Here is a 112,982-nt window from a genome sequence, read left to right as displayed (position 1 = left end):
GCCGTCCCCGCTCCTCGACATGCGGCTCTTCAAGCACCGCGGCTTCTCCGGCGCGGTCCTCGCCGACCTGCTCACCGTCTTCGGCCTCTCCGGACTGGTCTTCTTCCTCTCCCAGTTCCTGCAGCTCGTCCAGGGCCGCGACCCGCTGGAGGCGGGCCTGGCCGAACTGCCCGCCGCCATCGGCGCGGTGGTCACCGGCCTGATCGCGGGCCGCTACGCCCGCCGGTACTCGGTACGGACCATCGTGGCCGGCGGCCTCGGAGCCATCGGCCTGGCCCTCGCCGTGCTCACCCTGATCCACAAGGAGAGCGGCTACCCGCTGCTCGGCGCGGCCCTGCTCGTCGTCGGCCTCGGCGCCGGTTTCTCCTTCACCGTCACCGCCGACGTGATCCTCTCCAGCGTCCCCAAGGAGCAGGCCGGTTCGGCCTCCGCCGTCTCCGAGACCGCCTACGAACTCGGCGCCGCCCTCGGTATCGCCCTGCTCGGCTCCATCGTCACCGGCGTCTACCAGAGCTTCACCGCCCCGGCCTCGGTCGCGGGCCCGGTCGCCGACGCCGCGCACGAATCCCTCGGCGGGGCCGTCGAGGCCGCCAAGTCGCTCGACCCGCACACCGCCCAGGTGATGGTGGGCGCCGCCCAGGATGCCTTCGTGGACGGGCTGCGGCTCGCCTCCGGCGTCGGCGCGGCCGTGCTGCTGGCCACCGCCGTGGCCGCCTGGTTCCTGCTGAAGGGCCAGCGGCTCCAGGAGGGCGTCGAGCACTGACGTCCCGGAGCCGGTGGGCAAGGGGTGGTGTTCCGGCCGGAGTTGACAGCTCGTGGAGCCGCGGGACACCATCCCGGCGATGGAGATCAACGATCTTACCCCGGCGGAACGCCGCGTCTGGGAGGCCTTCCCGCGTGGCGACGGGGTCGACTTCCGGGCCACCCCCGAGGACAGCTCCGCCGACGGGGCCGACTGGGGACCTGAGCGCACCCTGCGCGCCGAGGTGCTGCGGGCGATCCTGCTGGGATCCGGCCCCGTCGTGCAGGGCCGGATCCCCGGTCTCAAGATCAAGGGCGCGAGGATCGTGGGCAAGCTCGACCTGCGCTACGCCGTCATCGACCACCCCATCCGGCTGCGCGACTGCTGGTTCGAGCGCAAGCCCCTGGTGTACGGCGCCCAGTTGCGCGCCCTGGTCCTCGGCTACTCCACCCTGCCCGGCCTGACCGCCTCCACGCTGCGCGTCGAGGTGGTCCTACGACTCTCCCACTGCCGGATCGCCGGACCCGTGCGGCTGCAGGGCGCCAAGATAGCCGGGGGCCTCTTCCTCCAGGGGGCCGTGATCGGCCCGACGGTCGGCGAGGAGGCGGACGAGCCCCCGCTCCAGCTGAACCACGTCGAGGTCCACACCGACATCATCGCGAACGACCTCACCGTGCACGGCCAGCTCCGCCTCAACGGGGCCAACGTCGGCGGTCAGGTCCAGCTCGACCGTGCCCAGCTGCTCGCCCCCGGCGGGATCGCCCTGCACGCCGAGACCCTGACCGTCGGCACCGACCTGCGCGCGCACCGGATGAAGGCCCGCGGCATGGTCAACCTCACCGGCTCCCGGATACCCGGCCAGGCCAACCTCACCCGCGCCGACCTCGCCAACCCGGGCGGGACCGCCCTGCGCGCCTCCAGCTGCGCGATCGGCGAGCTGTGGCTGCGCCGGTGCGAGCAGATCCGGGGCGACGTGAACCTGCGCCGGTCCACCGTCGACCTGCTCCACGTCGATCCGCAGGCCTGGCCCGAGCGGATCGCCATCGACGGTCTGACCTACCGCACCCTCGCCCCGCACCTGCCCGCCGAGCAGCGACTGCCGGCCCTGGAGCGGGAGGAGTCCGGATACCTCACCTACGCCTACGAGCAGCTCGCGGCGGCCTACCGTACGGCGGGCGACGAGGCGGCCGCCCGGACCGTCCAGCTCGCGAAGCTGCGCAGGCACCGGCACACCCTGCCCCGGGCCGCCCGGGCGTGGGGGCTGCTCCAGGACGTCACCGTCGGCTACGGCTTCCGGCCGCTGCGGGCGGCGGGCTGGCTGACGGCCCTGCTGCTGACCGGGTCGCTCGCGTACGGGATCGACCCGCCGCGCGCCCTGAAGGCGGGGGAGGCACCGGATTTCAACGCGGTCTTCTACACGATCGACCTGATGGTGCCGATCGTCGGATTCGGCCAGGAGGGGGCCTTCGCACCCGGCGGCTGGCACCAGTGGCTCTCGTACCTGCTGATCGTGACCGGCTGGATCCTCGCCACCACCACGGCGGCGGGCGTCAGCCGGTCACTCCAGCGTCAGTAGGGCGTGGCCCCGGTCAGGCGGCCTTCGCCTTGGTGGCGTACATGTCGACGTACTCCTGGCCCGAGAGGCGCATGACCTCGGCCATCACCGAGTCGGTGACGGCGCGCAGCACGTAGCGGTCGCGGTCCATGCCCTCGTAGCGGGAGAACTCCATCGGCTCGCCGAAGCGGACGGTGACCCGGCCCGGACGCGGCATGCCGGCGCCGCCGGGCTGGAGCTTGTCGGTGCCGATCATCGCGAACGGCACCACGGGGGCGCCGGTCATCAGGGTCAGGCGGGCGATGCCGGTGCGGCCGCGGTAGAGGCGGCCGTCGGGGGAGCGGGTGCCCTCGGGGTAGATGCCGAAGATCTTGCCCTCTTCGAGGATCCGACGGCCGGTCATCAGGGCCGCGACGCCGCCGTTGGCCCCGTCACGGTCCACGGGGATCATGCCGGCGCCGGTGAAGAACCAGGCCATGGCGCGGCCCTTGATCCCCTTGCCGGTCACGTACTCGTCCTTGCCGATGAAGTGGACCGTACGGTCGCACACCAGCGGCAGGATCATGGAGTCGATGAAGGTGAGGTGGTTGCCCGCCAGAATCACCGGTCCGGAGCCGGGGATGTTCTCGATGCCCTCCACGCGGGTGCGGAACATCATGCGCATGACCGGTCCGACAGTGGCTTTGATGAGCTTCGTACGGAACAACGTGGGCCCTCCGGCATCGAAAAGCGATTCGCGCACCCACCACACGGCGGTAGCGCAGGTGAGGACGATACTCGTGGGTCGGGTCGCCGCGCACATCGGGTTCACGTGTCGGATACAGAGTGTTGACGCGCGTTTGCGCCAAGTTCCCCGGATGAGCCCTCGGCGCACGCCCCTCGGCCACCCCTGTTTGCCTACCATCTGCACGCCGATCGCGGGGCGCGACACGGCGTTCACGACGAGGAGTGGGCACTCATGACACAGGGTGGGGCAGCGCGGCGCACGGTCCTGGGGGCGGCCGTCCTGGCGGCGGGGACCGGGATCACCGGACTCACGGCGGGTTCCGCAGCCGCCGAGGACGGGTACGGCGGGGGACGCGGCGACGGGGGACGCGGCGACGGGGGATACCGCGACCTTCCCTACCCGACGGTCATCGGCCATCGCGGAGCGAGCGGCTACCGGCCGGAGCACACGATCGGCTCCTACCAGCTCGCCCTCGACCTCGGCGCCGACGTCGTCGAGCAGGACCTGGTCCCGACCCGCGACGGCCATCTGGTGTGCCGCCACGAGAACGAGATCGGCGGGACCACCGACGTCGCCGACCACCCCGAGTTCGCCTCCCGGCGCACCACCAAGACCGTCGACGGGGTCTCGGTCACCGGCTGGTTCACCGAGGACTTCACCCTGGCCGAGCTGCGGACCCTGCGCGCGAAGGAACGTATCCCCGCCGTCCGCCAGCGCAACACCCTCTACGACGGTCAGTGGGCCGTACCCACCTTCGAAGAGGTGCTCCGCTGGGCCGACCGCGAGGGCAAGCGGCGCGGCAGGCGGGTGTGGCTGCACGTGGAGACCAAGCACCCCACCTACTTCCGGGGCCTGGGCCTCGGTCTGGAGGAGCCCCTCGCCAAGCTCCTGCGCCGCTACGGGCGCGACGGTCGGGGCGCCGCCGTCTTCCTCCAGTCCTTCGAGCCCTCCAGCATCCAGCGGCTCTCCCGGCTGGTCTCCGCGCCCCGCGTGGTCCTGCTCTCCGCGGCCGACACCCGCCCCTGGGACTTCGAGGTGGCCAAGGACCCGCGTACGGTCGCGGACCTGGTCGCGCCCGAGGGCCTGAAGTGGATCTCCGGCTTCGCCCAGGGCATCGGTCCGACCATGGACCTGATCCTCCCGCGCGACGCGGCCGGCAAGCTCGGCACGCCGACCACCCTGGTCAAGGACGCCCACGCCCGCGGGCTGCTGCTGCACCCCTACACCGCGCGCAACGAGAACAGCTTCCTGCCGGCCGAATACCGCAGGGGCACCGACCCGGCCGCGTACGGGAACGCCCTCGGCGCCTTCCGTACCTACTTCGAGCAGGGCATCGACGGGATCTTCACCGACAACCCGGACACCGGACTGCTCGCGGCCGAGGCCTTCCGCCCGGGCCGACGCCCCGTCAACCGCTGAGCGCCGCTTCCCGTACGAGTGGGCCGGGCCCGGCGGGGAAACCGCCGGGCCCGGCCCACTCGTCCCGCCCGGCATGGACCTGCTGAAGGCTGATTACGTCGACAAGCTCGGCCCGCTGCTCTCCGCCGAGGCGGCCGCGGAGGCCCCGGGCACCGGGGTGGACGCGGCCGACCTGGAACAAGCCGTCTGGGTCAGGCTGCTGGAGAGCGGCGGCCAGGCCCCCGATCCGGCCGAACCCGCGGAGCCGGCGCGGTGGCTGCGCCGCGCGGTCCGGGCGGAGGCGCGCCTGGCCCGCCGCCGGGCCCGTCGCGAGATCCCCTACGGCCACGGCCGGCACTCGCCGGCCGGGAGCGCCCCGGCCGGCGTGGCCGCGGCGGCCGAACCGGAGGACGCCCTCCTGCACGGCGAGGAGAACCGGGCACTCCGATCGGCGGTCGCCCGGTTGCCCGGACGCTGTCCCGAGCTGATGAAGGCACTTCTTTCGCCCAGAGACCTCACTTACCGTGAAATCGCAGGAGAGTTGGGTATCTCACAAGGAAGTTTGGGGCCCGTGCGTTCCCGTTGCCTGGGATGTCTGCGCAGAATGCTGGCTGCAGAGGTTGCGGCTCCTGGCCTGCGGGGAAAGGAGCGGTAGACCAACGGGCTACCAGGTGAGCTGGAGGCATGCGCACATGGGCATGAGCGTGACCATTTCGGCGGCGGCTGCCGAGGACGCTGAGCAGATCTTCAAACTGCAATACCTGGCCTTCCAGCGGGAGGCCGAGCTCTACGGCAACTACCTCATCCAGCCGCTCACCCAGTCCCTGGACTCCCTCAAGGGGGAGCTGGCGACCGACACGGTCCTCGTGGCCCGGCTCGGCGACGAGATCGTCGGGACCGTGCGCGGCAACGTCGACGAGGACGGCACCGGCAAGATCGCCAAGCTCTGTGTCCACCCGCGCCTGCAGGGTCACGGACTCGGGGCGCGCCTGCTGCGCGCGGTCGAGGAGGCCCTGGCGAGCCCCGGCAAGACCGCCCGCTTCCGCCTGCACACCGGGCACAAGAGCGAGTCGAACCTGCGCCTCTACCGCAAGGCCGGTTACGTCAAGGTCGGCGGCCGCACGGCGTCCGACGGCGTCCAGCTGGTGATCCTGGAGAAGGAAGCCAAGGACCCGACCGACTTCACGGTCAGCGCGTAGTCGCCGCTGCGCGCTTGCGCAGCCAGAGCATCCCGGTGATCGGCAGGATCACCGGGATGAACAGGTAACCCATCCCGAACTGCGACCACACGGTCGTGTCGGGGAAGGCCTCGGGTCGCACCAGGGTCCAGGTGCCCACGGCCAGTACGCCCGCCAGCTCGGCGGCGCAGCAGATCAGCGCCGCCTTGCGGGCCTTCTCGCCGCCGCGCACCAGGGAGTACGTGATGAACGCGTAGGCCAGCGCGGCCACGGCGGACAGCGCGTACGGCAGCGGCGCCCGGTCGAACTCGGTGGAGATCTGGAAGGCCGAGCGGGAGACCGCGCCCACCACCATCACCCCGTAGAGCCACACCAGCAGCAGACCGGGACCGGAGACCAGCCGCTTGCGCCCGTCGGGGGCGGCGGCGGCGGTGGCGCCGGTGGCGTTCGTCGTGTCGGAGTCAGGCACCGGCGGTTCCCCAGATGTCGTAGAGCCGTACTTCGAGGACGGCGAGCACGACGGCGCCGGCGGCCACCGTGATCGATCCCCACTTGGTCCGCTCGGTCAGCGAGAGCATCCCGGCCGCCGGTACCGCGGCGAACGCGCCCACCAGGTAGGCCACGAAGATCACCGTGCCCTCGTCGGGCTTCTCGCCCTGGGCCAGCTTCACCAGACCGATCACCAGCTGCGCCAGGACCAGCACCGTCACGACGGCCATGCCGATGAAATGCCAGTCCTTGGTCGGCTGGTCCCGCCATGCGGCGTGGCCGCACCAGGCGGCGAGGGCGAGTGCGGCCACGCCGATGGCGACCGTCAGGGCGTCGAGCATGCAGCGAGGGTATTACGGGCCGAAAGACCCGATGCGCGCACCCCTGTGTCCGGACCGTGGTCTTGACCACAGCGGGCGCGGTCGCCGTACGTCGCAGGGAGCGGGCCGCACGGGCCTCGGCCCCCCTTTCGATGCAGGTCAGCGCCGCTGTGCAGCCCCGGTGCCATGGGGTGCTCGCGCCCGGAGTGGTCCGGTATGCGGTCGAATAGCGTCCGCTATTCGGACGCCGTTGATCGGTCAGGGGATAGGTCTGGTTTACTGGGGCCCATGACCACGACGAGCAGCCGCACCCTTGCGACCGAGGCGACGATGACGCCCGGTGCTCGTTGTATGTGTCGAATGTGCGCCTTCTGAGGGCCCCTTCCTGAGTCTCGCGCCCCGAAGCGAGACCAGTCGCGCCGGTGCTTCGTCCCCTGATGAACAGCACGGCTCGGCCATGCCCCGCGCACGTGTCGACGTCATCATTTTCTGACGGTTCGTCCCGTATCGCGTCCCCAGATTGTTTGCCCCGTGCCGGCACCCCGCTGCGCCGCGCACACGACAGCGACGGAAATCCTGTGATCACCACATCGGGCCTCACGAAGGTCTACCAGTCCCGTGGCCGCGAGGTCACCGCCCTGGACGGCGTCGATCTCCACGTCCGTGAGGGCGAGGTGTACGGAGTCATCGGCCAGAGCGGCGCCGGCAAGTCCTCCCTGATCCGCTGCGTCAACCTGCTGGAGCGCCCCACCACCGGCACGGTGACCGTCGACGGCGTCGACCTCACCGCCCTCGCCGGCCGCGGCCGGCGCGCCGGCAAGGAGCTCCGCGAGGCGCGCAGCCGCATCGGCATGGTCTTCCAGCACTTCAACCTGCTGTCCTCGCGCACCGTCCAGGGCAACGTCGAGCTGCCCCTGGAGATCCTCGGGGTCTCCGGCCGCGAGCGCTCCCGCAAGGCCCTCGAACTCCTCGACCTCGTCGGCCTCGCCGACAAGGCCAAGGCCTACCCGACCCAGCTCTCCGGCGGCCAGAAGCAGCGCGTCGGCATCGCCCGCGCCCTGGCCGGCGACCCCAAGGTGCTGCTGTCCGACGAGGCCACCAGCGCCCTTGACCCCGAGACCACCCGCTCCGTCCTGGGCCTGCTGCGCGACCTCAACCGCCAGCTCGGCCTCACCGTGCTGCTCATCACGCACGAGATGGACGTGGTCAAGACCGTCTGCGACTCCGCCGCACTGATGAAGAACGGCCGGATCATCGAGTCCGGCACCGTCGCCGAACTCCTGGCGACCCCCGGCTCCGAGCTGGCCGGCGAACTCTTCCCGGTCACCGGCTCCGCCACCGGCCCCGACCGCACGGTCGTCGACGTCACCTTCCACGGCGAAGCCGCCGCCCAGCCGGTCATCTCGCAGCTCTCGCGCACGTACAACATCGACATCTCGATCCTCGGCGCCGCGATGGACACCGTCGCGGGCCGCCAGATCGGCCGCATGCGCATCGAACTGCCCGGCGGCTACGAGGACAACGTCGTCCCGGTCGGCTTCCTGCGCGAGCAGGGCCTCCAGGTCGACGTGGTCGACGACCCCGAAGACGCCGACGCCGAGCTCGCCCAGCTCGTCAAGGATGGTGCCAAGTGACCTGGTCCGAAATGCAGCCCCTGCTCACCCAGGGCACCTACGACACCCTCTACATGGTGCTGTGGTCCACCCTGGTGACCGTGCTCGGCGGCCTGCCCATCGGCATCCTGCTGGTCCTCACCGACAAGGGCGGCCTCCTGCAGAACCAGCCGCTCAACAAGGTCCTCGGCGTGATCGTGAACATAGGCCGCTCGCTGCCGTTCATCATCCTGCTGATCTTCCTGATCCCGGTCACCACCGCGGTCGTCGGCACCTTCATCGGCCCCACCGCCATGATCGTCCCGCTCGCCATCGGCGCCATCCCCTTCTTCGCCCGCCTCGTCGAGACCGCCGTCCGCGAGGTGGACCACGGCCTGATCGAGGCCGTCGAGTCCATGGGCGGCGGCATCCCCACCCTGGTCGGCAAGGTGCTCCTCCCGCAGGCCCTGCCCTCCCTGGTCGCCGGCGTCACCACCACCGTCATCACCCTCGTCGGCTACTCGGCCATGGCCGGCGCAGTCGGCGGCGAAGGGCTGGGATCCAAGGCCATCACCTACGGCTTCCAGCGCTTCGAGACCGGGTTCATGGTCGCCACCGTCGTGGTCCTGATCGCCCTCGTCACGGTGATCCAGCTGCTCGGCGACGGCGCGGTCCGCCTCCTGGCCCGCCGCGGCCGGACCGCCTGAGAAGACTTTCCCCCCAACAGAGCCCGCACTTGTCGTGCTTGGGCCACCACCAGCAAGTCATCGGTACTTGTTCAGCAAGAAAGGCACTCTTCGTGCGTAAGAACATCAAGCTCACCGCCCTCGCCGCCACGGCCACCGCGCTCGCCCTCGGCCTCACCGCCTGCGGCAGCTCCTCGGACCCGTCCTCGGCGAAGGCCGACGGCGGCAAGGTCGACGAGAGCAAGCCCCTGGTCATCGCGGCCTCCCCGAGCCCGCACGCCGACGTCCTGAACTTCGTCAAGGACAAGCTCGCCGCCAAGGAAGGCCTCAAGCTGGAGGTCAAGGAGTTCACGGACTACGTCCTGCCGAACACCGCCACCGAGCAGGGCCAGGTCGACGGCAACTACTTCCAGCACAAGCCGTACCTCGACGACTTCAACAAGAAGAACAGCACGCACGTCGTGCCCGTCGTGAACGTGCACCTGGAGCCCCTCGGCCTCTACTCCAAGAAGGTCAAGGCCCTCTCCGACATCAAGGCCGGCCAGACCGTCGCCGTCCCCAACGACACCACCAACGAGGGCCGCGCGCTCCAGCTGCTCGCCGCGAACAACCTGATCACCCTCAAGGAGGGTGTCGGCACCAGCGCCAAGCTGTCCGACATCACCGACAAGAAGGGCCTGGAGTTCAAGGAGCTGGAGGCCGCCACGGTCCCGCGCGCCCTGAACGACGTGGACGCCGCGATCATCAACGGCAACTACGCCCTGGAGGCCAAGCTGTCGCCCGCCAAGGACGCGCTGGCCCTGGAGAAGGCCGAGGGCAACCCCTACGCCAACTTCCTCGCGGTCAAGGACGGCAACCAGAACGACCCGCGGATCCAGAAGCTGGCCAAGCTCCTGAACTCCGACGACGTCAAGAAGTTCATCGAGGAGAAGTACCAGGGCTCGGTCGTCCCGGCCTTCGGCGCCCCGGCCACCTCCTGAACCGGTACCTCGTGATCCGGTTCCCCCCGACCCGGTCATGAATCTCGGCCCCGCACGCACCTGACCGCGCGCGGGGCCGAGCTCTGCCCGCATCCGGGCAACCCGGCCCTGCACATCACCCGGTCGATGCTGCATGCTGTGGCCTACGAACCGCACACGCACGGTCCCGCACGAACGGTCCCGCACCGCGGTCGCATCGCACCACGGTCGCACCACGGTCTCAGGCATGGAGCTGCGCATGACTACCACCTTCCCGGACGTCACCATCAGCACGGACCGGCTGGTGCTGCGCCCCTTCGAGGAAGAGGACGTCACCGCGCTGACCGAGATGATGAACGACGAGCACGTCACCGCCTGGACCGGAGTGCCCCACCCCTACACCCCCGCCGAGGCGCACGCCTGGGCCACCCGGCGCTCCCACGCCGAACGCACCGAGGGCCGCGGCATCGTCTTCGCCGTCACCGAGTTCCTCACCCAGCGCCTCGTCGGCATCGTGCACCTGCAGAGCACCAACTGGCACACCCGCGCCACCGAGGTCGGATACGTCACCGCCCCCTGGGCCCGCGGCGAGGGATACGCCAGCGAATCCGTCCTGGCCGTCGCCCAATGGCTCTTCCGCGACCAGGGGTTCGAGCGCCTCGAACTGCGCACCGCCGCCGACAACACCGCCTCGCAGCAGGTGGCGCAGAAGATCGGCTGCATCAGCGAGGGCGTCCTGCGCAACGCGTGGATAGTTCGTACACAGACGGCCGACGGCGGCTGGACCGACACCCGCACCGACCTCATCGTCTGGAGCCTGGTCCCCGAGGACCTCGACGAGGGCGACGGCTACGACGGGTACGACAGCTACGACAGCTACGACGGATACGCCCGCAGCACCGCGTTCCCGCAGCGTGCCGACGCGAACGGCCACCGCGTCGGCGCCGACTGGAACTGAACGGATGACCGGGTAGTCTCACCGTGCCCGCCCCGACGAAACTTCGCCCTCCGCCGGCCACCGCCGGGCGGGCCCCCGCCAGACCAGGAGACTGACGACGATGGCCGATCGGGTCACGGTGATCGGCTGGGACGGTTCGCCCCTGACCGCGGGCGCCCGGTCCGCGCTCTCCGCCGCCACCCTCGTGGCCGGCGCCGCGCACCACCTCGCCCTCCCCGAAGTACCGCCCACCGCGGAGCGCATCCGCCTGGGCAGTGTCGGTCTCGCCGCACGCCGCATCGCCGGCCACCGCGGCACCGCGGTGGTCTTCGCCGACGGGGACCCCGGCTTCTTCGGCGCCGTACGCGTCCTGCGCGCCCCGGAACACGGCCTGGAGGTCGAGGTCGTCCCGGCCGTCTCCTCCGTCGCCGCCGCTTTCGCCCGCGCCGGCATGCCCTGGGACGACGCCCAGGTCGTCGTGGCCCACCCCCGTACCCTGCGCCGCGCGGTCAACGTCTGCCGCGCCCACGCCAAGGTCGCCGTCCTCACCTCCCCCGGCGCCGGCCCCGCGGAACTCGCACTGCTCCTCGAAGGTGTTCACCGCACCTTCGTCGTCTGCGAGGAACTCGGCACGGACCGGGAGCAGGTGAGCGTCCTCACCTCCGACAAGGCCGCCGACCACAGCTGGCGCGACCCGAACGTCGTCATCGTCATCGGCGGCGGGGGACCGGCCCCCGCGGAGGCGGGCTGGCTGCTCGGCCGGAGCGCCGCCCGGTCCACCGAGCGCGGCTGGGCCAGGCCCCGGGCCGACACCGGCGAGGGCGAGTCCGCCCAGCTGAGGGCGGCCCAACTCGCCCGCCTCGGCCCGCGCACCGGCGACCTCCTCTGGGACATCGGCGCCGGCTCCGGCGACGTGGCCGTGGACGCGGCCGCCCTCGGAGCCGCCGTCATCGCGGTGGACGCCGACCCCGCCGCCTGCGACCGCATAACTGCCGCCGCCCGCACGCGCGGAGTACAGCTCCAGGCCGTCGTCGGGCGCGCTCCGCACGTACTGGAGAACCTGCCCGAACCCGATGTCGTCCGCGTCGGCGGTGGCGGCGCCGCCGTCGTCGCGGCCGTCGCCGAACGCCGCCCCGAACGGATCGTCAGCCACGCCTCCACCCGCGACGAGGCGGAGGCGATCGGCAGGACACTCACCGAACACGGTTACGCCGTCGAGTGCGCACTGCTCCAGTCCGTCGGCCTGGACACCCGTACCTGGGCCGAACAGGACCGTTCCGTGGTGTTCCTCCTGGCAGCGGAACGCCCCGCCACGCGCTGAGACGAGGGCCGGGGTAGGCTGGCCGATCGTCGTACTGCCTCGGACGATTCGGGCATCGCGACACCGCCTGGACGCGCGACGTGGCGCAGTCCACAGAGGACCGTGACGGTTATGGCCGACACGGTGGCCGACGGGCGCGACAATGCTTACTGGTTGTCGTGCCGGCGCATGCGAGACGAGCTCGTCGCACCGCAACCCCGCAGGCAGAACCGCTCGGCGGCCTCGTGGGCGACCGGGCGATCGAAGAGGCAAAACCGATGGGCGAGGGGTAAGCATGACTGACACCGGCCAGGTCCCGGGCGAGGGTCTCCCGGACAACGCGGGCATGGTGGATCAGCAGAGCGTCCCCGCTCCGGTCCAGATCCCGGCACCGGCTCCCGCCGGCTACGCCTTCCAGGACCTCATGGACGACCCGGCCGAGCCGGAGGACGAGGAACTGCTGCTGATGCCGAGCAGCCAGGGCGCGTGGAGCGACCCGCAGGTCGTCCCGCAGGCCCCGGCCTTCCCGGCGCCCCAGCTCGGCGAGCCGCAGCTCTACGCGGACCAGCCGTACGGCGCCGAGCCCTCCTACGCAGAGGCCCCGGCCGCGTACACCGAGTTCCCCCCGCCCGTGTTCCCCGACGGCGGCTACAGCGCGGGCGCGCACGAGACGGGCGGCCGTGACTCCGGCGCGCTCGACCTCGGCGGGCTCGTCGTCCCGACGCCGGCGGCCCCGGTGACCCCCGCGGCCCCCATGCGGCGTCCCCTGCACATGGGCCCGCCCATGCCCGAGGCCAACGGCGGAGTCGTCCGGTCCCTCGCCGACCGCGGCCCGGCCGCCGCGCCCGCCCAGGCCGCCGCGATGGCCGCCGTGAGCACCCCGGCGGCGCCCACCCCGTTCCCCCAGGCGGGGCCCCCGACCACGGGACCCGAGTACCTGGACATCCACGCCGAGGCCGCCGCGGCCCAGCCGGCCGAGATCCCGCCGCAGGCCGGGGCCCCGTGGATCCCGGAGCCGGTCGCGGCGCCCGAACCGGTGGCCGAGTCGGTGGCCGAGCCCGCCGTGGCCCCCGTGCAGCCGGAGCCGACCGAGGCTCCCGCGGAGGCGGTGGCCCGGCCCGAGCCGATTCAGCCCGAGCCCGTAGCGGTCGAAGGGCAGCCGCAGCCGGAGCCGGTCGCGGTCGAACCGGCTGCCGCCGAGCCGGCTGCCGCCGAGCCGGTCGCCGTGGAGCCCGTCGCCGTCGAGCCGGTCGCTGTCGCGCCCGAGCCCACCCCGGAGCCGCAGCCCGAGCCCGGGCCGGTCGCCCCGGAGGAGCCGGTGGCGGCCGCCGAGGCCGAGCCGGTCCGGCCCGAGCCCCTCGCGGTGGAGCCGGAGCCGCTGCCGCAGCCGGTCGTGACCGAGTCGGTGGCCGTGGAACCCCGGCCCGAGCCCGTGCTCATGGCTCCGCCCGTCGAGGCCGAGCCGGTGCAGCCGGAGGCCGCCCCGGCGGAGCAGTCCGAGGCCCCGGCCGCGGAGCCGGTCGAGGTGCAGCCCGAGCCGGTGCTCGCCGCCCCGCCCGTCGCGGTCGAGCCGGTCCAGCCGCAGGCCGCCGCGCCGCAGACCGTCCGCCCGGAGCCGGAGCCGGAGCCGGAGCAGCCCCTCCAGATCCACCCCGAGGCCGCCCCGGAGCCGATCCCGGCGGAGCAGCCGGAAGCCGAGCCCGTGGTGGACGCCCCCGCCGCGCCCTCCGCGGGTGAGGCGGCCCCCGGCTACGCCGACGCCGAGCGCGAGGCCGTCCTGCGCGTCATGCGCGAGCGCCGCGACATCCGCAAGGGCTTCCGTACCGACCCCATCCCGCACGAGGTGCTGCTCCGCGTCCTGGAGGCGGCCCACACCGCGCCCAGCGTCGGCCACTCGCAGCCCTGGGACTTCGTCGTCATCCGCTCCGCCGAGACCCGCCGGACGATGCACGAGCTCGCCCAGCGCCAGCGCGAGGCGTACGCCAAGTCGCTGCCCAAGGGCCGGGCCAAGCAGTTCAAGGAACTCAAGATCGAGGCCATCCTCGACACCCCGGTGAACATCGTCGTCACCGCCGACCCCACCCGCGGCGGGCGCCACACCCTCGGCCGGCACACCCAGCCGCAGATGGCCCCGTACTCCTCGGCCCTCGCCGTCGAGAACCTCTGGCTCGCCGCGCGCGCCGAGGGCCTCGGCGTGGGCTGGGTCAGCTTCTTCGACGAGCGCGAGATGGTCCGCGAGCTGGGCCTGCCCGAGCACCTCGAAGTCGTCGCCTACCTCTGCGTCGGCTACGTCGACGAGTTCCCCGAGGAGCCCGAGCTGGCGCAGGCCGGCTGGTCGCAGCGCCGCCCGCTGTCCTGGGTGGTCCACGAGGAGACCTACGGTCGCCGCGCGCTGCCCGGCGAGGAGCCGCACGACCTGCTCTCCGAGACGGTCGCCAGCATCCGCCCGCTCGACGCCAAGGCCCTGGGCGAGGCCTGGGAGCGCCAGAAGCGCATGACCAAGCCCGCCGGCGCCCTGGGCATGCTGGAGATCATCTCCGCCCAGCTCAGCGGCCTGTCCCGGGTCTGCCCGCCGCCGATCCCGGAGCCGGCGGCGGTCGCGATCTTCGCCGGTGACCACGGCGTGCACGCCCAGGGCGTCACCCCGTGGCCGCAGGAGGTCACCACGCAGATGGTGGCCAACTTCCTGGGCGGCGGAGCGGTCTGCAACGCCTTCGCCAACCAGGTCGGCGCCGAGGTCTGCGTGATCGACGTCGGCGTCGCCGGCGACCTCCCGGCCACCCCGGGCCTGCTTCCGCGCAAGGTCCGCCCCGGCACCGCCGACCTCTCCACCGGCCCCGCCATGACCCGCGAGGAAGCCGTCGCCGCCATCGAGGTGGGCATCGAGACGGCCCGCGACCTGGTCGCGGCGGGCAACAAGGCGCTCCTCACGGGCGAGATGGGCATCGCGAACACCACGGTGTCCGCCGCCCTCATCTCGGTCTTCACCGGTGTCGACCCGGCCGAGGTCACCGGCCGCGGCACGGGCATCAACGACGAGACGCACGCCCGCAAGGTCGAGGTCGTCCGCCGCGCCCTGGAGCTCCACCAGCCCGACCCGGCGGACCCGATCGGCGTCCTCGCGGCGATCGGCGGCCTGGAGCACGCGGCCATCGTCGGCCTCCTCCTCGGCGGCGCGTCGCTGCGTACCCCGGTGATCCTGGACGGCGTCAGCGCCGGAGCCGCCGCCCTGGTGGCCCGCGCCATCGCCCCGGAGTCCCTGTCGGCGTGCATCGCGGGCCACCGCAGCGCCGAGCCGGGCCACGTCGCGGCGCTCAACAAGCTGGGCCTGCGCCCGCTGGTCGACCTGGACCTCCGCCTCGGCGAGGGCACGGGCGCGCTCCTCGCCCTTCCTCTGGTCCAGAGCGCGGCCCGCGCGATGCACGAGGTCGCCACCTTCGACTCGGCGGGCGTCACGGAGAAGTAGCCCGCCAGGCCCCTGCCCTCGCCGTCGGGCGGGCGCGGCGCAACGGGGCTCCGCCCCGCACCCCGCGCCTCAAACGCCGGCGAGGCTGGGACGGGGAGCCTGCGCCCGGTGCCGTGGGGCGGGGACACTCCGGGAGGTCCCCGCAGGTCGAGCGAACCCACCGCCGAGCGGCGGGCCGGTCCGGCTCAGGGTTCGCGAGCCGAGGAGACCTGCCGGAGGGGCACCGCCCCACCGCGAAGCCCCGGCGGGATGGCCCGGACCCGCCGAGCGCCCCTGCGGGGCTCGGTCACCGCTCCACCGCGAAGCCCCCGGCCCGCGAGCCGAAGCCCAGGTGGCCCGGACCCGCCGAGCGCCCCCGCGGGGCTCGGTCACCGCGGCACCGCGAAGCCCCGGCTCGCGAGCCGAAAGCCGAGGCGGGGTGGCCCGGACCCGCCGAGCGACCCCGCAGGGGTTCGGCGTAGCCCCGTCCGCACCTCGGGACGGGCCGCGCCGTATGGTGGACCCGCACCGAATTACCGCACGTCAGTACACCGCCGCTCCAGCGCCGCAGCGGCACGCAAGAGCACCGCCGCCTTCAGGAGCCGCACCGCCATGGCCGACACCCCCGCGTACCCCGTAGGACTCCGTCTCGCCGGCCGCCGCGTCGTCGTCATCGGCGGTGGTCAGGTCGCCCAGCGCCGCCTCCCGGCTCTCATCGCGGCCGGCGCCGACGTCCTGCTCATCTCGCCCTCCGCCACCCCCTCCGTGGACGCCATGGCCGAGACCGGCGAGATCCGCTGGGAGCGCCGCCGCTACCAGGACGGCGACCTCGCCGACGCCTGGTACGCCCTGATCGCCACCCAGAACCGCGAGGACAACGAGCGCGCCTCCGCCGAGGCCGAGCGTGAGCGCGTCTGGTGCGTGCGCGCCGACGACGCCTCCGCCGCCACCGCCTGGACCCCCGCGACCGGCCGCATCGAGGGTGTCACCGTCGCCGTGCTGACCGGCAACGACCCCCGTCGCTCCGCGGCCGTCCGCGACGCCGTCGTCGAAGGCCTGCGCGACGGCACCCTCACCGCGCCCGCCCACCGGCACAAGGCCACCCCCGGCGTGGCGCTCGTCGGCGGCGGCCCGGGCGACCCGGACCTGATCACCGTGCGCGGCCGCCGGCTCCTCGCCGAGGCGGACGTGGTCATCGCCGACCGGCTCGGCCCCCGCGACCTGCTCGACGAGCTTCCGCCGCACGTCGAGGTCATCGACGCCGCGAAGATCCCGTACGGCCGGTTCATGGCCCAGGAGGCCATCAACAACGCCCTGATCGAGCACGCCAAGGCCGGCAAGGCCGTGGTCCGGCTCAAGGGCGGGGACCCGTACGTCTTCGGCCGCGGCATGGAGGAGCTCCAGGCCCTCGCCGAGGCCGGCATCCCCTGCACCGTCGTTCCCGGCATCTCCAGCTCCATCTCGGTACCCGGCGCCGTCGGCATCCCCGTCACCCACCGCGGTGTGGCGCACGAGTTCACCGTGGTCAGCGGCCACGTCGGCCCCGACGACCCGCGCTCGCTCGTGGACTGGGCCTCCCTCGCCAAGCTCACCGGCACCCTGGTGATCCTCATGGGCGTCGACAAGATCGGCCTGATCGCCGAGGCACTGGTGCGGCACGGCCGCTCCGAGCAGACCCCGGTCGCGGTGATCCAGGAAGGCACCACCGCCACCCAGCGCCGGGTGGACGCCACCTTGGCCACGGTCGGCGCGACCGTGCGCGCCGAAGAGGTCCGTCCGCCGGCCGTCATCGTCATCGGCGAGGTCGTCCGCGTGAACGGCCCGGACGACAACCCCCTCCCCACCACCGGCGCCTGACAGGCCGTTGGCACCGCACCCAGGACAAGGCAGTATCACCCTGTGGCTGATCTCATCACCGTCGAGGACCCCGACGACCCGCGCCTGCGCGACTACACGGGCCTGACCGACGTCGAACTCCGGCGCAGGCGCGAGCCCGCGGAAGGCCTTTTCATCGCCGAGGGCGAGAAGGTCATCAGACGCGCCAAGGACGCCGGGTACGAGATGCGCTCGATGCTGCTCTCCGCCAAGTGGGTCGACGTCATGCGCGACGTCATCGACGAACTCCCGGCACCGGTCTACGCGGTGAGCCCCGAGCTCGCCGAGCGCGTCACCGGCTACCACGTGCACCGCGGGGCCCTGGCCTCCATGCAGCGCAAGCCGCTGCCCACGGCCGAGGAACTGCTCTCCACCACCCGCCGTGTGGTCGTCATGGAAGCGGTCAACGACCACACCAACATCGGTGCCATCTTCCGCAGCGCCGCCGCCCTCGGCATGGACGCGGTACTGCTGTCACCGGACTGCGCGGACCCGCTCTACCGCCGCTCGGTGAAGGTCTCCATGGGCGCGGTGTTCTCCGTGCCGTACGCCCGCCTGGAGGCCTGGCCCAAAAGCCTCGACTCGGTGCGCGAGGCGGGCTTCAAGCTGCTCGCCCTCACCCCGCACGAGAAGGCCACGCCGATCGACGTGGCCGCGCCGCAGTCCCTGGAACGGGTCGCGCTGATGCTCGGCGCCGAGGGCGACGGACTGTCCACGCCCGCGCTGGTCGCCGCCGACGAGTGGGTACGGATCCCCATGGCGCACGGAGTGGACTCGCTGAACGTGGGCGCGGCGGCCGCGGTCGCCTTCTACGCGGTGGCCCAGGGCCGCGCCGCGCAGTAGGACCGCCGGGGTCATGGCCGCGGCAGCGGCCGCGGCTACAGCTTCTGGGCCGCCGCGATGCCCAGCGCGACGATCAGCGTCACCACGACGAACACGATCAGCCGCTGCCGCATCAGCTTCGGATCCGGCCGTGCGGGCCGCCGTCCCGTCCCCGTCGTCCTGGGGGCCGGACGGCCGCCCGTACGCCCCGAGGTCGGCCGGGAGGACGGGCCGCCGGGGTGCTGCGGGTGACGGGAGGACGAGGGCCGCGAGTGCGGACCGCTCGGGGTGCCGCCCTGCGCCCTGGGTGTGCTGCCGCCACCGGTACGACGCTCCGTACGCCGGCCCGGGTACTCCTCGGCCGCGCCGCCGATCCGCTCCGCCTCGGGGAGCCGCCCGGTCGGCCGCTCGACGCGGGCCCGCTGGGCCGGCGGGCGCCCGTCGGAGAGCCCCTGCGCCTCGCGGGCCGCGATCTCCTTGAGCCGCATCGACAGCTGGAGCGTGGTCGGCCGCTCCTCGGGGTCCTTGGCGAGGCAGGCCCGCACCAGCGGTGCCAGCGCGTCCGGCACGCCCTGCAGGTGCGGCTCCTCGTGCACCACGCGGTACAGCATGACCTCGGAACTACCGTGTCCGAAGGGGGAGTCGGCGGTGGCCGCGTAGGCCAGCGTGGCACCGAGCGCGAAGACGTCGGTGGCCGGGGTGACGGCGGCGCCGCGCACCTGCTCGGGCGCGAGGAACCCGGGGGAGCCGACGGCCGTACCCACATGGGTGAGGGTGCTCGCCCCGGTGGCCCAGGCGATACCGAAGTCGATGATCCGCGGGCCCTTGGGCGACAGCAGGATGTTCGAGGGCTTGAGGTCCCGGTGGACGACCCCCGCCTCGTGGACGGCGACCAGACCCTCGGAGAGCGCGGCGCCCACGGCGGCGATCTGCGCGGCCGTCAGGGGGCCTTCCTCGGCCACCTTGTCGTGCAGCGAGGGGCCGGGTACGTACTGGGTCGCGAACCAGGGGCGCTCGGCCTCCAGGTCCGCCGCCACCAGGCGCGCCGTGCAGCCGCCCCGGATCCGCCGGGCGGCGGACACCTCACGGGCGAACCGCGAGCGGAACTCCTGGTCCTCGGCCAGGTCCGGCCGGATGACCTTGAGCGCGACGCGCTGCCCGCGCCGGTCCGATCCCAGGTAGACCACGCCCATGCCGCCGGCACCGAGCCGCCGGTGCAGTCTGAACGAGCCGACGACACGCGGGTCCTCGCGCCGGAGCCGCATCATCGCCATGTCCACCCCGCTGACCGGTCGTCCTGTTGACGTGGCACAGCTTACGGACCATCCGGCATGCGTGCTCAGAGGCCGCGCCCTCGCCGGGGGATTCGATCGTCAGTGCGCCACAGCACACGTGAGGGGTCGTCGACGCCGGGGGCCGGGCGTTCCACCGGGGCGGCCCACCCGGCCAAACGCCCCTTGCGGCAAGGGGATTGGAGTCCCGGAGCAGGTCCGGGCCCACTCCGGCGTGACCGGAGGCGGCTCCCGGCCGAGTCGATCTTGTCGGCGGCAGGTGGGCGGACACGCGGCCACAGGGAGTGACGCAAGTGAGCGAAGTCACTACCCTCCGGTCATCCCCTCCGGGAAGACCCCCATAACGGGGGAACGGTCTCCACCCAGGGGAGTACACGGGGGAGGCCCCGTCATCCTCCTGGAGGCCCGGCAATGGGTACGAGGGCATGAGGCCAGGAGCCGCCCGCCCACCTAGTGTTGAAGACAAGCGGCGGGTGGCGCACTCGTCCCCCGAGGTCACGAGCCCGCCGCTGCCAGACGACAGGGAGAGGACCATGGCGGACATCGCACGGCAAGGACGCAAGGCATTCGCGTTCAACGGCCACGAGTCCGGTACCCGCCACCCCTTGGTGGCCGCGGCCATGGTGCTCCCCCTGGCCGCCCTGCTGCTCTTCCTCTTCGGAGGCTTCGAGCAGCTGGCGGCACAGGCGTCGTCCGTGGGTGTGATGCTGGGGCGCTGAGCGGCGCCCCAGGTCCGGGAGAGCGGCCCGGACCGGGACATCGTGGCCTGTCGAACCCCGTGGGGACGGGGGAGCGACGGACGGACGGCAGGTGAAGGGTGCTGCCCGTACGACTGGGGAGTCGGACGGGCAGCACCCTTTTCATATGCCTCGACATCTCTCGACCTTCACATCTCTCGACCCTTCACACGTCGGCTCATACGCCGGCCCACTCGTGCGGGGGAACGCGAAAGCCCCGACCGCAGGACGGTCGGGGCTTTCAGGTGGTGCGCGATACTGGGATTGAACCAGTGACCTCTTCCGTGTCAGGGAAGCGCTCTCCCGCTGAGCTAATCGCGCGGGCTCCGCAGCTCGAAAGCCGCAGGTGGAACAAGGTGATGCAGGTGCTGCGTGCGCGATACTGGGATTGAACCAGTGACCTCTTCCGTGTCAGGGAAGCGCTCTCCCGCTGAGCTAATCGCGCGAGGATCCTTGCGGATCAGTGGACGATACTGGGATTGAACCAGTGACCTCTTCCGTGTCAGGGAAGCGCTCTCCCGCTGAGCTAATCGTCCTTGGAGGTGGAGACGGGATTTGAACCCGTGTAGACGGCTTTGCAGGCCGTTGCCTCGCCTCTCGGCCACTCCACCAGGAGCTGCAGGGGTTCTCGGGAAGATCCCCCACTTCGAGCGGACGACGAGACTCGAACTCGCGACATCCACCTTGGCAAGGTGGTGCTCTACCAACTGAGCTACGTCCGCAGGTCACCGTGTTCGCTCCGGGGTTTTCCCCCTTCGCTCCCTGGCGACGTGTTGAACTCTAGCGGATTACCGGGCCAGCTCAAAAACGCGTTTCCGCAGCGTGCTGCCGCTCGATCACCACAGGTCACCCCGCCGTCACCGCACCGGCGCCGTGTCGTCACCGGTCATAGACTCGCAGCCGTGCACGACCTGCCTCCCATGGCCCGCTTCGGCGGCCTTCTCGCGACCGACCTCCGAGACGTCACCAGCGATCCCGCCGCCCTCGACTCCACCGGCTTCTGGGCGGTGTCCGCCGACTTCGAAGGGCGGCTCGTCTGCGCGCGCTTCGGCGACGTACGCCGCGCGCCGGTCCCCGCGCCCGTTCCGGGCGCCTGGCGCGGACCCGACGCCGACCGGTGGACCTCATCTCTCGACCGCGCCGCGTACGTGGCCGGCGTACGACGCGTCCGTGAGTACATCGCCGCAGGCGAGGTCTATCAGGCCAACCTCTGCCGGGTGATGTCCGCGCCGCTGCCGCACCCCGCCAGCGCCGACGTCGACGCGCTCACCGCGCTCCTCGCGCGGGGCAACCCCGCACCTTTCGCAGGAACGATTCGCCTGGCCGCCCACGGCGTCGAGATCGCCACCGCCTCGCCCGAGCTGTTCCTGCGCCGGTCCGGCCGGCACATCGAGTCCGGCCCCATCAAGGGGACCGGCCGCACCGTCCACGACCTGCTCCCCAAGGACCACGCCGAGAACGTGATGATCGTGGACCTCGTACGCAACGACCTCGGCCGGGTCTGTGCGACCGGCTCCGTCGCGGTCCCCGAGCTGTGCGCCGTCGAGGAGCACCCCGGCCTGGTCCACCTCGTCTCCGTCGTGAGCGGCGAACTCGCCGACGGCACCGGCTGGCCCGAGCTGCTCGCCGCCACCTTCCCGCCCGGTTCCGTCACAGGCGCCCCCAAGTCCTCGGCCCTGCGGATCATCGAATCCCTGGAAACCGCCCCGCGCGGCCCCTACTGCGGAGGCATCGGTTGGGTCGACGCGGACCGGGGCACCGCCGAGTTGGCCGTCGGCATCCGTACATTCTGGATCGACCGCGAGGCCGCCGGTGGCCCCCGCCTGCTCTTCGGCACCGGAGCGGGCATCACCTGGGGCTCCGATCCCGACCGCGAATGGGCGGAGACCGAACTCAAGGCCGCCCGGCTCCTGCGGGTGGCCATGGGCCACGAGGTGAGCGGCGGCCCGCAGGAGACGAACGACACGATCGGAAGGACCGCACCATGAAGATCTGGCTCGACGGAGCCCTGACCGAGGTGGACAGCGCGAAGGTGTCCGTCCTCGACCACGGCCTGACCGTGGGCGACGGCGTCTTCGAGACGCTGAAGGCGGAGCGCGGCCGCGCCTTCGCGCTCACCCGGCACCTGGAACGACTCACCCGCTCGGCCCGGGGCCTGGGCCTGCCGGACCCCGACCTCGACGAGGTCCGCCGCGCCTGCGCCGCCGTACTGGAAGCCAACCCGCTGGAGCACGGTCGGCTGCGCGTCACCTACACCGGCGGCGTCTCCCCCCTCGGCTCCGACCGCGGGGACGCCGGGACCACCCTGATCGCCGCCGTCGCCGACTCCCCCCGCCGCCCGGACACCACCGCCGTCGTCACCGTGCCGTGGGTGCGCAACGAACGCTCCGCCGTGGCCGGGCTGAAGACGACCTCGTACGCCGAGAACGTGGTCGCCCTCGCCGCCGCGCACCGCGCCGGGGCCTCCGAGGCGCTCCTCGCCAACACCCTCGGCCGCCTCTGCGAGGGCACCGGCTCCAACGTCTTCGTCGTACTCGACGGAGAACTGCACACCCCGCCGCTCGCCTCCGGCTGCCTGGCGGGCATCACCCGGGCCCTGATCGTCGACTGGGCCGGCGCCAAGGAGACCGACCTGCCCTTCGAGGTGCTGGAGCGGGCCGAGGAGGTCTTCGTGACCTCCTCGCTGCGCGACGCCCAGGCCGTGCTGCGGATCGACGACCGCGAACTGGGGTCCGCCCCCGGACCGGTCACGGCCGAGGTGATGCGGATCTTCGAGGTGATGGCGGGCGCGGACCTCGACCCGTAGGTCGACCGGGACGGGAACGGGGGCGGCTTCCGTCGGAGGAGGGCTGTCGCGGCGGCCGGGGGACGGGTAGAACTCAAGGGATGACCACCACCCTGCGGCCGTCCGGGCCGCTCCAGCACACGGCGGACGGCGCGCGCTCGCGCCCGTACGAGATCCGGGTCAACAGCAGGCGGGTCGGCGCCCTGCTGATCGCCTCCGACACCCCCTTCGGGCCCACGGTCGGCGAGATCCGCGACCTCGACGTCGAACCGGGCGACCGGCGGCGGGGGAGGGCCACCGTCGCCGCGCTCGCCGCCGAGGAAGTGCTGCGCGGCTGGGGCTGCCGCCGGGTCCGCGTCTCGGTCCCGGCGGACTCGGAAGCCGGCCTGTGCATGGCCGAGGCCCTCGGGTACACCGAATACAGCCGGAACATGGTCAAGGAGCTGCCGGCCGAGCCCCCGGCCCTCCCCGAGGAGGTACGCGGCCGCCCCATGACGGACGCCGAGTACGCGCTCTGGTATGCCGGGGCCGTCGAGGACTACGCCGCCGGCTGGCGCAGCCGCGGCATGTCCGCCGAGGCCGCCCGCGCCAAGTCGGTGGCCGACCACACGAGCCTGTTGCCCGAGGGCCTGGCCACCCCCGGAGCCACCTTCGTCGTCCTGGAGGCGGCCGGGGTGCCCGTCGGTCAGGTGTGGCTCGCGCCGCGCGACGAGGGCTCGTACATCTACGACATCGAGGTCCGGGCCGAGCACCGGGGGCGCGGGCACGGCCGGCACCTGATGGCGCTCGCCGAGCGCGCCGCCCTCGCCGCCGGCCACCGCCTGCTGGCGCTCCAGGTCTTCACCGACAACACCCCGGCCCTGAGGCTGTACGTCTCCCTCGGCTACCGGCCCACCAACTTCAACTACGCCAAGGACCTCGTCTAGTCCGTCGGGGTCCGTCGGGGTCCGCCGTTCCGCTAGTCCGCGAGCAGACGGTCGGCGATCTCCTCGATCCGGGCGCGCAGGCCGTCCTGGCTCTTGCCGCCGTCGAGGCGCCGGCCGTCGATCACGTACGTCGGGGTGCCGGTCACGCCGATCGCTTTGCCCTCGGCCTGGTCGGCGTCGACGATCAGGATGTGTCGACCGTCGATCAGGGCCGTGTCGAACTCCTCGACGTCGAGCCCCAGTTCACGCGCCACGTCCAGCAGGACCGGCTCGCCGCGCTCGGCCAGCTCCGCGGTGCGCGCCAGCACCGCTTCCGCGTAGGGCCAGCCCTGGCCCTGCTCGACGGCCTCCTCGGCGGCCTGCGCCGCGGCGAAGGAGTGCTTGTGCTTCTCCAGGGGGAAGTGGCGCAGCCGGATGTCCAGCCGGTCGCCGTAGCGGGCCCGCAGGGCGCGTACGTCGTCCAGGGCGCGGTGGCAGTCCGGGCACTGCAGTTCGCACCAGACGTCGAGGATCACGGAATCGGTCATACGGACAGTCTCCCAGCCCCCACCCCTCCCACCGACCGGGACCGGGACGCGGTCCTGGGTCCGGGCCGGGAGACCTGGACCCAGGGAGGAGACACGACCCGGAGATGTCCCGGAGATCCGCACGGGGACGGCCCGGAACCTGGCCGCCGCGGCGGCGACCGGTGCAGGATGGATAGGGACAGATCGCCGAGCGCCGAGAGTCCGGAGGACCGCATGCTTGCCGAGACCATTTGCTCCGCGGTGTCAGTGGCGGGCCTGGGCATCGCCGCGGTCACCGCCTACCGCAAACGCTTCCTGACCGCCGCCCGGATCACGGCGTACGCGCTGGTGCCGGTCGCCCTGGTGATGACGGGGTTCGTGGAGTGGGTGTCCGGGATGGTCTTCAACCCGACCGTCTGGGCCGGCTTCGGCCTGCTCGGCCTGTCCTGGCTGCTCTTCATGACGACCCGGGCCATCGAGCGCCGCGGCCTGCCCGAGTCCGGGGAGTCCGGGAAGCCGGCGAAGAAGGTCAGGAAGAGCCCGGCCACCGAGGCCGTCGCCCCGGGTGCCTCCGCGCCGTCCCTCGGCTCCGCCCGAGCCGGTTCGCAGGCGCAGCCCGCCGCCCCCGCGGAGGACTTCTCCGACATCGAGGCCATCCTCAAGAAGCACGGGATCTGAACCACGGGATCCGAACCACGGGATCAGAGCACGTGATCGGCCCCGGCCGGGCCAGGACCGCCCTCGTCCACAAGATCGAGCGAACTCCCGCGCGGATGTTGGCGTGTTGAAGGTCGGTGTGTGGTGCGCTGCGTCATCATCGCCCCGACATGTTCGACACATCGCACCGTGACCCGCCGGTACCCGCCCCTGTGGTGGAGGAGCCGCGAGGTTGTCTCTTCGCGCTCTCCCAGCCACCCCTGATGATCTTCCTAGCCGTGATCGGCATCCTGCTGCTGCTCGCTGCGGTGCACGACCTCTTCATGCTCTGACGCCTCCGCGTCGGCCTCCTTGCGCCGGGCCCGGTACGCCGCCACGTGCAGCCGGTTCCCGCAGGTCCGGCTGTCGCAGTAGCGCCGGGACCGGTTGCGGGACAGGTCGACGAAGGCGCGCCGGCAGTCCGGGGCCTCGCAGCGGCGCAGCCGTTCCTGCTCGCCGGAGACCACGATGAAGGCGAGCGCCATGCCACCGTCGGCCGCCAGGTGGTCACCCACCGACGCGCCCGGCGCGAAGTAGTGCACGTGCCAGTCGTAGCCGTCGTGGTCGGTCAGCTGCGGGGTGGTGCCCGCCGTGGCCACGAGCTCGTTGATCAGGATGGAAGCCGCGCGCGGGTTCGGGGAGGCGAAGACCTGCGCGAACTTCCCGCGCACCGTCCGGACGCCGGCCAGGTCGCGGGCACTGAGGTCGCCGACGTCACTGATCGAGTACTCCTGGACGAATCCGCGCAGCGCGCCGATGTCCGAGAGTCCGTCGGGCTGGTCGGCCTCGGCCGCGGTGTTCACCAGCGCGACGACGACGTCGAGCGCGCGACGGGTGTCGTGGGGGATCTGCACGGGGTCTCCCTCAGGGGACGGGCCTGCGACGACGGGGGCCGTCGCCGCTGCCGCCCGACAATAGCGGGTCGCGCAGAGCACACCGGCGCCGTCCTCGCGGGTGGCTTCCGCTGGAACAGCGCCGGCACTGCCGTATGTGGTTGTCCGTCCCGCACCGTCGCCCCGAGTCGGACGGTGTCGAGCGGCTGTAGGCCTGGCTCAGCTTTCGGCCAGGATGTGGGAGAGCTCCTTGTCGAGGTCGAAGTGCCGGTGTTCGGTCCCGGGTGGGACCGCGGCGTCCGTCCGCTTGAGGAACGACTCGAGTGCTCGGGCGGGTGCTTCGAGCAGTGCTTCTCCCTCCGGTGAGCTCAGGGCGATGCAGACGACGCCCTGACCGTGGCTGCGGGACGGCCAGACGCGGACGTCGCCGGTACCGGTGGGCCGGTGGAGGCCCTCCGCGAGGAGGTCGCGGGCGAATACCCATTCGACCGTCTCCTCGGCGCCGGTGTGGAAGGTGGCGTGCACGGCGTAGGGGTCGGCCGTGTCATACCGCAGGCCCGCGGGAACAGGCAGTGAGGACTCGCTCGACACAACGAGGCGCAGGTGCAGCTCGCAGCTGACCGTGGTGTTCATAAGCGCCAGGGCCTTTCGCTCAGTGTGCGCTCGGGGATTCGCACGTCGGCGAAATCGACATGCCACCTACGGTGCCGTTGTAAACCCCTCTGACCGTTTTGCGGACCTCTGGGTCCCTCGGACGGCGGATCCAAACCCACATTCCCGTGTGCATCGAGCTCCGGTAGATTCGGGTTCATGAATACGGGGAGTGACCGCGGAACCCACGGGTCCGCCGCTGATGACGCCACCACCGAAGCCACCACCGAAGCCGCCGCCGGATCGCCCGCGGAATCCGCGACCGAGGCCGCCGAGGAGACGCCGCACGTGTCGAAGGCCCCGGCCTTCATCAAGCGGAACAGGAGCCTGCACCTGAGCTGGCAGGTCGGCGTCTTCATCGTCGGCCTCGCCGTGATCGGCGCCGGCATCGCCATGCTCGTCCTGCCCGGGCCCGGCTGGGTCGCGATCTTCGCGGGCCTGGCGATCTGGGCCACCGAGTTCGCCTGGGCCCACCTCGTGCTGCGCTGGACCAAGCGGAAGGTGACCGAGGCGGCACAGAAGGCGCTCGACCCGAAGGTCCGCCGCCGCAACATCATCCTGACCAGCGTGGGCCTCGTCATCGCGGGCGCGCTGATCGGGTTCTACCTGTGGAAGTACGGGCTCGTCCTGCCCTGGAACCTCAAGGACCAGTGATGGTCAAGGAGCACCGCTGACATGCGGTAATGTTTGCGGTGCGTCCGGGCGATTAGCTCAGTGGGAGAGCACTTCGTTCACACCGAAGGGGTCACTGGTTCGAACCCAGTATCGCCCACCCGGATCGAAGGCCCGGAGACTTCACCGTCTCCGGGCCTTCGGCGTTTCCACCTAGGCCGTCTCTTTCGGATCTTGCCGGGCCGGCGACGCCCGGCACCGCACCCGGCCGCGTTGTCGGGGCGACCGAGTACGTCCGGTACGCGGGCGCCCCTCCGCCTTGCCGGGCACGGCACCGGACGCCGCGGGCTCGGCCGACACGATCCGAAAGAGACGGCCTAGCGCAGTCGGCCGATCGCGGCCCGCAGTCGGCGGGCGTCGCGCAGCCGCCGTTCGTACGTCGCCCCCACCGCCAGCAGCAGCAGCCCCGCCAGGGCCGGCGGCACCCAGCGCGGAAGCGCACCCGCGACCTGCACCACGTACGGGGCCAGCTCGTGCACCGCCACCGCCGCCAGCACGGCCCCGCCGAGCAGGAGCGGAGCCTGCAGCCGCCGCCGGGCGCCCAGCAGGGTCACCACCAGCGCGGCCACCCCCAGCAGCAGCGGGCGCATCCAGCCCGGGTCCCCCCACGCCGCGAGCAGGCTCGGCGGCAGCGTCGCCGCCAGGCCCGGGCCGTACGCCGTCCAGGACGAGGCCTGCGGGTCCCGGCGCCGCCGCAGCAGCCCCACCACGAGGGCGGGCACCGTCACCGGCAGCGTGTAGGCCTCCGGCGCGCTCACCCCGGCCTCGGCCAGCCGCACCCAGGTCGCCGCCGCGAGCAGCGCCCCGGCCGCCCAGCCCAGCACCCGACGCTCCGGCCGCACCGCGGCGCCCGCGCACACCACCCCGGCCAGCGCCAGGACCAGCGCCAGGGTCCCGGCCCGCCCGGCGGACAGACCCAGCGCCAGTACGCCCGCCACGGCCGCCGCGATCTCGACGGGCAGCCGGACCTCGCCGAGCCGCGGCCCGAGCGCCGCCACCAGGGCCGGGACGGCCAGCACCGGCAGCGCCCACCAGACCACCGCCAGGTCCGACACCGCGCCCGCCGCCACCAGGACACCCGTGGCGTACCCGACGGCGCACACGGCCGCCCCGGACCGCACCGGCCTCGGAGCGGGCCCGTACGCCGCTCCCGCCGCGCAGCCCACGCCCAGCAGCCCCCACACCGCGAAGGTCGCCGTCCGGCCGTCCAGCGCTCCCAGGGACACGTTCGCGGCGCCGACCAGCGCGCACACCGCCGCCGCGATCCGGACCCCACGCTCCGGGGAGCGCAGGGCGAGGACGCCCGCCGCTCCCACCACCGCGAGCTGCGCGGCGAACACCGCCGCCACCGGGAACCCGAGCAGCACCGGGGCCGTGAACAGCCCCGCCCAGGCCAGGACCACCGCCACCACCGTCGGCTCGGGCCGGGACAGCGCCCGCCCCGTCCACCGGGCCGCCCCCGCCGCGATCAGCAGGATCAGGACGACCGCCGCCCCCGGCCCGTACGGCTCCCGGTCCGGGGTCGTCGCCGCCCACACCTCACCCAGCACCCGCAGCCGCGCCACCAGGGCCGTGGCCGCCGCGGCTCCGGCCGACAGCGCCGCCAGGGCGGCCACCGCGGCCCCGGCCCGGGCCGACCCGCGCCGGACCGCCGCCGGGAGCGCGGGGACCCGTACCGCCGCCAGCAGCGGGAGCGCGAGCAGCAGGTGCGCCAGCACCGTCCAGGCCGGGTCCAGGACCGGCCGGACCACCCCGCCCAGGCCCGCCACCGCCGCCAAGGCGCCCACCAGCGCGGCGGCCGAGGCGCGCGGCTCCCGCCAGGCGACCGCCACGCCGAGGGCCGCGCCCGCCAGCAGCAGCGCCGCCGGGGCCACGGCCGCCGCCGCGGACCCCGCCGACCAGGACTGGGCCACCCCGATCAGCAGCGCCCCGGCGGCGCTCACGGCCGCCGGGATCGCCGCCCACCTGACCCGCAGGGCGAGCGCCGCGTCCAGCGCCGCCGTCGCCAGCAGGGCCCAGCCGAGCGCCTGCGGTCCCGGCCGTACGGCCAGCGCCGCCAGCGGCAGCGCGAACTGCGCGGCCGACACCGCGGCCGGCAGCGGGAGCCGCAGCGTGCGCAGCCCCGAGCCGTAGGCGGCCCACGCGGTCGCCAGGACGGCGGCCGCTCCCGCCGCGTAACCGGTGCCGTTCACATCCGGCATGCCGACCGCGTGGAGCGCGTAGGCGTCGAGCACCGTCAGCAGCAGGCCGACCGCCGCGACCGACTCCGCCGTCGACCGCAGCCCGCGGCGCAGCAGGAGCAGGGGCGCGCCCAGCGCCGCCGCCGTCACCGCGGCGAGCACCGCCGAGCGTCCGGCGATCCCCATCGAGCCCCAGCTGACCAGCGTGAACGCGAGCGCGGCGACCGCCAGCAGCACCGCGCCCAGGGTGAGCAGCACGTTCTGCGCGCTCGGGGCGGAGGCCTCCTTCGAGGTGCCGGGGGTGCCGGCGGGGCCGGCGGGCACGCCGGACACCGCGGGTCCCCAGCGGACCGGAGCGGGACCGGACCCGGGCTGGAGCAGCAGACGCAGCAGCCAGTCCCGACGGCTCAGCAGATACAGCCGCCGGGCATCGAGTTGAGCCAGCTCGCGGTCGATGAGCGCCAGCTCTTCGGCGGGCGGCAGAGGCGTGTTCATATCCGGAGTGTGGCGGCGGTCACGCAGTCAGGACATGGGTGTGCGTACTCAGATGTGCCCTGAGTAGGTACCCGGCGCGCGGCCCGCGGGTCGCCTGCGGGGAAGCGGTTTGAACCAGCCCCGAGCCTTCTGTATTGTTCACTCCGTTCCCGGGCGATTAGCTCAGCGGGAGAGCACTTCGTTCACACCGAAGGGGTCACTGGTTCGATCCCAGTATCGCCCACCGGGACAGGCCGGTCCGTCATCGACGGACCGGCCTTCCGCATGTTCGGGCCCTCCGCGAAACCCCGGTCGTCCTACGCGGCCGTCGACAGGTCCGGTCGCAGCGGCCAGTGCGGATCCACCGGCTCCGGTGTCCCCTGACGCGCGAACCACGCCTGCAGGCCACGCGCCTGCGCCGCGTGCCACACCGCCTGAAGCGTGTGCAGCTCGGCCGGCGTCAGCCGCTCCAGCCGTGCCGCGAACCGTCGCCCCACCGCCCGGACGAGCTCCAGCGAGGCCATCGCGTCCGCCGCCGCGTCGTGCGCGCCCTCCAGCTCGATCCCGTAGTGCGCGCACAGGTCCGTCAACGTCCGGCGGCCCTTGCGGTACCGGTCCAGATGCTTGTCCAGCACCCGCGGGTCCAGCACCGTCAACGGCCGGTTGTCCAGGTACCGTGACAGCGAGGACGCCCGGTGCCGGCGCAACTCCCGGTCCAGCAGCGTCAGATCGAACGGCGCGTTCATCACCACCACCGGCCGGCCGGCCACCTGCTGCTCCCCGAGCGCCCGGGCTATCTCCTCCACCACCGGCGCCGGCCAGCGCCCGTGACGCTGCAGGTGCTCGTCGGTCAGCCCGTGCACTTCCGTGGCCCCCGCGGGCACCGGAATGCCGGGATTGACCAGCCAGCGCGTGGTGCGGACCCGGCCGCCCGCACACTCCTGGACGATGAGCGCGGCGGACACGATCCGGTCCTGCTCGACGTCCACCCCGGTGGTCTCCGTGTCGAATGCGGCCAGCGGGCCCTCGTACCAGCGTGTCATGGCGAACTCCTCGTCCCCGAGCGGCGGGTGGAGCTTCCTGAACACATGACCCCCGCCGCATCGGTGATACCCGGGCTGTTTGCCCCGTACGCCGTTTGCGGGCGGTCGGGTGCGGAGACAACTTCCTTGGGGGGCCGTACGTATGACCGGTCATCACCCAGCACCGCTCGCGGCGGAGGCCGCAAGGCATGGGGGAGCCGGCCATGGCGCTCACACAGCCCGAACCGGGCGGGGTGCTGCACGAGGGAACAGGTCCGCGGACCGGAATCCTGCGCGGCACGCTCGCCACCACCGCCTGCATGGAGACCCTCCAGGTGGGATACCTGCACGCCGTCGCGGCCGCCGCGGGATGCTCGCTCTCGCAGCCCTTCCCCGACAACGGCATCGACTGGCACGTCTCCCACGGAGCGCCCGAACACGTCGTCGACGACGAGGTCACCATCAAGGTGCAGCTCAAGGCGACCTACCAGATACCGCCGCGGCCGCCCGGGGCCACCTTCGGCTTCACCCTCGACAACGAGCACCTGGTGAAGCTGGCCCGGACGCCCGTCGCCGTCCACAAGATCCTCGTCGTGATGCTCGTACCGAGGGAGCGCGACCAGTGGCTCGCCGCCGGACACGACCGGCTCGACCTGAGGCACTGCTGCTACTGGACCAACCTCGCCGGACACCCCGTGACCGGCCGGCGCCGCACCACCGTACGGATCCCGACCACGCGGATCTTCGACGACCGTGCGCTGTGCGAGATCATGACCCGGGTCGGGTCGGGAGGGACACCCTGATGAACCCGCACTCACCGCACCTCGAACCGCTGCCGTCCCCGTCGCCCTCCCCGCAGTACACCCTGGGCGGTCCCGACCCCGCGCAGGTCGACCCGCAGGTGCTGGGGGCGCTGCTGCACCGCCACGGCTGGCTGCGGCGCGGCGGTGCGGCCGGACGGTACGGTCGCTGGACCCCGCCCGGCCGCTCGGGAACCAGCCTGCTCGTCCCGGAGAGCCGTACCTTCCCCGACTGCGCGGACCTGCTGGACGAGGCGCTCACCGCCCTCGCGCACAGCGGCCTGCCCTCGGCCCGGGAGGTGCTGCTCGGGCTGAGCGTGCCCAGCGACGAGATCCGCTGGGAGCGCGAGATCCCGGAGGGGCCCTACGGATACCGGGGCGAGGCCTCCTGGCCCGTGCAGGAACAGCTGCGCTCGGCCGCCCGCCGGCTGCTGCTCGCGGGAGCCCTCGCCGACCGGGCCCGGGCCGGATACTACGGGGCCCGCCACCAGGCCCAGGCCGAACGCACCCTGGACGGGGTCCTGGTGGGGCCCTCCCCGGGCGGGCGCCGACTGACCGCGTACGTCCCGGTGGACGGCGGCCGGGGACCCGTGACCCGGCTGCACCACGCCCTGCACGCGGCCCGCGAGGCGGTGGACTACCAGCGGGCCACCGGCGGCATGGATGCCTTCGACGCGGCGGTGGCCGCCGGGGTCAGCCGGGAACTCGCCGAGGCGCTCATCGCCCTGGTCCGGGGCTCGGAGGGGGCCCGGATCGCGCTGGCCTGGGCGCCGGCGGCCGGGGTCCCGGCAGGCTGCGCCGCCCGCCCCGAGCCGGTGGAGTTCTCCCCGGGCGACCTGCCCGTGCTGCGAGAGGCCGCCGCCCGCTACACCCGCGCGGAACCCGCCGTACCGGTCCGCCTCGCCGGGGCCGTGGTGCGGATGCGGCGCAAGGCCGCCGGGGGCGGGGGAACCGTACGGCTACGGGTGCTGGCCGGGGCGGAGGTCCCCTACGTCCGGGCGGCCCTCGACGAGGAGGCGTACCGCATCGCGGGCCACGCCCACCTGGTGGGCCTGCCGGTCCGGGTCACGGGCCGCCTCCAACGCCGGGGCGGTTTCCGGCGGCTGTCCGACGCGGCGGACGTGGCACCCGTACCGATGGACGAGGTCGAGCGGGACCGGTTGATGAAGTCCCTGGACGCGGCCTTCGACCCCGAGGACGTATTGCCGTCCGACGAATAGGCCCTCGGGAAAGCGTGCGACAACGGCCCGCGGAGACGGCCTAGGAACGGAAGGCGGTGGCGCGGACGGTGTCGCCGCACAGGGCGAACCGGCCGCCGTCCGAGGGAGCCACCTGGAATCCCATGCCGGCGATGCCCACCACCAGCGAGGGGGCGAGGGTCGGATCGGCCCCGGAGGCGCAGTAGCCGTCCGCCTCGCCCAGGACGGGCGTGAAGGTCAGGAGCGTCGAGGCGGTCCCGCCCTGCGCCAGCAGTACGGGCCGGGCCTCGCCCCGGGGGATGACGCGCAGCGGCTTGTTGCGGTCCGGGGAGCCCTGGCCCGCGGGCGCCACCGTCGGGAAGCCCCGCAGCTCACAGGTGGGGCCGGTGTTGACCACCGTGAACCGCACCCGGTCGGAGCCCGCCCGGTCGGCACCGGTGGCCGAGAGCTGGTCCCCGGTGCACGCGGCGGCGGGCGCCGCCACCGCGGGGCCGGCGATGAACATCCCGCCCGCCAGCACGGCCGTCGCGGCGCCCAGGGCGGCCGCCTTCCTGGTCACTCTCATGGGTGTCACCTCATGCCAGGTCGGAAGATCCCCTTCCACCTTCGCACGGGGTGCCCTCGGCGGCCCGGCCGAAGGAGGCCATGGTCAGCCCCGGGACGGGGGAGAAGTCCGGCCCACGGGTGAAGCCGAGACGCTCGTAGAGGGTCACCGCGGGGGCATTGGCGGCGCCGGTGGTGACCGAGACGGGCCGGTCCGGGAACAGCTCCGTGAGGACGTGCCGCAGCAGCAGCGAGGCGACGCCCCGCCGGAACCGCCCCGGATCCACGCACAACCGGTCGATGCCGATCGCGCCGGAGGCCTCCTCCTCCCAGGCGAGGAAGCCGTCGAGCGAGCCCTCCACCGAGAACGCTCCGCACCAGTCCAGGTCCCGTGCTCTCATCTCGGCGAGGCTCTCGCTCAGCGCCGGGATGCCGTCGAAGCCGATCAGCTCGGCCTCCACCGCGTACGCGGCGCGCCCGATCCGGTGCACCGCCGTCGCGAGGGCGTCGTCGCCCAGGTCCAGCCCACGTATACGCATACCGCGCCACGCTACCGGCGCCCGGCCGTGCTCCGGGTGGGGCGGGGGCACTCCAGGGCGTCCCCGCAGGTCGAGCGAACCCACCGCCGCGCAGCGGGCCGGTCCGGCTCAGGGTTCGCGAGCCGAGGAGACGCCCTGGAGGGACACCGCCCCACGGCCCCGCCTGCGCCGGCGCCGGCCCTGCGCCGGCGCCGGCCCTGCCCCCGCGCCGGTGGCCCCGGTCCTGCGCCGCGAGCCCCGCCGCGGCCCCGCCCCGCCCCGTGCCGCGGGACCCGCCGGGCGGGGCCGGGTCGGCCCGGGCGGTAACCGTTTAGCGGCGCGGCCACTCCGCTCGGTACGATTCAGGCGCGCGGCGTTCGCCCGCGCACCCCCTGAGTCAGGAGAGACCGGTGTCAGACGTCCGTGTGATCATCCAACGCGATTCCGAGCGGGACGAGCGCGTGGTGGCCACGGGCACTACGGCGGCGGAGCTCTTCGCCGGCGAGCGCACCATCGTCGCCGCGCGCATCGCGGGCGAGCTCAAGGACCTCGCGTACGAGGTGAAGGACGGCGAGACCGTCGAGCCGGTGGAGATCTCCTCCGAGGACGGCCTGAACATCCTGCGCCACTCGACCGCGCACGTCATGGCCCAGGCCGTGCAGGAGCTCTTCCCCGAGGCCAAGCTGGGCATCGGCCCGCCGGTCCAGAACGGCTTCTACTACGACTTCGACGTAGCCCGCCCCTTCACCCCCGATGACCTCAAGGCCATCGAGAAGAAGATGCAGGAGATCCAGAAGCGCGGCCAGAGGTTCTCCCGCCGTGTGGTCACCGACGAGGCGGCCCGCGAGGAGCTCGCCGACGAGCCGTACAAGCTGGAGCTCATCGGCATCAAGGGCTCCGCGTCCACCGACGACGGCGCGAACGTCGAGGTGGGCGGCGGCGAGCTGACCATCTACGACAACCTGGACGCGAAGACCGGCGACCTGTGCTGGAAGGACCTCTGCCGCGGTCCCCACCTGCCCACCACCCGCAACATCCCGGCGTTCAAGCTGATGCGCAACGCGGCCGCCTACTGGCGCGGCAGCGAGAAGAACCCGATGCTCCAGCGCATCTACGGCACCGCCTGGCCGTCGAAGGAGGAGCTGAAGGCCCACCTCGACTTCCTCGCCGAGGCCGAGAAGCGCGACCACCGCAAGCTCGGCAACGAGCTCGACCTCTTCTCCATCCCGGACGAGATCGGCTCCGGCCTCGCCGTCTTCCACCCGCGCGGCGGCATCATCCGCCGCACCATGGAGGACTACTCGCGCAAGCGGCACGAGGAGGAGGGCTACGAGTTCGTCTACTCCCCGCACGCCACCAAGGGCGCCCTCTTCGAGAAGAGCGGCCACCTGGACTGGTACGCGGAGGGCATGTACCCCCCCATGCAGCTCGACGGTGGTACCGACTACTACCTCAAGCCCATGAACTGCCCGATGCACAACCTGATCTTCGACGCGCGCGGCCGCTCCTACCGCGAACTGCCGCTGCGCCTGTTCGAGTTCGGCACCGTGTACCGGTACGAGAAGTCGGGTGTCGTCCACGGCCTGACCCGCGCCCGCGGTTTCACCCAGGACGACGCGCACATCTACTGCACCCGCGAGCAGATGGCGGAGGAGCTCGACACGACCCTCACCTTCGTGCTCAACCTGCTGCGCGACTACGGCCTGACCGACTTCTACCTGGAGCTGTCCACCAAGGACCCGGAGAAGTTCGTCGGCTCGGACGAGGCCTGGGAGGAGGCGACCGCGGTCCTCGCGCAGGTCGCCGAGAAGCAGGGTCTCCCGCTGGTCCCGGACCCGGGCGGCGCCGCCTTCTACGGTCCGAAGATCTCCGTGCAGTGCAAGGACGCCATCGGCCGTACCTGGCAGATGTCGACCGTGCAGCTCGACTTCAACCTGCCGGAGCGCTTCAACCTGGAGTACACCGCGCCCGACGGCTCCCGCCAGCGGCCGGTCATGATCCACCGTGCGCTGTTCGGCTCCATCGAGCGGTTCTTCGCCGTGCTGCTGGAGCACTACGCGGGCGCCATGCCGCCGTGGCTGGCCCCGGTCCAGGCGGTCGGCATCCCGATCGGCGACGGGCACGTCGAGTACCTGCAGGAGTTCGCCGCGGCGGCGAAGAAGCAGGGCCTGCGGGTCGAGGTGGACGCCTCCTCCGACCGCATGCAGAAGAAGATCCGGACGCACCAGAAGCTCAAGGTCCCGTTCATGATCATCGTCGGTGACGAGGACATGGCCGCGGGCACCGTGTCCTTCCGCTACCGCGACGGTTCGCAGGAAAACGGCATCGCCAAGGACGAGGCGCTGGCCAAGCTGGCCAAGGTCGTCGCGGACCGCGTCCAGGTCTGACCCGGCCGCTTCCGTACGAGGAAGGCCCCCGGAAAGTGATCACTTTCCGGGGGCCTTCCTCGCACGCCAGGGCAAGGTCATATGCTTGCCGCCATGACGACTCAGCCGGAGCAGCAGATCGGTGTGGGCACGCAGGACGCGTTCCAGCGACTGTGGACGCCCCACCGGATGGCCTACATCCAGGGGGAGAACAAGCCGACCGGCCCGGAGGCCGGGGACGGCTGTCCCTTCTGCGGGATTCCGGACATGTCCGACCAGGACGGCCTGGTCGTCGCGCGGGGCCGGCACGTGTACGCGGTGCTGAACCTCTACCCGTACAACGGCGGCCACCTGATGGTCGTCCCGTACCGGCACGTCGCCGACTACACCGAGCTGGACGGGCCGGAGACGGCCGAGCTCGCCGACCTCACCAAGCGGGCGATGATCGCGCTCCGCAAGGCCTCGGGCGCGCACGGCTTCAACATCGGCATGAACCAGGGCGCGGCCGCAGGCGCCGGCATCGCCGCGCACCTGCACCAGCACATCGTGCCCCGCTGGGGCGGGGACACGAACTTCATGCCGGTCGTGGGCCACACCAAGGTGCTGCCCCAACTCCTCGCGGACACCCGACAGATGCTGGCCGACGCCTGGCCCGTCGACTAGGCCGAGTCGTCCAGGCCGTCCCGGTCGTCCTTTCCGGATCCTGCCGGGCCGATCGGATCCTGCCGATCAGGCCTGGTCCGGGCGGTTTCGGTGCCAGGTCCGCACCTCGGCCTCGACGTCGAACTCCGTCAGGCCCAGAGGCGGGCCCGGCGGGGGCATCCGCAGGGCCGCCGCGATCTTCTCGTTGATCTCCGTCAGGACGTCCCGTACCTGGCGCTCCGAGCGGGCCGCCCGGACCTTCTCCACGGCGTCCTCGGCCTCCTTGCGCAACGCGAGTGCCGGAGGCAGCACGGGGAAGCCCTCGCGGTGCAGCTTGTCCTTGATCCACCACTGCTCGTCGTAGGGCGCGTCCAGCGAGGCCAGCGGCTTGCCGTAGCCGGGCAGGCTCGCGAACTCGCCCCGCTCGGTGGCCTGTCGGATCTGCCGGTCCACGAAGGACTCGAAGCTGACACCCGGTGGCTTGCGTTCGGTCATGGTCCCTCCTCGGCCGTGCCTCCAGCCTACCTACGCGTCGTAGACGTCGGCCTTGCGCGGAGCGGGCTCCTGGATGAGACCGCTCATGATCGAGGAGCGGTTCGTGAAGCGCTCGGTGTCGACGCCGTTCTCCTCCAGCACCTTGAAGGTCGCCGCGTGGATCGACCGCAGGACCGGGGCCACCGTGCGCAGGGCGTCGTCCGCCATGAACCGGTGGCGCCACATCGAGCTCGCCCAGACGTGCCGCAGGCCGAACGGTTCGGGCAGGACCAGCTTGCCGCCGAAGAACTCCAGGAGCGGCGGGTACCAGGTCAGCGGGGCCCGCACGGCGAGACGCACCACCTCCTGCGCGTCCACCAGCGGAAGCGGGCGCTCCACGGTCTCCCAGAAGCGGATGCTCTTGGGGACCTCCACCACCGGGGCCGCGGACTTGGACGTGAACAGCCCGTGCACGGGGCCCAGGGCGTGCGCGGTGACGTCCACGCGCAGCGTCTTGTAGAGCACGGTGACCGTGACCAGCATGTTGATGACCAGCTGGCCGTCCCAGAGCGGGTACTGGATGCCCAGGTAGTGCCGGTTGCCGGCGCTGAACTGCTGCTCGTTGCAGATCCGGGTGATCTCGTGCGGCTTGATGAGGAAGGCGTCCACGTTCTCGCCGGTGGGGCGGGCCACCTCGGCGGCGCCCTCACCGATCGGGGTGACGATCCAGTGCTGGATCGCGGCGGGCGGGAAGCCTCCCGTGTGCAGGGGGCCCCGCTCCAGCTTGCGGAGCTGGGCGTCGATCCCGCGTATGACGTCCCAGCTGCGGAACGGGTGGATCTCCATGCCCTCGCTCCGGGGAGCCAGCTCCTCGGCCATCTGCCAGCTGCCCCACCGGGTGCCCATGCCGAGGATGCCCTTGGGGCCCGCGTAGAAGACCTGGTTGCTACGGTCCTCCGCGGTCAGCTTGGCGAGCTGGTGGCGCAGGTCCTCGCGGGCCTTCTCGTCCGGGTTGCCGGGCACGGCCTCCGGGATCTTGGCGCCGACCCCGCCGCCGGACAGCAGCCCGTCCCAGCGCGAGCGCAGGTCCCTGGCGGTGGCCTCGCAGGCGCGGCGGGCGAGCAGCCAGCCCAGGGCCGGAGCGATGATCATGGCGCGCGCGTACAGGCCGAGGAAGCCGGTCAGCGGCAGCTTGAACATCAGGACGGCCACCACGAGGGCGATGCCGACCAGGAGCACGGTGCCCAGCCACGAGGCCTTGCCCTCCTTGGAGGCGAGACTCTTGCGCAGCTGGAACAGGCCCAGCCACAGCAGCAGCCCGGGCAGGAACAGCACACCGCAGACCAGCGTGATCAGCCGGAGCTTGCGGTCGCGCTCCTTGCGGATGTGCGAGGCGGCCAGGCAGTGCTCCACCACCGTCTGCGGATCCGCGCCGAAGGACTGGATCAGTGGCTTGCGGCCGGCCCCGAGCGTGCGGGCCTCCACGGCGCGACAGAAGGCCTCCCCGAGGCTGGGCTCGAAGAGGGAGATCTTCGGGGGCTTGACCGTCGCGGGGTGGTTCTCGTTGTTGGCGGTGAGTATCTTGTCCAGCTTGCTGTCCTTGCCGCCGTCCCGGTACGCGGCCGAGGCGAGGGCGTTGGTCGCCGCCGTCTGCCCGCCACCCCCCTGCAGCGGAACCTGTGCTCCGGGCCTGAAGTCGAATCCGTCGTCCGCCACCGTTGCCCCACCCCCATCGCCTTGCGTTCCTGCTCTTTTGGTGCGCCGACGAGCCTATCGGCGGATCTCGCCCCATGGTCATGGGACAGGGAAATGCCGCCCACCGCAAGCTGGTTGGGTGGGCGGCCGATCAGCTGCTACAGCAATCAACTTCCCTTCTCGGCCTGTTCACGCACCTTTTCCGCGATCTGCGGCGGCATCGGTTCGTGGCGGGCGTACGCCCGGGCGAAGCGGCCGGTGCCGTGCGAGACGGAGCGCAGCTCGACGGCGTAGCGGCCGATCTCGATCTCCGGGATCTCGGCGCGGACCCGGGTGCGTCCGGCCGAGGCCTGCTCGGTGCCGACGACGCGGCCGCGGCGGCCGGCGAGGTCGCTCATGACCGGGCCGACGTACTCGTCGGGGACGATGACGGCGAGCTCGGCGACCGGTTCGAGGAGGTCGATCCGGGCCTCGGCGGCGGCCTCGCGCAGGGCGAGGGCCCCGGCCGTCTGGAAGGCGGCGTCGGAGGAGTCCACCGAGTGCGCCTTGCCGTCGAGGAGGGTGACGCGCACGTCGACCAGCGGATAGCCGGCGGCGACCCCGCGGGCGGCCTGGGTGCGTACGCCCTTCTCCACGGACGGGATGAACTGGCGGGGCACGGAGCCGCCGACGACCTTGTCGACGAACTCGATGCCGCTGCCGGGCGGGAGCGGCTCCACCTCGATCTCGCAGATGGCGAACTGGCCGTGGCCGCCGGACTGTTTGACGTGCCGACCGCGCCCGGCGGCCTTGGCGCCGAAGGTCTCGCGCAGGCTCACCTTGTGCGGGACGGGGTCGACCTGGACGCCGTAGCGGGTGCGCAGCCGCTCCAGGGCCACGTCCTGGTGGGCCTCGCCCAGGCACCACAGGACGACCTGGTGGGTGTGCGGGTTCTGCTCCAGCCGCATGGTCGGGTCCTCGGCGACGAGCCGGGCCAGGCCCTGGGACAGCTTGTCCTCGTCGGCCTTGCTGTGGGCCTCGATCGCGAGGGGGAGCAGCGGGTCGGGCATGGTCCACGGCGCCATGAGGAGCGGGTCGTCCTTGGCGGAGAGGGTGTCGCCGGTCTCCGCGCGGGTGAGCTTGGCCACGCTGGCCAGGTCACCGGCGATGCAGCGGGTGAGGACGCGCTGCTGTTTGCCGAAGGGGGAGGAGAGGGAGCCGACCCGCTCGTCGACATCGTGGTCCTCGTGCCCGCGGTCGGCGAGCCCGTGACCGCTGACATGGACGGTCTCCTCGGCCTTCAGGGTGCCGGAGAAGACGCGGACGAGGGAGACGCGACCGACGTAGGGGTCGGAGGAGGTCTTGACGACCTCGGCCACGAGAGAGCCGTCGGGATCGCAGGTGACGTCCGGGCGGGCGGAGCCGTCGGGACGGGTGACGGGTACGGCGGCGCGCTCCAGGGGGGTGGGGAAGCCGCCGGTGACCAGTTCGAGGAGTTCCACGGTGCCCAGGCCCTGGCGGGCGCCGTCGGTGGCGGGGGCGGCCATCAGGACGGGGTGGAAGGTGCCGCGCGCCACCGCCCGCTCCAAGTCGTCGACGAGGGTCTTGAGGTCGATCTCCTCGCCGCCCAGGTAGCGGTCCATGAGGGACTCGTCCTCGCTCTCGGCGATGATCCCCTCGATGAGTCGGGCGCGGGCGTCGGTGATGAGGGCGAGCTCGGCGGGATCCGGGTCGCGCTCCACCCGCTCGCCGGACGCGTACTCGTAGACGCGCCGGGAGAGCAGACCGAGCAGGCCGGTGACGGGGGCGTGCCCGTCGGGCCCGGGTGGGCCGTGCAGGGGGAGGTAGAGGGGGATGACCGCGTCGGGGTCGTCAGCGCCGAAGATCTCACCGCAGACGGTGGTCATCTGCGTGTAGTCGGAGCGGGCGGCCTCCAGGTGGGTCACGACGATGGCGCGGGGCATGCCGACGGACTCGCACTCGTCCCAGACCATGCGGGTGGCGCCGTCGATGCCGTCCGAGGCCGAGACGACGAAAAGGGCCGCGTCCGCGGCGCGCAGACCGGCCCTGAGTTCTCCGACGAAGTCGGCGTATCCGGGGGTGTCCAAGATGTTGATCTTGATTCCGTCCCATTCGACGGGGACGAGGGACAGCTGGACGGAGCGCTGCCGGCGGTGCTCGATCTCGTCGTAGTCGGAGACGGTGGCGCCGTCCTCGACCCGGCCGGCCCGGTTGACCGCCCCCGCGGTCAGGGCGAGGGCTTCGACCAGCGTGGTCTTGCCGGATCCGCTGTGGCCGACCAGCACGACATTCCGGATGGAAGAGGGGCGGTCGGCCGTCAGTGCCCTGCCGGCGGCTCCGGCTTGGTGTGATGTGGCTCCCATGATGCTCATGCCTCCCGGTGGTGACGGTGAGGAGGATCGGATGGTGTGGGGATCGGGTGTCCGGATCGGTGTCCCGGCCGCCTCCACGGAGGAGGAATGCGGGATTCTTCGAGCTTTGCACTGGTGTCACATCCCGTCCATACGTCGTACCGGGGAGGTGCCCGGGGACGTGTCCTGGGCCCACCGGAGCCGGTCCACGGCGTGAAGTACGTCTTACGTGGCACGAACCGGTGGGTGCGCGGCGTCCGCGCGGTGGCGTGCCGGCTACGATGGGCCAGCCGGTGGCCGTGGTGGCCGTGCGGCCCAGCGACCCTCCGGGAAGGCCATGCTGAACAAGTACGCGCGTGCATTCTTCACGCGTGTTCTCACGCCATTCGCCGCTTTTCTGCTCCGGCGGGGGGTGAGCCCGGACGCGGTCACCCTGATCGGCACGGCCGGAGTGGTGGCCGGAGCGCTGTGGTTCTTCCCTCGCGGCGAGTTCTTCTGGGGCACCATCACCATCACCCTCTTCGTCTTCTCCGACCTGGTGGACGGGAACATGGCCCGCCAGGCCGGTGTCTCCAGCCGGTGGGGAGCCTTCCTCGACTCCACCCTCGACCGGGTCGCCGACGCGGCGATCTTCGGCGGCCTCGCCCTCTGGTACGCGGGCAACGGCAACGACAACGCGCTCTGCGCGGTGGCGATCTTCTGCCTGGCCAGCGGCCAGGTGGTCTCGTACACCAAGGCGCGCGGCGAGTCGATCGGGCTGCCGGTGGCGGTCAACGGGCTCATCGAACGGGCCGAGCGACTGGTGATCTCGCTGGTCGCGGCCGGTCTGTCCGGGCTGCAGACCTTCGGCGTGCCGTCCTGGATCGGGGTACTGCTGCCGATCGCCCTGTGGATCGTGGCGGTGGGCTCGCTCGTCACCCTGATCCAGCGGGTGGTCACCGTACGTCGCGAGTCGGCCGAGGCCGACGCCGCGGCCGCCGCCGAGGGCGGCGCGGCCTGATGGGCGCCATGCAGGACAAGCTGGTCGACTCGCTGTACGGGCTCGGCTGGGCCGGGGTCAAGAAGCTGCCCGAGCCGGCCGCCGTGGCCCTGGGCCGGCGGATCGCCGACTTCGCGTGGAAGCGGCGCGGCAAGAGCGTGCTGCGGCTGGAGTCGAACCTGGCACGGGTGGTGCCCGACGCGGGTCCCGAGCGGCTGCGCGAGCTGTCGCAGGCGGGCATGCGCTCGTACATGCGGTACTGGATGGAGTCCTTCCGGCTGCCGACCATGGATCCGAAACGGTTCAGCACGGACGTCGAGTTCAAGGACGAGCACCTGCTGCGCGAGGCCCTCGACTCCGGGCGCGGAGTGGTCGTGGCCCTGCCGCACCTCGCGAACTGGGACCTCGCCGGAGCCTGGGCCATCGGCCACATGAACGCCCCGTTCACCACGGTCGCCGAGCGGCTCAAGCCCGAGACCCTCTACGACCGCTTCGTGGCCTACCGCGAGAGCCTGGGCATGGAGGTCCTGCCGCACAGCGGCGGCGCCGCCTTCGGCACCCTCGCCCGGCGGCTGCGCTCCGGCGGCCTGGTCTGCCTGGTCGCGGACCGGGACCTGTCGGCCTCCGGGGTCGAGGTGGACTTCTTCGGCTCCACGGCGCGCATGCCGGCCGGACCGGCGCTGCTGGCCCAGCAGACCGGTGCGGTGCTGCTCCCGGCCACCTTGCACTACGGCGACACGCCGAAGATGTACGGCCGGATCCACCCCGAGGTGGAGGTCCCCGAGGCCGGGACCCGGACCGAGAAGACCACCGTCATGACCCAGGCGGTGGCGGACGCCTTCGCGTCGGGCATCGCCGAGCACCCGGAGGACTGGCACATGCTGCAGCGGCTGTGGCTGGACGACCTGGAGGAGCGCCCGTAGTGAAGATCGGCATCGTGTGCCCGTACTCGTGGGACGTGCCGGGTGGCGTCCAGTTCCACATCCGGGACCTGGCGGAGCACCTGATCCGGCTCGGCCACGAGGTGTCGGTGCTCGCCCCGGCGGACGACGACACCCCGCTGCCGCCGTACGTGGTCTCGGCCGGGCGGGCGGTGCCGGTCCCGTACAACGGCTCGGTGGCCCGCCTCAACTTCGGCTTCCTGTCCGCGGCCCGGGTGCGGCGCTGGCTCCACGACGGCACCTTCGACGTGATCCACATCCACGAGCCGGCCTCGCCCTCACTGGGCCTGCTGTCCTGCTGGGCGGCGCAGGGGCCGATCGTGGCGACGTTCCACACCTCGAACCCCCGGTCCCGGGCGATGATCGCGGCGTACCCGATCCTGCAGCCGGCCCTGGAGAAGATCAACGCCCGGATCGCGGTGAGCGAGTACGCGCGGCGCACGCTGGTCGAGCACCTGGGCGGCGACGCGGTGGTCATCCCCAACGGCGTCGACGTGGACTTCTTCGCCAAGGCCGAGCCCAATCCGGACTGGTCCGGCGGAACCCTCGGCTTCATCGGCCGGATCGACGAGCCCCGCAAGGGCCTGCCCGTCCTGATGGCGGCCTTCCCGAAGATCGTGGAGGCCTGCCCGGACGTACGGCTGCTGGTGGCGGGCCGCGGCGACGAGGAGGAGGCGGTCGCCGCCCTGCCCGCGGACCTGCGCAAGCGGGTCGAATTCCTCGGCATGGTCTCGGACGAGGACAAGGCGCGGCTGCTGCGCAGCGTGGATGTGTACGTGGCCCCGAACACCGGCGGTGAGAGCTTCGGCATCATCCTGGTCGAGGCCCTGTCGGCGGGCGCGGCCGTGCTCGCGTCGGACCTGGACGCCTTCGCGCAGGTCCTGGACCAGGGCGGGGCGGGCGACCTCTTCGCCAACGAGAACGCCGACGCCCTGGCGGCGGCGGCCGTCACCCTGCTGCGGGACCCGGAACGCCGGGCCGAACTGAGCGCCCGCGGCTCGGCGCACGTCCGCCGCTTCGACTGGTCCACGGTCGGCGCGGACATCCTGGCCGTCTACGAGACGGTGACGGACGGCGCGGCGGCGGTGGCCACGGACGAACGCGTCCCGCTCCGCACCCGCCTGGGCTTCTCGAAGGACACCACGCCCTCCTGAGGCCTCACCACCCGGCGGAGACGGTCCGGTCGGGCCGCCCGCCGGCGGCGAGGGTCACCTCGTGGACCGTGCCGTCCCCGATGGCCGTACGGATCGTGCCGGGGCCGGTCCGGACCGCCTCGCTGAGCGCGTCGGCGGGGCATCGCCGTTGAAGCAGGTCAACGCCGCGGCGATCAGAGCGACCGGCGCTCCCCAGCCCATGGCGACCGGATGGCCGCGCACCTTGCCCAGGACGACGAGACCGCCGTCCGAACCGCCCCGGAGGCCGGCGGCCACGGCGCCCGCCACGAGGGCGCCCGCCACGGCGGTAGGAGCGATGGCCAGTGGTCTGCGGTACGGCGCCATGTGTCGTGTCATGTCCCCCCGACAGGTGCTGATCATGGACTCCACGGTTTCGGGGCTGGGGCGCCCGGGCCCGATGGCGGCCCTGGGCGCCCGGAGCGGTAGGGTCGCGCAGCGTGATCGAAACCCTTGTCTGGATCGCCCTGGCTCTCGGAGTCATCGGGGTCTACCTCAGCTGGACCGCCGGTCGGCTCGACCGGCTGCACTCGCGGATGGACGCCGCGCGGGCCGCACTCGACGCCCAGCTCGTGCGGCGGGCCTCCGTCGTGTTGGAGGTGGCCACCTCCGGGGTGCTCGACCCCGCGTCCTCCCTGGTGCTGTACGAGGCCGCGCACGCCGCCCGGCAGGCCGAGGAGGACCACCGCGAGGTGGCGGAGAGCGAGCTCAGCCAGGCGCTGCGGGCGGTCTTCGCCGATGCCGACCAGGTCGACGTGCTCAAGGCGGCCCCGGGTGGGGCGGAGGCCACGGAGGAGCTGGCGGCGGCCGTCCGCCGGGTACCGATGGCGCGGCGCTTCCTCAACGACTCGGTCCGGGCCGCCCGCGCGCTGCGCAGGCACCGCAAGGTCCGCTGGTTCAGACTGGCGGGACACGCGCCCTTCCCGCTCGCCTTCGAAATGGACGACGAGCCGCCGGTGGATCTTGCAGATCGGCCGATCTAGGGGGTTCCAAGGGCCGCGAGGGACAAATCAAGGAGCCACAGGCTCCACATTGGCCCTTGTAGTGGACTGATCCTCTGGGGTTTCCTCAGCCGAGTAGTACGAGCAGTACCCCGTCTTCCTTTCGAGCTCCCTTCGAGTGAGGTCAATCCGTGAGCACGCTTCCCACCTCCCCCCAGTCCGCCGAGTCGGCGATCGGCACCTCGCGCGTCAAGCGCGGCATGGCCGAGCAGCTCAAGGGCGGCGTGATCATGGACGTGGTCAACGCCGAGCAGGCGAAGATCGCCGAGGACGCCGGCGCCGTGGCCGTCATGGCCCTGGAGCGGGTCCCGGCCGACATCCGCAAGGACGGCGGCGTCGCGCGCATGTCGGACCCCAACATGATCGAAGAGATCATCGAGGCCGTCTCGATCCCGGTCATGGCCAAGTCCCGCATCGGCCACTTCGTCGAGGCCCAGGTCCTGCAGTCCCTCGGCGTCGACTACATCGACGAGTCCGAGGTGCTGACCCCGGCCGACGAGGTCAACCACTCCGACAAGTGGGCGTTCACCACCCCCTTCGTCTGTGGCGCCACCAACCTGGGCGAGGCCCTGCGCCGCATCGCCGAGGGCGCGGCCATGATCCGCTCGAAGGGCGAGGCCGGCACCGGCAACGTCGTCGAGGCCGTCCGCCACCTGCGCCAGATCAAGAACGAGATCGCCCGCCTGCGCGGCTACGACAACAACGAGCTGTTCGCCGCCGCCAAGGAGCTGCGCGCCCCGTACGAGCTCGTCAAGGAAGTTGCCGAGCTCGGCAAGCTCCCGGTCGTGCTGTTCTCCGCCGGTGGCGTCGCCACCCCGGCCGACGCCGCGCTCATGCGCCAGCTCGGTGCCGAGGGCGTCTTCGTCGGCTCCGGCATCTTCAAGTCGGGCGACCCGGCCAAGCGCGCCGCCGCCATCGTGAAGGCCACCACCTTCTACGACGACCCGAAGATCATCGCGGACGCCTCCCGCAACCTGGGCGAGGCCATGGTCGGCATCAACTGCGACACCCTCCCCGAGTCCGAGCGCTACGCCAACCGCGGCTGGTAATCGGTCATGACGAACACCCCCGTGAACCCCGTCATCGGGGTACTCGCCCTCCAGGGCGACGTACGGGAGCACCTGATCGCCCTGGCCGCGGCGGACGCCGTGGCCAGGCCGATCCGGCGTCCCGAGGAGCTCGCCGAGGTCGACGCCCTGGTGATCCCCGGCGGCGAGTCCACCACCATGTCGAAGCTCGCCGTGCTCTTCGGCATGCTGGAGCCGCTGCGCGAGCGCGTGGCGGCCGGTATGCCCGTGTACGGCACCTGCGCCGGCATGATCATGCTGGCGGACAAGCTCCTGGACGGCCGTGAGGACCAGGAGACCCTGGGCGGCATCGACATGATCGTCCGCCGCAACGCCTTCGGCCGCCAGAACGAGTCCTTCGAGGCGAAGGTCGACTTCGCGGGCATAGCGGGCGGCCCGGTCGAGGGCGTCTTCATCCGCGCCCCCTGGGTCGAGTCCGTCGGCGCCGCCGCCGAGGTGCTCGCCACGTACGACGGCCACACCGTCGCCGTGCGGCAGGGCAACGTCCTCGCCACCTCGTTCCATCCCGAGCTGACCGGGGACGACCGCGTTCACGCGTACTTCGTCGACATGGTGCGCGCGGGGCTGTAACGGGCTCCCGGTAGGATCGGAGACGAACACTGTTGGTGACGCGAAGGAGACAGGCAGATGTCCGGCCACTCTAAATGGGCTACGACGAAGCACAAGAAGGCCGTGGTTGACGCCAAGCGCGGCAAGCTCTTCGCGAAGCTGATCAAGAACATCGAGGTCGCGGCCCGTATGGGCGGCGCCGACATCGATGGCAACCCGACGCTCTTCGACGCCATCCAGAAGGCCAAGAAGAGCTCGGTCCCGAACAAGAACATCGACTCCGCGGTCAAGCGCGGCGGCGGCCTCGAGGCCGGCGGCGCCGACTACGAGACGATCATGTACGAAGGCTACGGTCCGAACGGCGTCGCGGTGCTCATCGAGTGCCTCACCGACAACCGAAACCGTGCCGCGTCCGACGTGCGTGTCGCCATGACCCGCAACGGCGGTTCGATGGCCGACCCGGGCTCGGTCTCGTACCTGTTCAACCGCAAGGGTGTCGTCCTGCTGCCCAAGGGTGAGCTCTCCGAGGACGACGTGCTGGAGACGGTGCTCGACGCGGGCGCCGAAGAGGTCAACGACCTCGGCGAGAGCTTCGAGATCATCAGCGAGGCCACCGACATGGTCGCGGTCCGTACCGCGCTCCAGGCGGCCGGCATCGACTACGACTCGGCCGACTCCAACTTCCTGCCGACCATGCAGGTCGAGCTGGACGAAGAGGGCGCGCGCAAGATCTTCAAGCTGATCGACGCGCTGGAGGACAGCGACGACGTGCAGAACGTCTTCGCCAACTTCGACGTCTCGGACGAGGTCATGGAGAAGGTCGACGCCTGACCGGCGCCCACCACGCACAGCATCGGGCAGCGGGCCGACGGGGACACACCCCGGCGGCCCGCTGCTTTGTCAGTGCCACCCGATAACCTGCGAAGCTGCACGTACAGGAGAGCGAAGAAGGGGGCACGGGTGCGGGTACTGGGCGTTGACCCGGGGCTGACGCGATGTGGTGTCGGCGTGGTCGAGGGGGTGGCCGGCCGCCCCCTGACCATGATCGGTGTGGGGGTCGTACGGACGCCCGCGGACGCCGAGTTGGGCCTCCGGCTCGTCGCCATCGAGCAGGGCATCGAGGAATGGCTCGACGCGCACCGGCCCGAAGTGGTCGCCGTGGAGCGGGTGTTCAGCCAGCACAACGTCAGCACCGTGATGGGCACCGCCCAGGCGAGCGCCGTCGCGATGCTGTGCGCCGCCCGCCGCGGGATACCGGTCGCCCTGCACACCCCCAGCGAGGTCAAGGCCGCCGTCACCGGCAGCGGCCGGGCCGACAAGGCCCAGATCGGTGCGATGGTCACCCGGTTGCTCCGACTGGACGCGCCGCCCAAGCCGGCGGACGCCGCCGACGCCCTCGCCCTGGCCATCTGTCACATCTGGCGGGCCCCCGCCCAGAACCGCCTCCAGCAGGCGGTCGCCCTGCACGCCTCGAAAGGCCGTACCCGATGATCGCCTTCGTGAGCGGCCCCGTCGCCGCACTCGCCCCCACCCTTGCCGTGATCGAGGTCGGGGGAGTGGGCATGGCCGTGCAGTGCACGCCCGCCACCATCTCGGGCCTGCGGATGGGGGAGACGGCCCGGCTGGCCACCTCCCTGGTCGTCCGTGAGGACTCGCTGACCCTGTACGGCTTCGCCGACGACGACGAACGGCAGGTCTTCGAGATCCTGCAGACCGCCAGCGGGGTCGGGCCGCGGCTCGCCCAGGCGATGCTCGGCGTGCACAGCCCCGACGCGCTGCGGCTGGCCGTCTCCACCGGTGACGAGAAGGCGCTGGTGGCGGTGCCGGGCATCGGCAAGAAGGGCGCGCAGAAACTACTCCTCGAACTGAAGGGCAAGCTGGGCGCCCCGCTGGGCAGCAGCGGCCTCGTGGGCGCCCAGCGGGCCGCGGCCACCGGGCCCGCCCCCTGGACCGAGCAGCTGTCCGCCGCCCTGATCGGCCTCGGGTACGCCTCGCGCGACGCGGAGGACGCGGTGGCGGCGGTGACTCCGCAGGCCGAGGCCGCCATTGCCGCCGGCGGTTCGGCCCCGGTTCCGCAGCTGCTGCGAGCCGCCCTGCAGTCCCTGAACCGCGCCCGCTAGCCGTGCCGCCCGGCCTCCCGTGGCTCGGCCCCGGACCCCGCGCCTCGAACGCCGGCGGGGCTGAAGGATCGGGGCTCGGCCCCGGACCCCGCGCCTCGAACGCCGGGGGCTGGCGGGTCGGGGCTCGGCGGCGGGCTCCGGGTTGTGGAGGCCCGCGGGGCCGCAGGGTCGGGGCTCCGCCCCGGGCGACAGACCACCGTACGAACCGAGAAGGCAGACTGACAGCGTGAACTGGGAAGACGAGAGCGACGACCGGATCGTGGCGGCCGCCGCCGACGGCGAGGACACCGCCGTCGAGGCGGCGCTGCGGCCGAAGGACCTCGGGGAGTTCGTCGGCCAGGAGAAGGTCCGCCAGCAGCTGGATCTCGTCCTCAAGGCGGCCCGCCAGCGCGGAGCCACCGCCGACCACGTCCTGCTCTCCGGCGCGCCCGGCCTCGGCAAGACCACCCTGTCCATGATCATCGCGGCCGAGATGGGCGCGCCCATCCGCATCACCTCCGGCCCCGCCATCCAGCACGCCGGCGACCTCGCCGCGATCCTCTCCTCCCTCCAGGAGGGCGAGGTCCTCTTCCTCGACGAGATCCACCGCATGTCCCGGCCCGCCGAGGAGATGCTCTACATGGCCATGGAGGACTTCCGCGTCGACGTGATCGTCGGCAAGGGTCCCGGGGCCACCGCGATCCCGCTGGAGCTGCCGCCCTTCACCCTGGTCGGCGCCACCACCCGGGCCGGACTGCTGCCCCCGCCCCTGCGGGACCGCTTCGGCTTCACCGGGCACATGGAGTTCTACGCCCCCGAGGAGCTGGAGCGTGTCATCCACCGCTCCGCCCGTCTCCTCGACGTGGAGATCGACACCGCCGGCGCCGCCGAGATCGCCGGGCGCTCCCGCGGCACCCCGCGCATCGCCAACCGCCTGCTGCGCCGCGTCCGGGACTACGCCCAGGTCCGGGCCGACGGTGTGATCAACCGCCAGGTGGCCGGTACCGCCCTTCAGGTGTACGAGGTGGACGGGCGCGGCCTCGACCGACTGGATCGCGCCGTTCTCGAAGCACTGCTCAAGCTGTTCGGCGGCGGGCCCGTGGGCCTGTCCACCCTCGCCGTGGCCGTCGGTGAGGAGCGGGAGACCGTCGAGGAGGTCGCGGAGCCGTTCCTGGTCCGCGAGGGGCTGCTCGCGCGTACGCCCAGGGGACGGGTGGCGACGCCTGCCGCATGGGCCCACCTGGGACTCGTACCGCCGCAGCACGGCGGGAGTGGATCAAGCGGACAACAGGGCTTGTTCGGGGCCTGACGGCGCGGAGGTTCGACCCCTCAGGAACTGCGGTGCCATGCTGGGCGTTGTTCCATCGGTGCGGACTCGCCTAGACTCCGCCGATGCCGACCCTTCGGGTCGGTGTGCCCACCCCCGTAGAAAAGGCCGCCGTCCGCGTGCGGTCGTGCGAAGGATCTCCGTCCCGTGAATCTCGTGACACTCCTCCCGTTCATCGTGCTCATCGGGGCGATGTTCCTGATGACCCGCTCCGCGAAGAAGAAGCAGCAGGCAGCCGCGCAGATGCGCGACCACATGGCGCCCGGCACCGGGGTCCGCACCATCGGCGGCATGTACGCCACGGTGAAGGAGATCGGTGACGACACGGTCACTCTCGAGCTGGCCCCCGGCGTCCACGCGATCTTCGCGAAGAACTCCATCGGTGCCGTTCTGGAGGACGCGGAGTACAACCGCATCGTCCACGGCATCAGCGACGACGAGCCGACCGACACGCCGGTCGTCCCGGACGACGCCTCTTCGCTGACCGAGGCTCCGAAGGCCGACCTCACCAAGGACGAGGACGAGGCTCCGGGGCTCGACCTGGGCAAGAAGGACGAGGACGCGCCCAAGGGCGACGACGAGCCCAAGGACGGCAAGTCCGACGGCGAGACCGGCGCGAAGTAACGCTCGGCGGGGGACCGTGGAGGCGCCCGACCGGCGACCCGCACGGTCCCCGTCTGTGACACTTCTGCGGGGGGCAGGGGTCCCCACCACACATTTCGTGGCCGTCCCCGCGCTGACCCGGCGCGGGACGGTTGGACAGGGAGAAACGACAAGGTGGCAGCACCGAAGAAGGGCCGGCGGCCCACGGGGGCTCAGGGGAGGCCGGGGCGCGCCCTGGCGATCATCCTGATCGCGATGGTGGCGCTCACCGCGGGGATGTTCCTCTCGAAGCAGACGACTCCCAGGCTGGGCATCGACCTCGCCGGCGGCACGAGCATCACGCTCAAGGCCAAGAGCGAGCCCGGCAAAGAGAGCGCCATCAACGAGACCAACATGAACACGGCGGTCGGCATCATCGACCGCCGCGTCAACGGTCTCGGCGTGTCCGAGGCCGAGGTCCAGACCCAGGGCCGCGACCACATCATCGTGAACATCCCCAAGGGGACGAACGAGCAGCAGGCGCGCGAGCAGGTCGGTACCACCGCCCAGCTGTACTTCCGCCCGGTCATCGCCTTCGCGGACGGCTCCCCGGCCGCTCCCGAGGGCACCCCGAGCCCGAGCCCCTCCGCGAGCGGCTCCGAGGCTCCCAAGGCCGGGGACGGCAAGGCCAGTCCCTCCGCCACCCCGTCGTCCAGCGCCACTTCCCAGGGCCGCGCGCTCAGTGAGGCCCTCAAGGCCCCGGCCGCCCCCACTCCCTCGCCCTCGGCGAGCGAGTCGAAGAAGGCAGACGACACCAAGGCTCCGTCGCCCTCAGCCTCCGCGCCGGCGCCGACCGGTGACGAGGCCGCCGCCGCGGCCCTCCAGGCCAAGTTCGCGGCGCTGGACTGCAACGACCCGGCGCAGCGCGCCGCCGCCGGCCAGGGCGCCAAGCCCGAGGAGCCGATGATCGCCTGTGGTCAGCGCGGCGACGCCTGGGGCAAGTGGGTCCTCGGCCCGGCCCAGGTCAACGGTCAGGACGTGAAGGAAGCCAAGGGGCAGATCGACCCCCAGCGCGGCCAGTGGATCGTCACCATGCAGTTCACCGACAAGGGCGCCGACAAGTTCGCCAAGATCACCGGTGAGCTGGCCACCAAGCAGATGCCGCAGAACCAGTTCGCGATCGTGCTCGACGGCAAGGTCATCTCCGACCCGTCGGTGAGCCAGGCGCTGACCGGCGGCAACGCCGAGATCTCGGGCGGCTTCAACCAGCAGTCCGCGCAGGACCTGGGCAACATGCTCTCGTACGGCGCCCTGCCGCTCTCCTTCAGCGAGGACAGCGTCACCACCGTCACCGCCGCGCTCGGCAGCGAGCAGCTGAAGGCCGGCCTGATCGCCGGCGCCATCGGCCTCGCCCTCGTGGTGATCTACCTGCTGGCGTACTACCGGGGCCTGGCGTTCATCGCCATCGTCAGCCTCATGGTCTCCGCGATCCTGACCTACACGATCATGTCGCTGCTCGGTAAGGGCATCGGCTTCGCGCTGAACCTGCCCGCGGTCTGCGGCGCGATCGTGGCGATCGGTATCACGGCGGACTCGTTCATCGTGTACTTCGAACGCATCCGGGACGAGATCCGTGAGGGCCGCACCCTGCGTCCGGCCGTCGAGCGCGCCTGGCCGCGCGCCCGTCGCACGATCCTGGTCTCCGACTTCGTGTCGTTCCTCGCCGCCGCGGTGCTGTTCATCGTCACGGTGGGCAAGGTGCAGGGCTTCGCCTTCACACTGGGTCTTACCACCCTGCTCGACGTGGTCGTGGTGTTCCTCTTCACCAAGCCCGTCATGACCCTGGTGGCGCGTACGAAGTTCTTCTCCAGCGGTCACCCGTGGTCCGGGCTGGACCCGAAGCGGCTGGGCGCCAAGCCTCCGCTGCGCCGGTCCCGCCGCACCGGTTCCGCCCCCGCCCCCGTCGACGCAAAGGAGGCGTGAGAGATGTCGAAGCTGGGAGATCTCGGCGCCAAGCTGTACCGCGGTGAGGTCGGCTACGACTTCGTCGGCAAGCGCTTTCTCTGGTACGGCGTTTCCATCCTGATCACCATCACGGCGATCGTCGCCCTGGCCGTCCAGGGCCTCAACATGGGCATCGAGTTCAAGGGCGGTGCCGTCTTCACCACCCCGAAGACGTCCGTCTCCGTCGCCGCGGCGACGGAGGCCGCGGAGAAGGTCTCGGGCCACGACGCGATCGTCCAGGAGCTCGGTACCGGCGGGCTGCGCATCCAGATCTCGGGTGTGGACACCGACGCCGCCACCGACGTGAAGAAGAAGCTCGCCACCGACCTCAAGGTCGACCAGGCCGCCATCAACGCCGACCTGGTCGGCCCCAGCTGGGGCGAGCAGATCGCGAACAAGGCCTGGACCGGTCTCGGCGTCTTCATGGTCCTCGTGGTGATCTACCTGGCCATCGCCTTCGAGTGGCGGATGGCGGTCGCGGCGCTGATCGCGCTTATCCACGACCTCACGATCACCGTCGGCGTGTACGCGCTCGTCGGCTTCGAGGTCACCCCGGGCACGGTCATCGGTCTGCTGACGATCCTCGGTTACTCCCTCTACGACACCGTCGTCGTCTTCGACGGTCTCAAGGAGGGCTCGAAGGACATCACCAAGCAGACCCGCTGGACGTACAGCGAGGTCGCCAACCGCAGCATCAACGGCACCCTGGTCCGTTCGATCAACACCACGGTCGTGGCGCTCCTCCCGGTCGCCGCGCTGCTGTTCATCGGCGGCGGCTTCCTGGGCGCCGGCATGCTGAACGACATCTCGCTGTCGCTGTTCGTCGGCCTCGCGGCCGGTGCGTACTCCTCGATCTTCATCGCGACCCCGCTGGTCGTGGACCTCAAGGAGCGCGAGCCGGCGATGAAGGCGCTCAAGAAGCGGGTGCTCGCCAAGCGGGCGGCCGCGGTGGCCAAGGGCGAGTCACCGGACGAGGCCTACGCGGCCGAGGACGAGCCGCAGGTCGTGGCGCAGGGCCGGTCGGGGCGGCGGCGTTGACCGGGCCGCTGTCCGAGGACGTACGGGACCTGCTGCTCAGCCGGATCAAGGACGTGCCGGACTACCCGAAGCCGGGCGTGATGTTCAAGGACATCACCCCGCTGCTGGCGGACCCCAAGGCGTTCGCCGCGCTGACGGACACGCTGGTGGAGCTGGCCGGGCGGTACGGCGCGACGAAGATCGTCGGACTGGAGGCGCGCGGGTTCATCCTCGCGGCTCCCGTCGCCGTGCAGGCCGGGATCGGCTTCGTGCCGGTGCGCAAGGCCGGGAAGCTGCCGGGCGCGACGCTGGCGCAGTCGTACGAGCTGGAGTACGGCACCGCGGAGATCGAGGTCCACGCCGAGGACCTGGCGGCCGGTGACCGGGTCATGGTCATCGACGACGTGCTGGCCACCGGTGGTACGGCGGAGGCCTCGCTCTCGCTGATCCGGCGGGCCGGGGCGGAGGTCGCGGGCGTGGCGGTGCTGATGGAACTGTCGTTCCTGCCGGGGCGCCTGCGGCTGGGCGAGGCGCTGGGCGAGGCTCCGCTGGACGCGCTGATCGTGGTCTGACCCTGTTGTGCCGAAGCGGCGGGTATCCGGGACGTCCCGGGTGCCCGCCGCTTTCGTGTGCGCCGCCGCTGCCGGGGGCGCCGCCCCCGGACCCCCGCGCCTCAAACGCCGGCGGGGCTGAAAGAGGGCGCCTCGAAGGCCTGCGGGGGTGAAGGAGGGCGCCTCGAACGCCGGCGGGGCTGAAAGAGAGCGCCTCGAAGGCCTGCGGGGGTGAAGGAGGGCGCCTCGAAGGCCTGCGGGGGTGAAGGAGGGCGCCTCGAAGGCCGGCGGGGGTGAAAGAGGGCGCCTCGAAGGCCTGCGGGGGTGGAGGGGCGCGCGGCGGGGTCGACGGGGTGCCTCGAACGCCCGCGGGCCCGGAGAAGCGCGCGGCGGGGCTCGGGGAGCGGGGCTCCTCGCCTCCGAGGCCGGTGGGCCGGAGTGCGGCGGAGGCTGGGGGAACGGGGTGGGCGAACCCTCGCTACCATGGGTTGTCCGGACCGGACACGGGCACCGGATCCACCCCCGGACCACGACCGGGGGGACCCCCGTGAGGAGCGCTCTTGCCAGACGAGGTCCAGCCAATCTCCGCCGCGCAGCCCGACCCGCAGGCCGAGCAGACCACGGCGGCCCCCGCCACGCCCCCGCCGGCGCCGCAGGCACCGCCGGCGCCGCCGGTCAAGCCCGCGCCGGCGAAGTCCGCCGGGTCCTCGAACCGGGTGCGCGCCCGTCTCGCCCGGCTCGGCGTGCAGCGCTCGAACCCGTACAACCCGGTTCTGGAGCCGCTGCTCCGTATAGTCCGCAGCAACGACCCGAAGATCGAGACGTCGACGCTGCGCCAGCTGGAGCAGGCCTACCAGGTGGCCGAGCGCTGGCACCGCGGCCAGAAGCGCAAGAGCGGCGACCCGTACATCACCCACCCGCTCGCGGTGACCACCATCCTCGCCGAGCTCGGCATGGACCCGGCCACCCTCATGGCCGGTCTGCTGCACGACACCGTCGAGGACACCGAGTACGGCCTCGAAGACCTGCGCCGCGACTTCGGCGACGCCGTGGCCCTGCTCGTCGACGGCGTCACCAAGCTGGACCGGGTGAAGTTCGGCGAGGCCGCCCAGGCGGAGACCGTCCGCAAGATGGTCGTGGCCATGGCCAAGGACCCGCGCGTCCTGGTCATCAAGCTCGCCGACCGGCTCCACAACATGCGCACCATGCGCTACCTCAAGCGGGAGAAGCAGGAGAAGAAGGCCCGCGAGACCCTCGAGATCTATGCCCCGCTGGCGCACCGGCTGGGCATGAACACGATCAAGTGGGAGCTCGAAGACCTCTCCTTCGCGATCCTCTACCCGAAGATGTACGACGAGATCGTGCGCCTGGTCGCCGAGCGCGCCCCCAAGCGCGACGAGTACCTCGCCGTCGTCACCGACGAGGTGCAGGTCGACCTCCGCGCCGCCCGCATCAAGGCCACGGTGACGGGCCGCCCGAAGCACTACTACAGCGTCTACCAGAAGATGATCGTCCGCGGCCGTGACTTCGCGGAGATCTACGACCTGGTGGGCATTCGCGTCCTCGTCGACACCGTCCGGGACTGCTACGCGGCCCTGGGCACCGTGCACGCGCGATGGAACCCGGTCCCCGGCCGGTTCAAGGACTACATCGCGATGCCCAAGTTCAACATGTACCAGTCGCTCCACACGACGGTCATCGGACCCAGTGGCAAGCCCGTCGAGCTGCAGATCCGCACCTTCGACATGCACCGCCGCGCCGAGTACGGCATCGCCGCGCACTGGAAGTACAAGCAGCAGACCGTCGCCGGCACCTCCAAGGTCCGCACCGACGTCCCGCAGGCCGCCAAGGGCAGCGCCGGCCAGGACACGGTCAACGACATGGCCTGGCTGCGCCAGCTGCTGGACTGGCAGAAGGAGACCGAGGACCCGGGCGAGTTCCTCGACTCGCTGCGCTTCGACCTCTCCCGCAACGAGGTCTTCGTCTTCACCCCCAAGGGCGACGTCATCGCGCTGCCCGCCGGAGCCACCCCGGTGGACTTCGCGTACGCCGTCCACACCGAGGTCGGCCACCGGACGATAGGGGCCCGGGTCAACGGCCGGCTCGTCCCGCTGGAGTCCACGCTCGACAACGGCGACCTGGTCGAGGTCTTCACCTCCAAGGCCGAGGGCGCGGGCCCGTCCCGCGACTGGCTCGGCTTCGTCAAGTCCCCGCGGGCCCGGAACAAGATCCGCGGCTGGTTCTCCAAGGAGCGCCGGGACGAGGCCATCGAGCACGGCAAGGACGCCATCGCGCGGGCCATGCGCAAGCAGAACCTGCCCATCCAGCGCATCCTGACCGGCGACTCGCTCGTCACCCTCGCGCACGAGATGCGCTACCCCGACATCTCCTCCCTCTACGCGGCGATCGGCGAGGGCCACGTGGCCGCGCAGGGCGTCGTGCAGAAGCTGGTGGCGGCCCTCGGCGGCGAGGAAGCGGCCAACGAGGACATCGAGGAATCGATCCCGCCGGCGCGCGGCCGCAAGCGGCGCAGCAACGCCGACCCGGGTGTCGTCGTCAAGGGCGTCGACGACGTGTGGGTCAAGCTCGCCCGCTGCTGCACCCCGGTGCCCGGCGACCCGATCGTCGGCTTCGTCACGCGCGGCAGCGGCGTATCGGTTCACCGCGCGGACTGCGTCAACGTGGACTCCCTCTCCCAGGAGCCCGAGCGGATGCTGGAGGTCGAGTGGGCGCCCACCCAGTCCTCCGTCTTCCTGGTCGCCATCCAGGTCGAGGCGCTGGACCGGTCCCGCCTGCTGTCGGACGTCACCCGCGTCCTGTCGGACCAGCACGTCAACATCCTCTCGGCGGCCGTCCAGACCTCCCGCGACCGGGTGGCCACCTCCCGGTTCACCTTCGAGATGGGCGACCCCAAGCACCTGGGGCACGTCCTGAAGGCCGTCCGGGGCGTCGAGGGCGTCTACGACGTCTACCGCGTCACCTCGGCCCGCAGGCCGTAACACGGACGAGGGCCCCGGTACGGATCTCCGTACCGGGGCCCTCGTGCGTACACGGGTGGCCGGGAATCAGCCGCCGAACTCCTCCAGGCCCTTCAGCGCCTGGTCCAGCAGGGCCTGGCGGCCCTCCAGCTCGCGCGAGAGCTTGTCGGCCTTGGCGTTGTTGCCCGCCGCACGCGCCGCGTCGATCTGCTCACGCAGCTTGTCGACCGCAGCCTGGAGCTGACCCGTCAGACCGGCCGCACGGGCCCGCGCCTCCGGGTTCGTACGACGCCACTCGCCCTCCTCGGCCTCCTGGATCGCCCGCTCGACCGAGTGCATCCGGCCCTCGACCTTCGGCCGGGCGTCCCGCGGCACGTGGCCGATGGCCTCCCAACGCTCGTTCAGGGAGCGGAACGCCGCACGGGCGGCCTTCAGGTCCGTGATCGGGACGAGCTTCTCGGCCTCGTCGGCCAGCTCCTCCTTGAGCTTCAGGTTCTCGATCTGCTCGGCGTCACGCTCGGCGAAGACCTCGCTGCGGGCCGCGAAGAACACGTCCTGCGCACCGCGGAAACGGTTCCACAGATCGTCCTCGGACTCGCGCTGCGCCCGGCCCGCCGCCTTCCAGTCGGCCATCAGCTCGCGGTAGCGGGCGGCCGTAGGACCCCAGTCGGTCGACTTCGACAGCGACTCGGCCTCCGCGACCAGCTTCTCCTTGACCTTCCGGGCATCCTCGCGCTGCGCGTCCAGCGAGGCGAAGTGCGCCTTGCGGCGCTTGGAGAAGGCGGAACGGGCGTGGGAGAACCGGTGCCACAGCTCGTCGTCCGACTTGCGGTCGAGGCGCGGCAGCCCCTTCCAGATGTCCACCAGGGCGCGCAGCCGCTCACCGGCACTGCGCCACTGGTCGCTCTGCGCCAGCTGCTCGGCCTCGACGACCAGCGCGTCCTTGGCCGCGCGGGCCTCGTCCGTCTGCTTGGCCTTCGCTACCTTGCGCTCCTCGCGCCGCGACTCCACGGTCGTGACCAGCTTGTCCAGCCGCACCCGCAGGGCGTCCAGGTCACCCACGGCATGGTGCTCGTCGACCTGCACGCGCAGGTGGTCGATGGCCGTCTGGGCGTCCTTGGCGGACAGATCAGTGGTCCGCACCCGCTTTTCGAGGAGGCCGATCTCGACCACCAGGCCCTCGTACTTGCGCTCGAAATAGGCCAGGGCCTCCTCAGGGGTGCCGGCCTGCCACGATCCGACGACCTGCTCGCCATCGGAAGTACGCACGTACACGGTGCCCGTCTCGTCGACTCGGCCCCACGGGTCGCTGCTCACAGCGCCTCCTCCACCTGATGCCTTGCGAGGGGTTCACCCCCTGGGCATCGTCCACAGTTTCCTGGGGCGGGCAGCGCCCGCCCTGCACAACGCCAACATAGGCGACCGCCGGGCCGGCTGTCCGCATCCCGCACGACGGAATATCGGCGTACAGGCGGCGGACCGGCCGGGCCCGGGGTCTGCGCATCACGTCAGTTCTGGGTGACGGTGCCCTTCTCGATCTTCACCTCGGTCTTGGGCGCGCCGTCCTGGCCGCCGTCGACCGTACCGGCCTTCGCGATCTCCTCCACGACCTTCAGACCGGCCGCGTCGATCTTGCCGAACGGTGTGTACGTCGGCGCCAGCGGGCTGTCCTTGTAGACCAGGAAGAACTGGCTGCCGCCCGAGCCGGGCCGGCCCGTGTTGGCCATCGCCACCGTGCCGGCCGGGTAGACGACCTGACCGTTCGCGTCGGCCTTGCCCAGCGCGTCCAGGTTCTCGTCCGGGATGTTGTAGCCCGGGCCGCCGCTGCCGGTGCCCTCGGGGTCGCCGCACTGGAGGACGAAGATCCCGCCGGCCGTCAGCCGGTGGCACTTGGTGTTGTCGAAGTAGCCCTTGTCCGCGAGCGACTTGAAGGAGTTCACGGTCTGCGGGGTCTTCGCCGCGTCCATCGTGAAGTTGATGTCACCCGCGCTCGTCTTCAGCGCGAAGGTGTACTTGGCCTTCTGGTCGATCGCCATCTCCGGCGAGGGGGACTGCTTGGGCGCCGGCTCGCTCGCCGAGGCCGACGGGTTCGCGGACGGGTCCGCGGCCGAGTCCTTCTTGTCCTTGTCGAAGACCCCGCCGACGATCAGGCCCACCAGCGTCGCGATCACCACGGCCACCGCCGCGCCGATCACGGCCGCGCGCTGACGCGACTTCCGCCGGGCCTCGGCCCGGCGCTTCTGCTGGCGCTCGTACTTCTCCTTGGCGAGCTGTCGCCGTCGCTGATCGCTCGTGACCACCGGGTCGTCTCCTTGTACGTGTCTGCTACTGCTGTCCGGGCTGGGATAGGCCGTACCGTATATGGGTTCGCTGTGTAATGAGCGGCGCCGGTAGGCTCTGAGCAGCAGCATTCCTGTCTGCAGCCTCCCGCCGGACGACGATTGAGGACGAACGTGCTGATTGCCGGGTTCCCCGCAGGCGCTTGGGGCACCAATTGCTACGTGGTCGCCCCCGCCGCCGGTGAGGAGTGCGTCATCATCGACCCGGGCCACCAGGCCGCCCAGGGTGTCGAGGAGACGCTGAAGAAGCATCGGCTCAAGCCCGTCGCGGTCGTGCTGACCCATGGACACATCGATCATGTGGCCTCGGTGGTCCCGGTGTGCGGAGCACACGACGTACCGGCCTGGATCCACCCCGAGGACCGCTACATGATGAGCGACCCGGAGAAGGCCCTCGGCCGCTCCATCGGGATGCCGCTCATGGGCGAGCTGACCGTCGGGGAGCCGGACGACGTCCGCGAGCTGGCCGACGGCGCCGCCCTGAAATTGGCCGGAATGGACTTCTCCGTGGCGCACGCGCCGGGGCATACCAAGGGGTCGGTGACCTTCAGGATGCCCGAGCTGGCCGACATCCCGCCGGTCTTCTTCTCGGGCGACCTGCTCTTCGCCGGCTCCATCGGACGCACCGACCTGCCCGGCGGCTCCCACGCCGAGATCCTCGAATCGCTGGGCCGCGTGTGCCTGCCGCTCGACGACTCGACCGTGGTGCTGTCCGGCCACGGTCCCCAGACCACCATCGGCCGCGAGCGCGCGACCAACCCGTACCTGCGGGAAGTCGCCGCCGGGCTCGGAGACGGCATCGCCGCTCCACGACGAGGAATGTGACGAAAGCTCCGTGAGCACTTTCAAGGCCCCCAAGGGCACGTACGACCTGATCCCGCCGTTCTCGGCCAAGTACCTGGCGGTCCGCGACGCCATCTCCGCGCCGCTGCGCAAGGCCGGGTACGGGTACATCGAGACGCCGGGCTTCGAAGACGTGAACCTCTTCGCCCGCGGTGTCGGAGAGTCCACCGACATCGTCACCAAGGAGATGTTCACCCTCACCACCAAGGGTGGCACCAACCTCGCCCTGCGCCCGGAAGGCACCGCCTCCGTGCTGCGCGCGGCCCTGGAGGCCAGCCTGCACAAGCAGGGCAACCTCCCGGCGAAGCTCTGGTACTCCGGCTCGTACTACCGCTACGAGCGCCCGCAGAAGGGCCGCTACCGCCACTTCTCGCAGGTCGGTGCCGAGGCCATCGGCTCCGAGGACCCGGCGCTCGACGCCGAACTGATCATCCTGGCCGACGAGGCCTACCGCACCCTCGGCCTGTCGAACTTCCGCATCCTGCTGAACTCGCTCGGCGACAAGGAGTGCCGCCCCGTCTACCGCGAGGCGCTGCAGAGCTTCCTGAGCGGACTCGACCTCGACGAGGAGACCGTCCGCCGGGCCGAGATCAACCCGCTGCGCGTCCTCGACGACAAGCGGCTCGAGGTGCAGAAGCAGCTGGTCGGCGCGCCGGTGCTGCGCGACTACCTGTGCGACGGGTGCAAGGCGTACCACGAGGAGGTGCGGGCGCTGATCACGGCCGCCGGCGTCGTCTTCGAGGACGACGAGAAGCTGGTGCGCGGGCTGGACTACTACACCCGGACCACCTTCGAGTTCGTCCACGACGGTCTCGGCGCGCAGTCCGCGGTGGGCGGCGGCGGCCGCTACGACGGACTGTCGGAGATGATCGGCGGACCGGCGCTGCCGTCGGTCGGCTGGGCGCTCGGCGTGGACCGCACGGTCCTGGCGCTGGAGGCCGAGGGCATCGAGCTGGACATCCCGGCGACGACGACGGTCTTCGCGGTGGCGCTGGGCGAGGCCAAGCCGGCCGTGTTCGGGCTGGTGACCCAGCTGCGCAAGGCCGGCGTCGCGGCGGACATGTCCTACGGCGGCAAGGGCCTCAAGGGCGCCATGAAGGACGCCAACCGCAGCGGCGCGCGCTTCGCGATCGTGGCGGGCGAGCGGGACCTCGCCGAGGGCGTCGTCCAGCTGAAGGACATGGAGTCCGGCGAGCAGTCGGCCGTCCCCGTCGCCGAGCTGGTCGACACGGTCCTCGCCCGCCTCGCCTGACGGCAACCGGCCGCGGCGGCAGGGGAGTACACAGGACGGGGGCCGGGGATCTTTCCCCGGCCCCCGTCCGTTCACAGGCTCGTACGGCACAATGGCCCGTGCTTGATCACCTGGCAGATGTGGAGCGGGCGGTATGACGACACGAAGCGCGGACGCGGACACCGCCCGGGGCAGGACCGTCGGGGGAAGCCGGGCCCTGGCCCTGCTGCTGGTGATCACCGGAGCCGCGGGTCTGCTCGCCGCCTGGGTGATCACGATCGACAAGTTCAAGCTGCTGGAGGACCCGACCTTCAAGCCGGCCTGCAGCCTGAACCCGATCGTCTCCTGCGGCAACATCATGACGAGCGACCAGGCGTCGGCCTTCGGCTTCCCGAACCCGATGCTCGGACTCGTCGCCTACGGGATCGTGATCTGCGTCGGCATGAGCATGCTCGCCGGAGCCTCGTTCCGCCCCTGGTACTGGCTCACCTTCAACGCCGGCACCCTCTTCGGCGTCGTCTTCTGCACCTGGCTCATGTACCAGTCGCTGTACAACATCAACTCGCTCTGCCTGTGGTGCTGCCTGGCCTGGGTCGCCACCATCTTCATGTTCTGGTACGTCACCGCGCACAACGTCCGCGAAGGGCTGCTGCCCGCCCCGGGCTGGCTCAAGTCCTTCCTCGACGAGTTCACCTGGGTCCTGCCCGTCCTGCACGTCGGGATCATCGGGATGCTGATCCTGACCCGCTGGTGGGACTTCTGGACCTCCTGAGCGCGGGCGGCGGCGCGGGCCGTCCGGGGCCCTGTCGGTGGGCTCGCATAGGCTGCCTGTGTGGAACCAGACCTGTTCACCGCCGCTGCCGAAGACCGCCGGGAGAAGGACCCCGCGAGCTCCCCGCTCGCCGTCCGGATGCGCCCGCGCACCCTGGACGAGGTCGTCGGCCAGCAGCACCTGCTCAAGCCCGGATCACCGCTACGGCGGCTGGTCGAGGAAGGGGCCGGCGGCCCGGCCGGTGCCTCTTCGGTGATCCTCTGGGGCCCGCCCGGCATCGGGAAGACGACCCTGGCGTACGTGGTCAGCCAGGCCACGCAGAAGCGATTCGTGGAACTGTCCGCCATCACGGCGGGCGTCAAAGAGGTACGGGCCGTCATCGAGGGCGCCAAGCGCGCCGCCGGCGGCTACGGCAAGGAGACCGTCCTCTTCCTCGACGAGATCCACCGCTTCAGCAAGGCCCAGCAGGACTCGCTGCTGCCCGCCGTCGAGAACCGCTGGGTGACGCTGATCGCGGCCACCACCGAGAACCCGTACTTCTCGATCATCTCCCCGCTGCTGTCGCGCTCGCTGCTGCTGACGCTGGAACCGCTGACGGACGAGGACCTGAGCGCCCTGATGCGGCGGGCCCTCACCGAGGAGCGGGGGCTGGGCGGGGCCGTCTCCCTCCCGGCGGACGCCCAGGCCCACCTGCTGCGGATCGCCGGCGGCGACGCCCGGCGGGCGCTGACCGCGCTGGAGGCGGGCGCCGGGTCGGCCATCGCCAAGGGCGAGGACGAGATCACCCTCCGGACGCTGGAGGAGGCGGTCGACCGGGCGGCCGTCCGGTACGACAAGGACGGCGACCAGCACTACGACGTGGCCAGCGCGCTGATCAAGTCGATCCGTGGCTCGGACGTGGACGCCGCCCTGCACTACCTGGCCCGGATGATCGAGGCCGGTGAGGACCCCCGGTTCATCGCGCGCCGCCTGATGATCTCGGCGAGCGAGGACATCGGGCTGGCCGACCCGACGGCCCTGCCGATCGCGGTGGCCGCGGCCCAGGCGGTGGCGATGATCGGCTTCCCGGAGGCGGCGCTGACCCTCTCGCACGCCACGATCGCGCTGGCGCTGGCCCCGAAGTCGAACACCGCCACGACCGCGATCGGCGCGGCGCTGGCCGACGTACGGGCGGGCCTCGCGGGCCCGGTCCCGACGCACCTGCGGGACGGGCACTACAAGGGCGCGGCCAAGCTGGGCCACGCACAGGGGTACGTGTACCCGCACGACGTGCCGGGCGCGATCGCGGCGCAGCAGTACGCGCCGGACGAGATCCAGGGCAAGCGGTACTACGAGCCGACCCGGTACGGCGCGGAAGCCCGCTACGCGGATGTGGTGGAGAAGGTCCGCGAACGCCTGCGCGGAGCCACCTCCTAGAGCCGGAGCCACCTCCTGGACGCGGCCCGGGCCTTCCGCGGCCACGAGGACGGCGCGGACCTGACCCGGGCCCGGCGGATCCGGCGCTCGCTCGACCGGGCCGGGAACGGCCCCGCGCGCTGATCCACCGGGGACGGCCGGGAGGCCCCTAGGCTCCGTGCATGGGTCCGTCCCGGCCGCTCGCCGTACTCGCCGTCCTGGCCCTCGCCGCGCCCGCGGCGGCCGGATGCCACCACGAAGACGTCGCGACGGCCCGGGCCAGTGCGGCGGCATCGGTCGCGCGGGTGCCGCTCGTCGGCTCCGGATTCCCGCCGGACGCGGCGTCCGCGAAGGCACAGCTGGCCGGGCTGAAGGTCGAATGGGGCCGCAACTGGGAGACGTACAAGCGCGAGAACTTCGGCAGGTACTGGTCCGACGAGACCGACGCCGTCGGCGGGCGCAACGGCTGCGACACCCGCGACGACGTGCTGCGCCGGGACCTCGACGACCGTCGCGAAGGGGACCGGAACCCGTGCGTCGTGCTCTCCGGGACGCTCCACGACCCGTACACCGGCAAGGTGCTGCCCTACACCTACCGGCGCGCCTCGCAGATCCAGACCGACCATGTCGTCGCGCTGGGCGCGGCCTGGCGGGGCGGCGCGTACGCGTGGACCCCGCAGCGCAGGCTGGAGTACGCCAACGACCTCGACGTCCTGCTCGCCGTGGACAAGCGGACCAACTACGACAAGGGCAGCCGGACGGCCGACAAGTGGCGGCCGCCCCGGCGCGCGTACTGGTGCGAGTACGCGCGCCGCTACACCGGGATCAAGGCCAGGTACGGCCTGTCCGTGACCGCTCCGGAGAAGCTCGCCCTCCAGGAGATGCTGGCCACCTGCACCCCGTAGGGGGCATCGTGCCGATCACGCCCTAGTACGAAGCCGCCGAGAAGAGGGAGTGCATCGCCCGGCGCAGGCCGCAGATGTCCGCGACCGGCTCCGGGAAGTCGAAGCGGGCGTCGAAGGAGCCGGCCGGGCCGCCGGTGAAGCGGACGCGCAGGCCGAGGCGGTCCAGCGAGAGCGGGACGGCGCTCATTCCCCGGGCCTCGCGGGCGCCGAGCAGGCCGCCCAGCTCGCCGAGCCGGTCGCCGTGGGCGGCGTGCAGGTGCTGCAGCAGCTCCGACTCGTGCGCGACCATCGGGTCCGGCTCCGCCGCGGCCAGGTCCTCCGGGTCCACGTGCTCGGCGCCCCACAGGTCGTCCACCGAGATCTCGCCGACCTCCAGGCGCAGCATCATCCACGCCGGGCGCCCGGCGTGCGGGGCGCCCAGGGACTCCCGCATGCCCAACAGCTCGCCCACCGGCTGTCGCTCCGCGAGCAGCGCGGCGCATGCGGCGCGGTCGTCCCCGCGCACCGGCGTCAGCCATCCGGCGAGCCAGGCGCGGCCTCGGATACGATGTGGCACGGACACCGGCGCCACATCCGTGATCTCGATCACGGCGGTGAGGTCGTCGTCCTGGGCGTGAGCGGCTGCCCTGGCAGCCGCGGATTCCCCTGATACAAGGAGAATCACGTCCCCGTCCGGGGTGACGGTCCGTGCGACCGGCAGCCCTGTCCCGAACTCCTCGGCCTCGTGACTGTCACGAGCACCGATCAGCGTGAGGGATACTGAGGCGTTGGACTCTACGAGGGTTCGTACGCGTTCGGCTCCGGTGAGCTGCCGAACGCCTTCCCTGGGACGCGGCTGACCTTGCTTATCGTCGGCGCAAGCGGATTCTGTTTCGTCTGAATCCGAACTGCGTTGCGCACTGGGCAGGGGGATCCCATGTGGTCGAGACATTACGTCCTCCTCGCTAAGGTAAGCCTCACCTAACTTACATGGAGGTAGGTTCCCCGTGAACCAGAAGCGACCCAAGGTCAAGAAGTCGCGTGCCCTCGGCATTGCGCTGACCCCGAAGGCCGTCAAGTACTTCGAGGCCCGCCCCTACCCGCCGGGCGAGCACGGCCGTGGCCGCAAGCAGAACTCGGACTACAAGGTTCGTCTGCTGGAGAAGCAGCGTCTGCGCGCTCAGTACGACATCTCTGAGCGTCAGATGGCCCGCGCGTACGACCGCGCCAAGAAGGCCGAAGGCAAGACGGGCGAGGCGCTTGTCGTCGAGCTCGAGCGTCGCCTCGACGCCCTGGTTCTGCGTTCGGGCATCGCCCGCACCATCTACCAGGCCCGCCAGATGGTCGTTCACGGCCACATCGAGGTCAACGGTGACAAGGTCGACAAGCCGTCGTTCCGTGTCCGTCCGGACGACGTCATCACCGTGCGCGAGCGCAGCCGCGAGAAGGTTCCGTTCCAGGTTGCCCGTGAGGGTGGCTACGCAGGCGAGGGCGAGACCCCGCGCTACCTGCAGGTCAACCTGAAGGCCCTGGCCTTCCGCCTGGACCGCGACCCGAACCGCAAGGAAATCCCGGTCATCTGCGACGAGCAGCTCGTCGTCGAGTACTACGCCCGCTAAGGCAGGCCTGGTCTCATCGGCTGGTCAGCCCGCCGTCCCCTCCAAGGGGCGGCGGGTTTCCCGCTTCCCGGGACCGGACGGCGGGCCCTTGCTCGCCCTCAGGGCTGCGGCTGCTCCGCCGCCGCGCCCCTCGGGACCCGCGAGCCGCGCGCCCGCCCCGTCCGCCGGGGCACCCCGCCGACACCGTCGCCGCGTTCCTGCGGATCGCGCAGCGCCCGACCCACCAGCGCCTCACGGCTCAGCGCCCGCCCCTCGGCCTCGTACGCCGCGTAACGCTCGGCCCCCAGCAGCTCGCCCGCCCGCTCCCGGCACATCAGCCGCGGGGCGTTGAAGTACCCCGAGCCGAACAGCTGCAGCCCCACCCCGCCCCACATCGGCTCCGCCGCGCCCTGGAGCACCGCCGCCTCCGCGGCGTCCCCCTCCGCGACCGTGACCAGCGCGAGCAGCTCCAGCGCGAGCACCAGACCGACCAGATCGTGGAAGACGTGGTTGATCGCCACACACTCGGTGAGCAGCAGCCGCGCCTCCTGCGTGCGCCCCGCGTCCAGGGCGGCGTACGCGAGGACGTACAGGGCGTACGCCTTCGTCCAGCGCTCCCCGCGCTCCTCGCAGATCTCCCGGACCTCCCCGCACAGCGCGAGCGCGCCCGGCAGGTCACCGAGGAAGGCCAACGCCATCCCCAGCTCCACCTGGCACATCAGCACGTTGCTGTTCAGCTCGCCGGCCGCCCGGTACTGCTCCAGCGCCGTGCCCAGCAGCTCCCGGGCCCGCGCCATGTCGTCCGAGACCAGCGCCAGGCAGCCCATCCGGTGCACCGCGTAGGCCGCCGCCACCGGGTTCCCGCTCTGCGCCGCCCCGTCCCGGCACTCGTACAGGGCGCTCATCGAAGCCGCCGCGTCCCCCTGCAGGGCCGCGACATAGCCCAGCACCCACAGGGCCTTCAGCCGCGAGCTCTCGTAGTCCACCGCCTGGTCCACCGGCTCCAGGGTCCGCTCCAGCCAGTGCCGCCCCTCGGTCAGCCGCCCGCAGCCCGCCCAGTAGAACCACAGGGTCCCCGCCAGGTACTGGCCCAGATGCGCCTCGTCCGGCTCGTCCAGGCAGCACTCCAGGGCGAGCCGCACGTTCGGCAGCTCCACCTCCACCAGCGCGGCCACCTCCTGCTGGCGCGGGCTGAACCAGTCCAGCTCGCACCACGTCGCCAGACCCAGGTACCAGTCCCGGTGGCGCCGCCGCAGTCGTCCGGCGTCCCCCATCGACTCCAGCCAGCCCGCCCCGTACACCCGTACGGTCTCCAGCATGCGCAGCCGCACCCCGGCCGGGGTCTCCTCGCGGACCAGCAGGGACTGGGCCTGGAGTTCCCCGACCAGGTCCAGCACGTCCTCCACCGGCAGATCCGGACCCGCGCACACGTATTCGACGGCGTCGAGGTCGAACTGCCCCGCGAACACCGACAGCCGCGCCCACAGCAGCCGCTCCGCCGGTGTGCACAGCTCATGGCTCCAGCCGATGGCCGTCCGCAGCGCCCGGTGCCGGGCGAGCCCGCCGCGCACCCCGCCCGTCAGCAGCGCGAAGCGGTCCTCCAGCCGGGCCAGCACCTGCTCGGGGGACAGCGTGCGCAGCCGGCCCGCAGCCAGCTCCAGCGCCAGCGGGATCCCGTCGAGGCGGGCGCACAGCTCGACCAGCGCGGCCCGGTTCTCCGCGGTCACCGCGAACGCCGGGTCGGCCGCGGACGCCCGCGCCACCAGCAGGGCCAGCGCCTCCTCGGCGGCCGGCGGGGCCAGCGGAAAGGTCGATTCCCCGTCCAGGGCCAGCGGGCGCCGGCCCGCCGCGAGGACATGCAGACCGGGGCACCGGCGCAGCAGCTCCCGTACCAGGTCGGCGCACTCGTCGACCAGCTGCTCGAAGCCGTCCAGGACCAGCAGCAGCCGCTGCCCGGCCAGGTGCTCGACCAGGACGGTGCGGGGCGGCCGGGTGGTGTGGTCGGTCAACCGGAGCGCCTCGGCGAGGGCCAGCTCCAGCAGCGCCGGATCCCGTACGGTGGCCAGCTCGGCCAGCCGGACCCCGTCGCAGTAGCGTTCCTGCGATCCCGAGGCGGCGGCCCGGGCCGCCGCCAGTACGAGCCGGGACTTCCCCACCCCGCCCACGCCGGTCACCGTCACGAGCCGCGAGGACTCCAGGAGCCGCCCCAGCTGGGCGAGTTCGCCACCCCGCCCGACGAACCGGCCGAGGTCCGAGGGAAGATTGCCTCCGGCGGCACTTCGCAGGGGTCTCTGTCGCATGGGACACGGAGGGTACTGGTCCGGATGCGCTGCGTTCAAGGCGGGCCCGGTCCTCCCGGATTTCCGGTACGGCCGAGGATCTCCGGCGCGATAGGGTCGGAGGGCGAATAGTCCTGCGGTCGAGGTACAGACAGAGAGCGGTGTGACGTGTCCGGTGTAGAGGTGGCCGGGATCATCGTGGCCGTCTTCTGGGCCATCCTGATCTCCTTCCTCGCCGTGGCCCTGGTGAGACTGGCCCAGGTGCTCAAGGCGACCACCAAGCTGGTGGCCGACGTGACCGACCAGGCCGTCCCGCTCCTCGCCGACGCCTCCACCACCGTCCGCTCCGCGCGCACCCAGCTCGACCGGGTCGACGCCATCGCGAGCGACGTGCAGGAGGTCACCTCCAACGCCTCCGCGCTGTCCTCGACCGTGGCCACCGCCTTCGGCGGGCCGCTGGTGAAGGTCGCGGCCTTCGGCTACGGCGTCCGCAAGGCGCTGGGCAAGGGGGACGCCGCCCCGTCGGGCGGCACGCCGCCGAAGGCATCCCGCCGATCCGTGATCGTCGGACGTACGGTGCCGGCCGCCCGGCGCCGCAAGCAGAAGGGCTGAGACCGCCGATGTTCCGCCGAGCCTTCTGGTTCACCGCCGGCGCAGCCGCCGGCGTGTGGGCCACCACCAAGGTCAACCGTCAGCTGAAGAAGCTGACGCCCGAGAGCCTCGCCGCCCAGGCGGCCGACAAGGCCGTGGAGGCGGGACACCGCCTCAAGGACTTCGCCCTCGACGTCAAAGCGGGAATGACGCAGCGCGAGGACGAGCTGAACGACGCACTGGGGCTCCACCAGGACCCCGACCGGCCCGACAACGTCACGGCCCTTCCCGGGCCCCGACGGCTGCGGGCCATCGAGAACACCAAGACCACCTACCGACCCAATTTTTCGTACGACCGGAATGAGGACCACTGATGGAGTCGGCTGAGATTCGCCGCCGCTGGCTGAGCTTCTTCGAGGAGCGCGGTCACGCCGTTGTCCCTTCGGCGTCGCTCATCGCGGACGACCCGACTCTGCTGCTGGTGCCCGCGGGCATGGTGCCGTTCAAGCCCTACTTCCTGGGTGAGACCAAGCCGCCGGCCCCGACGCTCACCAGCGTCCAGAAGTGCGTCCGCACGCCGGACATCGAAGAGGTCGGCAAGACCACCCGCCACGGCACGTTCTTCCAGATGTGCGGCAACTTCTCCTTCGGGGACTACTTCAAGGAAGGCGCCATCAAGTACGCCTGGGAGCTGCTGACCAGCTCCGTGGCGGACGGCGGCTACGGCCTCGAGCCCGAGAAGCTCTGGATCACCGTCTACCTCGACGACGACGAGGCCGAGCAGATCTGGCGCGAGAAGATCGGCGTTCCCGCCGAGCGCATCCAGCGCCTGGGCAAGAAGGACAACTTCTGGTCCATGGGCGTCCCGGGTCCCTGCGGCCCGTGCTCCGAGATCAACTACGACCGCGGCCCCGAGTTCGGCGTCGAGGGCGGCCCGGCCGTCAACGACGAGCGCTACGTGGAGATCTGGAACCTGGTCTTCATGCAGTACGAGCGCGGCGCCGGCGACGGGAAGGAAGACTTCCCGATCCTCGGCGACCTGCCGTCGAAGAACATCGACACCGGACTCGGCCTCGAACGCCTCGCGATGATCCTGCAGGGCGTGCAGAACATGTACGAGACCGACACCCTGCGCGTGGTCATGGACAAGGCCACCGAGCTGACCGGTGTCCGCTACGGCGCCGCCCAGGGCACCGACGTCTCGCTGCGCGTGGTCGCCGACCACATCCGCACCTCGACGATGCTCATCGGCGACGGCGTCACTCCCGGCAACGAGGGCCGCGGCTACGTGCTGCGCCGCATCATGCGCCGCGCCATCCGCAACATGCGCCTGATGGGCGCCACGGGTCCCGTCGTCCAGGACCTCGTCGGCGTCGTGATCGACACGATGGGGCAGCAGTACCCGGAGCTCGCCACCGACCGCAAGCGCATCGAGACCGTCGCGCTCGCCGAGGAAGCCGCCTTCCTGAAGGCCATCAAGGGCGGCACCAACATCCTCGACACCGCCGTGACCGAGACCAAGGCCACCGGCGGCACGGTCCTCTCCGGCGACAAGGCGTTCCTGCTCCACGACACCTGGGGCTTCCCGATCGACCTCACCCTGGAGATGGCCGCCGAACAGGGCCTCTCCGTGGACGAGCCCGGCTTCCGCCGCCTGATGCAGGAGCAGCGCGACCGGGCCAAGGCCGACGCCAAGGCCAAGAAGACCGGCCACGCGGACATGTCCGCCTACCGCGAGATCGCCGACGGCTCCGGCGCCACCGAGTTCACCGGCTACGCCACCACCCAGGGCGAGTCCACCATCGTCGGCCTGCTGGTCAACGGCGTCTCCGCGCCCGCCGCCTCCGAGGGCGACGAGGTCGAGGTCGTCCTCGACCGCACCCCCTTCTACGCCGAGGGCGGCGGCCAGCTCGCCGACCAGGGCCGGATCAAGCTCGACTCGGGCGCCGTCATCGTCGTCCGCGACGTGCAGCAGCCGGTCCCGGGCGTCCCCGTGCACAAGGGCTCCGTCCAGGTCGGCGAGGTGACGGTGGGCGCCTCCGCGTACGCCGCCATCGACATCCACCGCCGCCGGGCCATCGCCCGCGCCCACTCGGCCACGCACCTGACCCACCAGGCGCTGCGTGACGCGCTCGGCCCGACGGCCGCCCAGGCCGGCTCCGAGAACAGCCCCGGCCGCTTCCGCTTCGACTTCGGTTCCCCGAACGCCGTCCCCGGCTCGGTCCTCACCGACGTCGAGCAGAAGATCAACGACGTGCTGTCGCGCGAGCTCGACGTCACCGCCGAGATCATGAGCATCGACGAGGCGAAGAAGCAGGGCGCCATCGCCGAGTTCGGCGAGAAGTACGGCGAGCGCGTGCGCGTCGTCACGATCGGCGACTTCTCCAAGGAGCTGTGCGGCGGCACGCACGTCGGCAACACCGCCCAGCTGGGCCTGGTGAAGCTGCTCGGCGAGTCCTCCATCGGCTCCGGCGTGCGTCGTGTCGAGGCCCTGGTGGGCGTGGACGCGTACAACTTCCTCGCCAAGGAGCACACGGTCGTCGCCCAGCTCCAGGAGCTGGTCAAGGGCCGTCCGGAGGAGCTGCCGGAGAAGATCGCCTCCATGCTCGGCAAGCTGAAGGACGCCGAGAAGGAGATCGAGAAGTTCCGCGCGGAGAAGGTCCTCCAGGCCGCCGCCGGTCTCGCCGCGAACGCCCAGGACATCCACGGCGTCGCCCTGGTCGTCGGCCAGGTGGCGGACGGCATCGGCGCCGACGACCTGCGCAAGCTGGTCCTCGACGTCCGGGGCCGCATCCAGGGCGACCGCCCGGCCGTCGTGGCCCTGTTCACCGTGGCGAACGACCGCCCGCTGACCGTGATCGCCACCAACGAGGCCGCCCGCGAGCGCGGTCTCAAGGCCGGCGACCTGGTCCGTACGGCCGCCAAGACCCTCGGTGGCGGCGGTGGCGGCAAGCCGGACGTCGCCCAGGGCGGCGGCCAGAACCCGGCCGCCGTTCCGGAGGCCATCAGCGCCGTCGAGCGCCTCGTCGTCGAGACGGTCTGACGATGACACTGCGCCGCGGCCGCCGGCTCGCCATCGACGTCGGTGACGCCCGTATCGGGGTCGCCTCGTGCGACCCCGACGGGGTGCTGGCCACACCGGTGGAGACCGTTCCGGGCCGGGACATCCCCTTCGCCCACCGGCGGCTGCGGCAGCTCGTCGAGGAGTACGAGCCCCTCGAAGTCGTGGTCGGCCTTCCCCGCTCGCTCAGCGGGCGGGAGGGGCCGGCCGCGGTCAAGGTGCGCGCCTTCGCCAACGAACTCGCCAAGGGCATCAAGCCGGTGACGGTCCGGCTGGTGGACGAGCGGATGACCACGGTCACCGCCGCACAGGGCCTGCGGGCCTCCGGGAAGAACGCCAAGAAGGGCCGGTCGGTCATCGACCAGGCAGCCGCTGTGGTGATCCTTCAGAACGCTCTTGAGACCGAACGGGTATCAGGTAATCCGCCTGGTGAGTGCGTCGAAGTGGTTGTCTGATCGCGATACGGTAACGTTCCGCGCGATGAGACGGCATTCGAACAGCCGTCGCCCACCGTCAAAGAGGCGGAACCGGGTGCCACGGACGACGGAGTCCGTGGCCTCCGTCTCGCGGCTCTAGGGGACCGATGACTGAGTATGGCCGGGGCCGTGGCCCCGAACCCTGGCACCCCGAGGACCCCCTGTACGGGGACCAGGGGTGGACCGGGCACCAGACCCAGCAGGGCCAGGTGCCTTATGCCGGTGCCCCGCAGCAGCAGGAGTACCCGCAGGAGCCGCAGTACCAGCAGCAGTACCCCCAGCACCAGCAGTACCCGGAGTACCAGCAGCCGCAGTATCCGCAGCAGCAGTACCCGCAGCAGGGGCAGTACCCGCAGCAGGCGCAGCAGCAGCAGCCCCAGCAGCAGTACATGCAGGGCCAGTACCCGCAGCAGCAGTACGCCGACCAGCAGCAGGGCTATGCCCCGCAGCAGCAGCAGCAGCCGCCGCAGCAGCACCAGCCGCAGCAGCCGGTGTACGACAGCCAGGGCTGGGACACCGGCCAGGGCCAGTACACGGCGGCGCAGCAGACCGATGTGTACGCGGGCGTGGACCCCTACACCCAGCAGCCCGTGGCGGGCTACCCCGGTGAGGCCCCCGACCTCTACAGCACGGAGGACGCCTACGCGCCGCCGCAGCCCCCGGGCCGGCGACACCTGGAGCCGGAGCCCGTCGAGGAGCCGGAGTCCGCGCAGGAGCCGGAGGAGAGCCTGCTCCCGGCCGGTGGAGGCCGTGACGGCGACGACGGCGACGACGACGACGGCCGTCGGGGCGGCCGCTCCAAGGGCGGTAAGCCCAAGAAGCGCAGCGGCACGGCCTGCCTGGTCGCCGCGGTCGTCATCATCGGCGTGGTCGGCGGTGGCGGCTACTACGGCTACAACTACATCAAGGCCAGGTTCAGCTCGGCCGAGGACTTCGCGGGTGAGGGCACCAGCGAGATCGTCGAGGTCGAGATCCCCAAGGGCTCCGGCCTCCTGCAGATGGGCGTGATCCTCAAGAAGGCGGGGGTCGTCGCCAGCGGCCAGGCCTTCGCCGACGCCGCGGCCAAGCTCCCGCCGGGCAAGGCGATCCAGGCCGGTGTCTACCCGCTCCGCAAGAAGATGTCGGCCGCCTCCGCGGTCGAGGTCATGAGCGACCCCTCGAAGCTGAACGTCATCACCGTCACCGAGGGCATGCGCAACTCCGCGGTGTACGCGGCGATCGACAAGAAGCTGGGCCAGCAGGAGGGCACGACCGCCGAGATCGCCAAGCGCGAGGCCAAGAACCTCGGCCTGCCCGCCTGGGCGAACAACGACCCGAAGCTCATCGACCCGCTCGAAGGCTTCCTGTACCCGACGCGTTACGACCTGAGCAAGGACAGCACTCCCGACTCGCTGCTCAAGCAGATGGTCAAGAACGCGACCGACAAGTACGGCGAGCTGGGCATCGAGGGCAAGGCCAAGGAGCTGGGCCTGGAGAATCCGCTCCAGGTGGTCACGGTGGCCAGCCTCGTCAACGCCGAGGGCAAGAACCACGACGACTTCCGGAAGATGGCCGAGGTGGTCTACAACCGCCTCAAGAAGACCAACGACGTCACGAACCAGAAGCTCCAGTTCGACTCGACGTACAACTACGTCAAGAACCAGAGCGAGATCAACTTCAACCTGAAGGAAGCCCAGGCCTTCGACAACCCCTACAACACGCACTTCATCAAGGGGCTGCCCACCGGGCCGATCAACAACCCGGGTCTGGACGCGCTGACCGCTACGCTCAACCCGGACCACGGCGGCTGGATGTTCTTCGTGTCGGTCGACGGCAAAACGACCACCTTCACCAAGACGTACGAAGAGCACACGAAGCTGGCCAACGAGTTCCAGGAACGACAGAAGCAGAAGAACGGCGGTTAGCAGGACATGTCACGCATAAGGGCCGCGGTGTTGGGTTCACCCATCGAGCACTCGCTCTCGCCGGTGCTGCACCGCGCCGCTTATCAGGAGCTCGGCCTCGACGACTGGTCGTACGACCGCTTCGAGATCGACGAGGCCGGGCTCCCGGAATTCGTGGCAGGACTCGGCCCCGAGTGGGCCGGGCTGTCCCTGACCATGCCGCTCAAGCGGGCGATCATCCCGCTGCTGGACGGCGTCAGCGACACGGCCGCCTCCGTCGAGACGGTCAACACGGTCGTGTTCACCGAGGACGGACGACGCCTCGGAGACAACACCGACATCCCCGGCATCGTCGCCGCGCTCCACGAACGCGGCGTCGAGAAGGTGGCCTCCGCCGCCGTCCTCGGCGCCGGGGCCACCGCCTCCTCGGCGCTCGCCGCGCTCGCGCGGATCTGCTCCGGCGAGGTGACGGCGTACGTCCGCTCGGCGGCCCGCGCCGACGAGATGAGGCAGTGGGGCGAGCGGCTCGGCGTGCCCGTCCGCACGGCCGACTGGTCGCAGGCGGCCGCGGCCCTGTCCGCGCCGCTGGTGATCGCCACCACCCCGGCCGGTACGACCGACGCCCTGGCGGCGTCCGTACCCGAGGGGGCGGGCACCCTCTTCGACGTCCTCTACGACCCCTGGCCGACCGCGCTGGCCGCCGCCTGGTCGCGGCAGGGCGGCCAGGTCGTCGGCGGACTCGACCTCCTCGTCCACCAGGCCGTGCTCCAGGTGGAGCGGATGACCGGCCGGACCCCGGGTCCGCTCGCCGCCATGAGGGCTGCGGGAGAGCGGGCGCTCGCCGCCCGTTAGGCTTTCCACCTGCGCATTCACAGGGGGCGGCATGGACGGGAACAGCACGGACCAGGTACTCGCGTCGAAGTGGGATCTCCCGTTCGTCCTCTTCGGCATGGGCCGGGTGGCGTTCGGCACCCTGCCCTTGTGGGCCAAGGCGCTCATTCTCGGACTCTTCGGTTCCGTCGTCCTCTCGTACGGGATCACCTGGCAGCGCGAGCGCGGCCGACGGTCCCGCTGACGCCTCAGGCGTCCGACAGCTGGACCGGGGCCCGATAAACCCCTCCGGACATGGGAGGATCGGGTCAGGCGGGTCCGGGCCGCGCACCCGATCGCGCCGTCGCTGTACCAGGCGCGAGCATGAGGAGCATCGTTGAGCAGGTTGCGTTGGCTGACCGCCGGGGAGTCCCACGGACCGGCACTGGTGGCGACGTTGGAGGGCCTTCCCGCCGGCGTCCCCGTCACCACCGAGCTGGTGGCCGACCACTTGGCCCGGCGCCGGCTCGGTTACGGCCGCGGTGCCCGGATGAAGTTCGAGCAGGACGAGATCACCTTCCTGGGTGGTGTCCGGCACGGGTTGTCGCAGGGTTCGCCGATCGCGGTCATGATCGGCAACACGGAGTGGCCGAAGTGGGAGACGGTGATGTCGGCCGATCCGGTCGATCCCTCGCTGTTGAAGGAGACCGGTCGTAACGCGGCGCTGACGCGTCCGCGTCCGGGTCACGCGGACCTGGCGGGGATGCAGAAGTACGGGTTCTCCGAGGCCCGGCCGATCCTGGAGCGCGCCAGTGCTCGGGAGACGGCCGCCCGTGTGGCGCTCGGTGCGGTCGCCCGGTCCTTCATCAAGGAGGTCGCGGGGATCGAGATCGTCTCGCACGTGGTGGAACTGGCCTCGGCCAAGGCCCCGTACGGCGTCTACCCGACCCCCGCCGATGTGGAGAAGCTGGACGCCGACCCGGTGCGTTGCCTGGACGCGGACGCGAGCAAGGCGATGGTCGCGGAGATCGACCAGGCCCACAAGGACGGCGACACCCTCGGCGGCGTCGTCGAGGTGCTGGCCTACGGGGTTCCGGTCGGTCTCGGCTCGCACGTCCACTGGGACCGTCGACTCGACGCACGCCTGGCCGCCGCCCTCATGGGCATCCAGGCGATCAAGGGCGTCGAGGTCGGCGACGGTTTCGACCTCGCCCGCGTGCCCGGTTCCAAGGCGCACGACGAGATCGTCTCCACCCCCGAGGGCCTCAAGCGCACCTCGGGGCGTTCGGGTGGCACGGAGGGTGGTCTGACCACGGGTGAGCTGTTGCGGGTCCGTGCGGCGATGAAGCCGATCGCGACGGTGCCGAAGGCGCTCGCGACGGTGGACGTGGCGACGGGTGAGGCGACGGTGGCCCACCACCAGCGTTCCGACGTGTGTGCCGTGCCGGCGGCCGGCATCGTCGCCGAGGCGATGGTCGCCCTGGTGCTTGCGGACGCGGTCGTGGAGAAGTTCGGCGGTGACTCGGTGCCCGAGACCCGTCGCAACGTCCGTTCGTACCTCGACAACCTGCAGATCCGGTGACGGCCGGACCGCTCGTCGTCCTCGTCGGCCCGATGGGGTCCGGCAAATCCACGGTGGGAGCGCTGCTCGCCGAGCGGCTCGGCGTCGCCTACCGGGACACGGACGCCGACATCGTCGCGGCCCAGGGCCGGGAGATCTCCGACATCTTCGTCGACGAGGGCGAGCCGTACTTCCGTGACCTGGAACGGCAGGCGGTCGCCGCCGCCGTCGCCGGGCACACCGGAGTCCTCGCCCTCGGCGGCGGCGCCGTCCTCGACGAGGGCACCCGCGACCTCCTGGCCGGCCTGCCCGTCGCCTACCTGTCGATGGACGTCGAAGAAGCCGTACGGCGCGTCGGCCTCGGCGCCGCGCGCCCGCTGCTCGCCGTCAACCCGCGCCGCCAGTGGCGCGAGCTGATGGACGCGCGGCGCCCCCTGTACACCGAAGTCGCGCGTGTCGTGGTGGCCACCGACGACCGCACCCCCGAAGAGGTCGCCCAGGCGGTCCTCGACGCTCTGGAGTTGAAGGACGTATGACAGACCAGGTGACGCGGATCCACGTCGGCGCGAGCGCCGGACACGACGCGTACGACGTGCTGGTCGGACGGCAGCTGCTCGGCGAGCTCGGCTCCCTGATCGGTACCAAGGCCCAGCGGGTCGCCGTGATCCACCCCGAGGCGCTGGCCTCGACCGGTGAGGCGCTGCGCGACGACCTGGCCGAGCAGGGCTACGAGGCGGTCGCCATCCAGGTGCCGAACGCCGAGGAGGCCAAGACGGTCGAGGTGGCCGCCTACTGCTGGAAGGCGCTGGGCCAGTCCGGTTTCACCCGCACCGATGTGATCGTCGGGGTCGGCGGGGGAGCCACCACCGACCTGGCGGGCTTCGTCGCGGCGAGCTGGCTGCGCGGGGTGCGCTGGGTCGCCGTACCGACCACCGTCCTCGCGATGGTGGACGCGGCCGTCGGCGGCAAGACCGGCATCAACACCGCCGAGGGCAAGAACCTCGTGGGGGCCTTCCACCCGCCGGCCGGTGTGCTCTGCGACCTCGCGGCCCTCGACTCGCTGCCGGTCAACGACTACGTCAGCGGCCTCGCCGAGGTCATCAAGGCCGGGTTCATCTCCGACCCGGTGATCCTCGACCTGATCGAGGAGGACCCGGCGGCGGCCCGTACGCCCGAGGGCCCGCACACCGCCGAGCTCATCGTGCGCTCCATCCAGGTCAAGGCCGACGTGGTCTCCAGCGACCTCAAGGAGTCGGGACTCCGCGAGATCCTCAACTACGGCCACACCCTCGCGCACGCCATCGAGAAGAACGAGCGCTACAAGTGGCGGCACGGCGCGGCCGTGTCCGTCGGCATGGTCTTCGCCGCCGAGCTCGGCCGCCTCGCGGGCCGGCTCGACGACGCGACGGCCGACCGGCACAAGGCGGTCCTCGCCTCGGTCGGGCTGCCGCTGACCTACCGGGGCGACCAGTGGTCCAAGCTGCTCCAGACCATGCAGGTCGACAAGAAGTCCCGTGGCAACCTGCTGCGCTTCATCGTCCTCGACGGGCTGGCCAAGCCGACCGTCCTGGAGGGTCCCGACCCGGCGCACCTGGTCGCCGCCTACGGTGAGGTGTCGGCGTGAGCCGGCCCGTCCTCGTGCTGAACGGCCCGAACCTGGGCCGGCTCGGCTCGCGCGAGCCCGATGTGTACGGGGCCACCTCGTACGCGGGGCTGGTGGAAAGCTGCCGTTCGCTGGGCGAGGAGCTCGGCTTCGACGTCGAGGTCCGCGAGACCAACGACGAGGGCGAGCTGATCCGCTGGCTGCACGAGGCGGCGGACGGGAAGATCCCCGTGGTCATCAACCCGGGGGCCTTCACCCACTACTCGTACGGCATGCGGGACGCGGCCGCGCAGCGCACGGCGCCGCTGATCGAGGTGCACATCTCGAACCCGTACGCCCGCGAGGAATTCCGCCACACCTCGGTCATCGCGCCGGTGGCGACCGGGACGGTGGCGGGCTTCGGGATCGGTTCGTACCGGCTGGCGCTGCGCGCACTGGCGGACGAGATCTCCGCCTGACACTCTGCTGACGGCGCTGGTGGACGGTCGGGCCCCGGCAGTCATATAACGTTCTCGCATCAGTCGCTTGAACGAGACGGAGTGGCAGCGGATGCAGCACGCAGTGGGGGGTGGGGGCGCGGGCCCGTGGCAGCCGGGACCGCGCCCATCGGCGCCCCCGCAGCCGCCGATACCCCCGGCGCACGGTTGGCCGGGTTCACCCCCGCCGCAGTCTCCGCCTCAGCCGCCCCACCAGCCCCATCAGCAGCCGTCGTATCCCTCGCAGCCGGTGCCCGCCGTGCCGGAGGCCACCGGGCACATCCCGCTGCCTCCCGCGGTGCCGGGTACCGGTGGGGCCGTCCTCGCCGTCCTGCTGATCGGCCCGGCCGGCGCCGGCAAGACCACCGTCGCCCGGCACTGGGCCGGCAGCCGGCCCGTCCCGACCGCCCACGTCAGCCTGGACGACGTCCGCGAGTGGGTCTGCTCCGGCTTCGCGGACCCCCAGGCGGGCTGGAACGAGCACTCCGAGGCCCAGTACCGGCTGGCCCGCCGCACCTGCGGCTTCGCCGCCCGCAACTACCTGGCGAACGGCATCTCCTGCATCCTGGACGACGCCGTCTTCCCCGACCGGCCCGTGGTCGGGCTGGGCGGCTGGAAGCGACACGTGGGGCCGAACCTGCTGCCCGTCGTGCTCCTGCCCGGCCTGGAGATCGTCCTGGAGCGCAACGCCGAGCGCGCCGGCAACCGTCGGCTCTCGGACGAGGAAGTGGCACGGATCCACGGCCGGATGGCCGGCTGGTACGGCTCCGGACTGCCGATCATCGACAACTCCCACCTCGACGTGGAGGGCACCGCCCGTGCCCTCGACGAGGCCCTGGCCCGCGCCCTGTCCGCCCCTGGCGGCCGGCCCGGGCAGTAGTCCCCGGGGCCCGTCCGGACGCGCTCGCCGGGCCGGATCGGCGGGGCGCTCGTACGCTCGAAGACATGTCAGACGTGTACGCCGCCCGCCGGGACCTGCTTCGCGACCGATGCGCCGCCGCGGGGAACGCCGCCGCACTGATCACGCGTCCGGCGAACGTGCGCTACCTCTCCGGGGCGTCCCCGCTCGGCGCGGTGCTGCTCGTCGGCCCCTCCGAGGACATGCTCTTCTGCGCGGGAGCGCCCACCGGCGAGGCCGACGAGGGCCGTCTCGACGAGCACCTGAACGCCGCCGTCCTGGGCAGCCCCGGCGGGGACCCGGCCGTCGCCGCCGCCGATCTGACCGCCTCCCTACGGGCCGACTCGCTCGCGGTGGAGGAACACCACCTCACCGTCGCCCGGCACCGGGCCCTGCGCTCCGTCGCGCCCAAACTGCGCCTCGCGGACCTCGGCACGGCCGTGGAGCAGCAGCGCCTCGTCAAGGACGAGGAGGAGATCGCCTGCCTGCGGATCGCCGCGGAGATCGCCGACCAGGCCCTCGGCGAGCTGCTGGAGTCCATCCTGGTCGGCCGTACCGAGCGGCACCTCGCCCTGGAGCTGGAGCGCCGGCTGGTCGACCACGGCGCCGACGGCCCGGCCTTCCCGACCTCCGTCGGCACCGGCCCGCACTCCGGTCGCTCCCGGCACCGGCCCTCCGACCGCCGGGTGGAGGAGGGCGACTTCCTCACGGTCTGCCTGGGCGCCAACTACCGCGGCTACCGGTGCGAGATCGGCCGGACCTTCGTGATCGGCACCAGCCCGGCCGACTGGCAGATCGAGCTGTACGACCTCGTCTTCACCGCCCAGCGGGCCGGGCGCGAAGCCCTGCTGCCCGGGGCCGCGTATCGGGACGTGGACCGTGCCGCGCGCTCCGTCCTGGACTCCGCGGGCCACTCGGAAGCCCTCGCTCCGTGGACCGGACACGGTGTGGGCCTCGAAATCGACGAGGACCCGCAGCTTGCACCTACGGCAATGGGTAAACTGGACGCTTGCGTGCCGGTCACCGTCGAACCGGGGGTTCACCTCCCGGGCCGGGGAGGTGTCCGGATCGATGACACGCTCGTCGTGCGCCCCGAGGCGGACGGCGGTCCCGAGCTACTCACCATTACGACCAAGGAACTGCTCGCGCTCTAGTCGGCTCTGCCGGGCTGTGCGCGCGCCCGTGGTCTTCCAGTGCAGGAGATTCCGCAACCGTGGCTTCCACGAACGACCTCAAGAACGGCATGGTGCTGAAGCTCGACGGGGGCCAGCTCTGGTCCGTCGTCGAGTTCCAGCACGTCAAGCCCGGCAAGGGCCCGGCCTTCGTGCGTACCAAGCTGAAGAGCGTGATGTCCGGCAAGGTCGTCGACAAGACGTTCAACGCCGGCACGAAGGTCGAGACGGCCACCATCGACCGCCGTGACATGCAGTTCTCTTACATGGACGGCGACTACTTCGTCTTCATGGACATGTCCACCTTCGACCAGCTGATGGTGGACAAGAAGGCCGTCGGCGACGCCGCCAACTTCCTGATCGAGGGCTTCACCGCCTCCGTCGCCCAGCACGAGGGCGAGGTGCTCTACGTGGAGCTCCCGGCCGCGGTCGAGCTCAAGATCGAGCACACCGACCCGGGCGTCCAGGGCGACCGCTCCACCGGTGGCACCAAGCCGGCCACGCTGGAGACCGGCTACGAGATCCAGGTCCCGCTCTTCGTCACCACCGGCGAGACGGTCAAGGTCGACACCCGCACCAGCGACTACCTCGGCCGGAAGAGCGGCAACTAACCCGTGGCTGCTCGGAGCAATGCGCGCAAGCGCGCCTTCCAGATCCTCTTCGAGGCCGACCAGCGCGACGTGCCCGTGCGCGAGGTCCTCGCGGACTGGATCCGTCACGCGAGGTCGGACGACCGGCAGCCGCCGGTCAGCGCCTTCACGATGGATCTCGTCGAGGGTTACGCCGACAAGGTGAACCGCATCGACGATCTGATCATCACCTACGCCGTGGACTGGGACCTCGACCGCATGCCGGTCGCGGACCGGAACATCCTGCGGCTCGGTGCCTACGAGCTGATCTGGGTGGACGACACCCCGGACGCCGTGGCCATCGACGAGGCCGTCCAGCTGGCCAAGGAGTTCTCCACGGACGACTCCCCGGCATTCGTGAACGGGCTCCTGGCCCGCTTCAAGGACCTGAAGCCGAGCCTGCGACGCAGCGAGAGCTGACCGCACGGCCCAGCGCCGGCACCGCCATACGGAAGGGCCCGCGACGTACGTGTCGCGGGCCCTTCCGTATGGGTGCGGGGGAGCGGAGCGCGGGTGACGGCGGGTCCGGGAACGAAAAAACCGGCGGGCGCCGGACCCCCGCAAGGGTCCGGCGCCCGCCGGTAAACGTTTCTGCTGGTCCGAAGCCCGAGGGTCAGAGTTCCTCGTGCGCCACCGCGCGACGCGCGTCCGCGTCCAGCACGCCCCAGCTGATCAGCTGTTCGGTCAGGACCGAGGGGGACTGGTCGTAGATGACGGCCAGGGTGCGCAGGTCGTCCTGGCGGATCGACAGCACCTTGCCGTTGTAGTCGCCACGCTGGCTCTGGATCGTCGCCGCGTAACGCTGCAGCGGGCCCGCCTTCTCGGCCGGGACGCCCGCCAGGCGCTCCAGGTCGAGACGCAGCTTCGGCGGCGGCTCGGCGGCCCCACCGGGAGTCGTACCCGGCAGCAGCTCCTGCACCGGAACCCCGTAGAAGTCCGCCAGCTCGGCAAGACGCTGGACGGTCACGGCGCGGTCCCCGCGCTCGTAGGAACCGACCACCACGGCCTTCCACCGACCCTGGGACTTCTCCTCGACACCGTGGAGGGAAAGGCCCTGCTGGGTGCGGATGGCGCGGAGCTTGGCCCCGAGCTGTTTGGCGTATTCGCTGGACATAACGCTCCCGGACGCTGTGACGCTGTGACTGGTGGACACTGCGACTACGTAACTAGGTAACTACGTGCGGTTCAGCCGCGCGGCTGGTAACTCACTGTGAGGTTACGCAGCGTTACTTGGATGCGTCAAGCCGAATGGTCTTCGTCGCCCCCCTGAGGGTTCGTCCCAGCAGCCCTCTGGCAGCCCTTCCGTACCGGCCCGGTCCCGGTCACCGGCTTCTCCCTGGTACCGTGTGAGGCGTACATCAGACGTCCTTTAAGGTCCGTCCCGTGAGGCGGAGAAGGAGGTCCTTTTCATGGACACCCAGCAGAACACCGATTCCATGCGCCCCGTTCTCGAAGCGCAGGACATCGCGCGGGTCCTGACCCGCATCGCCCACGAGATCGTCGAACGCGCCAAGGGTGCCGACGACGTGGTGCTCCTCGGCATTCCCACCCGCGGTGTCTACCTCGCCCGCCGGCTGGCCGCCAAGCTCGAAGAGATCACCGGCACGAAGATCCCGGTCGGCTCCCTCGACATCACCATGTACCGCGACGACCTGCGGATGAAGCCCGCCCGCGCGATCGGTCGCACCGAGATCCCCGGTGACGACCTCGACGGCCGCCTGGTCGTCCTCGTCGACGACGTGCTCTTCTCCGGCCGCACCATCCGCGCCGCCCTGGACGCCCTCGGCGACCTCGGCCGCCCCCGCGCCGTGCAGCTCGCGGTCCTCGTCGACCGAGGCCACCGCGAACTGCCGATCCGCGCCGACTACGTCGGCAAGAACCTCCCCACGTCGCTGCGGGAGACCGTCAAGGTCCAGTTCCAGGAGGAGGACGGCCGTGACGCCGTGCTGCTCGGCCAGCGGACCGCCCAGGCAGCAGGTCAGTAGACCGTTCCGGTGACGGGCCCCGACCGGGCCCGCGCCGCGGCCTGCCCTGCCCGCTCGCACCTCTGCCCGTCAGTCCGCCCGCCCTTCCGACCTACGGAGCCATCCAGATGAAGCGCCACCTCATCTCGGCCGCCGATCTCACGCGCGACGACGCCGTCCTGATCCTCGACACCGCCGAGGAGATGGCCCGCGTCGCGGACCGGCCGATCAAGAAGCTGCCCACCCTGCGCGGCCTCACCGTCGTCAACCTCTTCTTCGAGGACTCGACCCGCACCCGGATCTCCTTCGAAGCGGCCGCCAAGCGGCTCTCGGCCGACGTCATCAACTTCTCCGCGAAGGGGTCGTCCGTTTCCAAGGGCGAATCCCTGAAGGACACCGCGCTGACCCTGGAGGCCATGGGCGCCGACGCGGTCGTCATCCGCCACCACGCCTCCGGCGCCCCCTACCGGCTCGCGACCTCCGGCTGGATCGACTCCGCCGTCGTCAACGCCGGCGACGGCACCCACGAGCACCCCACCCAGGCCCTGCTGGACGCCTTCACCATGCGCCGCCGCCTGGTCGGCCGGGACGCCGGCCTCGGCAAGGACCTGAACGGCCGCCGCATCACCATCGTCGGCGACGTCCTGCACAGCCGCGTGGCCCGCTCCAACGTCCACCTGCTGCACACCCTCGGCGCCGAGGTCACCCTGGTGGCCCCGCCCACGCTCGTCCCGATCGGCGTGGAGACCTGGCCGTGCGAGGTCTCGTACAGCCTCGACGACGTGCTGCCGAAGTCCGATGCGGTGATGATGCTGCGTGTGCAGCGCGAACGCATGAACGCGGCCTTCTTCCCGACCGAGCGCGAGTACTCCCGCCGGTACGGACTCGACGGCGACCGTATGGCGAAGATGCCCGAGCACGCCATCGTGATGCACCCCGGCCCGATGAACCGTGGCATGGAGATCACCGCGCAGGTCGCCGACTCAGACCGCTGCACGGCCGTCGAGCAGGTCGCCAACGGCGTCTCCACCCGCATGGCCGTCCTGTACCTGCTGCTCGGAGGCTCCGAGCCCGCCGTCAACACCACCCCCGCCGCCCGTACCGAGGAGAGCAAGTAATCATGAGCAAGATCCTGATTCGTGGCGCGAAGGTACTCGGTGGCGAGGCGCAGGACGTCCTGATCGACGGCGAGACCATCGCTGAGGTCGGTCAGAATCTCTCCGCCGAGGGCGCGACCGTCATCGAGGCCGAGGGCCAGATCCTCCTCCCGGGCCTCGTCGACCTGCACACCCACCTGCGCGAGCCCGGCCGCGAGGACTCCGAGACCGTCCTCACCGGCACCCGCGCCGCCGCCTCCGGTGGCTACACCGCCGTGTTCGCCATGGCGAACACCTTCCCGGTCGCCGACACCGCCGGTGTGGTCGAGCAGGTCTGGCGCCTGGGCAAGGAGTCCGGCTACTGCGACGTGCAGCCCATCGGCGCCGTCACCGTCGGCCTGGAGGGCAAGCAGCTCTCCGAGCTGGGCGCCATGCACGAGTCCGCCGCCCGCGTCACCGTCTTCTCCGACGACGGCAAGTGCGTGGACGACGCCGTGATCATGCGCCGCGCCCTGGAGTACGTGAAGGCCTTCGGCGGTGTCGTCGCCCAGCACGCCCAGGAGCCCCGCCTCACCGAAGGCGCCCAGATGAACGAGGGCGTCGTCTCCGCGGAACTGGGTCTCGGCGGCTGGCCGGCCGTCGCCGAGGAGTCGATCATCGCCCGCGACGTCCTGCTCGCCGAGCACGTCGGCTCCCGCGTCCACATCTGCCACCTCTCCACCGCCGGCTCCGTCGAGATCGTCCGCTGGGCCAAGTCCCGCGGCATCGACGTCACCGCCGAGGTGACCCCGCACCACCTCCTGCTCACCGAGGAGCTCGTGCGCTCGTACAACGCGGTCTACAAGGTCAACCCGCCGCTGCGCACCGAGCGCGACGTGCTGGCCCTGCGCGAGGCGCTTGCCGACGGCACGATCGACATCGTCGCCACCGACCACGCCCCGCACCCGCACGAGGACAAGGACTGCGAGTGGGCCGCCGCCGCCATGGGCATGGTCGGCCTGGAGACCGCGCTCTCCGTCGTCCAGCAGACGATGGTCGAGACCGGACTGCTCGACTGGGCGGGCGTCGCCGAGCGGATGTCCTTCGCTCCGGCGCGCATCGGCGGCCTGGAGAACCACGGCCGTCCCGTCTCGGCAGGTGAACCCGCGAACCTGACCTTGGTCGAGACCTCGTACCGTGGTGTCGTGGACCCCGCACACTTCGCCTCCCGCAGCCGCAACACGCCTTACGAGGGCCGTGAGCTGCCGGGGCGCGTCACTCATACCTTCCTGCGGGGCCGGGCAACGGTCGTGGACGGGAAACTGGCGTGACACCTGCAGTAATCCAACTGGCCGCCGAGGCCGCCGAACGACAGTCGGCGGAGGTGACCAGCTTCGGTGCCCGCATGGCGTGGGTGATCGGCCTGGCCGTCTTCGTCGCGTTCGTCTACTGGCTGATGCGGCAGGGCTGGAAATGGCGCGGCGCTCTGCAGAACGATCTGCCGGAGCTCCCCGCCGCACCCGACGGTCTTCCCGCACACCGGCTGGCCCTGACCGGCCGGTACCACGGGTCCACCACCGCCGGACAGTGGCTCGACCGGATCGTCGCCCACGGGCTGGGCCTGCGCAGCCGGGTCGAGCTCACGCTCACCGACGCGGGCCTGGACGTGGTCCGACCGGGGGCGAACGACTTCTTCGTACCGGCCGCGCAGCTGCGCGGCGCCCGCCTCGACAAGGGAATCGCGGGCAAGGTACTCACCGAGGGCGGTCTGCTCGTCGTCACCTGGGCGCACGGCGACAAGCTGATCGACTCCGGATTCCGCTCCGACCGCGCGGCCGAACACGCCGCATGGGTCGAAGCCATCAACCTCATGAACTCATCCATCACGACGGAAGGCGCCGAACGATGACGACCTCCACCAGGGGAGCAGCCAAAGCTCCCGCCGTACTCGTCCTGGAGGACGGTCGGATCTTCCGCGGCCGCGCCTACGGCGCTGTGGGGGAGACCTTCGGCGAGGCCGTGTTCTCCACCGGAATGACCGGCTACCAGGAGACCCTCACCGACCCGTCGTACCACCGACAGGTCGTCGTGATGACCGCCCCCCACGTGGGCAACACCGGCGTCAACGACGAGGACCCCGAGTCCTCCCGCATCTGGGTGGCCGGCTACGTCGTACGCGACCCCGCCCGCGTCGCCTCGAACTGGCGCTCGCAGCGCTCGCTGGACGAGGAGCTCGTCAAGCAGGGCGTCGTCGGGATCTCCGGCATCGACACCCGCGCCCTGACCCGCCACCTGCGCGAGCGCGGCGCCATGCGCGTCGGCATCTTCTCGGGCGAGGCCTGGGTCGGGATCCGCGACGAGGCCCTGATCGCCAAGGTCACCTCGCAGCCGCAGATGAAGGGCGCGAACCTCTCCGCCGAGGTCGCCACCAAGGAGGCGTACGTCGTCCCCGCCATCGGTGAGAAGAAGTTCACCGTGGCCGCGGTCGACCTCGGCATCAAGGGCATGACCCCGCACCGGATGGCCGAGCGCGGCATCGAGGTGCACGTGCTGCCCGCCACCGCCACCGTCGAGGACGTCTACGCGGTCGACCCGGACGGCGTGTTCTTCTCCAACGGCCCGGGCGACCCGGCCACCGCCGACGGCCCCGTCGCCGTCATGCAGGGCGTGCTGGAGCGCAAGACCCCGCTCTTCGGCATCTGCTTCGGCAACCAGATCCTCGGCCGCGCGCTCGGCTTCGGCACCTACAAGCTGAAGTACGGCCACCGCGGCATCAACCAGCCGGTGCAGGACCGCACCACAGGCAAGGTCGAGGTCACCGCGCACAACCACGGCTTCGCCGTCGACGCGCCCCTCGACAAGGTGTCCGAGACCGCCTACGGCCGCGCCGAGGTCTCCCACGTCTGCCTGAACGACCAGGTCGTCGAAGGCCTCCAGCTGCTCGACCAGCCGGCCTTCAGCGTCCAGTACCACCCCGAGGCGGCCGCCGGCCCGCACGACGCCGCGTACCTCTTCGACCGCTTCGTATCCCTGATGGAGGCCGAGCGTGCCTAAGCGCACCGATATCCAGTCCGTCCTGGTCATCGGCTCCGGCCCGATCGTCATCGGACAGGCCGCCGAGTTCGACTACTCCGGCACCCAGGCCTGCCGCATCCTCAAGGCCGAGGGCCTGCGGGTCATCCTGGTCAACTCCAACCCCGCGACGATCATGACCGACCCGGAGATCGCCGACGCCACGTACGTCGAGCCGATCACCCCCGAGTTCGTCGAGAAGATCATCGCCAAGGAGCGCCCCGACGCGCTCCTGCCGACCCTCGGCGGCCAGACCGCGCTCAACACCGCGATCTCCATGCACGAGCAGGGTGTGCTGGAGAAGTACGGCGTCGAGCTCATCGGCGCCAACGTCGAGGCCATCAACAAGGGCGAGGACCGCGACCTCTTCAAGGGCGTCGTCGAGGCCGTCAACGCCAAGATCGGCCACGGCGAGTCCGCCCGCTCGGTCATCTGCCACACGATGGACGACGTCATCGCCGGCGTCGACACCCTCGGCGGCTACCCCGTCGTCGTGCGCCCCTCCTTCACCATGGGCGGCGCCGGATCCGGCTTCGCCCACGACGAGGACGAGCTGCGCCGCATCGCCGGCCAGGGCCTCACGCTCTCCCCGACCACCGAGGTGCTCCTGGAGGAGTCCATCCTCGGCTGGAAGGAGTACGAGCTGGAGCTGATGCGCGACACCAAGGACAACGTGGTCGTCGTCTGCTCCATCGAGAACTTCGACCCGATGGGTGTCCACACCGGTGACTCGATCACCGTCGCCCCGGCCATGACGCTCACCGACCGCGAGTACCAGCGGCTGCGCGACATCGGCATCGCGATCATCCGCGAGGTCGGCGTCGACACCGGCGGCTGCAACATCCAGTTCGCGATCGACCCGGTCGACGGCCGCGTCATCGTCATCGAGATGAACCCGCGCGTCTCGCGCTCCTCGGCGCTCGCGTCGAAGGCCACCGGCTTCCCGATCGCCAAGATCGCCGCCAAGCTGGCCATCGGCTACACGCTCGACGAGGTCCCCAACGACATCACCGAGAAGACCCCGGCCTCCTTCGAGCCGTCCCTCGACTACGTCGTCGTCAAGGCCCCGCGCTTCGCCTTCGAGAAGTTCCCGCTGGCCGACGCCACCCTCACCACCACCATGAAGTCGGTGGGCGAGGCCATGGCCATCGGCCGCAACTTCACCGAGGCCCTGCAGAAGGCCCTGCGCTCGCTGGAGAAGAAGGGCTCGCAGTTCACCTTCGTCGGCCCCACCGGCGACAAGGACGAGCTCCTCGCCACCGCGGTCCGCCCGACCGACGGTCGCATCAACACCGTCATGCAGGCCATCCGCGCCGGCGCCACCCAGGAAGAGGTCTTCGAGTTCACGAAGATCGACCCCTGGTTCGTCGACCAGCTCTTCCTCATCAAGGAGATCGCGGACGAGCTGGCCGCCGCCGAGAAGCTCCAGCCCGAGCTGCTCGCCGAGGCCAAGCGCCACGGCTTCTCCGACGCCCAGATCGCCGAGATCCGCGGCCTGCGCGAGGACGTCGTCCGCGAGGTCCGCCACGCGCTCGGGGTCCGCCCGGTCTACAAGACGGTCGACACCTGCGCCGCCGAGTTCGCCGCGAAGACCCCGTACTTCTACTCCTCGTACGACGAGGAGTCCGAGGTCGCGCCCCGCACCAAGCCCGCGGTCATCATCCTGGGATCCGGCCCGAACCGCATCGGCCAGGGCATCGAGTTCGACTACTCCTGCGTCCACGCCTCCTTCGCCCTCAGCGACGCCGGCTACGAGACCGTGATGGTCAACTGCAACCCGGAGACCGTCTCCACCGACTACGACACCTCCGACCGCCTGTACTTCGAGCCGCTGACGCTCGAGGACGTGCTGGAGATCGTCCACGCGGAGTCGCTGGCCGGCCCCATCGCCGGTGTCGTCGTCCAGCTCGGCGGCCAGACCCCCCTCGGTCTCGCCCAGGCCCTCAAGGACAACGGCGTCCCCGTCGTCGGCACCCCGCCGGAGGCCATCCACGCCGCCGAGGACCGCGGTGCCTTCGGTCAGGTCCTGGCCGACGCCGGCCTGCCGGCCCCCAAGCACGGCACCGCCACCACCTTCGCGGGTGCGAAGGCGATCGCCGACGAGATCGGCTACCCGGTCCTCGTGCGCCCGTCCTACGTGCTCGGCGGCCGCGGCATGGAGATCGTCTACGACGAGGCCCGCCTCGAGTCGTACATCGCCGAGTCCACCGAGATCTCCCCGACCCGCCCCGTGCTGGTCGACCGCTTCCTCGACGACGCGATCGAGATCGACGTGGACGCCCTCTACGACGGCCACGAGCTCTACCTCGGCGGCGTCATGGAGCACATCGAGGAAGCCGGCATCCACTCCGGCGACTCGGCCTGCGCCCTGCCCCCGATCACCCTCGGCGGCTACGACATCAAGCGCCTGCGCGCCTCCACCGAGGCCATCGCCAAGGGTGTCGGCGTCCGCGGTCTGATCAACATCCAGTTCGCGATGGCCGGGGACATCCTCTACGTCCTGGAGGCCAACCCGCGCGCCTCCCGGACCGTCCCCTTCACCTCGAAGGCCACCGCCGTCCCGCTCGCGAAGGCCGCCGCCCGCATCTCGCTCGGCACCACCATCGCCGAGCTGCGCGCCGAGGGCCTGCTGCCGAAGACCGGCGACGGCGGCACCCTGCCGATCGACGCGCCGATCTCCGTCAAGGAGGCCGTCATGCCGTGGTCGCGCTTCCGCGACATCCACGGCCGCGGCGTGGACACCGTCCTCGGCCCGGAGATGCGCTCCACCGGCGAGGTCATGGGCATCGACGCCGTCTTCGGCACCGCCTACGCCAAGTCGCAGGCCGGCGCCTACGGCCCGCTGCCCACCAAGGGCCGCGCGTTCATCTCCGTCGCCAACCGCGACAAGCGCTCGATGATCTTCCCGGCGCGCGAGCTCGTCGCCCACGGCTTCGAGCTGATGGCGACCTCCGGCACCGCCGAGGTACTGCGCCGCAACGGCATCAACGCGACCGTGGTGCGCAAGCTCAGCGAGGGCGAGGGCCCGAACGGCGAGAAGACCATCGTCCAGCTGATCCACGACGGCCAGGTCGACCTGATCGTCAACACCCCGTACGGCACCGGCGGCCGCCTCGACGGCTACGAGATCCGCACGGCGGCCGTGGCCCGCAGCGTCCCCTGCCTGACCACGGTCCAGGCGCTCGCCGCCGCCGTCCAGGGCATCGACGCGCTCAACCGCGGCGATGTGGGCGTCCGCTCCCTCCAGGAGCACGCGGAGCACCTGACCGCAGCCCGCGACTGACGCAGGCCGTACAGCCCGGACACGGGGAGGGGGACACCGGTTTCACGACGGGTGTCCCCCTCTTCACGAGCGCAGAGGGATTTTCCGACGATGTACAAAACCTTCTTCAACCTGGTCTTCAAGCGGATGGACCCGGAGCAGGCCCACTACCTGGCCTTCCGCTGGATCCGCGGCGCCGCCCGCACCCCCGTGCTGCGCACCTTCGTGGCGGCCGCCCTGGCCCCGCGCTACGAGGAGCTGCGCACCGAGGCCCTCGGCCTGCGCATGCACGGCCCCTTCGGCCTCGCCGCGGGCTTCGACAAGAACGCCGTCGCCATCGACGGCATGTCGATGCTCGGCTTCGACCACGTCGAGATCGGCACGGTCACGGCCGAGGCACAGCCCGGCAACCCCAAGAAGCGGCTCTTCCGCCTCGTGCCGGACCGCGCGCTGATCAACCGGATGGGCTTCAACAACGAGGGTTCGGCGGCCGTCGCGGCCCGCCTGGCGGCCCGTGAGGCGGTCTTCCGGACCGTCGTGGGCGTCAACATCGGCAAGACCAAGGTCGTGCCCGAGGAAGAGGCCGTGGGCGACTACGTGACCTCCACCGAGCGCCTCGCCCGGCACGCCGACTACCTGGTGGTGAACGTCTCCTCCCCGAACACCCCCGGGCTGCGCAACCTCCAGGCCACCGAGTCGCTGCGCCCGCTGCTGACGGCCGTACGCGAGGCCGCCGACCGCACGGTGACCGACCGCCGGGTGCCGCTGCTGGTCAAGATCGCCCCCGACCTGGCGGACGAGGACGTCGACGCGGTCGCCGACCTGGCCCTGGAGCTGGGCCTGGACGGCATCATCGCGACGAACACCACCATCGCCCGCGAGGGGCTCGGCCTGAAGTCCTCCCCGTCCCTGGTGAAGGAGACGGGCGGGCTCTCCGGAGCCCCCGTCAAGGAACGCTCCCTGGAGGTCCTGCGCCGCCTGTACGCCCGTGTGGGGGACCGCCTGGTGCTGGTCGGGGTCGGCGGCATCGAGAACGCCGAGGACGCCTGGCAGCGGATCCTGGCCGGTGCCACGCTGATCCAGGGCTACAGCGCCTTCATCTACGAGGGCCCGTTCTACGCCCGCGCCATCCACAAGGGCCTCGCCGCGCGCCTGGCCACCAGCCCGTACGCGACGCTCGCCGAAGCGGTGGGCGCCGAGACCCGAAAGGCCTCCCAGTGACCGTGACCCCGTTCGGCACCCGTCTGCGCGCGGCGATGGACTCCAGGGGCCCGCTGTGCGTGGGCATCGACCCGCACGCCGCCCTGCTGGCCCAGTGGGGCCTCAAGGACGACATCGCGGGCCTGGAGCGGTTCTCCCGTACCGTCGTCGAGGCGCTCGCCGAGTCGGTGGCGGTCTTCAAGCCGCAGGCCGCCTTCTTCGAGCGGTTCGGCTCGAAGGGCGTCGCGGTCCTGGAGCGCGCCGTGGCGGACGCCCGGGCGGCCGGGACCCTGGTGGTCATGGACGCCAAGCGCGGCGACATCGGCTCGACCATGGCGGCGTACGCCTCGGCCTTCCTGGACCCGGCCTCGCCGCTGTTCTCGGACGCGCTGACGGTCTCCCCGTACCTGGGCTACGGCTCGCTGAAGCCGGCCGTGGACCTGGCCCGGGAGTCGGGCGCCGGCCTGTTCGTCCTGGCGCTGACCTCGAACCCGGAGGGCGCCGAGGTCCAGCGGGCGGTCCGCGAGGACGGCCGGACGATCGGCGCGACGATGCTGGCGCACCTGGCGGCGGAGAACGCGGACGCCGCCCCCATGGGTTCCTTCGGCGCCGTGGTCGGTGCCACGCTGGGCGATCTGTCCTCCTTCGACCTGGACATCAACGGGCCGCTGCTGGCTCCCGGCATCGGCGCGCAGGGCGCGACGGCGGCGGACCTGCCGGGCGTGTTCGGCAAGGCCGTGCGCAACGTCGTCCCGAACGTCTCGCGGGGGGTCCTGAAGCACGGTCCGGACGTGAGGGCCCTGCGCGACTCGGCGCGTCGCTTCGCCGACGAGATCCACGCGGCCGTCACCGCGTAATCGGTCACCCGGAGAGGCCGGCCGCACCTCCGCGGGCCGGCCTCTCGCACTTCTTGGCGAAACTCGAACGCTCTTCATCGGACAAAACCGGGGTATTTTGTCCGTGATGTACGGTTCAGTGGAGGCTGACCAGGACTTTTCGTCCGTTCTCGCTGACTGGAGCGGTGTTGGCCGCTAGTCTCCGACCAGAGTGAACGCGCAGCGAACGAGTTCCATCGCTGTTCGGGAGCTCGAGAGGTGTGTTGCCTTCAGGGTTACCCACCGGTCCGTATCCGACAGTTCGACATCCGAGGTGACGTAGGCGTGGCTCTTCCGCCCCTTACCCCTGAACAGCGCGCAGCCGCGCTCGAAAAGGCCGCCGCGGCTCGCCGGGAGCGGGCCGAGGTCAAGAATCGACTCAAGCACTCCGGTGCCTCGCTCCAAGAGGTCATCAAGACCGGCCAGGAGAACGACGTCATCGGCAAGATGAAGGTCTCCGCGCTGCTGGAGTCTCTGCCCGGCGTGGGCAAGGTGCGCGCCAAGCAGATCATGGAGCGTCTCGGCATCTCCGAGTCCCGGCGTGTCCGAGGTCTCGGTTCCAACCAGATCGCCTCTCTGGAGCGTGAGTTCGGCAGCACCGGCGCCTAAGGCGTCGACTGAAGTTCTCCCGGCGTTCTCAGGCAGTCCCGAGAAGCTGGATAATCGCTCTATGGCAGCAGAGGTTCGTCCGCGGCTGACCGTGCTCTCCGGCCCTTCAGGGGTCGGCAAGAGCACGGTCGTCGCGCATATGCGCAAGGTTCACCCCGAGGTATGGCTCTCGGTGTCGGCCACCACCCGCAAGCCGCGGCCCGGTGAGCGACACGGAGTCCACTACTTCTTCGTCAATGACGACGAGTTCGACAAGCTGATCGCCAACGGCGAGCTGCTGGAGTGGGCCGAGTTCGCGGGCAACCGCTACGGCACACCCCGCGGCGCGGTGCTGGAACGCCTGGACAACGGCGAGCCGGTACTGCTGGAGATCGATCTCCAGGGCGCACGACTCGTCCGAGAGTCCAAGCCCGACGCCCAGCTGGTGTTCCTGGCACCGCCGAGCTGGGACGAGCTGGTCCGCCGACTGACCGGTCGGGGCACCGAATCGGCGGAGGTCATCGAGCGTCGGCTCGCCGCCGCCAAGATCGAGCTCGCTGCCGAGTCCGAGTTCGACACCACCCTGGTCAACACCTCCGTCGAGGACGTAGCCCGTGAGCTGCTAGCCTTGATGGCAGTTGTCTGATCGTTGATCGATGTTTTTGATTCGGTCGATTCCAGGACGGCCCCATCTTTCACCCATCTTCGGAAGGTAGAGCGTGTCCTCTTCCATCACCGCGCCCGAGGGCATCATCAACCCGCCGATCGACGAGCTGCTCGAGGCTACCGACTCGAAGTACAGCCTCGTGATCTACGCGGCCAAGCGCGCGCGTCAGATCAACGCGTACTACTCGCAGCTCGGTGAGGGCCTGCTCGAGTACGTCGGCCCGCTGGTGGACACGCACGTCCACGAGAAGCCGCTTTCGATCGCGCTGCGCGAGATCAACGCGGGTCTGCTGACCTCCGAGGCCATCGAGGCCCCGGCCCAGTAAGGCACCAGAAGTCCTTTCACCACAGGCCCGGCAGAACATCTGCCGGGCCTGTGGTGTGTCATGGGTGGGTACGACGACGATCAGAGCCGACGGCGTCGGCCGCGTCGGACACGGAGAAGGGAAGTGCGTGGTGGAGAAGCCGAAGGTCGTACTGGGGGTCAGTGGCGGGATCGCCGCCTACAAGGCGTGCGAGCTGCTGCGCCGGCTGACCGAGTCCGGCCACGACGTACGGGTGGTGCCCACCGCGGCCTCCCTGAACTTCGTGGGGGAGGCCACCTGGTCCGCCCTCTCCGGCAACCCGGCCTCCACCGAGGTCTGGGAGTCCGTCCACGAGGTGCCGCACGTGCGCATCGGGCAGTCCGCCGACCTCGTCGTCGTCGCCCCCGCCACCGCCGACATGCTGGCCAAGGCCGCCCACGGGCTCGCCGACGACCTGCTGACGAACACCCTGCTCACCGCCCGCTGCCCGGTGGTCTTCGCCCCCGCCATGCACACCGAGATGTGGGAGCACCCCGCCACCCAGGAGAACGTGGCCACGCTGCGCCGCCGCGGCGCCGTCGTCATCGAGCCCGCCGTCGGCCGGCTCACCGGCAAGGACACCGGCAAGGGCAGACTGCCCGACCCCGACGAGATCTTCGAGGTCTGCCGCCACGTCCTGGCCCGCGGGGTGGTCGAGCCGGACCTCGTCGGGCGGCACGTGGTGATCAGCGCGGGCGGTACGCGGGAGCCGCTGGACCCGGTCCGCTTCCTCGGCAACCGCTCCTCCGGCAAGCAGGGCTACGCGCTCGCCCGTACCGCCGTGGCCCGGGGGGCCCGGGTCACCCTGGTTTCGGCCAACACCGCGCTGGCCGACCCGGCCGGGGTGGACGTCGTACGGGTGGGCACGGCCGTACAGCTGCGGGAGGCCGTGCTCAAGGCCGCCGCGGACGCGGACGTCGTGGTCATGGCCGCGGCCGTCGCCGACTTCCGGCCCGCCGAGTACGCGGGCGGAAAGATCAAGAAGAAGGACGGGCAGGACCCGGCGCCCGTGGCGCTCGTACGCAATCCGGACGTCCTCGCGGAGATCTCGGCCGATCGTGCCAGGGCCGGCCAGGTGGTCGTGGGATTCGCCGCGGAGACCGACGACGTCCTCGCGAACGGGCGAGCCAAGCTCACCCGCAAGGGATGTGACCTTCTCGTCGTGAACGAGGTCGGCGAGGCTCGAACCTTTGGTTCCGAGGAGAATGAAGCGGTCATCCTGGCCTCTGATGGTGCTGAGACCGCAGTGCCCTATGGTCCGAAGGAGGCCCTGGCCGAGGTCATTTGGGACCAGGTGGCCGTCCGGCTTTAGTCGCGACGCGCCTGGGTCGATTCCTCTTCTCCAGGTCACTTCCGTGCGTAAGAATGGGAGTGCCGCAGGTCACACGGCTCCCATAAGGCGAGACGGGTGGTCCACGAAACGGTGGCGACCGATAAACTGCATCCGGAACGTGATCGGGCGCAGCCCCCGATGTGGTTCCGCCAAATGATCAGCCAGCAGCCGCTGCAACCCCAGGGAGCGTTGTGTCCCGTCGTCTGTTCACCTCGGAGTCCGTCACCGAGGGCCACCCCGACAAGATCGCTGACCAGATCAGCGACACGATCCTCGACGCGCTCCTCACCGAGGACCCGACCTCGCGCGTCGCCGTGGAAACCCTCATCACCACGGGTCTCGTGCACATCGCGGGAGAGGTGACGACGAAGGCCTACGCGCCGATCGCGCAGCTCGTCCGGGACAAGATCCTCGAAATCGGCTACGACTCCTCGAAGAAGGGCTTCGACGGCGCCTCCTGTGGCGTCTCGGTGTCCATCGGCGCCCAGTCCCCGGACATCGCGCAGGGCGTCGACACCGCCTACGAGAAGCGCGTCGAGGGCGACGAGGACGAGCTCGACAAGCAGGGCGCCGGCGACCAGGGCCTGATGTTCGGCTACGCCTGCGACGAGACCCCCGAGCTCATGCCGCTGCCGATCCACATCGCGCACCGCCTGTCCCGCCGGCTCTCCGAGGTCCGCAAGAACGGGACCATCCCGTACCTGCGCCCCGACGGCAAGACCCAGGTCACCATCGAGTACGACGGCGACAAGGCCGTGCGCCTGGACACCGTCGTGGTCTCCTCGCAGCACGCCTCGGACATCGACCTCGACTCGCTGCTCGCTCCCGACATCCGCGAGTTCGTCGTCGAGCACGTCCTGGCCCAGCTCGTCGAGGACGGCATCAAGCTCGACACCGAGGGCTACCGCCTCCTGGTGAACCCGACCGGCCGCTTCGAGATCGGCGGCCCGATGGGCGACGCCGGCCTCACCGGTCGCAAGATCATCATCGACACCTACGGCGGCATGGCCCGCCACGGTGGCGGTGCCTTCTCCGGCAAGGACCCGTCGAAGGTCGACCGCTCCGCCGCGTACGCCATGCGCTGGGTCGCCAAGAACGTGGTCGCCGCCGGTCTCGCCTCGCGCTGCGAGGTGCAGGTCGCGTACGCCATCGGCAAGGCCGAGCCCGTCGGTCTCTTCGTCGAGACCTTCGGCACCGCCAAGGTCGAGACGCAGAAGATCGAGGACGCGATCGGCGAGGTCTTCGACCTGCGCCCGGCCGCGATCATCCGCGACCTCGACCTGCTGCGCCCGATCTACGCCCAGACCGCCGCCTACGGCCACTTCGGCCGTGAGCTGCCGGACTTCACCTGGGAGCGCACCGACCGCGTGGACGCGCTGCGCGCGGCCGCCGGCCTCTAGGCACACTCCGCCCCACGGCGGACACGTACGGCCCCGGACCTCACCGTCCGGGGCCGTATTGCGTTGATCGACCGTCGGACGCATGCCTATGCTTCCCCTGCTCTCCCGGTGCGCCGGATGGCGGATTCATCTGGAGTCGGGCACGAGCCCGGCGTTGAAGGACCGTTCCACCGCCGCCGCCCGCCTTGATCTCGGGAGAGCGTCCACTGTCGGTGCCGTTTGTAAGAATGCTGCTGTGAGCAGCGACAACGGCGAGAGCGAAACCGAGGCGGGGGGCCCGCCGGAGCAGCTCGCACTGATCCGGGACATCGTCGCCGAGGCGAAGGCCAAGGCGCCCAAGGCGAAGCCGCGCACCTGGCGCGGGGCCGCCCTCGCCGCCGAGCTGCCCGTCGCCCGGGTCCTGGTGAACAAGGGCGTGCTCCACCTCGACCGGACCTTCGACTACGCCGTCCCCGAAGAGCTCTCCGAAGCCGCCCAGCCCGGTGTCCGCGTCCGTGTCCGCTTCGGGGCCGGCTCCCACCACGTGCACGGCGGCCGCCGCGAGGGCGGCGGTCTCATCGACGGCTTCATCGTGGAGCGCCGCGCCGAGTCCGACTACGAGGGCGCACTGGCCGCCCTCGCCCACGTGGTCTCGCCCGAGGTGGTCCTCAGCCCCCGCATGCTCGCCCTCGCCCGGGCCGTCGCCGACCGGTACGCGGGCAGCCTCGCCGACGTGCTCCAGCTCGCCCTGCCCGCGCGCAGCGCCCGCGCCGAGGCCAAGCCCTCACCGGAACCCCTGCCGCCGCCCGCCGCCCCCGAGCCCGCGGGCTGGGAGCGGTACGGCGCCGGCCCGGGCTTCCTACGCTCCCTCGCCACCGGCGGCAGCCCGCGCGCCGTATGGACCGCCCTGCCCGGCCCCGGCTGGGCCGACGAACTCGCCCGAGCCATGGCCGCCACCCTGGCCTCGGGGCGCGGCGCCCTCGCCGTGCTCCCCGACGGGCGGACCGCCGCCCGCGTCGACGCGGCCCTCACCGCCCTGCTCGGCGAAGGCCGGCACGCCCTGCTGACTGCGGAGTCGGGCCCCGAGAAGCGCTACCGCCAGTGGCTGTCGGTGCACCGAGGCTCCGTGCGGGCCGTCATCGGCACCCGGGCCGCGATGTTCGCCCCCGTCCGGGACCTCGGGCTGGTCGCCGTCTGGGACGACGGCGACTCCAGCCACAGCGACGACAATGCCCCCTTCCCGCACGTCCGGGAGGTACTGGAACTGCGTGCCGTGGGCGACGGCTGCGGCTTCCTCGTCGGCGGCACGAGCTGCACGGTGGAGGCCGCCCAACTGGTCGAGTCCGGCTGGGCCAGACCCCTGATCGCCGACCGCGAGACCGTACGGGCCTGCGCGCCCCGGATCCGAACCGTCGGGGACGAGCTGCTCGCCCGCGACGAGGCCGCCCGGACCGCCCGCCTGCCCAGCCTGGCCTGGGAGACCGTACGGGAAGGGCTGAAGACCGGGCCCGTCCTCGTACAGGTACCGCGGCGGGGCTATGCTCCCCGGCTGGCCTGCGAGCGGTGCCGCACCCCGGCCCGCTGCAAGGTCTGCGCGGGGCCGCTGGAGGCCCCCGACCAGCGGGACCTGACGTGCGGGTGGTGCGGGCGGGACGAGCCGTCCTGGCACTGCGAGGAATGCGGATCCTTCCGGCTGCGGGCCCAGGTGGTCGGCGCCCGGCGCACCGCCGAGGAACTGGGCCGGGCCTTCCCGGCCGTGGCCGTGCGGACCTCAGGGCGCGACCACATCCTCGACGAGGTACCGGACCGGCCCGCGCTGGTGGTCTGCACCCCGGGCGCCGAACCGGTGGCGGCGGGCGCCGGGTACGCGGCCGCGCTGCTGCTCGACGGCTGGGCCATGGTGACCCGGCCCGACCTGCGGGCCGGCGAGGACGCGCTGCGCCGGTGGATCGCGGCCGCCTCCCTGGTCCGCGGCGACGGGCAGGTCGTGGTCGTCGCCGAACCGACGCTGCGGCCCGTCCAGGCGCTCGTCCGGTGGGACCCGGTGGGACACGCCGTACGGGAGCTCGCGGAGCGGGCCCAGCTCGGCTTCCCACCGGTGTCCCGGATGGCGGCGGTGGCCGGTCGGGGCGAGGTGGTGGAGGCCTTCCTGGCCGGCGCCGGACTGCCGCCCGACGCCGAGGTCCTGGGACCGGTGCCGCTCCCGGGGCGGCGCGGGGAGCCGTCCCCGGGGGAGCGGGCGCTGGTCCGGGTCCCGCCGGGCAGCGGAGCCGCGCTGGCGGCCGCCCTGAAGACGGCGCAGGCCGCCCGGCTGGCGAAGGGGGTTCCGGCGGCGGAGGCCGTCCGGGTCCGGATCGACCCGCCCGACATCGGCTGACACCGCCGGCCGACCCGATGCGCCGACCGGTGCGCCGACCCGGTGCGCGAGGGCCGTGGCCGAACGCCGAAACCCCCGGTGGGGCGACCCGTACGGGCCTCCCACCGGGGGCGGAATCAGGCGCGGCGCGCGAGCGCGGCCGGCCGTCGGGTGTCGGCGTCCCGGCGGCAGGACACCCGTCAGCCGTTGCGCGGACCGGGGAAGGCGGGGGAGCGGGGAACCTCTCCGAGCCGCTGGCCGGTGAGACCCCCGGCGGTGGCGGCCGCCTGGGCCTCCTCGCGCACCGGCTGCGGCGGCATCGAGCGGGCGGCCGGGACGGTGGGCAGCGGCCCCAGGGTCCGGGTGGTGGTCGTTCCCTCGGCCGGCGGCTCCGCGGACTCGGCGGACTGCGCCCGCCGGGCCCCGTAGCGGCGGTGCACGGCCTGCTTGGTGACACCGAGCGCCGAACCGACCGCGTCCCACGAGAAACCGAGCGAGCGGTCGAAGTCCACGGCCGCGGTGACCAGCGTCTCGACGCTGTCCCGCAGCTCCTGCGCGAGGCGGACGGTCGGCGCGGGCGCCCGGCCGTAGACGACGAAGCCGGTGGAGGGACCCGATCGGCGCGGGCGGTACACGTTGCCGAGCTGGGCGGTGAGCGTACGCAGGGCATCCACCTGCCGGCGAACCCGCTCGATGTCCCTCACCAGGAGGTGCAGGCTGGCCCGGGCTTGAGCGTCGTGGGTGGCGTGGTCGGCCATGAAGAAGCCTCTCGAACCGGTGCTGAAGGGCGGATCGGGCCGCAGACACCGTTCACACGCGGCCCGTTTTGGTCAATCTCTCTTGACAACGCGCCACCCGTCGCCCAGGTCACGCTGTGGGGGCGTGTCGGCATATGCGAGAGGCGCGCGCGTGTGCGTACGCCCCCTCGGCACCACAGGTGGGCGGCCCGACGGGCGCCCCATAGACTGGTGCGCTGCTGACAGCCGAGATTAGCGAGGTAGTCCCCCAGTGAAGCTCGTCTTCGCAGGCACCCCCGAGGTCGCCGTACCCGCCCTGGACGCCCTGATCGCCTCCGGGCGGCACGAGGTCGCCGCCGTCATCACCCGGCCCGACGCACCCGCCGGTCGCGGCCGCCGCCTCGTCGCCAGCCCGGTCGCCGAACGCGCCGAGGAAGCGGGCATCGAGGTGCTCAAGCCCGCCCGCCCCCGCGACCCCGACTTCCAGGCCCGGCTGCGCGAGATCGACCCGGACTGCTGCCCGGTCGTGGCCTACGGCGCGCTGCTCCCCAAGAGCGCCCTCGACATCCCCCGGCACGGCTGGGTCAACCTGCACTTCTCGCTGCTGCCCGCTTGGCGCGGAGCCGCGCCCGTCCAGCAGTCGATCATCGCGGGGGACCAGGTCACCGGAGCCTCCACCTTCCGGATCGAGGAGGGCCTGGACACCGGCCCGGTCTACGGCGTCCTCACCGAGGAGATCCGGCCCACCGACACCAGCGGCGATCTGCTCACCCGCCTCGCCTTCGCCGGGTCCGGACTGCTCGCCGCCACCATGGACGGCATCGAGGACGGCACCCTGCGCGCCGTCGAGCAGCCCCAGGAGGGGATCTCCCACGCGCCCAAGATCACCGTGGAGGACGCCCGGATCGACTGGACCGCCCCCGCGATGCGCGCCGACCGCGTGGTGCGCGGCTGCACGCCCGCGCCGGGCGCCTGGACCGTCTTCCGTGGGGAGCGCCTCAAGCTGATCTCGCTGGGCCTGGTGCCGGACCGGACCGACCTGGAGCCGGGCGCGCTGTCCCCCGCCAAGAACAACGTGTACGTCGGCACCGGCTCGCACGCCGTGGAACTGCTGTGGGTGCAGCCGCAGGGCAAGAAGCCGATGCGGGCCGCCGACTGGGCCCGCGGGGTCCGGATCGCACCGGGCGAGCGGCTCGGCGGAGCCGACGTAGGCTGATCGGTGGGGCGTCCGAGCGCGGACGCCCCCGCGTCCCACCCGCAGCACCAGCAGCATCCGCAGGACTCGTACGACCCGCAAGACCCGTAGCACTCGTAGCACTCGTAACCCCGGAGCACCTTTCACGTGAGCGAACAGCCCCGTCAGCCCCGTCGCAAGCCTGCCCCCGCAGGCGCGGGTGGCAAGCAGGCCAAGCCGTACCGTCGGCCCCAGAAGGACCCCGTGCGGATGCTGGCCTTCGAGGTGCTGCGGGCGGTGGACGAACGCGACGCCTACGCCAACCTCGTGCTGCCTCCGCTGCTCAAGAAGGCCCGCCAGGACGAGAAGTTCGAAGCGCGTGACGCGGCACTGGCCACCGAGCTGGTCTACGGGACGCTGCGCCGCCAGGGCACCTACGACGCCGTCATCAAGGCGTGCATCGACCGCCCGCTGCGGGAGGTCGACCCGCCGGTGCTGGACGTGCTCTCGCTCGGCGCCCACCAGCTGCTCGGCACCCGCATCCCCACCCACGCGGCGGTCTCGGCGAGCGTGGAACTGGCCCGGGTGGTGCTCGGGGACGGGCGCGCCAAGTTCGTGAACGCCGTCCTGCGGAAGATCGCCGCGCACGACCTCGACGGCTGGCTGGAGCGCGTCGCCCCGCCCTACGAGGACGACGCCGAGGAACACCTGGCGGTGTACCACTCGCACCCCACGTGGGTCGTCAGCGCCCTGTGGGACGCGCTGGGCGGCGGGCGCGCGGGCATCGAGGACCTGCTGGAGGCCGACAACGAACGGCCCGAGGTGACCCTGGTGGCCCGCCCGGGCCGGTCCACGCCGGAGGAGCTGCTGGAGGCGGTCGGCGAGGAGTCGGCGCTGCCGGGCCGCTGGTCGCCGTACGCCGTCCGGATGGCCGAGGGCGGCGAACCGGGCGCCCTGGAAGCGGTCCGCGACGGCCGCGCGGGTGTGCAGGACGAGGGCAGCCAGCTGGTCGCCATGGCCTTGGCGGCCGTACCGATCGAGGGCCGTGACGAGCGCTGGCTCGACGGCTGCGCGGGCCCCGGCGGCAAGGCGGCACTGCTCGCGGCGCTCGCGGCGCAGCGCGGGGCGTTCCTGCTGGCCTCGGAGAAGCAGCCGCACCGGGCACGGCTCGTGGAGCGCTCGCTCGCGGGCAACCCGGGCCCGTACCAGGTCATCGCGGCCGACGGCACCCGCCCGGCCTGGCTGCCGGATTCCTTCGACCGTGTCCTGATGGACGTGCCCTGCTCGGGCCTGGGCGCACTGCGCCGCCGACCGGAGGCCCGCTGGCGCCGCCGCCCGGAGGACCTGGAGGGCTTCTCGCCGCTCCAGCGCGGGCTGCTGCGCGAGGCGTTGTCGGCGGTGCGGGTGGGCGGCGTCGTGGGCTACGCGACGTGCTCCCCGCACCTGGCGGAGACCCGGGTCGTCGTGGAAGACGTCCTGAAGGGCCGCGGCGCGGGCCACTCCCCGGTGTCCGCGGAACTGATCGACGCACGGCCCTTCATGCAGGGCGTCCCGGCCCTGGGCGACGGCCCGGACGTCCAGCTGTGGCCCCACCTGCACGGCACGGACGCGATGTACCTGGCACTGCTGAGGCGCACGGCCTAGCCGCGCGAGCGGCGGGCCTTCCGGGCGGGGGCCCTGATGGCGATCAAGGGGCTCCCGTCCCCGGAGCCCCCGCCGCACCGCCCGGCCGGATCCCGCCCCCGGCGGCGCTCCGGCGTCCTGTCGTCCCCGCTGTACCGCGGCCGGGCGTCCCGTCCTGCGCTGTGTGGGGCGACTTGCGGGGTCGTGGCCGGAACCCGGTGGGGGCATGGCAGGCTTGGGGCATGGCCGCTCAGATTTATCCCAGCATCCTGTCCGCCGACTTCGCCCGACTCGCCGAGGAGGCGAAGGCCGTCGAGGGGGCCGACTGGCTGCACGTCGATGTGATGGACAACCACTTCGTCCCGAACCTCACCCTCGGAATGCCGATCGTGGAATCCCTGAGCAGGGCCACGGACATCCCGCTGGACCTTCACCTGATGATCGAGAACCCGGACCGCTGGGCCCCGCAGTACGTGGAGGCCGGAGCGGGCTCGGTCACCTTCCACGCCGAGGCCGCCGCCGCGCCCGTGCGGCTCGCGCGGGAGATCCGGGCCAAGGGGGCGCGCGCCTCGATGGCGCTCAAGCCCGCGACGCCGATCGAACAGTACGAGGACATCCTCCCCGAGCTCGACATGCTGCTGATCATGACGGTCGAGCCCGGCTTCGGCGGCCAGCCCTTTCTCGACATCATGCTCCCCAAGATCCGCCGCACCCGGGAGCTGATCTCCAAGCACGGTCTGGAGCTGTGGCTCCAGGTGGACGGCGGGGTCTCGGCCTCGACCATCGAGCGCTGCGCCGAGGCCGGCGCGGACGTCTTCGTGGCGGGCAGCGCGGTCTACGGAGCGGTCGATCCGGCCACGGCCGTGCGTACGCTGCGTGAGCAGGCGGGTGCGGCGATCGCAGCCGCACCGTGGGCTTGCGACCACTGAACCAAGCGTTGATGAACAGCTCGGTGAACGGGAGCTGTCCAGGCTGATCAACGGCCGTCGGATCTGACAGGATGAACGGCGAGTCGAGAGTGTGAACAGCAGTGAGGAGAACGCGGTGTCTGCAATGTCGGCGGGACGGTCAGCCCTGCGGATGGGACCCGCGGAGCTGGTGCAGGCGGCGGCCATGGCGCGCCGCTTCTACCTGGAGGGAAAGTCCAAGATCCAGATCGCCGAGGAGTTCGGCGTGAGCCGCTTCAAGGTGGCCAGGGTCCTGGAGACCGCCCTCGAACGTGACCTCGTACGGATCGAGATCCGGGTACCGGCCGAGCTCGACGCCGAGCGCTCGGACGCGCTCAGGGCCCGGTACGGCCTTCGGCACGCCGTCGTCGTGGAGTCGCCCGCCGACGCCACCGAGGACGCGCCCGACCCGGAGAACCTGGGTGCGGTCGCCGCCGATCTGCTGGGCGAGCTCGTGAACGAGGGCGACGTACTGGGCCTGGCGTGGGGGCGGTCGACCATTCACATGGCCGCCTCCCTGCACCGGCTGCCGCAGTGCACCGTGGTGCAGCTGACCGGCGTGTACGACGCGGGGACCGCCGAGCGCGGTTCGGTCGAGGCCGTACGCCGGGCCGCCCAGGTCTCGGGCGGTGACGCGCACCCGATCTACGCGCCGATGCTGCTGCCCGATCCGGCGACCGCGGCCGCGCTGCGCAGCCAGACGGGGATCGCACGGGCCTTCGAGTACTTCGACAAGGTGACCGTCGCGGCCGTCTCCATCGGTTCGTGGGAGCCGGGCATCTCGACCGTGCACGACATGCTGACCGACGAGGAGCGGGAGCACTACGCCTCGTTGGGTGTGGCGGCGGAGATGTCCGCCCACCTGTTCGACTCCGAGGGGCGTCGTGTGGGCCGGGACCTCGGCGAGCGGTGCATCACCGTGGAGGCGGACCGGCTGCGGCGGATCCCCGAGGTCGTGGCGATCGCGGGCGGGCTGCGCAAGGCCTCCGCGATCGGGGCCGTGCTGAGGTCGGGTCTGGTGACCAGTCTGGTCACGGACACGGCGGTCGCCGACTACCTCCTCACCGAGTCGGCCCCAGGGCTGCGGCCGGCCTTGGACCGGGCCGACCCGGACGACTGACGCGCTCTCCCACGCGGTCTGACCGGGCACGACGATGCCGTGGCGGCCGCCCGCTGTCGCCGCCGGTACGGATGGTGCTGGAATTGAGATCCGAACGGCGGACCGCGCGGCGGCCTATGGGGCGCATACTGGTTCCAATGACAAAGTCAGCAGTACCTCGCCGCCATTTGCCGTCCAGCCCGTTCAAGGCCCCCGTGGAACAGCCCATCCGGCAGTTCAACGTCGGCGACCGGGTTACCCACGATGAGCACGGCCTCGGCCGTGTCGTCGGAATCGAGGAGGGGATCGCTGTTCTCGTCGACTTCGGTTCGGTCCAGAAGCGAATCCTGAGTCCCTACACCAAGATGGCCGCCCTCTGAGGCGACCGGGCGATTCGCGAGCGAATCGGATATTTGGCACGATCGGTGCATGATCTTTCGGAACGTGCCCCGATCGTTGCTGCGTTTGCCGGGGGCCTTGTTCCTGTGTGCCGCGCTGGTCGGTGTGGTGGGTTGCGGCGGGCAGAAACCCCTGCCTGCCTCCGACGGTGCCAGCGCTTCCGCTTCCGCCTCTGCCTCTGCCGCCCCGGGGTGGGCGAAGGGGATGGCCACGGTGCGGGCCGACGGGCTGCCGCAGCAGGCCCGGGACGTGCTCGCGCTCATCGACAAGGGCGGGCCGTACGCGTACCGGCAGGACGGCACGGTCTTCGGGAACTTCGAGAAGGCGCTGCCCAAGCAGAAACGTGGCTACTACCACGAGTACACCGTGCGGACGCCGGGAGAGCGTGATCGCGGAGCCCGGCGGATCGTGACGGGTGAGGGTGGGGAGTTCTACTACACGGACGACCACTACGACACCTTCAAGGCGGTTCTGCGATGAGCCTGGACCCGCAGCCGCTCGCGCCGGCGCTCGAGGCCGCCGAAACCGCGGGCCGGACGACCCTACGGCTGGACCTGGCCGGGGTACGGGGCAAGGCCGAGCTGATGCGGCGCTGCGGGGATGCCTTGCGGCTGCCGGAGTGGGTCGGCGGGAACTGGGATGCGTTGGCCGATGCGCTGCGCGACCTGTCGTGGTTGCCCGGCCCCCCTCGCGGGGGGTGGCTGGTGGCGGTGACGTCGTGGCGCGGGTACGCCGATGCGTGTCCGGGGGAGTGGGAGACGTTGCTGGAGGTGCTGGAGGAGGCCGTGGACTTCTGGCGGGCCGGTGGCGACGGTGCCGGGCCGGAGCTGGTGGTGGTGCTGGCCGAGGGTGAGGCCGGGCCCGGGCCGGTTGCCGGTGCTCCGCCCCGGACCCCGCGCCTCAAACGCCGGCGGGGCTGAAAGATCGCCTCAAGCGCCGGCGGGGCTGACTGCTGGGGGCAGGTGGGAGGCCTGCCCCCAGGGGTCAGGCGTCCGGGCTCTTCGGGATCCAGGGTGGGGTTTGGCCCCAGGACCAGACCGGGATCTTGGCCGCGTCGACCGGGGGCGGATTGGGCCCTGAGTAGATCAGGGCCATACGGGTGCCCCACTCGATGTAGTAGGCGAACACCCCCCGGAACTCCGGGTCCGTCGGGAGGCCGACCTCGTCGGCGGTGTCCATCAGCAGGTCCACCCAGCGGCGGCGCTGCCGCTCGGTGATCGCCCGGCCCAGGTGCTTGGTGGCCATGTGCTGGTGGCCGCCGTGGTGGGCGGTGTAGTCCGAGGGGCCGCCGAAGACCTCCGACAGCCAGACCGCGACGTGCTGCGGGTGTTCCGAGTCCATGCCGGCGAAGACCGGGGCCAGGATCTCGTCCTGCAGGGCGTGCGTGTAGAAGGCGTCCGTGAGGCGGTTCATCGCCTCCGCTCCGCCCATCCACTCGTAGATGGTGGGTGTGGTGCTCATCGGTCTCCGGCGGCCTTTCCCGTGCCCACGACGCCCGTCACGAGGTAGTGCTGCATCTCCTCGATGGCCGTCACGTACGGACGGATCGCGTTGAAGAACGCCGGGAAGTGCTCGCCCTTGCGGAACCCGCCCAGGTGGGCCTCGATCGAGGTCCAGCGGATCCGGAGGATGTAGCGCTCCTTCTCCTCCTCGCAGCGGGCCAGCTCGTAGTCGATGCACTCGGGCGAGGCCGCCAGGGACTCGGCGGCCCGGGCGTACGCGTCCTCGAAGGCCGACTGGTCGTCCAATGCGATCCGGTAGCGGATGTATTCGACGGTGGTGGTCATGGGTGCGTGCCTCTCCCTGGGTGTCGGTCGTCGCCAGCCTTACGCGATCACACGCCGCCGTGGGGCGGATTCGTCATTCGGACCCGGACTTCATGGAGTCGGTCGGTTCCGACACGTCCGGGCCCTGGGCGCGGACCCGCTGGACCTTGTCCAGCGAGTCGCGCAGTTCGCTCAGCCACTCGTCGGTGTTGCGGCCGACGAGCCGGACGCACCAGGCGAGGGCGTCGGCGCGGCTGCGGGCCACGCCGCCGGCGACCAGGGTGTCGAGGACCAGGCGTTCGGACTGGCGCAGGCGGGTCATCACCGGGACGGCGAGGTGGGTGAACAGGGTCGTCTCCTCCCCCACCCGCACGCCCCAGGCGACCTTCCGGCGGTAGAGCTCCTCGGCCTCGCGGGCCACTTCGATGCGCTGTTCGCGGGTGCGTTCGCGGAACTCCTTGACCGATTCGGTCGCCGGTATGACGCCGACGACCGTGATCTCCTCGCGGTCGAGGGTGACCGAGTCCAGGGACTCGTAGACATCGACCGGCAGGCGCTCGGCGAACCACGCGCGGAGCTGTTCGCTCTGTTCGGCTGTAATCATGTAATCAACGTTGCATCCGTTGCGGCCTTGATCGCAAGGCTCGCGGTGTTCGCTCTCAGCCCATCGAGCGGTAGCGATGGATCAGCGACACGGCCATCGCGCCCTCGCCCACCCCCGAGGCGACCCGTTTCACGGAGTGGGCGCGGACGTCCCCCGCCGCGAAGACGCCGGGGACGCTGGTCTCCAGGGGGTACGGGGCGCGCTCCAGGCTCCACTCGGCCGGGAGTTCGCCGCCGTTCGAGATCAGGTCCGAGCCGGTGAGGACGAAGCCGTACTCGTCCCGCTCGACGACACCCGCGAGCCAGTCGGTGTGCGGGCGGGCGCCGATGAAGGTGAACATGAAACGGGCCGGGATCTCGGTGTCCTCGCCGGTGTCCGCGTCGTGGAGCGTGAGGCGTTCGAGGTGCTCCTCGCCGTCCAGTCGCACCACGGTCGTGCGGACCTTCACCTCGATGTTCGGGGTGCGGTCGATCTCGTCGATCAGGTAGCGGGACATGCTCGCGTCCAAGGAGGCCGCGCGGACCAGGATCGTCACGCGGGCGGCGTACTTGGCGAAGTGCACCGCCGCCTGGCCCGCGGAGTTGGCCCCGCCGACGATGAACACGTGCTGCGAGATGCAGGCCGAGCTCTCCGTGGTGGCCGCGCCGTAGTAGAGGCCGGCCCCCTCGAAGCGGTCGGCGCCGGGGGCGTCGAGGCGGTTGTACGAGACCCCGGTGGCCAGCAGTACCGTCTCGGCGGAGATCTCCGTGCCGTCGGCCAGGGTGAGGATCTTGGCCGGGTCGTCCCGGGTCAGCGAGACCACCTCCACCGGGTGCAGGATCTCGGCGCCGAACCGGGAGGCCTGGATGGTGGCCCGGCGGGTCAGGTCGCCGCCCGAAAGGCCCGAGGGGAAGCCGAGGTAGTTCTCGATCAGGCTGGAGGTGCCCGCCTGACCGCCCGGGGCGCGGGAGTCCAGCATGAGGGTCGACAGGCCCTCGGAGGCCGAGTAGACGCCCGCCGCCAGGCCCGCCGGGCCCGCGCCGACGATGACGCACTCGTAGTGCGGGCGGGAGGCGGTGGTGGCCAGGCCCAGGCGCTGGGCGAGCTGGGTGTCGGTCGGGGCCGAGAGGACCGAGCCGTCCGGGAAGCGGACGAGGGGGAGCGCCAGTGCCCCGTCGGGCTGGGCGGCGATCAGGGTCAGTGCCTCGGGGTCCCGCTCGACGTTCAGGAAGCGGAACGGCTGGCCGTTGCGGGTGAAGAAGTCCCGGACGGCGTGGGTGCCGGGGGAGACCAGGTGGCCGGCGACGATGATCCCGTCGTACGCCGGCCGGTAGGTGGCCAGCCAGTCCGACAGCAGGTCGTCGAGGACCGGGAAGAGCCGCTCGTGCGGCGGGTCCCAGGGCTTGAGCAGGTAGTAGTCCAGGCGGACCCGGTTGATGGCGGTGATCGCGGCGTCGGTCTCCGCGTAGGCCGTCAGCAGCACGCGGCGGGCGTCGGGGAAGCGGCTGACCGCCTCCAGCAGGAACTCGACGCCGGTCACGTCCGGCATGCGCTGGTCCACGAGGAACAGCGCCGGGTCGTGGCCGCGTTCGTCGAGGGAGTCCAGGATCTTCAGGGCGTCGGCCGCCGAGGAGGCGCCGAGCACCCGGTAGCGATCGCCGTAGGCGCTGCGCAGATCGCGGCGGACGGCGCGCAAGACCTGCGGGTCGTCGTCCACGGCGAGGATGACCGGCTTCTTGTGCTCCGCGCGTTCGGCGGCCGCGGCCCCGTTGGCCGCCGGGGTGGTGGCGGTGGTGGCCGTGGTCGCGGCGGAACTCTCCCGGGCCGCGCTCATGCCGGGTCCAGCATGAGCTGATCGGCGTAGCACCAGGCCCAGTCCTCGCCGGGCTCGTGGGAGGCCGCGATGGCGTGCTCGGTGGTCCGGTAGTGCCGGGTGGCGTGACGGTTCCTCGACGAGTCGCAGCATCCGACGTGCCCGCAGCTGAGGCACATCCGCAGGTGCACCCAGGTGTCGCCGGCGATGAGGCACTCCTCGCAGCCCACGGCCGTGGGTTTCACCGGACGTATCTGATCGATGTGTGTGCACAACAGGTCCATCGTCATCGTCCCCGTCCCTCTCCTCGTGCTCTTGCCCGTGCTGTCTCTCGTGCGGTCGCTCTTGCGCTCGCTCGTTCATGACGCGGCTCGTACGCCCGTGATTCACGGCGCGTCCAGACCATAGGGCGGCGCCACCGAAATGGTTCATCGATTCGGCCGAAGTCAGGTAGTCCTGAAGCTACTTCATGACGTCTGCGCACGACTTCCTGATGTGCGGCCACGACCTGCCCCGCTACCTCACGAAGTCGCACACCAGCGCTTTGACGAAGCCCCTGGGCGCGGCCAGTGTGGGGGACGCCAACGACAACAGGCGGCGCCTGGAGGAATACGTGAGCAGAAAGATTCTGGTCATTGTCTCCGAACACGGTTACTGGGCCGAGGAACTGATAGGCCCCGTATCGCAGTTCGACGAGCGGGGCTACGAGGTCATATTCGCCACGCCGACCGGAAAGCGTGCACACGCTCTCCCGCCGAGCCTCGACGCGAACTACATCGACCCCCCGCTGGGACGCTCCGTCACCACCGAGGAGAACGCCCGACTGGGGCGCGAGTTCGAGCAGTCGAGCCGGCTGGACTCGCCGCTCGACATCGAGGCGTGGGTCCCCGAGCGTCCGTACACGAGCGACGAGGGCTACCTGCCCAAGCTGGAGCAGTACCACCGCGATCTGGACAAGCTCGACGCCGACATCGCCGGGTACGACGCGATTCTCGTGGTCGGGGGCAGCGGCCCCATCGTCGACCTCGCCAACAACGAGCGCGTGCACGCCCTGATCCTGGCCTTCCACAAGGCCGGCAAGGTCGTCGCCGCCGAGTGCTACGGCGTCGCCTGCCTGGCCTTCGCCCGGGACTGGGGCGACCGCGGGAGCATCATCCGGGGCAAGCACGTGACCGGCCACTGCAAGGAGTACGACTACAAGGACGGCACCGGATTCCTCGGTACCGACTTCAACATGGGGCCGCCGCCGTATCCGCTGGAGTACATCCTGCGCGACGCGACGGGCCCGCGCGGCGCGTACCACGGGAATTTCGGCAAACCGGTCTCGGTCATCGTCGATTTCCCCTTCGTCACCGGACGTTCCACCCCCGATTCCTATCTGACGGGGCAGAAGATCGTCGAAGTCCTGGAGGACGGTCTCACCCGATACGGCTGGTGATCCCGGAGGTCGCAGGGAAATCGGAGAATCGAGGGGGAATTCATGGAAGCCACTCCCGGACGGGAAAGGCTGATCGAGCAGTTCAAGGCCGACGGTCTGCATGTGATGTTCGGAAATCCGGGGACGGTGGAACAGGGATTCCTCGACGCGGTGGACGCGGCGGAGGACTTCCACTACATCCTCGCCCTCCAGGAGACCGTGGCCGCCGGCATCGCCGACGGGTACGCCCGGGCGACCGGCGGCGCGGCCCTGCTCCAGCTGCACTCCGGCGTGGGCCTCGGCAACGGCATCGGCATGCTCTACCAGTCGCTGCGCGGCCACACCCCGCTCGTCGTGGTCGCCGGTGACGCCGGGGTGCGCTACGACGCCATGGACGCCCAGATGGCGTGCGATCTGGTGGCGATGGCCAAGCCGGTGACCAAGTACGCGACCCGGGTCACCGACCCGCGGTCCGTGCTCCGTACCGTCCGCCGGGCCGTGAAGATCGCGCTCACCCCGCCCCGCGGACCCGTGTTCGTGGCGCTGCCCATGGACGTGCTGGACGAGCTCAACTCCGAGCCCGTCCAGCCGTCCACGGAGGTGCTCACCGATGTGTCGCCCTCGCCGGCCTCCGTGGGGCGGGCGGCCGAGCTGCTCGCCTCCGCCGAGCGGCCGATCGTCCTGGTGGGGGACGGGGTCGCGCTCTCCGGGGCGCAGAACGAACTCGTCACCGTCGCCGAGCTGCTGGGCGCCGACGTCTACGAGGTCGACTCGTCCGAGGTGAACATCGCGGCCTCGCACCCTCTGCGGCGCGGCCAGACCGGGCACATGTTCGGCCCGCACAGCAAGGAGCTCGTGGGGGACGCCGACGGGGTGCTCATCGTCGGTACCTATGTCTTCCCGGAGGTCTTCCCCGAGCTGGAGAGCCCCTTCAGGGCGGGCGCCAAGGTCGTCCACATCGACCTCGACGCCTACGAGATCGCCAAGAACCACCCGGTGGACCTGGGCCTGGCCGCGGATCCCAAGCAGGCGCTGCGCGCGCTGGCCGGCGTACTGGAGCGGCGCCTCGCCCCGCAGCGCCGGGCGGCGGCCGCCGCACGCCTCGACGTACGGACCCGGGAGCGGGTCCGCGA

107 protein-coding genes and 7 tRNA genes (2 of these 114 only partly in view) are annotated in these 112,982 nt (G+C 71.5%); 84 read left to right on the top strand and 30 right to left on the bottom strand.

Annotation, left to right across the window (positions count from 1 at the left end; translation table 11 throughout):
- Both BCL76_RS20240 and BCL76_RS20235 read left to right on the top strand, forming a co-directional pair.
- On the top strand, positions 1 to 763 hold the end of the coding sequence (locus BCL76_RS20240) for an MFS transporter (RefSeq protein WP_109780872.1). 782 nt of this gene lie to the left of the window's left edge; 763 of the gene's 1,545 nt are visible here — the last part of the coding sequence; its start codon lies off the left edge, out of view; it ends in the stop codon at positions 761 to 763.
- A 79-nt stretch (positions 764 to 842) separates the two neighbouring features.
- Complete coding sequence (locus tag BCL76_RS20235) at positions 843 to 2,318, top strand: membrane-associated oxidoreductase (RefSeq protein WP_109781047.1); 1,476 nt, start codon at positions 843 to 845, stop codon at positions 2,316 to 2,318.
- A gap of 13 nt (positions 2,319 to 2,331) precedes the next feature.
- On the opposite strand, the gene BCL76_RS20230 is transcribed toward BCL76_RS20235, so the two are convergent.
- On the bottom strand, positions 2,332 to 3,099 hold the full coding sequence (locus BCL76_RS20230; RefSeq protein WP_181382644.1) for a lysophospholipid acyltransferase family protein: 768 nt from the start codon (positions 3,097 to 3,099) through the stop codon (positions 2,332 to 2,334).
- A 156-nt stretch (positions 3,100 to 3,255) separates the two neighbouring features.
- Here BCL76_RS20230 and BCL76_RS20225 point away from each other — a divergent pair, with 156 nt between their 5' ends.
- The 3 genes from BCL76_RS20225 (at position 3,256) to BCL76_RS20215 (ending at position 5,621) form a co-directional block, all read left to right on the top strand.
- Positions 3,256 to 4,443: a glycerophosphodiester phosphodiesterase gene (locus tag BCL76_RS20225; protein WP_109780871.1), complete on the top strand. Its 1,188-nt coding sequence runs from the start codon at positions 3,256 to 3,258 to the stop codon at positions 4,441 to 4,443.
- 73 nt (positions 4,444 to 4,516) lie between these two features.
- Complete coding sequence (locus tag BCL76_RS20220) at positions 4,517 to 5,077, top strand: sigma-70 family RNA polymerase sigma factor (protein WP_109780870.1); 561 nt, start codon at positions 4,517 to 4,519, stop codon at positions 5,075 to 5,077.
- A 37-nt stretch (positions 5,078 to 5,114) separates the two neighbouring features.
- Positions 5,115 to 5,621: a GNAT family N-acetyltransferase gene (locus BCL76_RS20215; RefSeq protein ID WP_030765582.1), complete on the top strand. Its 507-nt coding sequence runs from the start codon at positions 5,115 to 5,117 to the stop codon at positions 5,619 to 5,621.
- Here BCL76_RS20215 and BCL76_RS20210 read toward each other — a convergent pair.
- Both BCL76_RS20210 and BCL76_RS20205 read right to left on the bottom strand, forming a co-directional pair.
- The gene (locus tag BCL76_RS20210) at positions 5,611 to 6,069 is read right to left on the bottom strand and encodes a hypothetical protein (RefSeq protein ID WP_109780869.1); all 459 of its coding nucleotides are present in this window, start codon (positions 6,067 to 6,069) and stop codon (positions 5,611 to 5,613) included. The genes BCL76_RS20215 and BCL76_RS20210 overlap by 11 nt on opposite strands.
- Entirely contained in the window at positions 6,062 to 6,430 is a 369-nt protein-coding gene (locus BCL76_RS20205) for a hypothetical protein (RefSeq protein ID WP_109780868.1), read from the bottom strand. The genes BCL76_RS20210 and BCL76_RS20205 overlap by 8 nt, the downstream gene beginning before the upstream one ends.
- A gap of 557 nt (positions 6,431 to 6,987) precedes the next feature.
- On the opposite strand from BCL76_RS20205, the gene BCL76_RS20200 reads away from it, so the two are divergent.
- The 8 genes from BCL76_RS20200 (at position 6,988) to BCL76_RS20165 (ending at position 18,046) form a co-directional block, all read left to right on the top strand.
- Positions 6,988 to 8,043: a methionine ABC transporter ATP-binding protein gene (locus BCL76_RS20200; protein WP_109780867.1), complete on the top strand. Its 1,056-nt coding sequence runs from the start codon at positions 6,988 to 6,990 to the stop codon at positions 8,041 to 8,043.
- Positions 8,040 to 8,708 (top strand): methionine ABC transporter permease, encoded by a 669-nt coding sequence (locus BCL76_RS20195; protein ID WP_109780866.1) that lies wholly within the window; start codon positions 8,040 to 8,042, stop codon positions 8,706 to 8,708. Before BCL76_RS20200 ends, BCL76_RS20195 begins: the two co-directional genes overlap by 4 nt.
- Positions 8,709 to 8,800: 92 nt before the next feature.
- A complete protein-coding gene (locus BCL76_RS20190; protein ID WP_109780865.1) occupies positions 8,801 to 9,667 on the top strand; it encodes a MetQ/NlpA family ABC transporter substrate-binding protein in 867 nt (288 codons plus the stop codon).
- Positions 9,668 to 9,905: 238 nt separating this feature from the next.
- Positions 9,906 to 10,604, top strand: coding sequence for a GNAT family N-acetyltransferase (locus tag BCL76_RS20185; RefSeq protein WP_109780864.1), 699 nt, complete (start codon positions 9,906 to 9,908; stop codon positions 10,602 to 10,604).
- A 100-nt stretch (positions 10,605 to 10,704) separates the two neighbouring features.
- On the top strand, positions 10,705 to 11,904 hold the full coding sequence (cbiE, locus tag BCL76_RS20180; protein WP_109780863.1) for a precorrin-6y C5,15-methyltransferase (decarboxylating) subunit CbiE: 1,200 nt from the start codon (positions 10,705 to 10,707) through the stop codon (positions 11,902 to 11,904).
- A 274-nt stretch (positions 11,905 to 12,178) separates the two neighbouring features.
- Complete coding sequence (gene cobT, locus BCL76_RS20175; RefSeq protein ID WP_109780862.1) at positions 12,179 to 15,349, top strand: nicotinate-nucleotide--dimethylbenzimidazole phosphoribosyltransferase; 3,171 nt, start codon at positions 12,179 to 12,181, stop codon at positions 15,347 to 15,349.
- A gap of 591 nt (positions 15,350 to 15,940) precedes the next feature.
- Positions 15,941 to 17,185 carry a uroporphyrinogen-III C-methyltransferase gene (gene cobA / locus BCL76_RS20170; RefSeq protein ID WP_109780861.1) on the top strand — a complete coding sequence of 415 codons (1,245 nt, stop codon included), beginning with the start codon at positions 15,941 to 15,943 and terminating at the stop codon, positions 17,183 to 17,185.
- Positions 17,186 to 17,227: 42 nt separating this feature from the next.
- Positions 17,228 to 18,046, top strand: coding sequence for a TrmH family RNA methyltransferase (locus BCL76_RS20165; protein WP_109780860.1), 819 nt, complete (start codon positions 17,228 to 17,230; stop codon positions 18,044 to 18,046).
- A 35-nt stretch (positions 18,047 to 18,081) separates the two neighbouring features.
- Here the strand turns inward: BCL76_RS20165 and BCL76_RS20160 are convergent, their stop codons facing one another.
- Positions 18,082 to 19,299, bottom strand: a complete 1,218-nt coding sequence (locus BCL76_RS20160; RefSeq protein ID WP_109781045.1) for a serine/threonine-protein kinase — start codon at positions 19,297 to 19,299, stop codon at positions 18,082 to 18,084.
- Between the two features lie 527 nt (positions 19,300 to 19,826).
- Here BCL76_RS20160 and BCL76_RS20155 point away from each other — a divergent pair.
- Positions 19,827 to 20,036, top strand: coding sequence for a hypothetical protein (locus BCL76_RS20155; RefSeq protein WP_375137948.1), 210 nt, complete (start codon positions 19,827 to 19,829; stop codon positions 20,034 to 20,036).
- 264 nt (positions 20,037 to 20,300) lie between these two features.
- Here BCL76_RS20155 and BCL76_RS20150 read toward each other — a convergent pair.
- From BCL76_RS20150 to BCL76_RS20130, 5 genes are all read right to left on the bottom strand, one after another.
- Positions 20,301 to 20,375, bottom strand: a tRNA-Val gene (locus BCL76_RS20150).
- 52 nt (positions 20,376 to 20,427) lie between these two features.
- Positions 20,428 to 20,499: transfer RNA gene (locus tag BCL76_RS20145), tRNA-Val, on the bottom strand.
- 19 nt (positions 20,500 to 20,518) lie between these two features.
- Positions 20,519 to 20,590 (bottom strand) — tRNA-Val (locus tag BCL76_RS20140).
- Between the two features lies 1 nt (position 20,591).
- Positions 20,592 to 20,665: transfer RNA gene (locus tag BCL76_RS20135), tRNA-Cys, on the bottom strand.
- 38 nt (positions 20,666 to 20,703) lie between these two features.
- Positions 20,704 to 20,776 (bottom strand) — tRNA-Gly (locus tag BCL76_RS20130).
- Between the two features lie 180 nt (positions 20,777 to 20,956).
- Between BCL76_RS20130 and BCL76_RS20125 the strand changes: the two genes are divergently transcribed.
- From BCL76_RS20125 to BCL76_RS20115, 3 genes are all read left to right on the top strand, one after another.
- Positions 20,957 to 22,042, top strand: a complete 1,086-nt coding sequence (locus BCL76_RS20125; RefSeq protein WP_146228406.1) for a chorismate-binding protein — start codon at positions 20,957 to 20,959, stop codon at positions 22,040 to 22,042.
- Positions 22,039 to 22,860 carry an aminotransferase class IV gene (locus tag BCL76_RS20120; RefSeq protein ID WP_030723555.1) on the top strand — a complete coding sequence of 274 codons (822 nt, stop codon included), beginning with the start codon at positions 22,039 to 22,041 and terminating at the stop codon, positions 22,858 to 22,860. The genes BCL76_RS20125 and BCL76_RS20120 overlap by 4 nt, the downstream gene beginning before the upstream one ends.
- A gap of 80 nt (positions 22,861 to 22,940) precedes the next feature.
- Positions 22,941 to 23,765 carry a GNAT family N-acetyltransferase gene (locus BCL76_RS20115; protein ID WP_109780858.1) on the top strand — a complete coding sequence of 275 codons (825 nt, stop codon included), beginning with the start codon at positions 22,941 to 22,943 and terminating at the stop codon, positions 23,763 to 23,765.
- A gap of 32 nt (positions 23,766 to 23,797) precedes the next feature.
- On the opposite strand, the gene BCL76_RS20110 is transcribed toward BCL76_RS20115, so the two are convergent.
- The gene (locus tag BCL76_RS20110) at positions 23,798 to 24,292 is read right to left on the bottom strand and encodes a DsbA family protein (RefSeq protein ID WP_181382632.1); all 495 of its coding nucleotides are present in this window, start codon (positions 24,290 to 24,292) and stop codon (positions 23,798 to 23,800) included.
- Between the two features lie 213 nt (positions 24,293 to 24,505).
- Here BCL76_RS20110 and BCL76_RS20105 point away from each other — a divergent pair, with 213 nt between their 5' ends.
- Positions 24,506 to 24,949: a hypothetical protein gene (locus BCL76_RS20105; protein ID WP_109780857.1), complete on the top strand. Its 444-nt coding sequence runs from the start codon at positions 24,506 to 24,508 to the stop codon at positions 24,947 to 24,949.
- Between the two features lie 251 nt (positions 24,950 to 25,200).
- On the opposite strand, the gene BCL76_RS20100 is transcribed toward BCL76_RS20105, so the two are convergent.
- Both BCL76_RS20100 and BCL76_RS20095 read right to left on the bottom strand, forming a co-directional pair.
- A complete protein-coding gene (locus tag BCL76_RS20100; protein WP_109780856.1) occupies positions 25,201 to 25,821 on the bottom strand; it encodes a CGNR zinc finger domain-containing protein in 621 nt (206 codons plus the stop codon).
- 198 nt (positions 25,822 to 26,019) lie between these two features.
- Positions 26,020 to 26,433 (bottom strand): SsgA family sporulation/cell division regulator, encoded by a 414-nt coding sequence (locus BCL76_RS20095; RefSeq protein WP_030011909.1) that lies wholly within the window; start codon positions 26,431 to 26,433, stop codon positions 26,020 to 26,022.
- 177 nt (positions 26,434 to 26,610) lie between these two features.
- On the opposite strand from BCL76_RS20095, the gene BCL76_RS20090 reads away from it, so the two are divergent.
- Positions 26,611 to 27,105 (top strand): TIGR02611 family protein, encoded by a 495-nt coding sequence (locus BCL76_RS20090; RefSeq protein WP_109780855.1) that lies wholly within the window; start codon positions 26,611 to 26,613, stop codon positions 27,103 to 27,105.
- 46 nt (positions 27,106 to 27,151) lie between these two features.
- Positions 27,152 to 27,223: transfer RNA gene (locus tag BCL76_RS20085), tRNA-Val, on the top strand.
- Between the two features lie 217 nt (positions 27,224 to 27,440).
- Here the strand turns inward: BCL76_RS20085 and BCL76_RS20080 are convergent.
- A complete protein-coding gene (locus BCL76_RS20080) occupies positions 27,441 to 29,798 on the bottom strand; it encodes an SCO7613 C-terminal domain-containing membrane protein (protein WP_109780854.1) in 2,358 nt (785 codons plus the stop codon).
- 151 nt (positions 29,799 to 29,949) lie between these two features.
- On the opposite strand from BCL76_RS20080, the gene BCL76_RS20075 reads away from it, so the two are divergent.
- Positions 29,950 to 30,021 (top strand) — tRNA-Val (locus BCL76_RS20075).
- A 73-nt stretch (positions 30,022 to 30,094) separates the two neighbouring features.
- On the opposite strand, the gene BCL76_RS20070 is transcribed toward BCL76_RS20075, so the two are convergent.
- Complete coding sequence (locus BCL76_RS20070) at positions 30,095 to 30,820, bottom strand: 3'-5' exonuclease (protein WP_109781043.1); 726 nt, start codon at positions 30,818 to 30,820, stop codon at positions 30,095 to 30,097.
- 203 nt (positions 30,821 to 31,023) lie between these two features.
- Between BCL76_RS20070 and BCL76_RS20065 the strand changes: the two genes are divergently transcribed.
- A complete protein-coding gene (locus BCL76_RS20065; RefSeq protein WP_109781042.1) occupies positions 31,024 to 31,602 on the top strand; it encodes a DUF4365 domain-containing protein in 579 nt (192 codons plus the stop codon).
- Entirely contained in the window at positions 31,602 to 32,819 is a 1,218-nt protein-coding gene (locus BCL76_RS20060) for a hypothetical protein (RefSeq protein WP_258309807.1), read from the top strand. The genes BCL76_RS20065 and BCL76_RS20060 overlap by 1 nt, the downstream gene beginning before the upstream one ends.
- A gap of 40 nt (positions 32,820 to 32,859) precedes the next feature.
- On the opposite strand, the gene BCL76_RS20055 is transcribed toward BCL76_RS20060, so the two are convergent.
- Both BCL76_RS20055 and BCL76_RS20050 read right to left on the bottom strand, forming a co-directional pair.
- Entirely contained in the window at positions 32,860 to 33,363 is a 504-nt protein-coding gene (locus BCL76_RS20055; RefSeq protein WP_258309806.1) for a DUF4232 domain-containing protein, read from the bottom strand.
- A 10-nt stretch (positions 33,364 to 33,373) separates the two neighbouring features.
- Positions 33,374 to 33,880, bottom strand: a complete 507-nt coding sequence (locus BCL76_RS20050; RefSeq protein WP_109780853.1) for a GNAT family N-acetyltransferase — start codon at positions 33,878 to 33,880, stop codon at positions 33,374 to 33,376.
- A gap of 389 nt (positions 33,881 to 34,269) precedes the next feature.
- On the opposite strand from BCL76_RS20050, the gene thrS reads away from it, so the two are divergent.
- The gene (gene thrS, locus BCL76_RS20045; RefSeq protein WP_109780852.1) at positions 34,270 to 36,246 is read left to right on the top strand and encodes a threonine--tRNA ligase; all 1,977 of its coding nucleotides are present in this window, start codon (positions 34,270 to 34,272) and stop codon (positions 36,244 to 36,246) included.
- 81 nt (positions 36,247 to 36,327) lie between these two features.
- A complete protein-coding gene (locus tag BCL76_RS20040; RefSeq protein ID WP_030723580.1) occupies positions 36,328 to 36,888 on the top strand; it encodes an HIT family protein in 561 nt (186 codons plus the stop codon).
- 66 nt (positions 36,889 to 36,954) lie between these two features.
- On the opposite strand, the gene BCL76_RS20035 is transcribed toward BCL76_RS20040, so the two are convergent.
- The 3 genes from BCL76_RS20035 to BCL76_RS20025 all read right to left on the bottom strand — a co-directional run bounded on the left by BCL76_RS20035 (position 36,955) and on the right by BCL76_RS20025 (position 41,399).
- Entirely contained in the window at positions 36,955 to 37,362 is a 408-nt protein-coding gene (locus tag BCL76_RS20035) for a J-domain-containing protein (protein WP_109780851.1), read from the bottom strand.
- A 30-nt stretch (positions 37,363 to 37,392) separates the two neighbouring features.
- Positions 37,393 to 39,057, bottom strand: coding sequence for a hypothetical protein (locus BCL76_RS20030; RefSeq protein WP_109780850.1), 1,665 nt, complete (start codon positions 39,055 to 39,057; stop codon positions 37,393 to 37,395).
- A 146-nt stretch (positions 39,058 to 39,203) separates the two neighbouring features.
- Positions 39,204 to 41,399 carry an elongation factor G-like protein EF-G2 gene (locus BCL76_RS20025; protein ID WP_109781040.1) on the bottom strand — a complete coding sequence of 732 codons (2,196 nt, stop codon included), beginning with the start codon at positions 41,397 to 41,399 and terminating at the stop codon, positions 39,204 to 39,206.
- Between the two features lie 325 nt (positions 41,400 to 41,724).
- Here BCL76_RS20025 and pgsA point away from each other — a divergent pair, with 325 nt between their 5' ends.
- The 15 genes from pgsA to BCL76_RS19950 all read left to right on the top strand — a co-directional run bounded on the left by pgsA (position 41,725) and on the right by BCL76_RS19950 (position 57,696).
- Positions 41,725 to 42,387, top strand: a complete 663-nt coding sequence (gene pgsA, locus BCL76_RS20020) for a phosphatidylinositol phosphate synthase (protein ID WP_030765668.1) — start codon at positions 41,725 to 41,727, stop codon at positions 42,385 to 42,387.
- Entirely contained in the window at positions 42,387 to 43,289 is a 903-nt protein-coding gene (locus BCL76_RS20015; RefSeq protein WP_109780849.1) for a phosphatidylinositol mannoside acyltransferase, read from the top strand. Before pgsA ends, BCL76_RS20015 begins: the two co-directional genes overlap by 1 nt.
- A complete protein-coding gene (locus BCL76_RS20010) occupies positions 43,289 to 44,461 on the top strand; it encodes a glycosyltransferase family 4 protein (RefSeq protein ID WP_109780848.1) in 1,173 nt (390 codons plus the stop codon). The genes BCL76_RS20015 and BCL76_RS20010 overlap by 1 nt, the downstream gene beginning before the upstream one ends.
- A 458-nt stretch (positions 44,462 to 44,919) precedes the next feature.
- Positions 44,920 to 45,462, top strand: a complete 543-nt coding sequence (locus tag BCL76_RS20005) for a hypothetical protein (RefSeq protein ID WP_109780847.1) — start codon at positions 44,920 to 44,922, stop codon at positions 45,460 to 45,462.
- Positions 45,463 to 45,611: 149 nt separating this feature from the next.
- The gene (gene pdxS, locus BCL76_RS20000; RefSeq protein WP_030010552.1) at positions 45,612 to 46,529 is read left to right on the top strand and encodes a pyridoxal 5'-phosphate synthase lyase subunit PdxS; all 918 of its coding nucleotides are present in this window, start codon (positions 45,612 to 45,614) and stop codon (positions 46,527 to 46,529) included.
- Positions 46,530 to 46,535: 6 nt separating this feature from the next.
- Positions 46,536 to 47,138 carry a pyridoxal 5'-phosphate synthase glutaminase subunit PdxT gene (gene pdxT / locus BCL76_RS19995; RefSeq protein WP_109780846.1) on the top strand — a complete coding sequence of 201 codons (603 nt, stop codon included), beginning with the start codon at positions 46,536 to 46,538 and terminating at the stop codon, positions 47,136 to 47,138.
- Positions 47,139 to 47,195: 57 nt separating this feature from the next.
- Positions 47,196 to 47,948, top strand: coding sequence for a YebC/PmpR family DNA-binding transcriptional regulator (locus BCL76_RS19990; protein ID WP_030765687.1), 753 nt, complete (start codon positions 47,196 to 47,198; stop codon positions 47,946 to 47,948).
- A gap of 129 nt (positions 47,949 to 48,077) precedes the next feature.
- On the top strand, positions 48,078 to 48,608 hold the full coding sequence (ruvC, locus tag BCL76_RS19985; protein WP_109780845.1) for a crossover junction endodeoxyribonuclease RuvC: 531 nt from the start codon (positions 48,078 to 48,080) through the stop codon (positions 48,606 to 48,608).
- Entirely contained in the window at positions 48,605 to 49,237 is a 633-nt protein-coding gene (ruvA, locus tag BCL76_RS19980; RefSeq protein ID WP_030765692.1) for a Holliday junction branch migration protein RuvA, read from the top strand. Before ruvC ends, ruvA begins: the two co-directional genes overlap by 4 nt.
- Before the next feature lie 226 nt (positions 49,238 to 49,463).
- Positions 49,464 to 50,525, top strand: coding sequence for a Holliday junction branch migration DNA helicase RuvB (gene ruvB / locus BCL76_RS19975; protein ID WP_109780844.1), 1,062 nt, complete (start codon positions 49,464 to 49,466; stop codon positions 50,523 to 50,525).
- Between the two features lie 165 nt (positions 50,526 to 50,690).
- Positions 50,691 to 51,167 (top strand): preprotein translocase subunit YajC, encoded by a 477-nt coding sequence (gene yajC, locus BCL76_RS19970; RefSeq protein WP_109780843.1) that lies wholly within the window; start codon positions 50,691 to 50,693, stop codon positions 51,165 to 51,167.
- A 153-nt stretch (positions 51,168 to 51,320) separates the two neighbouring features.
- The gene (gene secD, locus BCL76_RS19965; RefSeq protein WP_109780842.1) at positions 51,321 to 53,108 is read left to right on the top strand and encodes a protein translocase subunit SecD; all 1,788 of its coding nucleotides are present in this window, start codon (positions 51,321 to 51,323) and stop codon (positions 53,106 to 53,108) included.
- A 3-nt stretch (positions 53,109 to 53,111) separates the two neighbouring features.
- Positions 53,112 to 54,167 carry a protein translocase subunit SecF gene (gene secF, locus BCL76_RS19960; protein WP_109780841.1) on the top strand — a complete coding sequence of 352 codons (1,056 nt, stop codon included), beginning with the start codon at positions 53,112 to 53,114 and terminating at the stop codon, positions 54,165 to 54,167.
- Entirely contained in the window at positions 54,164 to 54,718 is a 555-nt protein-coding gene (locus tag BCL76_RS19955) for an adenine phosphoribosyltransferase (protein WP_109780840.1), read from the top strand. Before secF ends, BCL76_RS19955 begins: the two co-directional genes overlap by 4 nt.
- A gap of 539 nt (positions 54,719 to 55,257) precedes the next feature.
- Positions 55,258 to 57,696, top strand: a complete 2,439-nt coding sequence (locus BCL76_RS19950) for a RelA/SpoT family protein (protein ID WP_109780839.1) — start codon at positions 55,258 to 55,260, stop codon at positions 57,694 to 57,696.
- Between the two features lie 66 nt (positions 57,697 to 57,762).
- Here BCL76_RS19950 and BCL76_RS19945 read toward each other — a convergent pair whose 3' ends face one another.
- Positions 57,763 to 58,992, bottom strand: a complete 1,230-nt coding sequence (locus BCL76_RS19945; RefSeq protein WP_109780838.1) for a DUF349 domain-containing protein — start codon at positions 58,990 to 58,992, stop codon at positions 57,763 to 57,765.
- 191 nt (positions 58,993 to 59,183) lie between these two features.
- The gene (locus tag BCL76_RS19940; protein ID WP_109780837.1) at positions 59,184 to 59,975 is read right to left on the bottom strand and encodes a peptidylprolyl isomerase; all 792 of its coding nucleotides are present in this window, start codon (positions 59,973 to 59,975) and stop codon (positions 59,184 to 59,186) included.
- 153 nt (positions 59,976 to 60,128) lie between these two features.
- Here BCL76_RS19940 and BCL76_RS19935 point away from each other — a divergent pair, with 153 nt between their 5' ends.
- From BCL76_RS19935 to BCL76_RS19915, 5 genes are all read left to right on the top strand, one after another.
- The gene (locus BCL76_RS19935; protein WP_109780836.1) at positions 60,129 to 60,839 is read left to right on the top strand and encodes an MBL fold metallo-hydrolase; all 711 of its coding nucleotides are present in this window, start codon (positions 60,129 to 60,131) and stop codon (positions 60,837 to 60,839) included.
- Positions 60,840 to 60,849: 10 nt separating this feature from the next.
- The gene (gene hisS / locus BCL76_RS19930) at positions 60,850 to 62,109 is read left to right on the top strand and encodes a histidine--tRNA ligase (protein WP_109780835.1); all 1,260 of its coding nucleotides are present in this window, start codon (positions 60,850 to 60,852) and stop codon (positions 62,107 to 62,109) included.
- Positions 62,110 to 62,242: 133 nt separating this feature from the next.
- Positions 62,243 to 62,860 carry a vitamin K epoxide reductase family protein gene (locus BCL76_RS19925; RefSeq protein WP_109780834.1) on the top strand — a complete coding sequence of 206 codons (618 nt, stop codon included), beginning with the start codon at positions 62,243 to 62,245 and terminating at the stop codon, positions 62,858 to 62,860.
- 60 nt (positions 62,861 to 62,920) lie between these two features.
- On the top strand, positions 62,921 to 64,276 hold the full coding sequence (locus tag BCL76_RS19920) for a replication-associated recombination protein A (protein WP_109780833.1): 1,356 nt from the start codon (positions 62,921 to 62,923) through the stop codon (positions 64,274 to 64,276).
- A 161-nt stretch (positions 64,277 to 64,437) separates the two neighbouring features.
- Positions 64,438 to 65,160: an HNH endonuclease family protein gene (locus BCL76_RS19915; RefSeq protein WP_109780832.1), complete on the top strand. Its 723-nt coding sequence runs from the start codon at positions 64,438 to 64,440 to the stop codon at positions 65,158 to 65,160.
- Positions 65,161 to 65,182: 22 nt separating this feature from the next.
- Here the strand turns inward: BCL76_RS19915 and BCL76_RS19910 are convergent, their stop codons facing one another.
- Positions 65,183 to 66,091 carry a DUF2470 domain-containing protein gene (locus BCL76_RS19910; RefSeq protein WP_258309805.1) on the bottom strand — a complete coding sequence of 303 codons (909 nt, stop codon included), beginning with the start codon at positions 66,089 to 66,091 and terminating at the stop codon, positions 65,183 to 65,185.
- Positions 66,092 to 66,146: 55 nt separating this feature from the next.
- Between BCL76_RS19910 and rpsD the strand changes: the two genes are divergently transcribed.
- Entirely contained in the window at positions 66,147 to 66,758 is a 612-nt protein-coding gene (gene rpsD, locus BCL76_RS19905; protein ID WP_008740451.1) for a 30S ribosomal protein S4, read from the top strand.
- 98 nt (positions 66,759 to 66,856) lie between these two features.
- Here the strand turns inward: rpsD and BCL76_RS19900 are convergent, their stop codons facing one another.
- Entirely contained in the window at positions 66,857 to 69,037 is a 2,181-nt protein-coding gene (locus BCL76_RS19900; protein WP_109780831.1) for an ATP-binding protein, read from the bottom strand.
- A 147-nt stretch (positions 69,038 to 69,184) separates the two neighbouring features.
- Here BCL76_RS19900 and BCL76_RS19895 point away from each other — a divergent pair, with 147 nt between their 5' ends.
- The 15 genes from BCL76_RS19895 (at position 69,185) to nusB (ending at position 82,596) form a co-directional block, all read left to right on the top strand.
- Positions 69,185 to 69,628: a DUF948 domain-containing protein gene (locus BCL76_RS19895; protein ID WP_109780830.1), complete on the top strand. Its 444-nt coding sequence runs from the start codon at positions 69,185 to 69,187 to the stop codon at positions 69,626 to 69,628.
- An 8-nt stretch (positions 69,629 to 69,636) separates the two neighbouring features.
- A complete protein-coding gene (locus BCL76_RS19890) occupies positions 69,637 to 69,981 on the top strand; it encodes a DUF6167 family protein (RefSeq protein ID WP_109780829.1) in 345 nt (114 codons plus the stop codon).
- The gene (gene alaS / locus BCL76_RS19885) at positions 69,981 to 72,650 is read left to right on the top strand and encodes an alanine--tRNA ligase (protein ID WP_109780828.1); all 2,670 of its coding nucleotides are present in this window, start codon (positions 69,981 to 69,983) and stop codon (positions 72,648 to 72,650) included. The genes BCL76_RS19890 and alaS overlap by 1 nt, the downstream gene beginning before the upstream one ends.
- Positions 72,651 to 72,652: 2 nt before the next feature.
- The gene (gene ruvX / locus BCL76_RS19880; RefSeq protein ID WP_030009552.1) at positions 72,653 to 73,123 is read left to right on the top strand and encodes a Holliday junction resolvase RuvX; all 471 of its coding nucleotides are present in this window, start codon (positions 72,653 to 72,655) and stop codon (positions 73,121 to 73,123) included.
- Between the two features lie 128 nt (positions 73,124 to 73,251).
- Entirely contained in the window at positions 73,252 to 75,048 is a 1,797-nt protein-coding gene (gene mltG / locus BCL76_RS19870; protein ID WP_109780827.1) for an endolytic transglycosylase MltG, read from the top strand.
- Positions 75,049 to 75,054: 6 nt separating this feature from the next.
- Positions 75,055 to 75,879, top strand: a complete 825-nt coding sequence (locus tag BCL76_RS19865; protein WP_109780826.1) for a shikimate dehydrogenase — start codon at positions 75,055 to 75,057, stop codon at positions 75,877 to 75,879.
- A gap of 31 nt (positions 75,880 to 75,910) precedes the next feature.
- Positions 75,911 to 76,102, top strand: coding sequence for a hypothetical protein (locus tag BCL76_RS19860; protein ID WP_109780825.1), 192 nt, complete (start codon positions 75,911 to 75,913; stop codon positions 76,100 to 76,102).
- A gap of 132 nt (positions 76,103 to 76,234) precedes the next feature.
- The gene (gene aroC / locus BCL76_RS19855) at positions 76,235 to 77,419 is read left to right on the top strand and encodes a chorismate synthase (RefSeq protein ID WP_109780824.1); all 1,185 of its coding nucleotides are present in this window, start codon (positions 76,235 to 76,237) and stop codon (positions 77,417 to 77,419) included.
- Positions 77,416 to 77,934: a shikimate kinase gene (locus tag BCL76_RS19850; protein WP_109780823.1), complete on the top strand. Its 519-nt coding sequence runs from the start codon at positions 77,416 to 77,418 to the stop codon at positions 77,932 to 77,934. The genes aroC and BCL76_RS19850 overlap by 4 nt, the downstream gene beginning before the upstream one ends.
- Positions 77,931 to 79,022: a 3-dehydroquinate synthase gene (gene aroB / locus BCL76_RS19845; protein ID WP_109780822.1), complete on the top strand. Its 1,092-nt coding sequence runs from the start codon at positions 77,931 to 77,933 to the stop codon at positions 79,020 to 79,022. Before BCL76_RS19850 ends, aroB begins: the two co-directional genes overlap by 4 nt.
- On the top strand, positions 79,019 to 79,459 hold the full coding sequence (gene aroQ, locus BCL76_RS19840; protein ID WP_030009559.1) for a type II 3-dehydroquinate dehydratase: 441 nt from the start codon (positions 79,019 to 79,021) through the stop codon (positions 79,457 to 79,459). Before aroB ends, aroQ begins: the two co-directional genes overlap by 4 nt.
- A 91-nt stretch (positions 79,460 to 79,550) precedes the next feature.
- Positions 79,551 to 80,357: an AAA family ATPase gene (locus BCL76_RS19835; protein WP_109780821.1), complete on the top strand. Its 807-nt coding sequence runs from the start codon at positions 79,551 to 79,553 to the stop codon at positions 80,355 to 80,357.
- 65 nt (positions 80,358 to 80,422) lie between these two features.
- A complete protein-coding gene (locus BCL76_RS19830) occupies positions 80,423 to 81,529 on the top strand; it encodes an aminopeptidase P family protein (protein ID WP_109780820.1) in 1,107 nt (368 codons plus the stop codon).
- A gap of 59 nt (positions 81,530 to 81,588) precedes the next feature.
- The gene (gene efp / locus BCL76_RS19825; protein WP_030769168.1) at positions 81,589 to 82,158 is read left to right on the top strand and encodes an elongation factor P; all 570 of its coding nucleotides are present in this window, start codon (positions 81,589 to 81,591) and stop codon (positions 82,156 to 82,158) included.
- A gap of 3 nt (positions 82,159 to 82,161) precedes the next feature.
- Positions 82,162 to 82,596, top strand: a complete 435-nt coding sequence (gene nusB / locus BCL76_RS19820) for a transcription antitermination factor NusB (protein WP_030769171.1) — start codon at positions 82,162 to 82,164, stop codon at positions 82,594 to 82,596.
- Between the two features lie 193 nt (positions 82,597 to 82,789).
- On the opposite strand, the gene bldD is transcribed toward nusB, so the two are convergent.
- Positions 82,790 to 83,290 (bottom strand): transcriptional regulator BldD, encoded by a 501-nt coding sequence (gene bldD, locus BCL76_RS19815; RefSeq protein ID WP_030008755.1) that lies wholly within the window; start codon positions 83,288 to 83,290, stop codon positions 82,790 to 82,792.
- A 295-nt stretch (positions 83,291 to 83,585) separates the two neighbouring features.
- Here bldD and pyrR point away from each other — a divergent pair, with 295 nt between their 5' ends.
- The 14 genes from pyrR (at position 83,586) to BCL76_RS19745 (ending at position 100,312) form a co-directional block, all read left to right on the top strand.
- A complete protein-coding gene (pyrR, locus tag BCL76_RS19810) occupies positions 83,586 to 84,161 on the top strand; it encodes a bifunctional pyr operon transcriptional regulator/uracil phosphoribosyltransferase PyrR (protein ID WP_109780819.1) in 576 nt (191 codons plus the stop codon).
- Between the two features lie 107 nt (positions 84,162 to 84,268).
- A complete protein-coding gene (locus BCL76_RS19805; protein WP_030769174.1) occupies positions 84,269 to 85,258 on the top strand; it encodes an aspartate carbamoyltransferase catalytic subunit in 990 nt (329 codons plus the stop codon).
- 2 nt (positions 85,259 to 85,260) lie between these two features.
- On the top strand, positions 85,261 to 86,547 hold the full coding sequence (locus BCL76_RS19800) for a dihydroorotase (RefSeq protein ID WP_109780818.1): 1,287 nt from the start codon (positions 85,261 to 85,263) through the stop codon (positions 86,545 to 86,547).
- The gene (locus BCL76_RS19795) at positions 86,544 to 87,125 is read left to right on the top strand and encodes a PH-like domain-containing protein (protein ID WP_109780817.1); all 582 of its coding nucleotides are present in this window, start codon (positions 86,544 to 86,546) and stop codon (positions 87,123 to 87,125) included. The genes BCL76_RS19800 and BCL76_RS19795 overlap by 4 nt, the downstream gene beginning before the upstream one ends.
- A complete protein-coding gene (gene carA / locus BCL76_RS19790) occupies positions 87,122 to 88,270 on the top strand; it encodes a glutamine-hydrolyzing carbamoyl-phosphate synthase small subunit (protein WP_109780816.1) in 1,149 nt (382 codons plus the stop codon). Before BCL76_RS19795 ends, carA begins: the two co-directional genes overlap by 4 nt.
- Positions 88,263 to 91,571: a carbamoyl-phosphate synthase large subunit gene (gene carB, locus BCL76_RS19785; protein ID WP_109780815.1), complete on the top strand. Its 3,309-nt coding sequence runs from the start codon at positions 88,263 to 88,265 to the stop codon at positions 91,569 to 91,571. Before carA ends, carB begins: the two co-directional genes overlap by 8 nt.
- A gap of 90 nt (positions 91,572 to 91,661) precedes the next feature.
- Positions 91,662 to 92,771 (top strand): quinone-dependent dihydroorotate dehydrogenase, encoded by a 1,110-nt coding sequence (locus BCL76_RS19780; RefSeq protein ID WP_030769189.1) that lies wholly within the window; start codon positions 91,662 to 91,664, stop codon positions 92,769 to 92,771.
- The gene (pyrF, locus tag BCL76_RS19775; protein WP_309136857.1) at positions 92,768 to 93,607 is read left to right on the top strand and encodes an orotidine-5'-phosphate decarboxylase; all 840 of its coding nucleotides are present in this window, start codon (positions 92,768 to 92,770) and stop codon (positions 93,605 to 93,607) included. The genes BCL76_RS19780 and pyrF overlap by 4 nt, the downstream gene beginning before the upstream one ends.
- A 303-nt stretch (positions 93,608 to 93,910) precedes the next feature.
- Positions 93,911 to 94,234 (top strand): integration host factor, encoded by a 324-nt coding sequence (locus BCL76_RS19770; RefSeq protein ID WP_030008746.1) that lies wholly within the window; start codon positions 93,911 to 93,913, stop codon positions 94,232 to 94,234.
- Between the two features lie 61 nt (positions 94,235 to 94,295).
- Entirely contained in the window at positions 94,296 to 94,859 is a 564-nt protein-coding gene (gmk, locus tag BCL76_RS19765) for a guanylate kinase (protein ID WP_030008745.1), read from the top strand.
- Positions 94,860 to 94,932: 73 nt separating this feature from the next.
- On the top strand, positions 94,933 to 95,205 hold the full coding sequence (gene rpoZ / locus BCL76_RS19760) for a DNA-directed RNA polymerase subunit omega (protein WP_004948662.1): 273 nt from the start codon (positions 94,933 to 94,935) through the stop codon (positions 95,203 to 95,205).
- A 130-nt stretch (positions 95,206 to 95,335) separates the two neighbouring features.
- Positions 95,336 to 96,535, top strand: a complete 1,200-nt coding sequence (coaBC, locus tag BCL76_RS19755) for a bifunctional phosphopantothenoylcysteine decarboxylase/phosphopantothenate--cysteine ligase CoaBC (protein ID WP_109781037.1) — start codon at positions 95,336 to 95,338, stop codon at positions 96,533 to 96,535.
- Positions 96,536 to 96,747: 212 nt separating this feature from the next.
- Positions 96,748 to 97,956, top strand: coding sequence for a methionine adenosyltransferase (gene metK, locus BCL76_RS19750; RefSeq protein ID WP_030656249.1), 1,209 nt, complete (start codon positions 96,748 to 96,750; stop codon positions 97,954 to 97,956).
- Between the two features lie 235 nt (positions 97,957 to 98,191).
- Positions 98,192 to 100,312, top strand: coding sequence for a primosomal protein N' (locus BCL76_RS19745; RefSeq protein WP_109780814.1), 2,121 nt, complete (start codon positions 98,192 to 98,194; stop codon positions 100,310 to 100,312).
- A gap of 179 nt (positions 100,313 to 100,491) precedes the next feature.
- Here BCL76_RS19745 and BCL76_RS19740 read toward each other — a convergent pair whose 3' ends face one another.
- Positions 100,492 to 101,049 carry a hypothetical protein gene (locus BCL76_RS19740; RefSeq protein WP_109780813.1) on the bottom strand — a complete coding sequence of 186 codons (558 nt, stop codon included), beginning with the start codon at positions 101,047 to 101,049 and terminating at the stop codon, positions 100,492 to 100,494.
- A 250-nt stretch (positions 101,050 to 101,299) separates the two neighbouring features.
- On the opposite strand from BCL76_RS19740, the gene fmt reads away from it, so the two are divergent.
- The 7 genes from fmt to BCL76_RS19705 all read left to right on the top strand — a co-directional run bounded on the left by fmt (position 101,300) and on the right by BCL76_RS19705 (position 107,190).
- Entirely contained in the window at positions 101,300 to 102,244 is a 945-nt protein-coding gene (gene fmt, locus BCL76_RS19735) for a methionyl-tRNA formyltransferase (protein ID WP_109780812.1), read from the top strand.
- 126 nt (positions 102,245 to 102,370) lie between these two features.
- Positions 102,371 to 103,846 carry an RsmB/NOP family class I SAM-dependent RNA methyltransferase gene (locus BCL76_RS19730; protein ID WP_375137943.1) on the top strand — a complete coding sequence of 492 codons (1,476 nt, stop codon included), beginning with the start codon at positions 102,371 to 102,373 and terminating at the stop codon, positions 103,844 to 103,846.
- A 221-nt stretch (positions 103,847 to 104,067) separates the two neighbouring features.
- Positions 104,068 to 104,754, top strand: coding sequence for a ribulose-phosphate 3-epimerase (rpe, locus tag BCL76_RS19725; protein ID WP_030729526.1), 687 nt, complete (start codon positions 104,068 to 104,070; stop codon positions 104,752 to 104,754).
- Positions 104,755 to 104,878: 124 nt separating this feature from the next.
- On the top strand, positions 104,879 to 105,892 hold the full coding sequence (locus BCL76_RS19720) for a sugar-binding transcriptional regulator (RefSeq protein WP_030729529.1): 1,014 nt from the start codon (positions 104,879 to 104,881) through the stop codon (positions 105,890 to 105,892).
- 137 nt (positions 105,893 to 106,029) lie between these two features.
- Positions 106,030 to 106,251, top strand: a complete 222-nt coding sequence (locus BCL76_RS19715; protein WP_030012151.1) for a CarD family transcriptional regulator — start codon at positions 106,030 to 106,032, stop codon at positions 106,249 to 106,251.
- A gap of 49 nt (positions 106,252 to 106,300) precedes the next feature.
- Positions 106,301 to 106,750: a ribonuclease domain-containing protein gene (locus BCL76_RS19710; RefSeq protein ID WP_109780810.1), complete on the top strand. Its 450-nt coding sequence runs from the start codon at positions 106,301 to 106,303 to the stop codon at positions 106,748 to 106,750.
- Positions 106,747 to 107,190, top strand: coding sequence for a barstar family protein (locus BCL76_RS19705; protein ID WP_109780809.1), 444 nt, complete (start codon positions 106,747 to 106,749; stop codon positions 107,188 to 107,190). Before BCL76_RS19710 ends, BCL76_RS19705 begins: the two co-directional genes overlap by 4 nt.
- 64 nt (positions 107,191 to 107,254) lie before the next feature.
- On the opposite strand, the gene BCL76_RS40360 is transcribed toward BCL76_RS19705, so the two are convergent.
- The 5 genes from BCL76_RS40360 to BCL76_RS19685 all read right to left on the bottom strand — a co-directional run bounded on the left by BCL76_RS40360 (position 107,255) and on the right by BCL76_RS19685 (position 110,722).
- On the bottom strand, positions 107,255 to 107,731 hold the full coding sequence (locus BCL76_RS40360) for a group II truncated hemoglobin (RefSeq protein ID WP_181382631.1): 477 nt from the start codon (positions 107,729 to 107,731) through the stop codon (positions 107,255 to 107,257).
- On the bottom strand, positions 107,728 to 108,057 hold the full coding sequence (locus BCL76_RS40355) for a putative quinol monooxygenase (RefSeq protein ID WP_181382630.1): 330 nt from the start codon (positions 108,055 to 108,057) through the stop codon (positions 107,728 to 107,730). The genes BCL76_RS40360 and BCL76_RS40355 overlap by 4 nt, the downstream gene beginning before the upstream one ends.
- 73 nt (positions 108,058 to 108,130) lie before the next feature.
- The gene (locus tag BCL76_RS19695; RefSeq protein ID WP_109780808.1) at positions 108,131 to 108,640 is read right to left on the bottom strand and encodes a hypothetical protein; all 510 of its coding nucleotides are present in this window, start codon (positions 108,638 to 108,640) and stop codon (positions 108,131 to 108,133) included.
- 55 nt (positions 108,641 to 108,695) lie between these two features.
- Positions 108,696 to 110,453, bottom strand: a complete 1,758-nt coding sequence (locus tag BCL76_RS19690; RefSeq protein ID WP_109780807.1) for an FAD-dependent oxidoreductase — start codon at positions 110,451 to 110,453, stop codon at positions 108,696 to 108,698.
- A complete protein-coding gene (locus BCL76_RS19685) occupies positions 110,450 to 110,722 on the bottom strand; it encodes a UBP-type zinc finger domain-containing protein (RefSeq protein ID WP_030011039.1) in 273 nt (90 codons plus the stop codon). The genes BCL76_RS19690 and BCL76_RS19685 overlap by 4 nt, the downstream gene beginning before the upstream one ends.
- A gap of 323 nt (positions 110,723 to 111,045) precedes the next feature.
- Here BCL76_RS19685 and BCL76_RS19680 point away from each other — a divergent pair, with 323 nt between their 5' ends.
- Together BCL76_RS19680 and BCL76_RS19675 are read left to right on the top strand one after the other, a co-directional pair.
- Complete coding sequence (locus BCL76_RS19680; RefSeq protein ID WP_030769229.1) at positions 111,046 to 111,870, top strand: type 1 glutamine amidotransferase domain-containing protein; 825 nt, start codon at positions 111,046 to 111,048, stop codon at positions 111,868 to 111,870.
- Positions 111,871 to 111,912: 42 nt separating this feature from the next.
- Positions 111,913 to 112,982, top strand: the 5' portion of a protein-coding gene (locus BCL76_RS19675; RefSeq protein ID WP_109780806.1) for a thiamine pyrophosphate-binding protein. The gene runs 577 nt beyond the window's last position; the window shows 1,070 of its 1,647 coding nt (coding positions 1–1,070); it begins with the start codon at positions 111,913 to 111,915; its stop codon lies beyond the right edge, outside the window.

The organism is Streptomyces sp. CG 926 (assembly GCF_003148825.1).
Classification (GTDB): Bacteria; Actinomycetota; Actinomycetes; order Streptomycetales; family Streptomycetaceae; genus Streptomyces.
Note: the sequence above shows the minus strand (reverse complement) of the source record. Positions and strands in the feature narration are given on the sequence as shown.

What these genes read in the sequence shown, in the direction of transcription:
- BCL76_RS20235 (WP_109781047.1), top strand. Translation starts at nt 843, where the DNA reads ATGGAGATCAACGATCTTACCCCGGCGGAACGCCGCGTCTGGGAGGCC.
- BCL76_RS20230 (WP_181382644.1), bottom strand. Translation starts at nt 3,099, where the DNA reads ATGTGCGCGGCGACCCGACCCACGAGTATCGTCCTCACCTGCGCTACC.
- BCL76_RS20225 (WP_109780871.1), top strand. Translation starts at nt 3,256, where the DNA reads ATGACACAGGGTGGGGCAGCGCGGCGCACGGTCCTGGGGGCGGCCGTC.
- BCL76_RS20220 (WP_109780870.1), top strand. Translation starts at nt 4,517, where the DNA reads ATGGACCTGCTGAAGGCTGATTACGTCGACAAGCTCGGCCCGCTGCTC.
- BCL76_RS20215 (WP_030765582.1), top strand. Translation starts at nt 5,115, where the DNA reads ATGGGCATGAGCGTGACCATTTCGGCGGCGGCTGCCGAGGACGCTGAG.
- BCL76_RS20205 (WP_109780868.1), bottom strand. Translation starts at nt 6,430, where the DNA reads ATGCTCGACGCCCTGACGGTCGCCATCGGCGTGGCCGCACTCGCCCTC.
- BCL76_RS20185 (WP_109780864.1), top strand. Translation starts at nt 9,906, where the DNA reads ATGACTACCACCTTCCCGGACGTCACCATCAGCACGGACCGGCTGGTG.
- cbiE (WP_109780863.1), top strand. Translation starts at nt 10,705, where the DNA reads ATGGCCGATCGGGTCACGGTGATCGGCTGGGACGGTTCGCCCCTGACC.
- cobT (WP_109780862.1), top strand. Translation starts at nt 12,179, where the DNA reads ATGACTGACACCGGCCAGGTCCCGGGCGAGGGTCTCCCGGACAACGCG.
- cobA (WP_109780861.1), top strand. Translation starts at nt 15,941, where the DNA reads ATGGCCGACACCCCCGCGTACCCCGTAGGACTCCGTCTCGCCGGCCGC.
- BCL76_RS20160 (WP_109781045.1), bottom strand. Translation starts at nt 19,299, where the DNA reads ATGGCGATGATGCGGCTCCGGCGCGAGGACCCGCGTGTCGTCGGCTCG.
- BCL76_RS20120 (WP_030723555.1), top strand. Translation starts at nt 22,039, where the DNA reads ATGAAGATCTGGCTCGACGGAGCCCTGACCGAGGTGGACAGCGCGAAG.
- BCL76_RS20115 (WP_109780858.1), top strand. Translation starts at nt 22,941, where the DNA reads ATGACCACCACCCTGCGGCCGTCCGGGCCGCTCCAGCACACGGCGGAC.
- BCL76_RS20110 (WP_181382632.1), bottom strand. Translation starts at nt 24,292, where the DNA reads ATGACCGATTCCGTGATCCTCGACGTCTGGTGCGAACTGCAGTGCCCG.
- BCL76_RS20105 (WP_109780857.1), top strand. Translation starts at nt 24,506, where the DNA reads ATGCTTGCCGAGACCATTTGCTCCGCGGTGTCAGTGGCGGGCCTGGGC.
- BCL76_RS20095 (WP_030011909.1), bottom strand. Translation starts at nt 26,433, where the DNA reads ATGAACACCACGGTCAGCTGCGAGCTGCACCTGCGCCTCGTTGTGTCG.
- BCL76_RS20090 (WP_109780855.1), top strand. Translation starts at nt 26,611, where the DNA reads ATGAATACGGGGAGTGACCGCGGAACCCACGGGTCCGCCGCTGATGAC.
- BCL76_RS20080 (WP_109780854.1), bottom strand. Translation starts at nt 29,798, where the DNA reads ATGAACACGCCTCTGCCGCCCGCCGAAGAGCTGGCGCTCATCGACCGC.
- BCL76_RS20070 (WP_109781043.1), bottom strand. Translation starts at nt 30,820, where the DNA reads ATGACACGCTGGTACGAGGGCCCGCTGGCCGCATTCGACACGGAGACC.
- BCL76_RS20065 (WP_109781042.1), top strand. Translation starts at nt 31,024, where the DNA reads ATGGCGCTCACACAGCCCGAACCGGGCGGGGTGCTGCACGAGGGAACA.
- BCL76_RS20060 (WP_258309807.1), top strand. Translation starts at nt 31,602, where the DNA reads ATGAACCCGCACTCACCGCACCTCGAACCGCTGCCGTCCCCGTCGCCC.
- BCL76_RS20055 (WP_258309806.1), bottom strand. Translation starts at nt 33,363, where the DNA reads ATGAGAGTGACCAGGAAGGCGGCCGCCCTGGGCGCCGCGACGGCCGTG.
- BCL76_RS20050 (WP_109780853.1), bottom strand. Translation starts at nt 33,880, where the DNA reads ATGCGTATACGTGGGCTGGACCTGGGCGACGACGCCCTCGCGACGGCG.
- BCL76_RS20040 (WP_030723580.1), top strand. Translation starts at nt 36,328, where the DNA reads ATGCTTGCCGCCATGACGACTCAGCCGGAGCAGCAGATCGGTGTGGGC.
- BCL76_RS20035 (WP_109780851.1), bottom strand. Translation starts at nt 37,362, where the DNA reads ATGACCGAACGCAAGCCACCGGGTGTCAGCTTCGAGTCCTTCGTGGAC.
- BCL76_RS20025 (WP_109781040.1), bottom strand. Translation starts at nt 41,399, where the DNA reads ATGGGAGCCACATCACACCAAGCCGGAGCCGCCGGCAGGGCACTGACG.
- pgsA (WP_030765668.1), top strand. Translation starts at nt 41,725, where the DNA reads ATGCTGAACAAGTACGCGCGTGCATTCTTCACGCGTGTTCTCACGCCA.
- BCL76_RS20015 (WP_109780849.1), top strand. Translation starts at nt 42,387, where the DNA reads ATGGGCGCCATGCAGGACAAGCTGGTCGACTCGCTGTACGGGCTCGGC.
- pdxT (WP_109780846.1), top strand. Translation starts at nt 46,536, where the DNA reads ATGACGAACACCCCCGTGAACCCCGTCATCGGGGTACTCGCCCTCCAG.
- BCL76_RS19990 (WP_030765687.1), top strand. Translation starts at nt 47,196, where the DNA reads ATGTCCGGCCACTCTAAATGGGCTACGACGAAGCACAAGAAGGCCGTG.
- ruvA (WP_030765692.1), top strand. Translation starts at nt 48,605, where the DNA reads ATGATCGCCTTCGTGAGCGGCCCCGTCGCCGCACTCGCCCCCACCCTT.
- secF (WP_109780841.1), top strand. Translation starts at nt 53,112, where the DNA reads ATGTCGAAGCTGGGAGATCTCGGCGCCAAGCTGTACCGCGGTGAGGTC.
- BCL76_RS19925 (WP_109780834.1), top strand. Translation starts at nt 62,243, where the DNA reads ATGACGACACGAAGCGCGGACGCGGACACCGCCCGGGGCAGGACCGTC.
- BCL76_RS19915 (WP_109780832.1), top strand. Translation starts at nt 64,438, where the DNA reads ATGGGTCCGTCCCGGCCGCTCGCCGTACTCGCCGTCCTGGCCCTCGCC.
- BCL76_RS19910 (WP_258309805.1), bottom strand. Translation starts at nt 66,091, where the DNA reads ATGTCTCGACCACATGGGATCCCCCTGCCCAGTGCGCAACGCAGTTCG.
- BCL76_RS19900 (WP_109780831.1), bottom strand. Translation starts at nt 69,037, where the DNA reads ATGCGACAGAGACCCCTGCGAAGTGCCGCCGGAGGCAATCTTCCCTCG.
- BCL76_RS19890 (WP_109780829.1), top strand. Translation starts at nt 69,637, where the DNA reads ATGTTCCGCCGAGCCTTCTGGTTCACCGCCGGCGCAGCCGCCGGCGTG.
- alaS (WP_109780828.1), top strand. Translation starts at nt 69,981, where the DNA reads ATGGAGTCGGCTGAGATTCGCCGCCGCTGGCTGAGCTTCTTCGAGGAG.
- ruvX (WP_030009552.1), top strand. Translation starts at nt 72,653, where the DNA reads ATGACACTGCGCCGCGGCCGCCGGCTCGCCATCGACGTCGGTGACGCC.
- mltG (WP_109780827.1), top strand. Translation starts at nt 73,252, where the DNA reads ATGACTGAGTATGGCCGGGGCCGTGGCCCCGAACCCTGGCACCCCGAG.
- BCL76_RS19865 (WP_109780826.1), top strand. Translation starts at nt 75,055, where the DNA reads ATGTCACGCATAAGGGCCGCGGTGTTGGGTTCACCCATCGAGCACTCG.
- BCL76_RS19860 (WP_109780825.1), top strand. Translation starts at nt 75,911, where the DNA reads ATGGACGGGAACAGCACGGACCAGGTACTCGCGTCGAAGTGGGATCTC.
- aroB (WP_109780822.1), top strand. Translation starts at nt 77,931, where the DNA reads ATGACAGACCAGGTGACGCGGATCCACGTCGGCGCGAGCGCCGGACAC.
- BCL76_RS19835 (WP_109780821.1), top strand. Translation starts at nt 79,551, where the DNA reads ATGCAGCACGCAGTGGGGGGTGGGGGCGCGGGCCCGTGGCAGCCGGGA.
- BCL76_RS19830 (WP_109780820.1), top strand. Translation starts at nt 80,423, where the DNA reads ATGTCAGACGTGTACGCCGCCCGCCGGGACCTGCTTCGCGACCGATGC.
- bldD (WP_030008755.1), bottom strand. Translation starts at nt 83,290, where the DNA reads ATGTCCAGCGAATACGCCAAACAGCTCGGGGCCAAGCTCCGCGCCATC.
- pyrR (WP_109780819.1), top strand. Translation starts at nt 83,586, where the DNA reads ATGGACACCCAGCAGAACACCGATTCCATGCGCCCCGTTCTCGAAGCG.
- BCL76_RS19805 (WP_030769174.1), top strand. Translation starts at nt 84,269, where the DNA reads ATGAAGCGCCACCTCATCTCGGCCGCCGATCTCACGCGCGACGACGCC.
- BCL76_RS19800 (WP_109780818.1), top strand. Translation starts at nt 85,261, where the DNA reads ATGAGCAAGATCCTGATTCGTGGCGCGAAGGTACTCGGTGGCGAGGCG.
- carA (WP_109780816.1), top strand. Translation starts at nt 87,122, where the DNA reads ATGACGACCTCCACCAGGGGAGCAGCCAAAGCTCCCGCCGTACTCGTC.
- BCL76_RS19780 (WP_030769189.1), top strand. Translation starts at nt 91,662, where the DNA reads ATGTACAAAACCTTCTTCAACCTGGTCTTCAAGCGGATGGACCCGGAG.
- gmk (WP_030008745.1), top strand. Translation starts at nt 94,296, where the DNA reads ATGGCAGCAGAGGTTCGTCCGCGGCTGACCGTGCTCTCCGGCCCTTCA.
- BCL76_RS19740 (WP_109780813.1), bottom strand. Translation starts at nt 101,049, where the DNA reads ATGGCCGACCACGCCACCCACGACGCTCAAGCCCGGGCCAGCCTGCAC.
- rpe (WP_030729526.1), top strand. Translation starts at nt 104,068, where the DNA reads ATGGCCGCTCAGATTTATCCCAGCATCCTGTCCGCCGACTTCGCCCGA.
- BCL76_RS19720 (WP_030729529.1), top strand. Translation starts at nt 104,879, where the DNA reads ATGTCGGCGGGACGGTCAGCCCTGCGGATGGGACCCGCGGAGCTGGTG.
- BCL76_RS19715 (WP_030012151.1), top strand. Translation starts at nt 106,030, where the DNA reads ATGACAAAGTCAGCAGTACCTCGCCGCCATTTGCCGTCCAGCCCGTTC.
- BCL76_RS19710 (WP_109780810.1), top strand. Translation starts at nt 106,301, where the DNA reads ATGATCTTTCGGAACGTGCCCCGATCGTTGCTGCGTTTGCCGGGGGCC.
- BCL76_RS19705 (WP_109780809.1), top strand. Translation starts at nt 106,747, where the DNA reads ATGAGCCTGGACCCGCAGCCGCTCGCGCCGGCGCTCGAGGCCGCCGAA.
- BCL76_RS40360 (WP_181382631.1), bottom strand. Translation starts at nt 107,731, where the DNA reads ATGAGCACCACACCCACCATCTACGAGTGGATGGGCGGAGCGGAGGCG.
- BCL76_RS40355 (WP_181382630.1), bottom strand. Translation starts at nt 108,057, where the DNA reads ATGACCACCACCGTCGAATACATCCGCTACCGGATCGCATTGGACGAC.
- BCL76_RS19695 (WP_109780808.1), bottom strand. Translation starts at nt 108,640, where the DNA reads ATGATTACAGCCGAACAGAGCGAACAGCTCCGCGCGTGGTTCGCCGAG.
- BCL76_RS19690 (WP_109780807.1), bottom strand. Translation starts at nt 110,453, where the DNA reads ATGAGCGCGGCCCGGGAGAGTTCCGCCGCGACCACGGCCACCACCGCC.
- BCL76_RS19685 (WP_030011039.1), bottom strand. Translation starts at nt 110,722, where the DNA reads ATGACGATGGACCTGTTGTGCACACACATCGATCAGATACGTCCGGTG.